This is a genomic window from Streptomyces zaomyceticus (genome assembly GCF_014656215.1).
Lineage (GTDB): Bacteria > Actinomycetota > Actinomycetes > Streptomycetales > Streptomycetaceae > Streptomyces > Streptomyces zaomyceticus.
Genome location: NZ_BNBZ01000008.1, coordinates 115,344 through 230,686 on the forward strand (window position 1 = coordinate 115,344; position 115,343 = coordinate 230,686).

The 115,343-nt window shown below is 72.5% G+C and carries 93 protein-coding genes and 1 pseudogene (2 of these 94 cut by a window edge); 47 read left to right on the forward strand and 47 right to left on the reverse strand.

The genetic code is table 11. The features are described from left to right. Positions 1-306, reverse strand: the 5' portion of a protein-coding gene (xylB, locus tag IE311_RS13540; RefSeq protein ID WP_189831887.1) for a xylulokinase. It extends 1,173 nt beyond the left edge of the window; the window shows 306 of its 1,479 coding nt (coding positions 1-306); the start codon lies at positions 304-306; its stop codon lies beyond the left edge, outside the window. A gap of 119 nt (positions 307-425) precedes the next feature. Between xylB and xylA the strand changes: the two genes are divergently transcribed. Beyond that, positions 426-1,595, forward strand: coding sequence for a xylose isomerase (gene xylA / locus IE311_RS13545; protein WP_189831888.1), 1,170 nt, complete (start codon positions 426-428; stop codon positions 1,593-1,595). Between the two features lie 254 nt (positions 1,596-1,849). Here the strand turns inward: xylA and IE311_RS13550 are convergent, their stop codons facing one another. Genes IE311_RS13550 through IE311_RS13565 form a run of 4 tightly spaced genes read right to left on the reverse strand, consistent with a single transcriptional unit; the run spans position 1,850 to position 6,115 of the window. Then, positions 1,850-2,875 carry a LacI family DNA-binding transcriptional regulator gene (locus tag IE311_RS13550; RefSeq protein WP_189831889.1) on the reverse strand — a complete coding sequence of 342 codons (1,026 nt, stop codon included), beginning with the start codon at positions 2,873-2,875 and terminating at the stop codon, positions 1,850-1,852. A 29-nt stretch (positions 2,876-2,904) separates the two neighbouring features. Next, positions 2,905-3,831, reverse strand: coding sequence for a carbohydrate ABC transporter permease (locus IE311_RS13555; protein WP_189831890.1), 927 nt, complete (start codon positions 3,829-3,831; stop codon positions 2,905-2,907). Then, positions 3,828-4,811: a carbohydrate ABC transporter permease gene (locus tag IE311_RS13560; RefSeq protein WP_189831891.1), complete on the reverse strand. Its 984-nt coding sequence runs from the start codon at positions 4,809-4,811 to the stop codon at positions 3,828-3,830. The genes IE311_RS13555 and IE311_RS13560 overlap by 4 nt, the downstream gene beginning before the upstream one ends. Next, positions 4,808-6,115, reverse strand: coding sequence for an ABC transporter substrate-binding protein (locus tag IE311_RS13565; protein WP_189831892.1), 1,308 nt, complete (start codon positions 6,113-6,115; stop codon positions 4,808-4,810). The genes IE311_RS13560 and IE311_RS13565 overlap by 4 nt, the downstream gene beginning before the upstream one ends. Positions 6,116-6,332: 217 nt before the next feature. Between IE311_RS13565 and IE311_RS13570 the strand changes: the two genes are divergently transcribed. Continuing rightward, complete coding sequence (locus tag IE311_RS13570) at positions 6,333-8,381, forward strand: beta-galactosidase (RefSeq protein WP_189831893.1); 2,049 nt, start codon at positions 6,333-6,335, stop codon at positions 8,379-8,381. A gap of 124 nt (positions 8,382-8,505) precedes the next feature. Here the strand turns inward: IE311_RS13570 and IE311_RS13575 are convergent, their stop codons facing one another. Then, positions 8,506-9,312, reverse strand: coding sequence for an IclR family transcriptional regulator (locus IE311_RS13575; protein ID WP_189831894.1), 807 nt, complete (start codon positions 9,310-9,312; stop codon positions 8,506-8,508). 226 nt (positions 9,313-9,538) lie between these two features. On the opposite strand from IE311_RS13575, the gene IE311_RS13580 reads away from it, so the two are divergent. The 3 genes from IE311_RS13580 (at position 9,539) to IE311_RS13590 (ending at position 13,052) form a co-directional block, all read left to right on the forward strand. Then, positions 9,539-10,693 carry a mandelate racemase/muconate lactonizing enzyme family protein gene (locus tag IE311_RS13580; protein ID WP_189831895.1) on the forward strand — a complete coding sequence of 385 codons (1,155 nt, stop codon included), beginning with the start codon at positions 9,539-9,541 and terminating at the stop codon, positions 10,691-10,693. Positions 10,694-10,752: 59 nt separating this feature from the next. Beyond that, positions 10,753-11,763: a zinc-dependent alcohol dehydrogenase gene (locus IE311_RS13585; protein ID WP_189832011.1), complete on the forward strand. Its 1,011-nt coding sequence runs from the start codon at positions 10,753-10,755 to the stop codon at positions 11,761-11,763. Positions 11,764-11,960: 197 nt separating this feature from the next. Beyond that, on the forward strand, positions 11,961-13,052 hold the full coding sequence (locus IE311_RS13590) for a LacI family DNA-binding transcriptional regulator (RefSeq protein WP_189831896.1): 1,092 nt from the start codon (positions 11,961-11,963) through the stop codon (positions 13,050-13,052). On the opposite strand, the pseudogene IE311_RS13595 reads toward IE311_RS13590, so the two are convergent. The 5 genes and pseudogenes from IE311_RS13595 to IE311_RS13615 all read right to left on the reverse strand — a co-directional run. Further along, a pseudogene (locus IE311_RS13595) lies at positions 12,988-15,246 on the reverse strand (glycosyl hydrolase family 95 catalytic domain-containing protein); the annotation flags it as partial. The gene IE311_RS13590 and the pseudogene IE311_RS13595 sit on opposite strands and share 65 nt — an antisense overlap. Further along, on the reverse strand, positions 15,243-17,267 hold the full coding sequence (locus tag IE311_RS13600; protein ID WP_189831897.1) for a beta-galactosidase: 2,025 nt from the start codon (positions 17,265-17,267) through the stop codon (positions 15,243-15,245). The pseudogene IE311_RS13595 and the gene IE311_RS13600, both read right to left, overlap by 4 nt. A 37-nt stretch (positions 17,268-17,304) precedes the next feature. Further along, positions 17,305-18,225 carry a carbohydrate ABC transporter permease gene (locus IE311_RS13605; protein ID WP_189831898.1) on the reverse strand — a complete coding sequence of 307 codons (921 nt, stop codon included), beginning with the start codon at positions 18,223-18,225 and terminating at the stop codon, positions 17,305-17,307. Beyond that, entirely contained in the window at positions 18,222-19,256 is a 1,035-nt protein-coding gene (locus tag IE311_RS13610) for an ABC transporter permease (protein WP_189831899.1), read from the reverse strand. The genes IE311_RS13605 and IE311_RS13610 overlap by 4 nt, the downstream gene beginning before the upstream one ends. A 2-nt stretch (positions 19,257-19,258) precedes the next feature. Next, complete coding sequence (locus tag IE311_RS13615; protein WP_189831900.1) at positions 19,259-20,959, reverse strand: type 2 periplasmic-binding domain-containing protein; 1,701 nt, start codon at positions 20,957-20,959, stop codon at positions 19,259-19,261. Positions 20,960-21,310: 351 nt separating this feature from the next. Between IE311_RS13615 and IE311_RS13620 the strand changes: the two genes are divergently transcribed. After that, positions 21,311-24,181: a glycoside hydrolase family 3 C-terminal domain-containing protein gene (locus IE311_RS13620; protein WP_189831901.1), complete on the forward strand. Its 2,871-nt coding sequence runs from the start codon at positions 21,311-21,313 to the stop codon at positions 24,179-24,181. 122 nt (positions 24,182-24,303) lie between these two features. On the opposite strand, the gene IE311_RS13625 is transcribed toward IE311_RS13620, so the two are convergent. Further along, on the reverse strand, positions 24,304-24,762 hold the full coding sequence (locus IE311_RS13625; RefSeq protein WP_189831902.1) for a pyridoxamine 5'-phosphate oxidase family protein: 459 nt from the start codon (positions 24,760-24,762) through the stop codon (positions 24,304-24,306). A gap of 99 nt (positions 24,763-24,861) precedes the next feature. After that, positions 24,862-27,114 carry an alpha-xylosidase gene (gene yicI / locus IE311_RS13630; RefSeq protein ID WP_189831903.1) on the reverse strand — a complete coding sequence of 751 codons (2,253 nt, stop codon included), beginning with the start codon at positions 27,112-27,114 and terminating at the stop codon, positions 24,862-24,864. 354 nt (positions 27,115-27,468) lie between these two features. Here yicI and IE311_RS13635 point away from each other — a divergent pair, with 354 nt between their 5' ends. The 12 genes from IE311_RS13635 (at position 27,469) to IE311_RS13690 (ending at position 41,209) form a co-directional block, all read left to right on the forward strand. Then, positions 27,469-28,119, forward strand: a complete 651-nt coding sequence (locus tag IE311_RS13635; RefSeq protein ID WP_189831904.1) for a GntR family transcriptional regulator — start codon at positions 27,469-27,471, stop codon at positions 28,117-28,119. Further along, positions 28,116-29,039: a dihydrodipicolinate synthase family protein gene (locus IE311_RS13640; RefSeq protein ID WP_189831905.1), complete on the forward strand. Its 924-nt coding sequence runs from the start codon at positions 28,116-28,118 to the stop codon at positions 29,037-29,039. The genes IE311_RS13635 and IE311_RS13640 overlap by 4 nt, the downstream gene beginning before the upstream one ends. After that, positions 29,036-30,775: an L-arabinonate dehydratase gene (gene araD, locus IE311_RS13645; protein ID WP_189831906.1), complete on the forward strand. Its 1,740-nt coding sequence runs from the start codon at positions 29,036-29,038 to the stop codon at positions 30,773-30,775. The genes IE311_RS13640 and araD overlap by 4 nt, the downstream gene beginning before the upstream one ends. A gap of 122 nt (positions 30,776-30,897) precedes the next feature. Then, positions 30,898-31,836 (forward strand): carbohydrate ABC transporter permease, encoded by a 939-nt coding sequence (locus IE311_RS13650; RefSeq protein WP_189831907.1) that lies wholly within the window; start codon positions 30,898-30,900, stop codon positions 31,834-31,836. A 35-nt stretch (positions 31,837-31,871) separates the two neighbouring features. After that, positions 31,872-32,753, forward strand: coding sequence for a carbohydrate ABC transporter permease (locus IE311_RS13655; RefSeq protein ID WP_189832012.1), 882 nt, complete (start codon positions 31,872-31,874; stop codon positions 32,751-32,753). A 44-nt stretch (positions 32,754-32,797) separates the two neighbouring features. After that, on the forward strand, positions 32,798-33,964 hold the full coding sequence (locus IE311_RS13660) for a Gfo/Idh/MocA family protein (RefSeq protein ID WP_189831908.1): 1,167 nt from the start codon (positions 32,798-32,800) through the stop codon (positions 33,962-33,964). After that, on the forward strand, positions 33,961-34,893 hold the full coding sequence (locus IE311_RS13665) for a DUF6807 domain-containing protein (protein ID WP_189831909.1): 933 nt from the start codon (positions 33,961-33,963) through the stop codon (positions 34,891-34,893). Before IE311_RS13660 ends, IE311_RS13665 begins: the two co-directional genes overlap by 4 nt. Then, on the forward strand, positions 34,890-36,488 hold the full coding sequence (locus IE311_RS13670; RefSeq protein ID WP_373313846.1) for a glycoside hydrolase family 43 protein: 1,599 nt from the start codon (positions 34,890-34,892) through the stop codon (positions 36,486-36,488). Before IE311_RS13665 ends, IE311_RS13670 begins: the two co-directional genes overlap by 4 nt. Before the next feature lie 114 nt (positions 36,489-36,602). Beyond that, a complete protein-coding gene (locus IE311_RS13675; RefSeq protein WP_189831910.1) occupies positions 36,603-37,943 on the forward strand; it encodes an ABC transporter substrate-binding protein in 1,341 nt (446 codons plus the stop codon). Further along, positions 37,940-38,746, forward strand: a complete 807-nt coding sequence (locus tag IE311_RS13680; protein WP_189831911.1) for a rhamnogalacturonan acetylesterase — start codon at positions 37,940-37,942, stop codon at positions 38,744-38,746. Before IE311_RS13675 ends, IE311_RS13680 begins: the two co-directional genes overlap by 4 nt. Continuing rightward, the gene (locus IE311_RS13685; protein ID WP_189831912.1) at positions 38,743-40,038 is read left to right on the forward strand and encodes a pectate lyase family protein; all 1,296 of its coding nucleotides are present in this window, start codon (positions 38,743-38,745) and stop codon (positions 40,036-40,038) included. Before IE311_RS13680 ends, IE311_RS13685 begins: the two co-directional genes overlap by 4 nt. Positions 40,039-40,069: 31 nt before the next feature. Beyond that, positions 40,070-41,209 (forward strand): pectinesterase family protein, encoded by a 1,140-nt coding sequence (locus tag IE311_RS13690; protein WP_189831913.1) that lies wholly within the window; start codon positions 40,070-40,072, stop codon positions 41,207-41,209. Between the two features lie 64 nt (positions 41,210-41,273). Here IE311_RS13690 and IE311_RS13695 read toward each other — a convergent pair whose 3' ends face one another. Both IE311_RS13695 and IE311_RS13700 read right to left on the reverse strand, forming a co-directional pair. Further along, entirely contained in the window at positions 41,274-41,963 is a 690-nt protein-coding gene (locus IE311_RS13695) for a permease prefix domain 1-containing protein (protein WP_189831914.1), read from the reverse strand. Next, on the reverse strand, positions 41,960-42,301 hold the full coding sequence (locus IE311_RS13700; RefSeq protein WP_189831915.1) for a PadR family transcriptional regulator: 342 nt from the start codon (positions 42,299-42,301) through the stop codon (positions 41,960-41,962). The genes IE311_RS13695 and IE311_RS13700 overlap by 4 nt, the downstream gene beginning before the upstream one ends. A gap of 85 nt (positions 42,302-42,386) precedes the next feature. On the opposite strand from IE311_RS13700, the gene IE311_RS13705 reads away from it, so the two are divergent. Beyond that, positions 42,387-42,866 (forward strand): hypothetical protein, encoded by a 480-nt coding sequence (locus IE311_RS13705; protein ID WP_189831916.1) that lies wholly within the window; start codon positions 42,387-42,389, stop codon positions 42,864-42,866. 160 nt (positions 42,867-43,026) lie between these two features. Here IE311_RS13705 and IE311_RS13710 read toward each other — a convergent pair whose 3' ends face one another. The 12 genes from IE311_RS13710 to IE311_RS13765 form a co-directional block, all read right to left on the reverse strand. Then, positions 43,027-43,698: a hypothetical protein gene (locus IE311_RS13710; protein WP_189831917.1), complete on the reverse strand. Its 672-nt coding sequence runs from the start codon at positions 43,696-43,698 to the stop codon at positions 43,027-43,029. Beyond that, positions 43,698-44,237, reverse strand: coding sequence for a SigE family RNA polymerase sigma factor (locus tag IE311_RS13715; protein ID WP_189831918.1), 540 nt, complete (start codon positions 44,235-44,237; stop codon positions 43,698-43,700). The genes IE311_RS13710 and IE311_RS13715 overlap by 1 nt, the downstream gene beginning before the upstream one ends. Beyond that, positions 44,218-45,291, reverse strand: a complete 1,074-nt coding sequence (locus IE311_RS13720; protein ID WP_189831919.1) for a LacI family DNA-binding transcriptional regulator — start codon at positions 45,289-45,291, stop codon at positions 44,218-44,220. Before IE311_RS13720 ends, IE311_RS13715 begins: the two co-directional genes overlap by 20 nt. Before the next feature lie 286 nt (positions 45,292-45,577). Then, positions 45,578-46,369: an ABC transporter permease gene (locus IE311_RS13725; protein WP_229901903.1), complete on the reverse strand. Its 792-nt coding sequence runs from the start codon at positions 46,367-46,369 to the stop codon at positions 45,578-45,580. Next, positions 46,366-47,955, reverse strand: coding sequence for an ABC transporter permease subunit (locus IE311_RS13730; protein WP_189831920.1), 1,590 nt, complete (start codon positions 47,953-47,955; stop codon positions 46,366-46,368). Before IE311_RS13730 ends, IE311_RS13725 begins: the two co-directional genes overlap by 4 nt. After that, positions 47,952-48,905: an ATP-binding cassette domain-containing protein gene (locus IE311_RS13735; RefSeq protein ID WP_189831921.1), complete on the reverse strand. Its 954-nt coding sequence runs from the start codon at positions 48,903-48,905 to the stop codon at positions 47,952-47,954. Before IE311_RS13735 ends, IE311_RS13730 begins: the two co-directional genes overlap by 4 nt. 251 nt (positions 48,906-49,156) lie before the next feature. Next, on the reverse strand, positions 49,157-49,882 hold the full coding sequence (locus tag IE311_RS13740) for a response regulator (RefSeq protein ID WP_189831922.1): 726 nt from the start codon (positions 49,880-49,882) through the stop codon (positions 49,157-49,159). Positions 49,883-50,024: 142 nt separating this feature from the next. Beyond that, entirely contained in the window at positions 50,025-51,272 is a 1,248-nt protein-coding gene (locus IE311_RS13745) for a sensor histidine kinase (RefSeq protein ID WP_229901904.1), read from the reverse strand. A gap of 133 nt (positions 51,273-51,405) precedes the next feature. Next, entirely contained in the window at positions 51,406-52,005 is a 600-nt protein-coding gene (locus IE311_RS13750; protein WP_189831923.1) for a DUF4328 domain-containing protein, read from the reverse strand. 195 nt (positions 52,006-52,200) lie between these two features. Beyond that, entirely contained in the window at positions 52,201-53,004 is an 804-nt protein-coding gene (locus IE311_RS13755; RefSeq protein WP_189831924.1) for a phosphatidate cytidylyltransferase, read from the reverse strand. Then, entirely contained in the window at positions 53,001-54,773 is a 1,773-nt protein-coding gene (locus tag IE311_RS13760) for a histidinol-phosphate aminotransferase family protein (RefSeq protein WP_189831925.1), read from the reverse strand. The genes IE311_RS13755 and IE311_RS13760 overlap by 4 nt, the downstream gene beginning before the upstream one ends. A 205-nt stretch (positions 54,774-54,978) precedes the next feature. Then, positions 54,979-57,891, reverse strand: coding sequence for a glycoside hydrolase family 48 protein (locus IE311_RS13765; protein WP_189831926.1), 2,913 nt, complete (start codon positions 57,889-57,891; stop codon positions 54,979-54,981). Between the two features lie 273 nt (positions 57,892-58,164). Here IE311_RS13765 and IE311_RS13770 point away from each other — a divergent pair, with 273 nt between their 5' ends. Together IE311_RS13770 and IE311_RS13775 are read left to right on the forward strand one after the other, a co-directional pair. Beyond that, on the forward strand, positions 58,165-59,694 hold the full coding sequence (locus tag IE311_RS13770; RefSeq protein WP_189831927.1) for a cellulase family glycosylhydrolase: 1,530 nt from the start codon (positions 58,165-58,167) through the stop codon (positions 59,692-59,694). A 17-nt stretch (positions 59,695-59,711) separates the two neighbouring features. After that, complete coding sequence (locus IE311_RS13775) at positions 59,712-61,448, forward strand: glycoside hydrolase family 6 protein (protein ID WP_189831928.1); 1,737 nt, start codon at positions 59,712-59,714, stop codon at positions 61,446-61,448. Positions 61,449-61,533: 85 nt separating this feature from the next. Here IE311_RS13775 and IE311_RS13780 read toward each other — a convergent pair whose 3' ends face one another. After that, positions 61,534-62,556, reverse strand: coding sequence for a LacI family DNA-binding transcriptional regulator (locus IE311_RS13780; RefSeq protein WP_189831929.1), 1,023 nt, complete (start codon positions 62,554-62,556; stop codon positions 61,534-61,536). A gap of 369 nt (positions 62,557-62,925) precedes the next feature. On the opposite strand from IE311_RS13780, the gene IE311_RS13785 reads away from it, so the two are divergent. The 4 genes from IE311_RS13785 (at position 62,926) to IE311_RS13800 (ending at position 67,811) form a co-directional block, all read left to right on the forward strand. Beyond that, positions 62,926-64,278, forward strand: a complete 1,353-nt coding sequence (locus IE311_RS13785; RefSeq protein WP_189831930.1) for an ABC transporter substrate-binding protein — start codon at positions 62,926-62,928, stop codon at positions 64,276-64,278. 86 nt (positions 64,279-64,364) lie between these two features. Then, positions 64,365-65,369: a carbohydrate ABC transporter permease gene (locus tag IE311_RS13790; RefSeq protein ID WP_189831931.1), complete on the forward strand. Its 1,005-nt coding sequence runs from the start codon at positions 64,365-64,367 to the stop codon at positions 65,367-65,369. 4 nt (positions 65,370-65,373) lie between these two features. Then, positions 65,374-66,297 (forward strand): carbohydrate ABC transporter permease, encoded by a 924-nt coding sequence (locus tag IE311_RS13795; RefSeq protein ID WP_189831932.1) that lies wholly within the window; start codon positions 65,374-65,376, stop codon positions 66,295-66,297. 71 nt (positions 66,298-66,368) lie between these two features. Beyond that, on the forward strand, positions 66,369-67,811 hold the full coding sequence (locus IE311_RS13800; protein ID WP_189831933.1) for a GH1 family beta-glucosidase: 1,443 nt from the start codon (positions 66,369-66,371) through the stop codon (positions 67,809-67,811). Between the two features lie 79 nt (positions 67,812-67,890). On the opposite strand, the gene IE311_RS13805 is transcribed toward IE311_RS13800, so the two are convergent. From IE311_RS13805 to IE311_RS13815, 3 genes are all read right to left on the reverse strand, one after another. After that, positions 67,891-68,361 carry a hypothetical protein gene (locus IE311_RS13805; protein WP_229901905.1) on the reverse strand — a complete coding sequence of 157 codons (471 nt, stop codon included), beginning with the start codon at positions 68,359-68,361 and terminating at the stop codon, positions 67,891-67,893. Positions 68,362-68,527: 166 nt separating this feature from the next. Further along, on the reverse strand, positions 68,528-69,268 hold the full coding sequence (locus IE311_RS13810; protein ID WP_189831935.1) for an IclR family transcriptional regulator: 741 nt from the start codon (positions 69,266-69,268) through the stop codon (positions 68,528-68,530). 208 nt (positions 69,269-69,476) lie between these two features. Further along, positions 69,477-71,072 (reverse strand): hypothetical protein, encoded by a 1,596-nt coding sequence (locus IE311_RS13815; protein ID WP_189831936.1) that lies wholly within the window; start codon positions 71,070-71,072, stop codon positions 69,477-69,479. Positions 71,073-71,433: 361 nt separating this feature from the next. On the opposite strand from IE311_RS13815, the gene IE311_RS13820 reads away from it, so the two are divergent. Further along, the gene (locus IE311_RS13820) at positions 71,434-72,408 is read left to right on the forward strand and encodes a glycerophosphodiester phosphodiesterase (RefSeq protein WP_189831937.1); all 975 of its coding nucleotides are present in this window, start codon (positions 71,434-71,436) and stop codon (positions 72,406-72,408) included. A gap of 42 nt (positions 72,409-72,450) precedes the next feature. On the opposite strand, the gene IE311_RS13825 is transcribed toward IE311_RS13820, so the two are convergent. The 4 genes from IE311_RS13825 to IE311_RS13840 form a co-directional block, all read right to left on the reverse strand. Beyond that, complete coding sequence (locus IE311_RS13825; protein ID WP_189831938.1) at positions 72,451-73,314, reverse strand: alpha/beta hydrolase; 864 nt, start codon at positions 73,312-73,314, stop codon at positions 72,451-72,453. Positions 73,315-73,543: 229 nt separating this feature from the next. Beyond that, positions 73,544-74,608, reverse strand: a complete 1,065-nt coding sequence (locus IE311_RS13830) for a CU044_5270 family protein (RefSeq protein ID WP_189831939.1) — start codon at positions 74,606-74,608, stop codon at positions 73,544-73,546. Continuing rightward, the gene (locus tag IE311_RS13835) at positions 74,605-75,270 is read right to left on the reverse strand and encodes an RNA polymerase sigma factor (protein WP_189831940.1); all 666 of its coding nucleotides are present in this window, start codon (positions 75,268-75,270) and stop codon (positions 74,605-74,607) included. Before IE311_RS13835 ends, IE311_RS13830 begins: the two co-directional genes overlap by 4 nt. A gap of 50 nt (positions 75,271-75,320) precedes the next feature. Further along, on the reverse strand, positions 75,321-75,821 hold the full coding sequence (locus IE311_RS13840) for an HD domain-containing protein (RefSeq protein WP_189831941.1): 501 nt from the start codon (positions 75,819-75,821) through the stop codon (positions 75,321-75,323). A 115-nt stretch (positions 75,822-75,936) separates the two neighbouring features. On the opposite strand from IE311_RS13840, the gene IE311_RS13845 reads away from it, so the two are divergent. Continuing rightward, positions 75,937-76,863: a TIGR03564 family F420-dependent LLM class oxidoreductase gene (locus IE311_RS13845; protein ID WP_189831942.1), complete on the forward strand. Its 927-nt coding sequence runs from the start codon at positions 75,937-75,939 to the stop codon at positions 76,861-76,863. Between the two features lie 21 nt (positions 76,864-76,884). Here the strand turns inward: IE311_RS13845 and IE311_RS13850 are convergent, their stop codons facing one another. From IE311_RS13850 to IE311_RS13860, 3 genes are all read right to left on the reverse strand, one after another. Next, positions 76,885-78,276 (reverse strand): MBL fold metallo-hydrolase, encoded by a 1,392-nt coding sequence (locus IE311_RS13850; protein ID WP_189831943.1) that lies wholly within the window; start codon positions 78,274-78,276, stop codon positions 76,885-76,887. A gap of 185 nt (positions 78,277-78,461) precedes the next feature. Continuing rightward, complete coding sequence (locus IE311_RS13855) at positions 78,462-80,738, reverse strand: MMPL family transporter (protein WP_189831944.1); 2,277 nt, start codon at positions 80,736-80,738, stop codon at positions 78,462-78,464. 126 nt (positions 80,739-80,864) lie between these two features. Then, on the reverse strand, positions 80,865-81,569 hold the full coding sequence (locus IE311_RS13860; protein WP_189831945.1) for a DUF2470 domain-containing protein: 705 nt from the start codon (positions 81,567-81,569) through the stop codon (positions 80,865-80,867). A gap of 198 nt (positions 81,570-81,767) precedes the next feature. Between IE311_RS13860 and IE311_RS13865 the strand changes: the two genes are divergently transcribed. Together IE311_RS13865 and IE311_RS13870 are read left to right on the forward strand one after the other, a co-directional pair. Next, positions 81,768-83,102, forward strand: coding sequence for a hypothetical protein (locus IE311_RS13865; RefSeq protein WP_189831946.1), 1,335 nt, complete (start codon positions 81,768-81,770; stop codon positions 83,100-83,102). Between the two features lie 119 nt (positions 83,103-83,221). Further along, a complete protein-coding gene (locus tag IE311_RS13870; RefSeq protein ID WP_189831947.1) occupies positions 83,222-83,689 on the forward strand; it encodes a hypothetical protein in 468 nt (155 codons plus the stop codon). Between the two features lie 63 nt (positions 83,690-83,752). Here IE311_RS13870 and IE311_RS13875 read toward each other — a convergent pair whose 3' ends face one another. Further along, positions 83,753-84,028, reverse strand: coding sequence for a hypothetical protein (locus IE311_RS13875; protein ID WP_189831948.1), 276 nt, complete (start codon positions 84,026-84,028; stop codon positions 83,753-83,755). Positions 84,029-84,261: 233 nt separating this feature from the next. On the opposite strand from IE311_RS13875, the gene IE311_RS13880 reads away from it, so the two are divergent. The 3 genes from IE311_RS13880 to meaB are packed head-to-tail and all read left to right on the forward strand — an operon-like array spanning position 84,262 to position 89,227. Then, the gene (locus IE311_RS13880; protein ID WP_189831949.1) at positions 84,262-86,073 is read left to right on the forward strand and encodes a methylmalonyl-CoA mutase subunit beta; all 1,812 of its coding nucleotides are present in this window, start codon (positions 84,262-84,264) and stop codon (positions 86,071-86,073) included. Then, complete coding sequence (gene scpA, locus IE311_RS13885) at positions 86,073-88,247, forward strand: methylmalonyl-CoA mutase (RefSeq protein ID WP_189831950.1); 2,175 nt, start codon at positions 86,073-86,075, stop codon at positions 88,245-88,247. The genes IE311_RS13880 and scpA overlap by 1 nt, the downstream gene beginning before the upstream one ends. Then, positions 88,244-89,227 (forward strand): methylmalonyl Co-A mutase-associated GTPase MeaB, encoded by a 984-nt coding sequence (gene meaB / locus IE311_RS13890; protein ID WP_189831951.1) that lies wholly within the window; start codon positions 88,244-88,246, stop codon positions 89,225-89,227. Before scpA ends, meaB begins: the two co-directional genes overlap by 4 nt. Before the next feature lie 148 nt (positions 89,228-89,375). On the opposite strand, the gene IE311_RS13895 is transcribed toward meaB, so the two are convergent. Further along, positions 89,376-89,726: a winged helix-turn-helix transcriptional regulator gene (locus IE311_RS13895; protein ID WP_189831952.1), complete on the reverse strand. Its 351-nt coding sequence runs from the start codon at positions 89,724-89,726 to the stop codon at positions 89,376-89,378. 72 nt (positions 89,727-89,798) lie between these two features. Between IE311_RS13895 and IE311_RS13900 the strand changes: the two genes are divergently transcribed. Next, positions 89,799-90,683, forward strand: a complete 885-nt coding sequence (locus IE311_RS13900; RefSeq protein ID WP_189831953.1) for an NAD(P)-dependent oxidoreductase — start codon at positions 89,799-89,801, stop codon at positions 90,681-90,683. 146 nt (positions 90,684-90,829) lie between these two features. Further along, positions 90,830-91,117, forward strand: coding sequence for a hypothetical protein (locus tag IE311_RS13905; RefSeq protein ID WP_189831954.1), 288 nt, complete (start codon positions 90,830-90,832; stop codon positions 91,115-91,117). A gap of 23 nt (positions 91,118-91,140) precedes the next feature. On the opposite strand, the gene IE311_RS13910 is transcribed toward IE311_RS13905, so the two are convergent. Continuing rightward, positions 91,141-92,214: a nitric oxide synthase oxygenase gene (locus tag IE311_RS13910; protein WP_189832016.1), complete on the reverse strand. Its 1,074-nt coding sequence runs from the start codon at positions 92,212-92,214 to the stop codon at positions 91,141-91,143. Between the two features lie 300 nt (positions 92,215-92,514). Further along, complete coding sequence (gene gdhA, locus IE311_RS13915; protein WP_189831955.1) at positions 92,515-93,861, reverse strand: NADP-specific glutamate dehydrogenase; 1,347 nt, start codon at positions 93,859-93,861, stop codon at positions 92,515-92,517. A gap of 579 nt (positions 93,862-94,440) precedes the next feature. Between gdhA and IE311_RS13920 the strand changes: the two genes are divergently transcribed. The 10 genes from IE311_RS13920 to IE311_RS13965 all read left to right on the forward strand — a co-directional run bounded on the left by IE311_RS13920 (position 94,441) and on the right by IE311_RS13965 (position 105,638). Beyond that, positions 94,441-94,968, forward strand: a complete 528-nt coding sequence (locus tag IE311_RS13920; protein WP_189831956.1) for a hypothetical protein — start codon at positions 94,441-94,443, stop codon at positions 94,966-94,968. A 393-nt stretch (positions 94,969-95,361) separates the two neighbouring features. Beyond that, positions 95,362-97,506, forward strand: a complete 2,145-nt coding sequence (locus tag IE311_RS13925) for a hypothetical protein (protein WP_189831957.1) — start codon at positions 95,362-95,364, stop codon at positions 97,504-97,506. An 84-nt stretch (positions 97,507-97,590) separates the two neighbouring features. Further along, positions 97,591-99,102 carry a GT4 family glycosyltransferase PelF gene (gene pelF, locus IE311_RS13930; protein ID WP_189831958.1) on the forward strand — a complete coding sequence of 504 codons (1,512 nt, stop codon included), beginning with the start codon at positions 97,591-97,593 and terminating at the stop codon, positions 99,100-99,102. Continuing rightward, positions 99,099-100,508: a hypothetical protein gene (locus IE311_RS13935; protein WP_189831959.1), complete on the forward strand. Its 1,410-nt coding sequence runs from the start codon at positions 99,099-99,101 to the stop codon at positions 100,506-100,508. The genes pelF and IE311_RS13935 overlap by 4 nt, the downstream gene beginning before the upstream one ends. A gap of 158 nt (positions 100,509-100,666) precedes the next feature. Next, entirely contained in the window at positions 100,667-101,668 is a 1,002-nt protein-coding gene (locus IE311_RS13940; protein WP_189831960.1) for a GDP-mannose 4,6-dehydratase, read from the forward strand. A 32-nt stretch (positions 101,669-101,700) separates the two neighbouring features. Further along, a complete protein-coding gene (locus IE311_RS13945; protein WP_189831961.1) occupies positions 101,701-102,414 on the forward strand; it encodes a nucleotidyltransferase family protein in 714 nt (237 codons plus the stop codon). 6 nt (positions 102,415-102,420) lie between these two features. After that, positions 102,421-103,395 carry an NAD-dependent epimerase/dehydratase family protein gene (locus IE311_RS13950; protein ID WP_189831962.1) on the forward strand — a complete coding sequence of 325 codons (975 nt, stop codon included), beginning with the start codon at positions 102,421-102,423 and terminating at the stop codon, positions 103,393-103,395. After that, a complete protein-coding gene (locus IE311_RS13955) occupies positions 103,392-104,054 on the forward strand; it encodes a spherulation-specific family 4 protein (RefSeq protein WP_189831963.1) in 663 nt (220 codons plus the stop codon). The genes IE311_RS13950 and IE311_RS13955 overlap by 4 nt, the downstream gene beginning before the upstream one ends. Continuing rightward, positions 104,051-105,043: an endo alpha-1,4 polygalactosaminidase gene (locus IE311_RS13960; protein WP_189831964.1), complete on the forward strand. Its 993-nt coding sequence runs from the start codon at positions 104,051-104,053 to the stop codon at positions 105,041-105,043. Before IE311_RS13955 ends, IE311_RS13960 begins: the two co-directional genes overlap by 4 nt. A gap of 25 nt (positions 105,044-105,068) precedes the next feature. Next, positions 105,069-105,638 carry a GNAT family N-acetyltransferase gene (locus IE311_RS13965; protein ID WP_189831965.1) on the forward strand — a complete coding sequence of 190 codons (570 nt, stop codon included), beginning with the start codon at positions 105,069-105,071 and terminating at the stop codon, positions 105,636-105,638. A gap of 112 nt (positions 105,639-105,750) precedes the next feature. Here IE311_RS13965 and IE311_RS13970 read toward each other — a convergent pair whose 3' ends face one another. From IE311_RS13970 to IE311_RS13980, 3 genes are all read right to left on the reverse strand, one after another. Next, a complete protein-coding gene (locus tag IE311_RS13970; RefSeq protein WP_189831966.1) occupies positions 105,751-106,443 on the reverse strand; it encodes a DUF4232 domain-containing protein in 693 nt (230 codons plus the stop codon). 179 nt (positions 106,444-106,622) lie between these two features. Further along, the gene (locus IE311_RS13975; RefSeq protein ID WP_189832017.1) at positions 106,623-108,128 is read right to left on the reverse strand and encodes a carboxylesterase/lipase family protein; all 1,506 of its coding nucleotides are present in this window, start codon (positions 108,126-108,128) and stop codon (positions 106,623-106,625) included. A 217-nt stretch (positions 108,129-108,345) separates the two neighbouring features. Then, positions 108,346-109,137, reverse strand: coding sequence for a bestrophin-like domain (locus IE311_RS13980; protein ID WP_189831967.1), 792 nt, complete (start codon positions 109,135-109,137; stop codon positions 108,346-108,348). Positions 109,138-109,498: 361 nt separating this feature from the next. Here IE311_RS13980 and IE311_RS13985 point away from each other — a divergent pair, with 361 nt between their 5' ends. Genes IE311_RS13985 through IE311_RS13995 form a run of 3 tightly spaced genes read left to right on the forward strand, consistent with a single transcriptional unit; the run spans position 109,499 to position 111,785 of the window. Beyond that, positions 109,499-110,134, forward strand: coding sequence for an ATP-binding cassette domain-containing protein (locus IE311_RS13985; RefSeq protein ID WP_189831968.1), 636 nt, complete (start codon positions 109,499-109,501; stop codon positions 110,132-110,134). Continuing rightward, complete coding sequence (locus tag IE311_RS13990; RefSeq protein ID WP_189831969.1) at positions 110,131-111,009, forward strand: metal ABC transporter permease; 879 nt, start codon at positions 110,131-110,133, stop codon at positions 111,007-111,009. Before IE311_RS13985 ends, IE311_RS13990 begins: the two co-directional genes overlap by 4 nt. After that, entirely contained in the window at positions 110,958-111,785 is an 828-nt protein-coding gene (locus IE311_RS13995) for a metal ABC transporter solute-binding protein, Zn/Mn family (protein WP_189831970.1), read from the forward strand. Before IE311_RS13990 ends, IE311_RS13995 begins: the two co-directional genes overlap by 52 nt. 108 nt (positions 111,786-111,893) lie before the next feature. Here the strand turns inward: IE311_RS13995 and IE311_RS14000 are convergent, their stop codons facing one another. Beyond that, complete coding sequence (locus IE311_RS14000) at positions 111,894-113,555, reverse strand: class I adenylate-forming enzyme family protein (RefSeq protein ID WP_189831971.1); 1,662 nt, start codon at positions 113,553-113,555, stop codon at positions 111,894-111,896. After that, positions 113,552-115,343 carry the 3' portion of a CoA transferase gene (locus tag IE311_RS14005; protein ID WP_189831972.1) on the reverse strand. 56 nt of this gene lie beyond the right edge of the window, so 1,792 of the gene's 1,848 nt are visible here — the last part of the coding sequence; its start codon lies off the right edge, out of view; the stop codon is at positions 113,552-113,554. Before IE311_RS14005 ends, IE311_RS14000 begins: the two co-directional genes overlap by 4 nt.

A 115,343-nucleotide genomic window follows, 5' to 3' on the forward strand; every position in this document is an offset into this window, starting at 1 on the left:
CAGGGCGGGGCGCAGGGGGTGCCCGTCGGCTCCGAGGGTGACGAGCCCGTGCTGCTGTCCGGCGACGGCGATGCCGGTGACGGAGCCGGCCGGGACGCCCGCCTCCCGTACGGCCGCGCGGACGGCCGTGGCGAGGGCGGTCCACCACTCCCCGGGGTCGCTCTCGCGTGCGCCGGCGGTCCCGGTCACGGTGTGCGGGGCGCGGCCGAGGGCGAGGAGTTCGCCGGTGTCGGCGTCGACGGCCACGGCCTTGGTGGACTGCGTGGAGCTGTCCACACCGATCACGACGGAGCGGCTCGTGGGCACGCCCTCACCTCATTCCTGTCGTTCGTCCCGGGGGTGATTCCTGGCCCGGGGGGTGGCGCGCGGTGCGTCCGTCCCGTATTAGTTATCTCAGAAAACAAATCCCAAGAGAAGGACACACCATGCCGGATCTCTACTCCCCCGCTCCCGAGGACCGGTTCACCTTCGGACTCTGGACCGTCGGCTGGCAGGGCCGCGACCCCTTCGGCGAGGCCACCCGCCCGGCCCTCGACCCCGTCGAGGCGGTCGAACGCCTCGCCGCCCTCGGCGCGTACGGCGTCACCTTCCACGACGACGACCTCATCCCCTTCGGCACCCCGGACGCCGAGCGCGACACGATCGTGAAGCGTTTCCGGTCCGCCCTGGACCGCACGGGCCTGAAGGTCCCCATGGCGACGACGAACCTCTTCTCCCACCCCGTCTTCAAGGACGGCGCCTTCACCGCCAACGACCGGGACGTCCGCCGCTTCGCGCTGCGCAAGACCCTCCGCAACATCGACCTGGCCGTCGAGCTCGGCGCCACCGTCTATGTCGCGTGGGGCGGCCGGGAGGGCGCCGAGTCCGGGGCCGCGAAGGACGTCCGGGTCGCGCTCGACCGGATGAAGGAGGCCTTCGACCTGCTCGGCCAGTACGTCACCGAGCAGGGCTACGACCTGCGGTTCGCGATCGAGCCCAAGCCGAACGAGCCGCGCGGCGACATCCTGCTTCCCACCATCGGGCACGCCCTGGCCTTCATCGAGCGCCTGGAGCGCCCCGAACTGGTCGGTGTGAATCCCGAGACGGGCCACGAGCAGATGGCCGGCCTCAACTTCCCGCACGGCATCGCTCAGGCCCTGTGGGCGGGCAAGCTCTTCCACATCGACCTCAACGGCCAGTCCGGCATCAAGTACGACCAGGACTTCCGCTTCGGGGCGGGCGACCTGCGCCAGGCCTTCTGGCTGGTGGACCTGCTGGAGACGGCCGGATACGAGGGCCCTCGCCACTTCGACTTCAAGCCGGTGCGGACGGACGGCTTCGACGGGGTGTGGGAGTCGGCGAAGAACTGCATGCGGAACTACCTGATCCTCAAGGAGCGCGCGGCGGCCTTCCGCGCCGACCCGGACGTCCGGGCTGCCCTGGCCGCCTCCCGGCTCCCCGAACTCGCCGTTCCCACCGCGGCCGACGGCCTCGCCGCGCTGCTCGCCGACCCGACGGCGTACGACACCTTCGACGCGGACGCGGCGGCGGCCCGTTCCATGGCCTTCGAGCACCTCGACCAGCTGGCCCTGGAGCACCTGCTCGGCGTGCGCTGAGCACGAGGCGCCGGGCGATCAGGGCCCGGCGAGCGTCGAGCGGCGGACGACCAGTTCCGGCTGGAGCACCACGTGCTCGTGCGGTAGGGCGGCGCCGCGACCAGGGTCAAGGATCGTGCGGTGTGAACCGATTCATCGACCGACGTACCGGCCGGTGATCGACGAAGGAGCGGCCGGGCCCCGAAGGGTCCGGCCGCTCCCGGTCGCTCGCGCACTCCCGTAGTCCCGCGCTCCCGTAGTCCCGCGCTCCCGCACTAAGCGGACTCGCGGCGGACCAGCTCCGTCGGCAGGATGACCGCCGCCGGGTCCTCGCCCGCTATCCGGGCGAGCAGCGTCCGCACCATCTCGGTGCTGATCCGGTCCCAGGGCTGGCGGATGGTGGTGAGCGGGGGCCGGGAGGAGAGGGCCGCCGGGGAGTCGTCGAAACCTCCCACCGCGATGTCCTCCGGCACCCTGCGGCCCGCGCGGGCGAGGGTGTCGAGGACGCCCTGCGCCATGAGGTCGGAGGCGACGAAGACGGCGTCGATGTCCGGGGCGCGCTCCAGGAGGACGTGGGCCGCGTCCTCGCCGCTGGTCCTGCTGTAGTCGCCGGTGGCGATCAGCGACTCGTCGGCGGGGAGCCCGTACTCGGCGAGGGTCTCGCGGTATCCGGCGAGGCGTTCCACCCCGCCGGGGGTGTCGAGCGGTCCGGTGACGGTGGCGATCCGGCGGCGCCCGGAGGCGTACAGATGGCGGACCATGTCGCGGGCCCCGTCGCGGTCGTCGGCCGCGACGTAGCCGATCTTGGCGGTCTGGCCGAGAGGCTTGCCGCAGGCGACGACGGGGACGCCGGCCTCGTGCAGCCGGGCCACGACGGGGTCGCCGGAGTGGCTGGAGACGAGAAGGACGCCGTCGACGTGACCGGCCTCGATGTAGCGGAGGTTGCGGCGGCGCTCGTCCTCGGTGCCCGCGATCATCAGGAGCAGCGGGATGTCCCGGGCCGCGAGGGCCTGGGTGCAGGCGCGGAGCAGGACGTTGAAATTGGGGTCCTCGAAGAAGCGCTCCTGCGGTTCGGTCAGGAGGAAGGCGACCGAGTCGGACTTGCCGGTGATCAGCGAGCGGGCGTGCCGGTTGACGACGTAGCCCGTTCTTCGGATCGCGGCGTCGACGGCCGCCTTCGCCGTCGGGCTGACGTAGTGACCGCCGTTGAGGACTCGGGAGACGGTGCCGCGCGAGACGCCGGCCTCGCGGGCCACGTCGTGGATGGTCGCCGGGCGGCGCCTGCTCGCTGCTGTGCTCATGCTGTGTGTTTCCCCTCGATCCCCTGTGCTCAGGACTTTACGGCGCCGGAGAGCAGGTCGAGGCTCCAGAAGCGCTGGATGAGAAGGAAGAGGGCGATGAGCGGGAGGACGGCGAGGAGCGCACCGGTGATCACCAGGGTGTAGAGGGCGGGTTGTCCCGCGCCCTGCTTGAGGAGGGTGAACAGGCCGACGGTCATGGGGAACTTCTCGTCGTCGCCGAGCATGATGAACGGCAGCAGGAAGTTGTTCCAGATGGCGACGAACTGGAAGAGGAAGATCGTCACCAGGCCCGGGGACATCATCGGGGCGGCGATCCGCAGGAAGATCCGCCACTCTCCCGCGCCGTCCATGCGGCCGGCCTCGACGAGCTCCATGGGGACGGCGGCCTCGGCGTACACACGGCCGAGGTAGACGCCGTACGGGGAGAGGATCAGCGGCAGCAGCACGGAGGCGTAGGTGTCCGTCATGTCGGCCTGGGCCATCAGCAGGTACTGCGGGATGGCCAGGACGACCGGGGGCATCAGGACGCCGGCGAGCATCACGTTGAAGAAGGCCTCGCGGCCGCGGAACCGGTAGACGGCGAGGCCGTAACCGGCGAGCGCCGAGACCGCGGTGGACAGGACGGCGCCGAGGCCCGCGTAGAACAGCGAGTTGCCCATCCAGCGCCAGTAGATGCCGTCGCGGTAGGCGCCGAGGTCGCCGAGGTTGTCGGAGAAGCCGTCGCCGGGCAGGAAGGTGAAGGTGGAGAAGAGGTCGGCGCCGGACTTGGTGGCGGCGACGAGGACCCATGCGACGGGCAGCAGGCAGTAGACCGCGCCGAGGACGAGGGCCGCGGTGGGCAGCAGTGCGGCGCGGCGCGGCCGGGGAGGGCCCTGGGGCGTGCCGGGGGTGGCGCCGGCGGCGGGCCCGGGGACGTTCGCGGCCCTGCTGAGCGGCGGGGAGGCGAGCCCGGTCATCGGGTTGCTCCTTGCGTGGTGCGGCGGGTGGAGAGCCTGAGGAGGGCGAAGGAGAGGACGAAGGTGGCGAGGGCGAGCACCACGGCGGTGGCCGAGGCCGCGTGGATGTTCCCGCCGGTGAAGGCGTCGTTGTAGACCTTCATCAGGGGGCTCCAGGTGGTGGGGATGCCGTTGGTGAGCGGCCGGAGCGTGGTGGGCTCGTTGAAGACCTGGAGGGTCGCGATGATCGAGAAGAAGAAGGTGAGCACCAGGGAGGGCGCCACCATCGGGATCTTGACGCGGAGCGCGATCTGGAACTCCGAGCAGCCGTCGAGCTTGGCCGCCTCGTACACCTCGGCGGGCAGGGAGCGCAGCGCGGTGTAGATGACGATCATGTTGAAGCCGGTGCCGCCCCAGACGGCGATGTTCGCCATGGCGAGGTAGAGCGGAGTGCCGTCCATGAGGTCGGGCTGCGGGAGTCCGAGGGCGTCGAGGACGTAGAAGAAGGGACTGACGTCGGGGAGGTAGAGGAAGCCCCACAGAAGGGCCGCGATCACTCCGGGAACGGCGTACGGGAGGAAGATCGCGAGCCGGGAGAAGGAGCGGGCCCGGACGCGCTCGGTGTCGAGGAGGAGCGCGAAGAAGAGCGCGAGGCCCAGCATGACGGGGACGACGACGGCGCCGTAGCCGAGGACGCGCAGTGCGCCGGCGCCGAGTTCGGAGTCGGTGAGGGCGGAGGTGTAGTTCTCCAGGCCGGCCCAGACCTCGCTGCGGGCTCCCTTGCCGAGGCCGAGACCCTTGATCTCGATCTTGTGGAAGCTGAGCCGGATCGCGTAACCGATGGGCAGGGCGAAGAAGAGGGCGAAGAGGACGGCGGCGGGGAGGATGAAGAAGTAGGGGGCGCTTCGCGCTCGTTTGAGGGTGGTGGTGGGCGACGGGAGGGCGTACGGGGCCGCCTTGACCCCGTACGACCGGCGCACGCCCCGAGGGGGCTGCGTCACTTGGCGACCTCGAAGCCCTGCTTCTCCAGGTCCGCGACGGTGGCGGACCGGACGGTGGTGAGAGCGGTGCCGAAGCCGGACCTGGCCTTGGCGGCCTTGCCGAACTCGTCCTTGAAGGCGGTGTAGGCGACGTTCACGTTGGGGCCCCAGGCGGCCGGCGCGGTGGTCTTCGCTATCTCGGCGGCGCGGGTGTAGAAGTCGGGCTGGTTCGGGAAGAAGGCGGGGGCCTCGGCGAGGGCGCCGCTGGTCTGGGCAGCGGTGGCCGCCGGGTAGATGCCGCTCTCCTTCACGAGCGCGGCGAGGGCGACCGGGTCGGTGTTGAGCCAGGTGGCGAACTGCGCGGCGGCCTTCCTGTGCTTCGAGTCGGTGGTGACGGCGGTGGAGGAGCCGCCCCAGCTGCCGGTGGAGGAGGCGCCCTTGGTCCACTGCGGGAGGGGGGCCATGGCCCACTTGCCCCGGGTGTCGGGGGCGGCGGTGGTGAGGACGCCGGGGGCCCAGACGGCGCTGACCCAGGCGAGTTGCTCGCCGCTGTTGAGGGCCTTGTTCCAGGCGGGGGTGTACATCGGCTGGTTGTCGATCGCGCCCTCGCCGACCAGGCCGCCCCAGAAGTCGGTGACCTTCCTGGTGGCGGCGTCGTCGATGCCGACCTTCCAGGTGTCGCCCTCGAAGGTCCACCACCGGGCGCCGGCCTGCTGGGAGAGTCCGGCGAAGAGGCCGGAGTCGTTGGCGGAGAAGGTGGTCAGGGACTTGTCCGGGGCCTTCTTCCTCAGGTCGCGGGCGGTGGTGGCGAACTCCTCCCAGGTGGTGGGGACGGAGAGGCCGTACTGCTTGAAGAGGTCCTGGCGGTAGAAGAACATCAGCGGCCCGGAGTCCTGCGGCAGGGCGTAGACGGCCTCGCCTCCGAAGGTGGTCTGCTGCCAGATGCCGGGGGCGAACCTGTCCTTGACGCCCGCGACGTCGGGGGCGATGTCGGCGAGGGCGTCGTTGGAGACCAGGGTCGGCAGGGCCTGGTACTCGGCCTGGACGAGGTCGGGGGCCTTGTGCGCCTTGGTGGCGGTGATGATCTTGGTGACGAGGTCGTCGCCGGAGGCCTGCTTCTGCACCGTCACCTTGATGTCGGGGTGTTCGGCGTTCCAGAGGGCGACGACCTTGTCCATTCCGGGCGCCCAGGCCCAGTAGGTCAGCGAGACGGGGCCGGACGCCGCCTTGTCGTCGGAGTCGGAGGATCCACAGGCGGTGAGCGCGGTGGCACCGAGAAGGACGGCGGTGGCGGCGGCGAGGCGGCGGCGCATCGTGTGGGGCATGGGGTAGTTCTCCCTGACCGAAGGGGCCTCCTCCTCGAGCGGAGAGGCCGACCATGCATCTGTGAGCGTTCACAGTAGAGAAACGTTCCGGACACTTGTCAATGGTTGTTCCTGTGCGGTTATGTTGCGTTGCCACATCGAGATCGGGTGTGTGCACGTTCCCAACCGAACAGAGCTTTCTTGGTTCGGCGTTCGCTCGATGTTTCAGGAGACACTCATGTCGCAGACCACTCCCAAGGGCCTGCACCGGCTCGCGTTCGGCGGGGACTACAACCCCGAACAGTGGCCGGAACGCGTCTGGCAGGAGGACGTTCGGCTCATGCGCGAGGCCGGCGTCACCATGGTGAGCGTCGGGATCTTCTCCTGGGCCCTCCTCGAACCGGAGCCGGGCCGGTACGACTTCGACTGGCTCGACCGGCTCCTCGACCTGCTCCACGAGCACGGCGTCCGGGTCGACCTGGGCACGCCGACCGTGGCACCGCCCGCCTGGTTCTACCGCGCCCACCCCGAGGCCCTGCCCGTCACCGCCGAGGGCGTGCGCCACTCCTACGGCTCACGCGGGGCGATCTGTCACAGTTCCGCCGCCTATCGAGCGGCGGCCACGGGCATCACCACCGCACTGGCCCGCCGCTACGGCAGCCACCCGGCGCTCGCGCTCTGGCACGTCCACAACGAGTACGGCGTCCCCGTCAGCGCCTGCTACTGCGACAGCTGCGCCGCCCACTTCCGCCGCTGGCTGCACGAGGCCCACGGCTCGGTCGAGGCGGTGAACGAGGCCTGGGGCACCGCCTTCTGGGGACAGCACTACTCCTCGTACGAGGAGATCGACCCGCCCCGGGTCACCCCGACCGTCGGCAACCCGGCCCAGCAGCTCGACTACCGTCGCTTCGCCGACGCCACGATCCGCGAGAACTTCCGGGCGGAACGGGACATCCTGCACGAGCTCGCACCCGGCATCCCCGTCACCACCAACTTCATGACCGCGCTCAGCCAGTGCGACTCCATCGACTACTGGGCCTGGGGCCGCGAGGTCGACCTCGTCACCAACGACCACTATCTGATGACCGACGGCCGCCGCACCCATGTCAACCTGGCCATGGCCGCCGACCTCACCCGCTCCGTCGCCGGCGGCGCCCCCTGGCTGCTCCTGGAGCACTCCACGTCCGGAGTGAACTGGCAGGCCCGCAACCCGGCCAAGCGCCCCGACGAGATGGCCCGCAACTCCCTCGCCCATGTCGCCCGCGGCTCCGAGGGCGCCATGTTCTTCCAGTGGCGCCAGTCCCGGCGCGGCGCCGAGAAGTTCCACTCCGCGATGGTCCCGCACGGCGGCACCGACACCCGGATCTGGCGCGAGGTCGTCGCCCTCGGCGCCGACCTGGAGGCCCTGGAGGAGGTGCGCGGCACCCGGACCGTCCCGGACGTCGCCGTGCTCTGGGACTGGCACTCCTGGTGGGCGCAGAACCTGGAGTGGCGGCCGAACGCGGCCCACGACGCCCGCGAGCGCGCCGACAGCTTCTACGAGACCCTCTACGACCGGCACCTCACCGTCGACTTCGCCCACCCCGAGTCCGACCTCACGGCCTACCCGCTGGTCGTCGTCCCCGCCCTGTACCTCATGACCGAGGCCGCCGGGCAGAACCTCCGGGAGTACGTCGAGAACGGCGGCACGCTCGTCGTCTCGTACTTCTCCGGGATCGTCGACGAGCACGACGCCGTGCATCCCGGCGCCTACCCCGGCGCCCTGCGGGACGTCCTCGGTCTCACCGTCGAGGAGTGGTCGCCGCTCCTGGACGACCAGCGGGTGCGGATCGACGGGCCCGGCGGCGCCTCGCTCACCGGCGACGTGTGGACGGAGTTCGTCCGGCCGCGCGGCGCGGAGACGGTGTGGACGTACGCGGACGGGCCGGCCGCCGGAGGGCCCGCCGTCACCCGGCACCGGCTCGGGCGTGGCACCGCCTGGTACGTCTCCACCCGACTCGACGCGGCCTCGCTCGACGCGATCGTCGCCGCCGCGGGCGAGGACGCCGGGATCGCGTCACGCACCGGGCTGGCGCGTGACGTGGAGGTCGTGCGGCGGGCCGGGGACGGCGGCCGGCGCTACCTCTTCGCGCTCAACCACTCCGCCGAGGACGCCGAGGTGCCGCTCGACGGCTCCGGTACGGAGCTCCTCGCCGGCGCCGCGGGCGGTACGGCGGGCGGTACGGCGGTCGACGGGAAGCTCACCGTCCCGGCCGGTGCCGTCAGGGTCGTACGCCTGGACGCCTGACCTGCCCGCGGATACCCACCCCTCCCCCCACGGCGTCCGCCCCTTCCTCTCTCGTCCCCGTACCGGAAGACGGGTCGGCCCCGGAGGCTCTCGCGGGGCCGACCCCTTCGGTGCGGGCCGGGGTTCAGGTCGTGACCCGGTGCCCGAGGCGTTCCGACAGTTCGTTCGCGCCCTTCACCGCGAGGGCGGTGAGCTCGTTCTCGCGGTCCTCGCTCCAGCGGTGCACCGGGACCGAGACGGAGAGCGCCGCGACGACCCGGCCGGAGCGGTCCCGTACCGGGGCGGCGACGCAGCTGACGTCGGGGTTGGACTCCTGCTGCTCGCCGGCGACACCGAGGATCCGGATCTCCGCGAGCGCGGCGCGCAGCGCGTCCGGGTCGGTGATGCTGCGGGGCGTCATGGCGACGAGCCCGCGCCCGCCGGCGCTCCCTTCGACGCGGCCGTCGAGGCGCCCGTCGAGCCGCTCCTCCAGCTCGTCCGGGGGGAGCGTGGCGAGCAGCATCTTGCCGACGGCCGTGCAGTGGGCGGGCAGTCGGCGTCCGGCCGCCGACACCATCCGTACCGCGTGACTGGAGTCGACCTTGGCGATGTAGATGACGTCCATGTCCTCCAGGACGGCCACATGGACGGTCTCGCCGCAGGTGTCGGCCACCTGGCGGGCGACCTCGTGCCCCTCGGCGGCGAGGTCGAGCTGCTCCGCGTACCGGCTGCCGAGTTGGTAGGTGCGGACGCCGAGCCGGTAGCGGCCGGGCTGTTCCGGCACCGCCACGAGGTAGTTGCGGGCGGTCAGGGTGGTGACCAGCTCATGGGTGGTCGTGCGCGGCAGCTGGAGCCTGCGGGTGATCTCGGGAGCGGAGAGGGTCCCGTCGCCTTCGAGGAAGAGTTCCAGTACGTCGAATGCCCTGGTCACCGCCGGAACAAGTCGCCCCATGGGTCCCCCACCTCACTTCTGACCGTTCGGTATGCCGTACGGCGACCGAAATCGCGAACAGAGACTAGCGGCGCACCTCGGGCGGGGCAACGGTTCGCGCGAGGGGGCGGCCCGGGTGGTCGCGCTCCCCGCGTCACCATTGACACCCCGGCAAGCCACTGCCTACGGTCACGCCTACATTTCGAACGTGTGACGAAATTTCGAACGAGATCGAGGGGCAACCGCCTTGCGGATCACGGGAATCACCACTCATGTCGTCGGTACGCCCTGGCGCAATCTCACCTATGTGCTCGTCCATACCGACGAGGGTCTGACCGGGGTCGGTGAGACGAGGATGCTCGGGCACACCGACGCGCTCGTCGGCTATCTCCGCGAGGCGGAGGCCAACCACATCGCGGGTTCGGACCCGTTCGCGATCGAGGATCTCGTCCGCCGGATGAAGTACGGCGACTTCGGGCGGGCCGGAGAGATCGTCATGTCCGGCATCGCCGTCGTCGAGACGGCCTGCTGGGACATCAAGGGCAAGGCCCTCGGCGTGCCCGTCTGGCAGCTCCTCGGCGGCAAGGTGACCGACCGGGTCAAGGCGTACGCCAACGGCTGGTACACCACCGAACGCACCCCCGAGGCCTACCACCGGGCCGCCCGCGCCGTCATCGACCGCGGCTACCGCGCCCTCAAGATCGACCCGTTCGGCACCGGCCACTACGAACTGGACGCCGGGCAGACACGGGACGCCGTCGCCCTGATCGAGGCCGTCCGCGACGCCGTCGGGCCGGACACCGAACTGATGCTGGAGATGCACGGCCGCTTCTCCCCCTCCACAGCGATCAGGCTGGCCCGGGACCTCGCCCCCTTCCGCCCGGCCTGGCTGGAGGAACCCGTCCCGCCCGAGAACCTCAAAGCACTGGAGAAGGTCGCCGCGAAGGTCGACCTCCCCCTCGCCACCGGGGAACGCATCCACGACCGGACCGAGTTCCGTGAACTCTTCGAGAGCCAGGCCGTCGACATCGTCCAGCCGGACGTCGGCCACATCGGCGGCATCTGGGAGACCCGGAAACTCGCCGCGACCGCCGAGACCCACTACATGATGATCGCCCCCCACAACGTGGGCGGCTCCGTCCTGACCGCGGCCTCCCTCCAGCTCGCCGCCTGCACACCCAACTTCAAGATTCTGGAGCACTTCAACGACTTCGCCGACGCGGAGATCAAGAAGGTCGTGAAGGGCGCCCCCGAGGTCGACCCGGAGACCGGCTGCTTCGCCGTCTCCCACGCACCCGGCCTCGGCGTCGAGCTCGACGTGGACGCGGCGGCCGAATTCCCGCAACAGCGCGCCCGGTTCGACCTGTGGGCCGAAGGCTGGGAGAAGAGGCAGCCGAAGTGAGCACCGAACCCACCGGAGGGGACACCGGCTCCGCCCGGGCGGACACCGCACCCGCGCCCCTGAGCCGTGCGGTCCTCGTGGAACGGCCGGGCGCCCACCGGCTCGTCGAGCGCGAGGTCCCCTCACCCGGCCCGGGTGAGGTCCGGGTGCGGGTCGCCGCCGCCGGCATCTGCATGAGCGACCGCGAGCTGTACGAGGGCCGTCGCGCCCCCGGCTATGTGCGCTACCCGGTGGTTCCCGGGCACGAGTGGTCGGGAACCGTGGACGCCGTCGGGACCGGGACCGACCCCGCGCTGCTCGGACGGGCGTGCGTCGCCGAGGGGTTCCGGGCCTGCGGTCGGTGCGAGCGCTGCCGGTACGGGGAGACCAGCCTGTGCACGGCGGGGTACGCGGAGACCGGCTTCACCGAACCGGGCGCGTTCGCCGACCATCTCCTCGTGCCCGCCCGGCTGGTGCACCCGCTGCCGGACGGCGTCGACCTCCGGGCCGCGGCCCTGCTCGAACCGGCCGCCGTCGTCGCCGCCGCGGTACGGGCGGGGCGGCCCCGCCCGGGTGAGCGGATCGCCGTGGTCGGCGCCGGGACGCTCGGCCTGCTCGCCGTCCAGTGGCTCAAGGCCTCCTCCCCCGCCGAACTGGCCGTCGTGGACCCGCGCGCCGACCGGGCGGCGCAGGCCCTGGCCTTCGGCGCGAACCGGGCTCTCGCCCCGGCGGGCGCGGACGGCGAGACCGGGGCCTTCGACCTCGTCGTGGAGACCGCCGGGGCGCCCACCACGGCCGCCTCCTCCTGTCTGCTCGCCCGGCGCGGCGGGCGGGTCGTGCTCACCGGCATGTTCTCGGCGGGAGCCACCGGAATCGACCCGGTCCATCTGTCCGTCAGCCAGCTGGAGATCCACAGCGTCTTCGGTGCCTCCTCGGCCGCCTGGGCCGACGCCGTGCGGGCCTTCTCCCTCGGCCTGCTCGACCCGGGGCCGCTCGTCACCCACGAGTTCCCGCTGGACCGGTTCGACGAGGCGCTCGCGCTCGTCGGCGGCGGTGATCCGAGGACGGGCAAGGTGCTGCTGCGCCCCTGACATCCCGCACCGGATCGAAGCGCTTCGATCTTCTTGAGTCACCTCTCTGGACACGTCAACACGCCCGCGTTACGGTCTCGCTGAGCTGTCGAAGCGCTGTTCGGCAGTCACCGTCGAAGCGATTCGAATCGACTCGGAGCCGTACGAGGGGACGGATCGCAGCGCATCGTCACCGACACGGGCCGCGGGGAGAACGGATGGTCACGCTTGCCGAGGTCGCCCGGCACGCCGGAGTGTCGGCGAGCACGGTGAGCTATGTCCTCAGCGGCAAGCGGCCCATCTCCGACCCCACCCGCCGCAGGGTGCGGGCCAGCATCGAGCAGCTCGGCTACCAGCCGCACGCGGGCGCCCGGGCCCTCGCCAGCAGCCGTTCGAGGATCATCGCGCTGATGGTCCCGCTGCGCACCGACATGTACGTGCCGGTGATGCTGGAGATCGCGGTCGCCGTCGCCACCGCCGCCCGTGCCCACGGCTACGACGTCCTGCTGCTGACCGGGGAGGAAGGTCCGTCGGCGCTGCGGCGGGTCACCGGCAGCGGGCTCGCCGAGGCGGTGATCCTGATGGACGTCCAGCTCGACGACGAACGGCTGCCCGTACTGCGCGCGGCCGGTCCGCCGGCCGTCCTGGTCGGGCTGCCCGCCGACCCCGCCGGGCTGAGCTGCGTCGATCTCGACTTCACCGCGGCCGGCGCGCTCTGCGTGGAGCATCTGGCCGGCCTCGGGCACCGGGAGATCGCGGTGATCGGCGAGGCCCCCGGTGTCTACGCACGGCACACGGGCTTCGCCGAACGCACCCTGCGCGGACTGCGCGACCGGGCGGCCGGGTCGGGGGTCCGGCTGCTGCACCGGCCCTGCGAGGGGGGTCATGACGCCGTGGCGGGCGTGCTCGCCCGGATCTTCGACGAGCGGCCCGGGGTCGGCGCCTTCGTCGTCCAGAACGAGACGGCGATCGAGCCGCTGCTCGCCCTGCTCCGACGGACCGGCCGGGCCGTACCGGAGGACGTCTCGGTGGTCGCCGTCTGCGCCGATCAGATCGCCGCCCAGGCGTCGGTGCCGCTCACCTCGGTGGCGATCCCCGCGCAGGAACTCGGCCGCAGGGCCGTGGACCGGCTCGTCGAGGGCCTCACCCGGCCGGACGCGGAGGACACGTCCGGGGTCGAACTCCTCACGCCCGCCCTGACCGTACGGGACAGCTCCGGCCCTCCTCCCCCGCCGGCCCGGCCCGGGAACCCACGGTCAGCCGCTCCCCCGCACGGAGCACGAGCCGGGTCGCACCCGCCGGGCTCCTGAGGTCGACCTCCGCGTCCCGGTCGGGACGGAGGACGGCGCGGTACGCCCCCGGCGCCCAGGTCAGGTCGACGCGGGCGCCGAACCGGGTCCGTACGCCGGTGAGCCGGCCGCGCGGGCACCGGGCGGGCGGTGCGGGCAGCAGGACGAGCCGCGAGGGCGTGGACTGCACGAGGGCCTCGACGAGGAGCGCGGGCAGGGCGTGGGCGGCGTCGGCGTTGTAGACGTCGCGGGCGGGATAGTGCGCGCTCATGAGGGAGTCGTGGAAGTAGTCGCCGGTGAGGACACGGTCGAGCGCCTCCCCCGTCCGGGCCGCGTCGCCCAATCGCGCGGCGACCAGGCCGTGGTGGAGGTGTCCGTGGGCCGAGTCGTTCTCGGGGCCCCGCAGCGCGAGGGCGCGCCGGGCGGCGTCGGCGAGGCCGGGGGTGTCGTACGGATTGATCTCGTCGAGCGGCCAGACGGGGTAGAGATGGCTCAGGTGCCGGTGGTCGTAGCGGTCGCCGAGCCCCGGCCAGGCCCACTCGGCGAGCGCGCCCTCGTCGTTGACGCGGTAGGCCGGGAGGCGCCCGGCGAGGGCCCGGAGGCGGGTGGCGTCCCGCGCCGGGGCGCGCTCGGCGGCCGCGTGCAGGGCGTGCCGGGCGGCGGCGATGTCCATCGTGGCGTTCACCGCACCCCAGCTCCCGCCGCGCGGGCGGTTCTCCGGGGAGTAGGAGGGGACGACGGCGAGTCTGCCGTCGGGGCCGGTGCGGGTGAGGAAGTCCTCGTAGAAGGCGGCGAGTTCGGCGAGGGCGCGCGAGGTCCTCGGGTCGTCGCGGCCGTTCGTCTCGTCGAGGTCGAGGAGCGGCTTGAGGAGCCAGTCGGCGCCCGCCGTCCACAGATGGAGGGGGTACTCGAGGCTGAAGTGGTACGTGTGCCCCGAGACGCCGTCCGTGTGGGAGGGGGCGACGATTCCCCGGGTGCCGAAGATCGCCCGGGCGTTGTCCCGCCAGTCGGCCAACTGGCCGTGGACGAAGCTCGCGTGGGCTTCCGTGACCTCCGGCAGGTCGGCGGCCACGGCGGAGGCGGTCTGGAGATTGAGGTTGGCGTTGGTGGTGAAGGCCCCGGACCACGCCGTGTCCCAGTCCCCGGTCCAGAGTCCGGTGAGCCGGGGCGGATGCGTACCGGAGGAGGAGAGCAGGTGGTAGCGGCCCGCCGCGAAGAGGCGTTCCAGGAGGGCGGGGCTGTCGGGGCGACGGAGGAGGACGGAGCCGGGCAGGGCGCGCTCGGTCTCGTCGGCGCCGAGGTCGAGGCGGACGCGACCGTAGGCGGCTGCGTGTCGAGTGGTGTGGCGGTCGAGCAGGCGGGTGTGGACGGCGGAGAGGTCACGTCCGCCGGCCGGGGCTCCCGCCGCGGACCTCGCTCCGGAGCCCACGCGGACTCCCGCGTCGGGCCCCGCTCCCCCGGTCAGCGCCCTGAGGTCCTCCGTCTCCCGGGCCGTGTCGAAGTCCCCCGCGTGGCGGCGCACCCGGGTCAGGAGCAGCAGTGCCCCCGCCCCCTCGACGCGCACGCCGGAGGCCGTGACCGTGGTGCGTCCGGTGTCGGTGAGCAGAAGGGTGAGTCCGGTGTACCCGAGCGGGCTGTCCGGGTAGCGGGCCCGCAGGGTGAGGACGGTCTCCCGGCGTGCGGTGGCGACGCCCCGGCCGGTTTCGAGCGCGGCGGGGACGCCGGGCAGCCGGTGGTCGAGGTCGACCTCGACGACGGGTCCCGGCGCGGTGACGTACTGGACGAGGACGTCGTCGGCGCGGGAGACGAAGACCTCGCTGCGGCGCTCCCCGCACTCCCCTGCCACCACCCCGGTGGTGAAGTCCACGGACCGGTGCACGGCGGTGCCGGGGGTGCCGGGTGGCCGCCGGACCCGGGTCTGGAAGCCGGGGTGGAAGGGCCGGACCCAGCGCAGGGGCCGTCCGTCGGTGAACCGTTCCGCGGCCGTCGTGTCCCCGGCGAGCAGGGCGTCCTGGAGGGCGGGGAGCAGGGGGGCGAGCCGGGGCGGGGCGGTGTCGGCGGGTGGGTTGTTCGGTCGTACGAGGGTGTGGTGGGTGACGATCACCCGGTCGTTCTCGGGGTCACCGAGGACGAGGGCGCCGTGGCTGCCGTTCCCGGCGAGGAAGGCGTCCTCCCAGCGGTCGGCGGGCGAGGGCTCCCAGGTTCCGTGCCTCACGGAAGCTCCCCCGCCGTGTCGATCGGCTCCGGTTCGCAGGGCGCGAGGACGACCACTCCGTACCGTTCCAGCGTGAGCGAGCCCTCCGCCTCGGTCCCGGTGAGCAGGTCGCGGTGGCGGCCGGGCAGCGGCACCGTGACCGGGTCGGGGCCGTGGTGGAGGAGGAAGAGCAGGTCGCCGCGCCGGACCGCCTCGACGCCCTCGGGCAGTCCTTCGACGACGGGGCGGGCCCCGGCCTCGCGGGCCACGGTGGCGAGCAGTCCGCTCAGTCCGGCCGGTTCCGGGAGAGTGGAGACGTACCAGGCCCGGCCGTTGCGGAGCACGGCGGGCAGGCCGTCGAGCTCGCCGCCCCGGTAGGCGGCGACGGTCTCGGCGCCGGGTGCGGCGGTGAGTTCCTCGGACCAGAGGGATCCGCGGAAGGTGCCGCAGTCGACGTGTTCGTCCTCGTCGAGCGGCCACCACTCCTGGACGAGGTCGATGCCGAGGAGCTCCCGGAGGCGGGCGTCCATGCCGCCGGGACGGACCCGGTCGTCCCGGTCGGCGATGCCGGTCAGGAAGCCGCAGACCAGGGTGCCGCCGCCGTGCACGTGGGCGAGGAGGTTGTCGATCGCGGTGTCGTCGAGGAGGTAGAGGTGCGGGACGACGACGAGACGGTGGGCGCCGAGGTCGTGGTGGGGGTGGGCGAAGGAGACGGGCAGGTGGGCGTTCCAGAGGGCGCGGTGCCAGGCGCGGACGATGCCGGCGTGGTCGACCCGGCGGGAGAGCGCCCCTTCCTGGTCCCCGGCCCACCAGGAGTCCCAGTCGTGCAGGACGGCGATGTCGGTGGTGACGCGGCTGCCGGCGACGTGGGGGCCGAGCCGGGCGAGCTCCTCGCCGATGCGGACGGTCTCCCGGAAGACCCGGCCGCGTTCTCCCGCGTGGCCGATCATTCCGGAGTGGAACTTCTCCGCTCCCTGCCGGGACTGGCGCCACTGGAAGTAGCAGACGGCGTCGGCGCCGTGGGCGACGGCCTGGAGCGCCCAGAGACGGTTGAGCCCGTACGGCTTGGGGTGGTTGACGCCGCGCCAGTTGACGGCTCCGGCGGCCTGCTCCATGACCATCCACGGCCGGCCGCCCGCCTGGGAACGGGTCAGGTCGCCGATCATCGCGTTGTACGGGCCGGCGCCGGGGTCGCGCGGGTCGGGGTAGACGTCGACGGAGACGAGGTCCTCCTCGGCCGCCCAGGCCCAGCCGTCCTGTCCCGACCAGAACGGCATGAAGTTGGTGGTCACGGGGAGGTGCGGGGTGTGCCTGCGGACGATGTCGCGTTCGGCCCGGTAGCACTCCAGGAGCTGGTCGGAGGAGTAGCGCCGGAAGTCCAGCACATGGGCCGGGTTCTTCAGGTAGTGGGCGCGGCGGGGCGGCAGGACCTCGGCCCAGTCGCCGTAGCGCTGGCCCCAGAAGTCGTTCCCCCAGGCGGTGTTGAGCGCGTCGAGGGTGCCGTACCGGTCGCGGAGCCAGCGGCGGAAGGTACGGGCGGCCTCGTCGCCCCAGTCGTAGGTGCAGTACTCGTTGTTGATGTGCCACATCGTGAGGGCCGGGTGGCCCGCGTAGCGTGCGGCGAGGTCCTCGGTGATCGCGGCGGCGCGGCGGCGGTAGATCTCGCTGGAGTGGGAGAAGTGCTGGCGGGAGCCCCACCACTCGGTCCGGCCGTCCTCGTCCCGGGGGAGCGTCTCGGGGTGGAGCCGTCCCAGCCAGGGCGGCGGCGAGGAGGTGGGGGTGGCGAGGACGACGCCGACGCCGTGGGCGTGGGTGAGGTCCATGAGGCGGTCCAGCCAGTCGAACTCGCGCGCCCCCGGGGTGGGTTCGAGGCGGGACCAGGAGAAGACCCCGAGGGTGACGGAGGTGACTCCGGCCCGGCGCATGAGCCGGAGGTCCTCGGCCCAGGTCTCCTCGGGCCACTGCTCGGGGTTCCAGTCTCCGCCGTAGAGGATGCGGGGCGGGTGGCCGGGCGGCCGGGTCACGTCGTCGAGGCTCGGCATCGGACTCTCCGTAGGGGGTGGGGACTTCGGGGTGGGCTCAGCCCTTGACGGCGCCGGTGAGCATGCCCTTCCTGAAGTGCTTCTGGACGAAGGGCGAGAGGACGGCGACGGGGAGCAGGGCGAGGACCATGACGGCCATCTGGACGGCGAGCCCGGAGAGGTTCCCCGCCTTGACCGCCTGGCCGAGGCCGACGGGGATCTCCTGTTTCTGGGCGAGCTGGATGAGGACGTTCTGCAGCGGCATCATGTTCTGGTCGCTGAGGTAGATGGAGGCGTTGAACCACGCGCTCCAGTACCCGACCGCGTAGAACAGGGTGATGACGGCGATGACCGCCCGCGAGAGCGGCATCACGATCTGCCAGAGGATCCGCAGCTCCCCCGCGCCGTCGATGCGCGCGCTGTCGACGAGTTCGGGTGAGACGCCCATGAAGAAGCCGCGCAGGACGAGGATGTTGAAGACGCTGACGGCGCTGGGGAGGATCAGTGCGAGATAGGTGTCGGTGAGGCCGAGGGTCTGTACGAGGAGGTATGTGGGGATCAGGCCGGCGCCGAAGAACATCGTGGCCATCAGGGTGAGCAGGATGAAGCGGTGACCGAGCGAACCGGGCCGGGAGAGGCCGTAGGCGCAGAGGACCGACACGGCCATGGAGAAGAGCGTGCCGGTCACGGTGACGAGGACGCTGACGACGGCCGCGCGGGTGACCTGTCCGCCGCTCAGGAGCTCCTGGTAGGCGAGGAAGGTGATGTCCCTCGGGACGACGACGAGGCCGCCGGTCTCCGTGATCGTCCTCTTGGACGACAGGCTGGTGACCACCACGATCCACAGCGGGAAGAGGACCGCGAGGCAGGCGAGGATGAGGATCAGGCCCTTGGCGGCGAGGCCGGCCCTGCTGGGCGGCTCCTCCCAGACGGGCCGGGCGGGCGCCGCCCATCGCGAAGAGGTGGGTCGTCGGGTCACTTCCGGTACACCCCCTGCTCGCCCATGAGGTGGGCGGTCTTGTTCGCGGAGAGGACCAGTACGAGGCCGACGACTCCCTTGACCAGTCCGGCGGCGGCCGCGTAGCTGAAGTCCTGACTGCGCAGTCCGGTCCACCACACGAAGGTGTCGAGGACCTCGGCGGCTCCCGGGCCGACGGCGTCGCGCTGGAGCAGCAGCTGTTCGAAGCCGACGGTGAGGGCGTCGCCGACGCGGAGGACGAGCAGCAGCGCGATCACCGGCCGCAGCGCGGGCAGGGTGACGTGCCACATCCGGCTCCACCGGTTGGCGCCGTCCATGGCGGCGGCCTCGTACAGGTCCTGGTTGACGGCGGCGAGCGCGGCGAGGAAGACGATGACGCCCCAGCCGGCGTCCTTCCAGACGCCCTCGGCGGTGACGAGGAACTTGAAGATCGCCGGGTCGGTCATGAGGTCGAAGCCCTCGTGGCCGTGCTGTCGGAGGGTCTGGGCGATGATGCCGGCGCCGCCGAGGATCTGCTGGAAGACCGTGATGACCAGGACCCAGGAGAAGAAGTGGGGCAGGTACAGCACGGCTTGGACGAGCGCCCTGACCCGGGGCCTGAGCACGCTGTTGACGAGCAGGGCGAGGGCGATCGGCACCGGGAAGAAGAGGACCAGCTGGAGGAGGAAGAGGACGAGGGTGTTCTCGACCGCGTGCCAGAACCCCGGGTCGGCGAGGACCCGTTCGAACTGGGCGAGACCGACCCAGGGGCTCTCCAGCATGGCGGTGACGCCGTTGGTCGAGACGTACGGGTCGTAGTCCTGGAAGGCGACCACGTTCCCGAGGATCGGGACGTAGTTGAAGACCAGGACGAGGACGAGCGCGGGGACGGTCATGAGGAGGAGGGTCCGGTCGCGGCGGAGCCGCCGGCCGAGCGGGACGTGCCCGGCCGGACGGCTGCCGTGCCGGCCCCCGCGGCGACCGCGGCGCGGGACTCGGCCGGCGGTCGCCCGTCCGGCCGGGTCCGACCTCCTGGTGTCGAGCGTGCTCACCGTCAGCCCGCCGCGGATCCGTTGGTGTCGAGCAGCTTCTTGTACCAGTCGCGCAGCTGGTCGCCGCCCTTGGTCTTCCACTCGGATACCGCCTGCTGCATGTCGGAGACCTTCTTGCGGCCGCGGACGATGTCCTTCTCCAGCTGCTCGAAGTCGTTCATCAGGCCGGTCCACCGGGACGGCTCGGTGACGGTCATGCCGTAGAAGGAGGACTTGGAGGTGACGGCGCCCATGCGCTGCTGCCACTCGACCATGGCCCGGGTGACCTCGGGTGTGTCGGGGTGGGCGATGTAGGGGGCGGGGCTGGCGACGAACATCCAGGAGCTGCTGACCTCCTGGTTGCCCTTGTCGGTCTTGACCGGGAGGCCGTTCTCGACGGTGTGGTGGACGCCCTCGACGCCGTAGTCGGTGAGCATCCGCTCCTTGGTGCCGTAGGGGGCGGCGGTGAAGTCGGCGACGGCGAGGGCGTCCTCGATCACCGCCTTGGAGCTGCCCTTCCTGACGAAGGCCCAGATGTTGGCGGGGTTGGTGGCCCACAGCTTCGGGAGGCCGCCGGCGTGGCCGGGGATGTCCATGGCGGCCATGGCGAAGCCCGGGTTCTGCGCTGCCTGTTCGGACGTCTTGGCGTACCAGTGGGAGAGGTCGTTGTTGTAGATCAGGCACTGGCCGGCGGTGAAGCGATTGCCGGTGTCGCCCTGGTTCTGGGTCTTCTCGTCGGGGTGGACGACCCCGGCGTCGAAGAGCTTGCGGGTCCATTCCAGCGCTTCGAGATACTCCGGGGTCTCGATGCGGTTGATCAGCCTGCCGTCGGCCAGGTTCCAGCCGAGCGCCTTGTCGCTGCCGGACAGCACGCCGAACATGTTGTAGGCGGTCCAGGTCATGTCGCCGCAGGCCCACACCTTGGCCTTGGCGCTGGTGATCTCCTTGGCGAGGGCGAGGAACTCGTCCGCGCTCCCGGGCAGTTGCCAGCCCTTGGCGTCGAAGAGGTCCTTGCGGTAGAAGGGCGCGATGTTGGTGACGTACGAGGCCGGCATGGGCAGTCCGCGCAGCTTTCCCCCGAAGATCGAGCGCTGCCAGGCGTCGGTGGGGATCGCCGCGAGGTTGGGGTACGCCTTGACCTTGTCGCCCGCGAGGTAGGGGCCGAGGTCCTCGAACTTGGCGTCGACGGCGCTGGGGATCTTGCCGCCGAGGTTCCAGCCCGGGATGACGACCACGTCGGGGATCTCGCTGGAGGCGAGGACGGCACCGAGCTTCTGGTCGTAGACGTTGCCGTCCTGGTTCTGCCAGGTGGCCCGGACGCCGATGGCCTCGTTCATGGCCCGGTAGTACGGGTTGTCGGGGGCCGGCGGGGGACCCCAGAACGGGGCCATGATCGTCAGCGCGCCGCCCTTGCCCCGCTTCCGGGTGACGGAGGCCTTGAGCGCGGCGCTCGGAAGGGCGCGGGTGAAGCCGGCCGCGGAGCCGTTCTTCGGTGCGATGTCGGGGGCGACGACGGTGCTCGCGACGAAGGCGGGCAGCAGCTTCGCCGCGTCCTTGCCGGTGGTGGTGCCGTCCTTCTTCCCGTTGTCCGCTCCGCCCCCGCAGGCCGCGAGGAGCGGTGCGCCGCCGGCGACCGCGGCCGCGGCGACGGCGGTGGAGGCGAGGAAGCCCCTCCGGCTCGGGGTGGATCTCCGGGAGCCCGTGGAGACGGCGTTCGGCGTCATTGCGTCAACCCTTCATGGCACGCGCCAGGACATACGGCGACCGCGAGGTGCCGGCCGGCTGCGGTGGTGGAGGTGGTGCGGGCGGGGCGGAGCCCCGGGGCGCTGTCGGCGTCCGAGTCGAAGCGCTTCGATATTGCTGCGAGGTTAAGTGAACGTCACAGGCGCGGCAAGAGTCGTTCCCGAGAATCTCGGGGATTCCACGACTGTCCCCAGCCGGGGCAAGTGGCTTGGACAGAAAGGGAAATGCTCGTCTTCACGGCTTGACACCCGCTCTGCGCACCCCGGAGCATCGAAGCGCTTCGAAACCGTCGTGCCGACGGCCTCCACGCTCCTCTGCCAAGGGACTCGCACGTGACCGCTCACCGGCCGCCCTTCCGTGACCCGGCGCTCCCCGTAGCCCGCCGGGTCGACGATCTCCTCGACCGGCTCACCGCCGGTGAACGCCTGGCGCTCCTCCACCAGTTCACGCCCGGCGTCGACCGTCTCGGCCTGGCCGCCTTCCGCACCGGTCAGGAGGCCCTGCACGGGGTCGCCTGGATGGGGCCGGCGACCGTGTTCCCGCAGGCCGTGGGTCTGGGGGCCACCTGGCACCCGGAGTTGGTCCGCCGGGTGGGCGAGGCGGTCTCCCGCGAGGCGCGGGCGATGCGCGCCAAGGACGACCGGGTCGGCCTCAACGTGTGGGCTCCGACGGTGAATCTGCTGCGCAATCCGCTGTGGGGGCGCGGCGAGGAGGGCTACTCCGAGGACCCGGCGCTGACCTCCGCGATCGCCACCGCGTACACCCGGGGGCTGCGCGGCGACCATCCGGTGTACTGGCGCACCGCGCCCGTCCTGAAGCACTGGCTCGCGCACAACAACGAGGCGGAGAGGGACACCTCCTCCGCCTCCGTACGGCCCCGGGTGCTGCACGAGTACGACCTGCGGGCGTTCCGCGGCCCCGTCGAGGCGGGCGCGGTGGCCGGGGTGATGCCCGCGTACAACCTGGTCAACGGACGGCCGAACCACCTCTCCCCGTACCTGGAGGAGCAGCTGCGCACCTGGACGGAGCAGGAGCTGCTCGTCTGCTCCGACGCGGGCGCGCCGTCCAACCTGGCGGACTCCCAGGGGTATTTCGCGACCCACGAGGAGGCGGTCGCCGCGTCCCTGAAGGCCGGTGTCGACTCCTTCACCGATCACGGCACGGACACCTCGGTGATCCTCGGGCGGCTGCGACGGGCCCTGGAGGCGGGGATGATCGGGCAGGAGGACGTGGACCGGGCGGTACGGCGCCAGCTGACCGTACGGTTTCTGCTCGGTGAGTTCGACCCGGAGCTCGATCCGTACGCGGACGAGGCCCGGTTCGACACCCCCGACCACCGGGAGCTGGCCCGCGAGGCGGCGGAGGCGGCGGTCGTCCTGCTCAGGAACGACCCCCCTGGTCCGGGCGCGGCGCTGTTGCCGCTCGCGGCCGACGGCGGGCGGATCGCCGTGGTCGGACTGCTCGGCGACGCCTGCGCACTGGACTGGTACAGCGGTGCGCTGCTGCGTCGTTCCTCCCCGCTGGACGGACTGCGGGAGCGGTTCGGCGCGGACCGGGTGACCTTCGCCGAAGGCGTGGACCGGATCCGGCTGCGGACCGCGTCCGGTACACGGCTCCGGGTCCCGGAGAGCGGGACCGCCGAGGCGGTACGGGGTGCCGAGGGAGCGCTCGACCCGGCCCTGGTCGCGGGCCGCACCGATCTCCCCCCGCTCACCGCGGACGCGGTGGGCTCGGAACTGGCGCTGGTCGACTGGGGCGAGGGCGTGCTGACGCTGCGCGCCCCCGACGGCAGGTATCTGTCGGTCGCCGGGGACGGGCTCGTCCGCGCCTCGGCGGACGAACCCGGCGGCTGGGTCGTCCAGGAGACCTTCCGGCTCGAAGCCCGTGAGGGGCATGCGCATGGGCACCTCCTTCTGCACCTCGGTACGGGTGGCTACGTCTCTGTCGCCGCCGGGGTCGTGAAGGTTGCCGCCGGCCGGGAATCCGCCGAGGTGTTCACCGTGGAGGTCGTCGAACGCGGCGAGGACGCGGTCGCCCGGGCCGCCGCCGGGGCCGACACGGTGATCGTGGTCGCGGGCAACGACCCCCACATCAACGGCCGGGAGACCGAGGACCGTACGACGCTCGCCCTCCCCGCCCAGCAGGAGCGGCTGTGGCGGGCCGCGCACACGGCGAACCCGCGGACCGTCCTGGTCCTCGTCTCCTCCTACCCGTACGCGGTCCCGGAGGCCGCCGCGACGCTCCCGGCCCTGTTGTGGACCGCGCACGGCGGGCAGGCGGGCGGCACGGCGCTCGCCCGGGTGCTCGCCGGTGACGTGTCCCCGGCGGGCCGGCTCCCCCAGACCTGGTACGCGCGGGACGAGGACCTGCCGGGGATGCGGGACTACGACGTCATCGGCGGCCGGCAGACGTACCTGTACTTCGACGGGACGCCGCTGTTCCCGTTCGGACACGGCCTGTCGTACACGAGGTTCACGTACGAGGAGCTGACGGCGGTCGTCGACGGGGAGACCGTACGCGTCGGCTGCACGGTCACCAACAGCGGCTCCGTGGCCTCCGCCGAGGTGGCCCAGGTGTACGCACGGGCCGTGGCTCCCTCCGTACCGCGCCCGCACCGCGAGCTCCTCGCACACGAGCGGGTGGGTCCGCTGGCGTCGGGCGCCTCCGTCTCCCTCTCCTTCGAGGTGCCGGTGGCGGCGCTCGGCCACTGGGACGTGGTCCACGGCCGCTGGACGGTGGAGCCGGGGGCGTACGAGATCCGGGTGGGCGGGTCGAGCACGGACGTCCGGCGCGTGGTCCGCGTCGAGGTGGCGGGCGCGGCACCGGGCCCGCGACCGGTCCTGACCGACGGGCTCGCCGCCGCCGACTACGACGAGCAGTCCGGCACGGTGATCGTCGACCGGACGAAGCTCTCGGGCGACGCGGTGGCACCGGCGGATCCGGGCACGGAGGGCAGGCTCCTCTACCGGGCCTGCGATCTCTCCGACGGCGTCACCGAGGCGGCGCTGACGGTCGCCGGCGAGGGCTCGGTGGAACTGTCCCTCGCCGACGGCACGGTCCTGGCCCGGGCCGAGGTCCCGCCGACGGGCGGCCCGTACGCGTACACCGTCCTCGGGGTCCCGCTCGTCCTCCGGGACGTCGTGGACCTCCACGTGGGGCTGCGCGGGCCCGTGCGTCTCGCGCACGTCGGTTTCGCCGGCTGAGGGACCGGCGCGACCGGCCGGAAGGCCCGGCACCGGAGAGTCCGGTGCCGGGCCTTCCGGCGTCGGGCCTTCCCGTCGTGCCCGGTGGGCGACAGCGGTCCGCCCGTCCGCCGCCCGGTTCCTCAGACCACCCAGCGGCCGTCCCGCATCAGGTGACGTCCGGCGAGCTCCGGCTCCTCGTGCCAGGCCTCCACGGCGGTGGGCCGGACCCGGAACCAGCCGTAGGCGGGGCCCGAGTTCCGCGGGTCCCAGCCGCACTTCGCGGCGAAGCCCTCGATCGCCTCCGTCGGTACGTCCCCGACGGAGAGCGTCGTCACGTCGCCGTCCAGCAGGACGACGTCGCGGGTGTGCCCGAGGGCGAGGCGGGTCCGCCCTCCGTCACGGAGGTTGCGACCGGTGGGATTGGTCAGCCTGGTGCACAGCCAGATGTCCGTGCCGTCCCACTGGAAGGCCAGGGGGACGAGGTACGGTGCCCCGTCGCCGGCCGCCGAGGCCACCCAGATGTCGACCTCCTCCGCCAGGCGTGCGAGGACGTCCTTCTTGCGCTCTTCGGGACCTCTGACCGTCCGCGTGTTCGTCATGGTCCCGACCCTACGGGCCGTCCCCCCGGTGATCCATCCGCTTCCCCCACCCGGGCAGGGACCCGCTCGCCCCGGGGAGTCGGGCGGGCCCGTCCGCCGTCACCCGTCGACGCCCCCCGGCCCCAGCACGCGTACCGCGTACGGCAGTTCCGTTCCGGTCACCGTCGCCCGGGGACCCTGCCGGGTGCGGGTCACCTCGTAGACGGCCGCCGGGGCACCCCGGTGGTCGGGGACCGTGACCGTGACGGTGTTCTCGGCCGGCCGGCCGGGCCCGCCCGGAGCCACGAGCAGGGTGAGGCCGTCGAGCCACTCGCCGTCCGGACGTGAGTCGTCGGCCCCCAGCGGGAGGACCGCGCCGGGGCGGACGTACAGCGGCAGGCTGTCGAGCGCGTGGGTCTCACGGCGCCAGCCGGGTCCCGTCACCGTCTCGCCGCTGAGGAGGTGGGTCCACTCCCCCGCCGGGAGGTACACCTCGACCTCGCCCCCACGGGTGAGGACGGGCGCCACGAGCAGATCGGGGCCGAGCATGTACTGCCGGTCCAGGGTCCGGCAGGCCGGGTCCTCGGGGAACTCCAGGAGCATCGGACGCATCACGGGGACGCCGGTCCCGTGGGCCTCGGCGGCGACCCCGTACAGGTACGGCATCAGCCGGTGCTTGAGCCGGGTGAAGCGCCGGGCGACTTCCACGGCCTCCTCGCCGAACTCCCACGGCACCCGGTACGAGTCGCTGCCGTGCAGCCGGCTGTGCGAGGAGAGCAGCCCGAACGCGAGCCAGCGGGTGAAGACCTCCGGCTCCGGCGTTCCCTCGAAGCCTCCGATGTCGTGGCTCCAGAAGCCGAAACCGCTCAGGGAGAGCGAGAGGCCGCCGCGCAGGGACTCCGCCATGGCTTCGAAGGAGGCCCAGCAGTCGCCGCCCCAGTGGACGGGGAACTGCTGCCCGCCGGCGGTCGCGGAGCGCGCGAAGAGGACGGCCTCACCGGTGCCGCGCTCCTTCTCCAGCAGGTCGAAGACGGTCCGGTTGTAGAGCTGGGCGTAGTAGTTGTGCATGCGCTCCGGGTCCGAGCCGTCGTGCCAGACGACGTCGGTGGGGACGCGCTCGCCGAAGTCGGTCTTGAAGCAGTCGACGCCCTGCGCGAGCAGGGGCCGCAGCCTGTCCTGGAACCAGGTCCTGGCCTCGGGGTTGGTGAAGTCGACGAGGGCCATGCCGGGTTGCCACAGGTCCCACTGCCACACGTCGCCGTTCGGCCGCCGGAGCAGATGTCCGCCGGCCACGCCCTCGTCGAAGAGGGGGGACTTCTGGGCGATGTACGGGTTGATCCACATGCCGACGCGGAGCCCCCGGGCCTTGAGCCGGGCCAGCATGCCCTCCGGGTCGGGGAAGGTCTCGGGGTCCCAGCGGAAGTCCGACCACTGGTACTCGCGCATCCAGAAGCAGTCGAAGTGGAAGACGGAGAGCGGGATGTCCCGCTCGGCCATGCCGTCGACGAAGGAGGTGACGGTCGCCTCGTCGTACCGGGTGGTGAAGGAGGTGGTGAGCCAGAGGCCGAAGGACCACGGCGGGGGCAGGGCGGGGCGGCCGGTGAGCGCGGTGTAGCGGGCGAGCACCTCCTTGGGGGTGGGGCCCGCGACGACGAGGTACTCCAGGGTCTGGTCCTCGACACTGAACTGGACCTGTCCGACGGCCTCCGAGCCGACCTCGAAGGAGACGCGGCCCGGGTGGTTGACGAAGACGCCGTAGCCGCGCGAGGAGAGGTAGAACGGGATGTTCTTGTAGGCCTGTTCGCTGCTGGTGCCGCCGTCGGCCTGCCAGATGTCGACGCTCTGGCCGTTCTTCACGAAGGGGGTGAAGCGCTCGCCGAGGCCGTAGATCTGCTCGCCGACTCCGAGCGCGAGCTGTACGGCAATGTGGTGGGCGCCGTCGGCGGTGGTGACGAACGCGGTGCCCTTGCGGCCGGCCTCGGTGAGGGTACGGCCGTCGGCGTCGCGGAACTCGAGGGTCCAGGGGGCCGATCGGTCCAGGCGCAGCCGGAGCGGCCCCGAGGCCAGTTCGACGACCGGTCCCGCCACGTGGACGGTGCCCGAGCCGGTCCCCGAGCCGTCGAGCTCGAAGTCGGGGCCGCGGTGGGCCTTTCCGGCGTGGTGGGTGACGCGGACGCCGATGACACCTTCGGCGGGTGCGTGGCACTCCACGGTCAGGAGGGCCGAGTTCAGGGTGTCACCGCGGGTCTCGACCCGCTTGACGGAGGCGTAGGCGGTGAAGCGGTCGGCTTCCGGGCGCAGATCGCGGACTTCGGTGGCGTACGAGGCGTGGACGCCCTCGCGCATCAGCCAGAAGCCGTCGGTGAACTTCATGCTGGTCCTTGGGGTGGGGTGGGAGGGGCTGCACCGAGCCCTCAATAGTTATCCCAGAAAACAAATCACCGGACCAGCCCCGTCACCGCCCGACCCGCACGACACCTGCGACCCGGACGGCCCGGACGGCCGACACAGCCCACCCGGCCCTCTCGGCCCGCGCGCCTCGCGCGACTCGCGCGACCCGGGGCGACCCGGGGCGACCCACCCGCCTCCGGCCGTTCCGGACTCGCACCGTCCGCAGAAAGCGCTTGCGCGAAGCATTGACGAAACACGAACGCCCCCTTAGCTTCATGCCCGTTGCACTTCGTACGTCATATATGAGACGCGATACATGAGATCTGAGAGTGCGCCATGGCCTTCGCCCCCAGTCCCATCCCCTCCCGCACCCAATACGTCCTGGAAGCGATCAAGCACGACATCCTCACCGGGGGACTCAGACCCGGGCAGGCACTCGTGGAGACCGAACTCGCCGCGCGTTTCGGGGTGTCGAAGACCCCCGTCCGCGAGGCGCTGAAGACCCTCGCGGGCAGCGGGCTCGTGGTGATGAGCCAGTACAAGGGCGTCACGGTCCGGATGGTCGACGCGGACATGGCCCGCGCCGTCTACGACGTACGACTCCTCCTCGAACCCGAGGCGGTCCGCCGCGCCGTCGCCTCCCGCGCCCCGCTCGAAGCGGCGCACGAGGCACTGCGCCGTGCCGCCGGTGCCGAGGACCCGGCCGAACGGTCCCTGGCCAACCGGGACTTCCACCGCGCGCTCTATCTGCCCTGCGGCAACCCGCTGCTCGGCCGGATGCTCGACGAGGTCCGCGACCAGGCCGCGCTCGTCTCCACGGTCGCCTGGGCCGCCAGCCCCTCCTGGGAGCGCGAGGCCGCGGAGCACGAGGAGATCCTGCGCCTGGCCGACGCGGGCGACGTCGACGGGTCCGGCCGGGCCGTGCACGACCACATCGCCTCGTTCGTCGAGCGCGCCTTCCCCCAGTCCCCCCTGACCAGCGAATGAGCGGGCAGCACGTGAGCATCGAATTCGACACCCTGCGGACCGCCCTCGCGGACGTCGTGGCCATCCCGGTCACCCCGTTCGCCGAGGACGGCTCCGTGGACACCGTCACGCACCGGGCGTTGTTGCGCCGGCTCCTCGACGGCGGGGTCCGCACCCTCACCCCGAACGGCAACACCGGCGAGTTCTACGCCCTCACCCCCGAGGAGCGCCGCTCCCTCACCGAGATCACCGTCGAGGAGGCCGGCGCCCGGGCCACGATCCTGGTCGGCGTCGGCCACGACGTGCCGACGGCGGTCGAGGCCGCCCGGCACGCCCGCGCCACCGGCGCCCACATGGTGATGGTCCACCAGCCCGTCCATCCGTACGTCTCCGAGAGCGGCTGGGTGGACTACCACCGGGCCATCGCCGAGGCCGTCCCGGAGCTCGGTGTCGTCCCCTACATCCGCAATCCGCTGATCGGCGGGGACCGGCTCGCCGAACTCGGCGCCGTCTGCCCCAACGTCGTCGGAGTGAAGTACGCGGTCCCCGACGCGGCCCGGTTCGCCGGCTTCGCCCGGGACGCCGGCCTCGAACGGTTCGTGTGGGTGGCGGGACTCGCCGAGCCGTACGCCCCCGCCTACTTTGCGAGCGGCGCCACCGGTTTCACCTCCGGCCTGGTCAATGTCTCCCCCGCGGTCTCCCTGGAGATGCTGGGCGCCCTGCGGGCGGGCGACTACCCGGCGGCGATGAAGGTCTGGGAGCGGATCCGCCGCTTCGAGGAGCTCCGCGCGGCGAACGGCAGCGCCGACAACGTGACCGTGGTCAAGGAGGCCCTCGCCTCCCTCGGTCTCTGCCGCCGCGCCGTCCGTCCGCCGAGCCGGGAACTCCCCGAGGCGGAGCGGGCCGAGGTCGCCACGATCGCCGCCGGGTGGCCGATATGAGCCCCGGGGAGTCCGGGGGCCGCCGCCCCGAGGAACTCCGCAGCCACCAGTGGTACGGCACGGACGGGCTGCGTTCGTTCAGCCACCGCGCCCGCACCCGGCAGCTCGGCTACCTTCCCGAGGAGCACCTCGGGAAGCCGGTCATCGCGATCCTCAACACCTGGTCCGACATCAACCCGTGCCACGTCCATCTGCGCGACCGCGCCCAGGCCGTGAAGCGGGGGGTGTGGCAGGCGGGCGGCTTCCCGCTCGAATTCCCGGTCTCCACGCTCTCGGAGACCTTCCAGAAGCCCACCCCCATGCTCTACCGGAACCTCCTCGCGATGGAGACGGAGGAGCTGCTGCGCTCGTACCCGGTGGACGGGGCGGTGCTGATGGGCGGCTGCGACAAGACGACCCCGGCGCTGCTCATGGGCGCGGCCTCGGTCGATCTGCCGACGGTGTTCGTTCCGGCGGGGCCGATGCTGCCGGGCCACTGGCGGGGCGAGACGCTCGGGTCCGGTACGGACATGTGGAAGTACTGGGACGAGAAGCGGGCGGGGAATCTCGGCGACTGCGAGATGGCCGAGCTGGAGAGCGGTCTCGCCCGCTCCCCCGGTCACTGCATGACGATGGGTACGGCTTCGACGCTGACCGCCGCCGCGGAGACCCTGGGCGTGACCGTGCCGGGCGCCTCCTCGGTGCCGGCGGTGGACTCGGGGCACGACCGGATGGCGGCGGCCTCGGGGCTGCGGATCGTGGAGCTCGTACGCCAGGACCTGCGGCTGTCGCGGATCCTGACGACGGAGGCGTACGAGGACGCGGTCGCCGCGGTGCTGGCGCTCGGCGGCTCGACCAACGCGGTCATCCATCTGATCGCGATGGCGGGACGCTCGGGGGTGAAGCTGACGCTCGACGACTTCGACCGGATCGCGCGGACCGTCCCGGTGCTCGCGAACCTGCGGCCGGGCGGAGCGTTCCTGATGGAGGACTTCCACTTCGCGGGCGGGATGCCGGGCTTCCTCTCACGGCTCACCGACGTCCTGCACCTGGACCGCCCGACGGTCTCCCACGCCACGCTGCGGGAGCAGCTCGACGGTGCCCTCGTCCACGACGAGGAGGTGATCCGGGACCGTTCGAGGCCGCTGGCCGCCGAGGGAGGGGTCGCGGTGCTGCGCGGCAACCTCTGCCCCGACGGCGCCGTGATCAAGCACATCGCGGCCGAGCCCCGGCTGCTCCGGCACACGGGTCCCGCGGTCGTCTTCGACGACTACCGGTCGATGCAGCGGACCATCGACGATCCGGCGCTCGGCATCACGCCCGAGCATGTGCTGGTGCTGCGCGGGGCGGGTCCCAAGGGCGGGCCGGGGATGCCGGAGTACGGCATGCTGCCCATCCCCCGGTACCTGCTGGAGCAGGGGGTCCGGGACATGGTGCGGATCTCCGACGCGCGGATGAGCGGGACGAGTTACGGGGCGTGCGTGCTGCACGTGGCGCCCGAGTCGCATGTCGGCGGGCCCCTCGCCCTCGTCCGTACGGGCGATACGATCACCCTCGACGTCGCGGCGCGCTCCCTCCATCTGCACGTCACGGACGAGGAGCTGGACCGCCGCAGGGCCGCGTGGACACCGCCGCCGGCCCGGTACGAGCGCGGTTACGGCGCGCTCTACATGGAGCAGATCTCCCAGGCCGACACCGGCTGCGACTTCGCGTTCCTGGCCCGCCCGGGCACCACCCCCGATCCGTACGCGGGCTGACATCCCGCCCGTCGAACCGGGCTTCTCAGCCCTCACGCGCATCTCCGGCTTCACCCGCCCCACCCTGTCCGAAATCTCGAACGACGTTCGCGAAGCGCTTCACCGAGAACGGAGCCGCCGTCATGGCCTCAGCTGTGACCCCACCGCCCCAAGCCGTCACGGCACGGGGCCGCCGCCGCACGGGAGCGACCCCCCGCCGACTGCCCTATCTGCTGATCGCCCCCGCCGGACTGCTGATGCTGGGCTTCATCGCCTACCCGGTGCTCAGCGTCTTCTACTACAGCCTCCAGCACTACAACCCCACGAAGCCCTGGCGGAACGGCTTCGCCGGCCTGGACAACTTCACCCGGATCTTCACCGACGACCCGCGGTTCTGGGGGACGCTGACCTTCAGCCTCAAGTGGGTCGTCGTCGAGGTGACGCTCCAGCTCCTCTTCGGTCTCGCGCTCGCCCTCATCGTGAACCAGACCTTCGTCGGCCGCGCCCTGGGCCGGGCCCTCGTCTTCTCCCCGTGGGCCGTCTCGGGGGTGCTCACCTCCGCGATCTGGGTGCTGCTCTACAACTCCCAGACCGGGATCACCCGTTATCTGGCGGACATGGGGCTCGGCACGTACGGCACGTCCTGGCTCTCCGACACGTCGACCGTGTTCCCCGCGGCGATCATCGCCGACCTCTGGCGCGGGGTGCCCTTCTTCGCCATCCTCATCCTCGCCGACCTCCAGTCCGTGCCGAAGGACCTGTACGAGGCGGCCGAGGTCGACGGGGCGGGCCGGATCAGGCAGTTCCTCCACATCACCCTGCCCCACATCCGGGACGCGATCGTCCTGTCCACGCTGCTGCGCGCGGTCTGGGAGTTCAACAACGTCGACCTCCTGTACACCCTGACCGGCGGCGGGCCCGCGGGCGAGACCACCACCCTGCCGCTGTACATCGCCCACACCAGCGTCGACGCCCACAACTTCGGATACGCCTCCGCCCTCACCACGGTGGCGTTCGTGATCCTTCTCTTCTGCTCGATGGTCTATCTGCGCCTGAGCAAGTTCGGAGGCGACGGCAAGTGACAGCCGAGTCCACCCTGAGCCCGGCCCCGGCCGACGTGACCCCGCCCCGGGCCGCGCAGCCGCCGGACCGGACCCCGCCCGCCGCCGCCCGTGCCAGGCGCAGGGCCTGGGACGAGGTGCCCCGCTGGCAGATCTATCTGCCCCTCGGGATCTACCTCCTCTTCACCCTGATCCCCTTCTACTGGATCCTCCTCTTCGCGGTGCGCCCGGCCGGCTCCACCTCGCTGGTTCCCTGGCCGATGACGACCGCGCACTTCGAGAAGGTGTGGAACGAGCGCAGCTTCGGCGTCTTCTTCCAGAACAGCCTGCTCATCGGGGTGGCGGTGCTCATCAGCACCACCGTCGTCGCCCTGGCCGGCGGTTACGCTCTGGCCCGCTTCGACTTCAGGATCAAGAAGGGCTTCATGCTGGCCCTGCTGTGCTCGCAGTTCGTGCCGGGCGCCCTGCTCCTCGTCCCGCTGTTCCAGATCTTCGCCGAACTGAAGATGATCAACTCCCTGGGGAGTGTGATCATCGCCGAGACCGTCTTCCAGCTCCCGCTGTCGATGATCCTCATCAGCGGCTTCATCAGGAACGTGCCGTACTCCCTGGAGGAGGCGGCCTGGGTGGACGGCTGCAACCGCTTCTCCGCCTTCCGGATCGTCGTCCTCCCGCTGCTCCGCCCCGGACTCGTCGCCGTCGGCTCCTTCGCCTTCGTGCACGCCTGGAACCACTTCCTCTTCGCCCTGATGTTCCTCAGCAGCCAGGACAAGCAGACGATCCCGGTCGGCCTCAACACCCTCATGGGCGCCGACAGCGTCGACCTCGGGGCGCTCGCCGCCGGTGGCGTCATCGCCGCCGTGCCCGTCGTCATCGTCTTCGCCTTCATCCAGAAGTGGCTGGTCACGGGCTTCAGCGCCGGGGCGGTGAAGGGATGAACGGGACCGCCGGCAGCAGCGCGGCACGTACGGACAGGGAAGACATGAACACCACACGCACCACCCCGCTCCCGGTCGTCCTCGCCGGCGCCCGGGGCCACGGCCGCAGCCACCTCCTCAACATCCGCCGCCTCGAGGAGCGGGGGCTCGTCCGCCTCGCCGGGGTGTGCGAGCTGCGCCCGCTCGACGCGGGCGAGCTCGACGGCATCGGGGAGCCGGAGCAGTCCGCCGACCTCGAGGCGCTGCTCGCCTCCACCCGCGCCCGGATCGTGGTGCTCAGCACCCCCATCCAGACCCATGCCGACATGGCCCTCGCCGCCGCCCGGCACGGGGCGCACATCCTCCTGGAGAAGCCTCCCGCCCCGTCGTTCGCCGAGTTCCGGAGGATGGCCGACGGGGTCGGGGCGGCCGGGGTGGCCTGCCAGATCGGCTTCCAGTCGCTGGGCTCGCACGCGGTGCCCGCGATCCGGCGGATGATCGAGGAGGGCGCGATCGGCGAACTCCTCGGCGTCGGCGCGGCCGGGGCCTGGGTCCGCGACGAGGCCTACTTCCGGCGCGCCCCCTGGGCGGGACACCGGCGGCTCGGCGGGGTCGACGTCGTCGACGGGGCGCTCACCAACCCCCTCGCCCACGCCGTCGCCACGGCGCTCGCGCTGTCCGGCTCCACCCGCGCCGAGGACGTCGAGCACATCGAGACCGAGCTGCTGCGCGCCCACGCCATCGAGTCCGACGACACCTCCGGGGTACGGGTCGTGACCTCGGCCGGCACCCATGTCACGGTCGCGGCGACGCTCTGCGCCGAGAAGGCCTCGGAGCCGTACGTGATCGTCCACGGCAGCCAGGGCCGGATCACCTTCTGGTACCGGCAGGACCGGGTGCTGGTGCAGCGCGCCGGGCACGGCCCGGTGGAGACCGAGTACGGCCGGACCGACCTGCTGGAGAACCTCGTCTCCCATGTCACGGACGGCGAGCCGCTGTGGGTGCCGCCTGCGGCGACCGGGGCGTTCATGCGGGTCGTCGAGGCGGTGCGGACGGCTCCCGACCCGCGGGAGATCCCGGCCTCGCACTGGCACACCGAGCCCGGCGAGAACGCGCCCCGGCGGGTCGTCGACGGCATCGACGCCCTGGTGGACGCCAGTGCCGACGGACTGAGGCTCTTCTCCGAACTCGGCGCCCCCTGGGCTCCGTCGACCCGGGCGGAGGCCCGATGAACCCCGAGGCCCCGACGGTCCTGCGCTGCGCGGGCCGCTCCGTCGCCCGCTACACCACCCGGCCCGACCTGGCCGCGGACCACTCGCCCCGGCCGTATCTGCACCCGGTCACCACCCTGGCCGGGCGCCCGGTCACCGAGACCGTCCCCGAGGACCACCCGCACCATCTGGGCGCCGGTGTCGCCGTGCCCGACGTCGCGGGCCACAACTTCTGGGGCGGACGCACCTTCGTACGCGATCTCGGTCCGGTCGAGCTCGACAACCACGGGGTGCAGCGGCACGACGGGTTCAAGCTGTGCGACCCGGACGGCTTCGTGGAGGAACTGTCCTGGACGGCGGGCGGGGAACGGCTCCTGCGTGAGCACCGGACGGTGGCGACCACCGCCCTGACCGGCACCGCCTGGGCGCTCGACCTCACGTTCTCCCTCACCAACGTGTCCGGCCGGGACCTGTCGATCGGCAGCCCGGCGACGAACGGCCGGCCGGGCGCCGCGTACGGCGGCTTCTTCTGGCGCGCGCCGAAGGAGGCGACGGCGCCGCTGGTCTTCGGAGCGGGGACCGGCGGCACGGGCGGGGACCTCCGGGGCGCGCACGGCCCGGGCGCGGAAGGCACGACCGGCTCGGGCGGCTCGGGCGGCTCGGGGGTGGACGGCGAGGAGGCGGTGCACGGGGCCCGCGGGGACTGGGTGGCGCTCTCCGGCGAGGGCTGGACCCTGGTGTTCGCGGGGGCGACCGCGCGGACCCGCGAGGACCCCTGGTTCGTCCGGGCCGCCGAGTACCCGGGGGTCGGCTCCTCGCTCGCCCACGAAGGGCGACTGCCGGTGGGCGCCGGGGAGACCCTCGTACGGCGCGTGGTGACCGTCGTCGCCGACGGCCGGCTCGACCGGGACTCCGCCGCGGCCCTGGTCCGGAAGGCGGTGGCGTCGTGAGCGGGCCCGCCGCGGCCGCGGCGACCGGGGCGGGTGCGGCCGCGCCGACCGGTGACCCCGGTGCGCCGACCGGTGACCTGGGTGACGGCACCTACCGCAACCCGGTCCTCGCCGCCGACTGGTCCGACCCCGACGTGGTCCGGGTCGGCGAGGACTACTACCTCACGGCGTCCAGCTTCGGCCGCGCCCCCGGCCTGCCCCTGCTGCACTCCGGGGATCTGGTCAACTGGACCCTGGTCGGCCACGCCCTGGAACGGCTCGAGCCGGCCGCCGCGTTCACCGAACCCCGGCACGACCGCGGGGTGTGGGCGCCCTCGTTCCGGCACCACGACGGACGCTTCTGGATCTTCTGGGGCGACCCCGACCACGGCGTCTTCCAGGTCAACGCCCCCTCCGTGCGCGGCCCGTGGACGACCCCGCACCTGGTGAAGGCGGGCCGGGGCCTGATCGACGCCTGTCCGCTGTGGGACGAGGAGTCGGGCGAGGCGTATCTCGTGCACGGCTGGGCCAGGTCCCGCGCCGGATTCAACAACCGGCTGACCGGACACCGGATGAGCCCGGACGGCACGAAGGTCCTCGACGAGGGCCGGACCCTGGTCGACGCCGACCGGATACCCGGCTGGTTCACCCTGGAGGGCCCGAAGCTCTACCGGCACGACGGCTGGTTCTGGATCCTCGCCCCGGCCGGCGGAGTGGCCACCGGCTGGCAGGGCGCGTTCCGGTCACGGTCGTTCCTCGGCCCGTACGAGGAGCGGATCGTCCTCGCTCAGGGCGACACCGACGTCAACGGCCCCCACCAGGGCGGCTGGGTGCGCACCCAGCGCGGCGAGGACTGGTTCCTGCACTTCCAGCAGTCGGGCGCGCACGGCCGGCTCGTCCATCTCCAGCCGATGCGCTGGGGCGCGGACGGCTGGCCCATGCTCGGTGCCGACGGTGCCCCGGTCCGGGTCCACCGCAAGCCGGACCTGCCGGAGCAGCCGCCCTCGCGGCCCGCGGTGGACGACACCTTTCCCGGCGGGCGGTTCGGCCGTCAGTGGCAGTGGACCGCCAACCCCGCCGAGGGCTGGGCGAGTCAGCACACGGACGACGGTCTGCGGCTCGGCTGTGTGCGGTCGGACCGGCTGGACGACCTCCGCTCGGTGCCGCACGTCCTCACCCAGCGGCTGCCCGCCGGCGCGCTGGCCGTCGAGGTGGGGCTGCGGCTCGACTCGACGGCGCCGGGGGCCCGCGCGGGGCTCGTCGTCCTGGGTGACGCCTACGCGTGGACCGGTCTGGAGCGGGCCCCGGACGGAACCACGCGGCTGGTCCACCGTTTCGCCCCGGGCACCGCCGACCGCGAACGGGACGCGGCGCACGCCCGGCCGGTTTCCGGGGACCGGGTCCTCCTGCGGATCGAGGTCACTGCGGACGCGCGCTGCCGCTTCTCGTACACCACCGACGACACGACTGACGGCCCGGTCCGGCTGGGACCGGAGTTCGCCGCCACGCCCTGGCGCTGGGTCGGCGCGCTGCTCGGTCTGTTCGCCGGGGCGCCGGAGGGCGCGGGACACGCCGGGACGGCCGTGTTCTCCGCGTTCCGTGTCACCGCCGCCTGAGCGGCGTCCCCCCGGGGGCGCTCCTCCGGCGCCCCTCCCCCCAGCTCCCCCACACCTCGTCCCCGTCCCCGCACCACCCCATCCCCGCAACACCCCGAGAGAAGAGAGCCGACGATGACCATCTTCCCCGGCGGGCGGCGCAGAGCCGCCCTCGCCCTCGCCCTGTCCGGTGTCCTCGCCCTGACCGCCACCGCCTGCGGTGACGACGGCAGCGGCGCGGGCGGCGACAAGGGCACCGAGGGATCGGGCAAGGGAAAGATCACCTTCTGGGACAACAACGGCGGTGTCCGCACCGACGTCTGGAAGGAGATCATCGCGGACTTCGAGAAGGCGAACCCCGACATCGACGTCGAGTACGTCGGGATCGCCTCCAAGGAGGTCCAGTCGAAGTACGACACCGCGATCCAGGGCGGTGGCCTGCCGGACGTCGGCGGAGTCGGCGCGGCGATGCTCGCCGGAATCGCCGCGCAGAAAGCGCTGGAGCCCCTCGACGCCCGCGTCGAGGGCAGCTCCCTCAAGGGCAAGCTGAACAACGCCATGATCAGGAGCGTCACGGCGGCGGGCGGCCAGGACAAGCTGTTCACCGTCCCCACCTCCGCCAGCAACGGTGTGCTGTACTACCGCACCGATCTGTTCAAGGCGGCGGGGCTGCAGGAACCCACCACCTGGTCGAAGTTCTACGCGGCGGCCGAGAAGCTGACCGACACCGACAAGAACAGGTTCGGCTACACGATCCGCGGCGGCGCGGGCTCGATCGCACAGGCCCTGGACGCCATGTACGGCCAGAGCGGCATCACCAGCTTCTGGGACGGCGAGAAGACCACCGTCAACGACCCGAAGAACGTGGCGGCCCTGGAGAAGTACGCCGGCCTGTTCAAGAGGACCACCCCGGCCGCCGACGTCAACAACGACTTCACCAAGATGGTCGCCCAGTGGGACAGCGGCGAGATCGGCATGCTGAACCACAACCTGGGCTCCTACCAGGACCATGTGAAGGCGCTCGGCACCGACAAGTTCCGGGGCGTTCCCAACCCGACCCTCGACGACGGCACCCGCGTGCAGGTCTCCAACCCGGTCGACGGTCTCGGACTCTTCTCCTCCAGCAAGAACAAGGCCGCCGCCTGGAAGTTCATCGAGTTCGCGGCCTCGCACGCCTCCAACAGCAAGTGGAACAAGTCGGCCGGGGCCATCCCCGCCAACACGGAGGCCGCCAAGGACCCGTGGCTCCAGGAGGCGGAGCCGACCAAGCTCGGCGCCGAGGTCCTCTTCAGCGGCGAGGCCACCATCGTCGAGCTGCCGTACTACCTGCCGGACTGGAACACCATCTCCAAGGCCGAGAACGAGGCCGGCTTCCAGAAGGTCCTGCTCGGCAAGTCCACCGCCAAGGAGTTCCTCGACCACCTGGCCGAGCAGCTGAACGCGGCGCAGGCCGAGTGGAAGCAGCAGAACCCGTGAGCGTAGGCCGCCGCGCGGTGGTCACGGCCGGGGCGGGCCTCGCGCTCGCCCTGGCCGGGGCTCCCCCGGCCCGTTCCCAAGGACACCCCCGTATGCGCACCCTCTTCATCGCCGGCGACTCCACGGCCGCCCAGAAGTACGCCGACGCCGCGCCCGAGACCGGCTGGGGCATGGCCCTCCCGTTCTTCCTGCACCGGGGCGTGCGGGTCGCCAACCACGCGGTCGACGGGCGCAGCACCAAGAGCTTCCTCGACGAGGGCCGGCTCGACGCCGTCCTGGCGGAGCTCGGCCCCGGCGATCTGCTCCTGATCCAGTTCGGCCACAACGACCAGAAGGTCGCCGACCCGAGCCGGTACACCGAGCCGTGGACCACCTATCAGGACAACCTGCGGGTCTTCGTCGAGGGCGCGCGGTCCCGGGGCGCCCTCCCGGTGCTCGCCACCTCCGTCGAGCGGCGGAGGTTCGACGTCGACGGCACCGCCCTGCGCACCCACGGCGCCTATCCGGCGGCGATGCGGGAGACCGCCCGCGAGTCGGACGTCCCGCTCCTCGACATCGAGGCGCTGTCGCTCGCCCTGTGGCAGCGGCTCGGTCCCGAGGCCACCAAGACGTACTTCAACTGGACCGCGACCGAGCAGGACAACACCCATTTCAACCCGCCCGGGGCGATCGAGGTGGCCCGTCTGGCCGTCTCGGAGCTGCTCGCCACCCATGTCCTCGTACCGCGTGAGACGCGCCGCCTGGACGACTCCGTACCCACCGACCTGATCACCTGGCCCACGTCCGAGGAGAGCCGACCGTGAACCGACGCACACGACTGGGAGTGGTGGCCGCCACCGCCCTCGCCCTGACCGTCACCGCCCCCGCGGCGGGTGCCCACGCCGCTCCGCGCCCCGGCACCGACCCCGCCCGCGCGACCCTGCCGGCCGGTGACGGCTGGGCGTCCGAGGGGACCGGCACCACCGGCGGAGCCGAGGCCGACGCCTCCCGGGTCTTCACCGTCACCACCTGGGAGCAGTTCCGGGAGGCGCTCGCCGTGCCCGGCACCGAGCCCCGGATCGTCAAGGTGGTGGGCACCCTGAACGCCACCGCGGCCGGCTGCGCCGCCTTCGAGGCCCCCGGCTACGACTTCGACCGCTACCTCGCCGACTACGACCCCGCCGTCTGGGGGTACGAGAACGTGGTCAGCGGCCCCCAGGAGGATCTGCGGGCGGCCTCCGCGACCGCCCAGGGCCAGGCCATCAAGGTCAAGGTGCCCGCGAACACCACGGTCGTCGGTGTGGGCAGGCACGCGGGGATCACCGGCGGCAGCCTCCAGGTGCAGGGCGTCGACAACGTCGTGGTCCGCGATCTGACGCTGGAGAGCCCGCTCGACTGCTTCCCGCAGTGGGACCCGACGGACGGCGCGACCGGGGCGTGGAACTCGGAGTACGACAGCCTCGTCGTGTACGGCTCCACCCATGTGTGGATCGACCACAACACCTTCACCGACGGGGCCCACCCGGACAGTTCGCTGCCCTCGTACTACGGGGAGGTCTACCAGCAGCACGACGGCGAGCTGGACGTCGTGCGGGGCGCGGACCTCGTCACGGTCTCGTGGAACGTCTTCACCGACCACGACAAGACCCTGATGATCGGCAACAGCGACAGCGCGGGCGCCACCGACCGGGGGAAGCTGCGGGTCACCCTTCACCACAACCTCTTCGAGAACGTGGTCGAGCGGGCGCCGCGGGTGCGGTTCGGTCAGGTCGACGCGTACAACAACCACTTCGTGGTGGGGAGTTCGGCCTACGCCTACAGCCTCGGTGTCGGACAGGAGTCCCAGCTCCACGCCGAGAAGAACGCGTTCACGCTCGCCGGGGGCGTGCCGACCGGGAAGATCCTCAAGAAGTGGAAGGACGCTCCGGTCACCACCGTGGGCAACTACGTGAACGGCCGACCGGTGGACCTGCTCGCCGTCCACAACACCCAGTTCCCCGAGGAGCTGCTGCGGGCCGACGCGGGCTGGACCCCCGTCCTGCGCACCCGGGTCGACCACCCGAGGGCCGTCCCCGCCCTCGTCGGCCACCACGCGGGCGCCGGCCGCTCCTGCTGAGCCACCAACCCCTTCAGGAGGACTCCGCACCATGCCCCCGCAACCCACCGGCGGCGTCCCGGGACGCCGCTCCCTGCTCCTGGGCGCCGCCGGTGCCGCGCTCGCCGCGCTGACCCTGCCGGCCGCACCCGCCTCGGCCGCTCCTCCCTCCCGCGCCCGCCCCTTCGGACGGTTCGGCACACCCGCGCGGCGGCTCACCGCACGCACGCTGTACGTGCACGCCGGCGGGCTCGGCGACCACACCACGGTCCAGGCAGCGGTCACGGCCGCGAACGGCGCCGGGTGGACCCTGGTGCTCGCCCCCGGCACGTACCGGGAGACGGTCGCCGTCGGTGCCGCCCGTACCGACATGACGTGGATCGGCGCGAGCGGCGACCCCCGGGACGTGGTCGTGGTGTACGCCAACGCCGCCGGTACGCCCCGCCCCGAGGGCGGCACCCACGGCACCACCGGCTCGGCGACGACCACCGTCCAGGCGGCCGGCTTCACCGCCCACGCCGTCACCTTCGCCAATGACTTCCTCCGCACCGACCTCCCCGGAAATCCCGGCACCCAGGCGGTCGCCCTGAAGGCGCAGGGTGACCGGTCCGCCTTCTTCCACTGCCGCTTCCTCGGCCACCAGGACACCCTGTACGCCGACTCCCCGTCCCTGACGGCCTTCGCCCGCCAGTACTTCGCGCACTGCCATGTGGAGGGGGACGTCGACTTCGTCTTCGGCCGGGCCACCGCCGTCTTCGAGCACTGCCACTTCCGTACGCTGCTCCGGCCCGACCTGGCGGCGGCGCCGCACGGCTTCGTCTTCGCCCCGTCCACGGCCCGGGAGAACCCGTACGGGTTCCTCGCCGCACGCTGCCGGGTCACCGGTACGGCCCCGGACGGCCACTACAAGCTGGCCCGGCCCTGGGTGCCCGGCTCGGACCCCACGGCGTGGCCGTCGCTCGTGGTCCGGGACAGTGTCCTCGGTCCGGGGGTCGACGCGGTCGCGCCGTACGCGAACATGCGGGACGCCTCTCCGTGGCAGGAGCAGCGCTTCGCCGAGTACCGCAACTCCGGCCCGGGCGCCCGGATCACCGTCCCGGAGAACCGTCCGCAACTCGGTTCCGACGCGGCCGTGTCCGCGACCCGGCAGGCATATCTCGGCGACTGGATCCCACGCCCGCCCTGCCCCTGACACCTGCCCCCGCCCCCTGACCCACGGAGGTGCGCCGACCCACGGCCGAGCGTCGCGGCGGGCGTCAGCCGAGGCCCGGTGTCCCGGGCACCGGCAGGCGCGCGCAGCGGCGGCAGGCGCGGGCGGCGCCGGCCACCGCGGCGTGGGAGACGGCCGCGAGCACGCCGGCGCAGGCGAGCAGGGGCCAGTTCGTCGCGAGGGCGGCGGCGGTGGCGAGCGCGAGGGAGGTGACCGCCATGGCAATGCCGGCGGTGGTTCCGGTCCAGGCGACCACGAGCGGCAGCCGGTGCACGGTCGGCAGCCGACGGGCGAGGGTGCCGGTGGCGGCGAGCGCCGCGGCGGCGAGCAGCGTGGCGACGATCGCGACACCGGCCGCGTGCACCGCCAGGAGTTGGGCGGTACGGGGGACAAGCCCGGCGCTGTCGTCGCCGGAGGTCCCCGCCAGATACCGGCAGGCGATCAGGAAGGGGGCGGTGAGCGCGACGGCCTTCGCGGTGTGCCGGGCCTGGGCGACGGTCAGTTCGCGCTGGCAGCCCGGCACCAGTTCCGCCACGGTGCCGAACTCCCGCACCGCCTCGCGGACCGCGTGGTCGAGGGACAGGCCCCGGTCGGGCCGGGCCTCGACGGTGTCCGCGAGTCCGCCGCGGATCTCCTCGACCAGCCGGGCCTTGGCGCGTGGCGGTCCGTGCAGGGCGGCCGTCAGCTCGGCGACGTACGCGTCGACGGGATCGGTCTCCCGGCCGTCGGCGCTCATGCGGTGAGCCCCGGTGCGGGGCCGGGGTTCAGCACCGAGCCGATCGCGGCGGTGAACTCCCGCCATGCCGTGCGTTCGCCGGCCAGGGTCCGCCGGCCCGCGTCGGTCAGCTCGTAGCACCTCCGGCGCCGTTCGCCGGAGGACTGCCAGCTGCTGCTCAGCAGGCCTGTCCGCTCCAGCCGGTTCAGCGCCGGATAGATGGTCCCCGTGCGCAGTTCGAGCACGCCTCCACTGCGCTGCTGCACCGCGGCGATGATCGCGTAGCCGTGCAGCGGGCCGGGTTCCAGCACCGCCAGCAGCAGTCCGTCCAGGTGCCCTCGCACCGCATCCGCCTTCATGGGTAGGCAGCCTACCCAAAAGATCGGTAGGCAGTGTATGTATTGGCAGCCAATATATTGAGCGTCGACCCGGAGGCCCACGCCCATGACCAAGCTGCTGTTGTCCGTCCACGTCCTCGTGGCGATCCTCACGGTCGGGTCGATCACCGTGGCCGCGTCGATGTTTCCTCGCCACGCGTTGCGGGCCTTCGGCGGCGAGCGGCCGGAGGGCCGCCCCGAGGGGATCGGGACGGCCGTGCTCCTGCACCGGATCTGCTGCGGCTACGCCCTCGCCGGGGTCGCCGTGCCGGTCTTCGGAATCGCCACCGGCGCCCAGCTGGGCGTACTGACCGATGCCTGGCTGATCGTGTCGCTCGTGCTGACCACGATCGCCGCGGCTCTGCTCGGCCTCGCGGTGCTGCCCGGCCAGCGACGTCTGCTCGCCCTGGCCGAGGACGCGGCCGGCGAGGAGGAGGCGCGGCCCGTGGCGGCCCGTCTGACGATGCTCACCGGGGTCTTCAACGTCCTCTGGGCGGTCGTCGTCGTCCTGATGATCGTCCGCCCCGGCTCCACGACGAGCGCGTGAGGGCCGACGCCGAGCCCCCGGAGGCGCCCCCCACCGACCTTGGTCCCTCCGGCCCTTACCCCTCAGGCCCTGGCCCTCAGGCCCTGGCCCTCAGGCCCGGACCCCTCCTCGCCGGCCCTCCGCGCGCGCCGGTCGCTCCGTGCCGCCGCCTCCGCGGCGGTCACTTCGCGGGGGTCTCCCCGAAGCTCCCGCCGAGCGTCGACCGGCCGCCGTCGGCGCCCGTCAGGACCACGGTGTACGAGTCCGCCGAGGCGTCCCGTACCCCTTCGGCGTGGTTGTACTGGCCCGCGAAGACGTGGGGGCCCGGCGGCACCGTACGGCCCGGCTTGAGGGTCCATCGGTAGACCAGGGCCCGGCCCTCCGGGGTCACCGTCACCGTGAAGTCCTCGGCGGGGCGGGTGCGCCAGTGGCCGGTGCTCACGACGCCGGGGGTGCGGACGATCCGCAGTTCCACGGTGAGCCCGGTGACGGGCTCGTCGGTCGTCAGGGCGAGATCGCTCTGCGCCCACCAGCGGTTGCTGCCGGGGTCGAGGGTGCCGGTCGCGCGCGCCCCCGGGCCGGGCGCGGGCAGGGTGGCGGCGGGACCGGCGGGCCGGTCGTTCAGGGTGGTCGCCGCGAGACCGCCGAGCCCGACGACACCGGCGACGGCCGCCGTCACGGCCACGACCGCCGTCCAGCGGCGGCCGGTCCGCAGAAGCGCGGGCCGGGGCGGGCGCGTCGCCGGGGCGGGCGCGGCGAGGCCGCGTTCCACCCGGGCGAGGATGCGGGCGTGGTCGGGCCGGTGCGCGAGCGCCGCGTCCCGCAGCTCACGACGGAGCCGTGTCTCGTCCATCAGCGCCTTCCCGCGGCGAGTTCGGTGGCGGCCCGGGGGCCGAGCAGCCGCTGGAGTTCGGCCATGCCCTTCGCCGTCTGGCTCTTGACCGTACCGACCGAGACCCCGAGCGCGAGGGCGGTGTCCCGTTCGGAGAGGTCGAAGGCGTGCCGGAGCACGACGCAGGCGCGCTTGCGGAAGGGCAGGGCGCGCAGCGCCGTCCGCACGTCGACGACGGCGGGGACGTCCGGGTCCTCCGTGTGGTCGGGGCGCCGGTCCCAGAAGGCGGCGATACGGCGCCGTTCGCGCACGGTGCCGCGGATCCGGGAGCGGACGAGGTTGGCGACGACACCCCGGGCGTAGGCGGCGGGGTGGTCGGCGGCGCGGACCCGGTCCCAGCGGTGCCACAGCGCGAGCATGGCGTCGGCGGCGAGGTCGTCGGCGGCGTCCGTCTCTCCGGTCAGCAGGTGGGCGAGACGGGCGAGTTCGGCGTAGTGGCGCTCGAAGAACGCCCGGAACTCCGTCGCGCTGTCGTCGGCTTCAGCGTCCGCCGTGACCACGACGGTCCTCCGTCGGCACGTCGGGGGACGCGGGGGCGGCCACCGGTCCCGTACTGGCGCGGGGGGTCAGCCGGGGCGCGATGAGCTCCGTGCCTCGGGGCTCCTCCCCGGCGAGCCGTCCGACGAGGCGTTCGACCGCCAGCCGGCCCATCTCCTGCGCGGGGACGGAGACCGCGGTGAGCGGTACGGAGGCATGGACGGCGACCTGGTCGGGGCAGATGGCGACGACGGAGACGTCCTCGGGCACGGCGCGGCCCTGGTGGCGCAGCAGGGCGAGCAGCGGTTCGACGGCGGCCTCGTTCTGGACGACGAGGGCCGTGGTGCCGGGGCGCTCCTCGAAGACGCGGGTGACGGCGGCGGCGACGGCCGCGTAGGTGCCGTCGACAGGACGGTGGAGCAGACCGACGCCGTGGCGGTCAGCGGCGGCCCGCAGCCCGGTGAGGGTGCGGGCGGCGAAGCCGGTGCCCCGCTCGTAGACCGCGGGGGGTTCGCCGAGGACGGCGACCCGGGTGTGGCCCAGTTCCGCGAGGTGCTCGACGCAGCGGGCTCCGGCGGCCTCGAAGTCGAGGTCGACGCAGTCGAGTCCGTCGGTGCCGGCGTCGACGGTCTCGGTGGGAAGTCCGATGAGGACGGCGGGCCGTTCGGCCTCCCTGAGCCACGGGAGGCGCGGGTCGTCGAGTCCGACGTCCATGACGATCATCGCGTCGGCGATGGCGCTGCCCTCGACGCGGCGGACGGCCTCGGGGCCCTCCTCGCCGGTGAGCAGCAGCACGTCGTAGCCGTGGGAGCGGGCCGTGGTGGTGACGGCCATCGCGATCTCCATCATGACCGGCACGTAGAGGCCGGTGCGGAGCGGCATCATCAGGGCGAGGATGTCGGTGCGGCTGCTGGCGAGCGCGCGGGCGCCGGCGTGCGGCCGGTAGCCGAGGGTGTCGATGCTGTGCTGGATCCGCTCGCGGGTGGGGGCGGATATGGAGCGTTTGCCGCTGAGCACGTAGCTGACCGTGCTGGCCGACACCCCGGCATGGCGGGCGACATCGGCGAGGGTGACCACGTGCGCGCTCCTCGGCAGTTCCCGGTGTTCCGGGCGAACGGCGCCCGTCGATGATTCGGACCCCGACCCTAAGCGGCCGCTCGGCGGCCTGTCCAGGCGAGCCGCGAAGAGTCCAAGGCTCCGACGGCCGGGCGGGGTTGTGCGCGGGCGTTCCGCGCGGTGGGGTGAACACCGTACGACAAGCGCTTTTCGTGTTGCTCCGAGCCCCACCGCGGCCTCGATCTCCCCTCCCCCTCTCCCTCCCCTCTCCCTCCGCGTCGACCAGTCGGGTCCTCCGCCCCGCCCTTCACACGTCGCGCGACCGCAGCAGTCCGCCACCGGCGACCAGCGCGCCGGTGGCCCAGAGCGCCAGGACACCCAGACCCTGCCAGGGACCGAGGGGCAGCTCGTCGACACCGACGGTCGCCTGGACCGTGAGGCCGGCCGTCATCGGGGCGATCTGCTGGAGGTGGCGCTGCCAGTCCGGGTCGCCGACCACCTGGGCGACGATCGGGAGGACGAAGAGCAGGGCCAGGACGATGCCGACGGCGGTCGCCGAGTTCCGGACGATCAGCGCGACGCCCAGACTCAGCAGACCGATCAGGACCAGATAGAGCACGGAGCCCACCGCGGCCCGCAGCGTCGCCCCGTCGGCGAGGGACAGGGGCTCGAAACCGTGCGCCTCCGTGAAGCCCCTGCCGGGCAGCACGCGCCCTCCCGCCAGCAGGGACCCGAGCACGGAGACGGTGCCCGCGACGATCAGCACGACGGTGAGGGCGGTCGCCTTCGAGCAGAGCACGGTCAGCCGGCGGGGCAGCGCCGTGAGCGTGCTCCGCATCATGCCCGTGCCGTATTCGCCGCCCACCATGAGGACCCCCACGATCGCGACGACGACCTGCCCGACCAGCACCCCGGTGAGGCTGAGCCGGATCGCGTCCTCTCCACAGCCCGGGGCGTCGCACCGGGAGGTCACGGCCACCGCCGCGCCGACCGCCACGGTCGACACCACGACACCGAGCATCAGACCGAGAGTGACCGCCTCCGTCCTCAGCTTCGTCCACTCGGCACGCACCGCGTTCTTCATGCTTCTCGGCTTCATACGTCCCTCCTGCGCAGAAGGACCACCGCGGCGCCGAAGGCCAGGGCCGTGTAGGCACACAGGACGGCGAAGCCCTCCCACGGCGCCAGGGGGTGGTAGCCGGTCGCGGGTGAGTAGACGCTGACGACCTGGTCGTACCGTTCGACGCTCTGCTGGAGGGCGAACCCGGCGGCCGGAGTCACCTTCAGCAGCCAGTCGGAGGCCCCCTCGGGCAGAACGGCCGCGGTGGCCAGGAGATAGGGCAGCACCATGCCGACGACGACCGCGGTGATCGCCACGGCGCTGCGTCGCAGGACGGTTCCCAGGGCGAGCGCCAGCACGCTCGCGGTGGCGAGCAGCAGCCCCGTGCCGACCACGACGCGCAGCTCGGTCGCCGTCGGCACCGTCAGCACGGGGAAGCCGTTCGCCGCCGAGCGCGCCCCTCCGAAGGGGACCATGACGGCCGCCGAGGCGAGGCCGGCGGCGAACGCGACGGAGCCCATCACCAGTGCCTTCGCCACCAGGACGCGGCTCCTGCCCGGGCCGGCCGCGAGGGTGACCGCGATCAGCCCGCGCCGGTACTCGGCGGTGATGCAGCTCGTGGCCACGACGACCAGCATGATCAGGCCGGCGAACGCGCCGACGAGGAAGTTCTCGACGGTTCGCACCCCGCTCGCGGCGGGGCCGCCCACCACCGGCGCGATGTCCCCCGCCCCGGTGAGCGTGAAACCGCCGCCCGACGCGACGGCCTGGCTGCCCGTCGAGCGCGTGTAGCTGCCCGAGGTGCCCGCGTCGCGGCCCACCTGACCGGTCAGCCAGGGGCCGCCGCTCCAACCGCCTTCCAGGGAGACCGTGTCGAAGGTGCCGGTGGCCACGGCCGGGCTGAATCCGGTCCCGGTGCCCGTCGACTCCGCGACCGACGGCGAGGTCACGAACAAGCCGACCTGCGGCGTCCGCGACAGCCCGGGAAGGCGCGCGGTGCCCACCTCGGTCCAGCGGTCACCGTCCAGGGACTGGTACCCCGTGATCACATCGCCGGAACGCTTCAGCCGCAGCAGGCGCGGGGACTCCGGCGAGACCTCGCCCGGAAGTCCGGCCGTGTCGTGGGTGAAGTCGTACTGCATGCGCACGCCGTGAGCGCCGGTGACCATCACGGAGGCGTACGGCGAGCCCTGTTCGAGGCTGTCCTTCACGATGATTCCGGCCTTGGCCCAGGGTGCGAGGGCGCTCCTCCCGTCGTTCCCGCCCTTCGGACTCGCCCCTCCCCCGTCCTCGCCCTCGCCCTCGCCCTCGCCGGTCAGCGAGGACACGGAGACCGTGAGGGTGCCGTCGCCCGCCAGGGGCTGATGGACGAAGGTGAAGCTGTCGTTGACCGCCTCGCCGCCCGGCCCCACGGGCAGCGCGCCTGGGGCGTCCCCGCCCCGCTCGTGGACGGCGGCGGTGGCCAGCAGGCCGACCAGACAGATGACCAGGGCCGAGCCGATCGTGGTCAGCACCCAGGCGCGCACCGTCCGGAACTTCGTCCACTCCGCGTGCAGCAGCCGTCCGAAGCCGCCCCGCGCCGGCCGCGTGCCCCGGTGGGGTGCCCGGTCGAGGGTGGTGGTCATCGTCCGGCCTCCTCGGTCGCGACGCCGCGGTACTGCACGGCGTCCCTGGTGAGTTCCATGTACGCCTCCTCCAGTGAGGCGCGGTGGGCCGACACCTCGGAGAACGGCACCGCGTGGGCGCCGAGCACCGCCACCACGTCCTCCGTGTCCAGGCCCGCGACGCCGATCGTGTCGCTTCCCGTGGAACTCACCGTGGCACCCGCCCGGGCCAACACGTTCATCGCCTCCGCGGTCGCGGAGGTCCGCAGGCTCACCCGCCCGCGCGACACCGACGCCAGCAGCTCGCGCACACTGGTGTCGGCGACGACCCGACCCCGTCCGACCACCACCACATGGTGGGCGGAGTCCTGCAGTTCACTCATCAGATGGCTCGACACCAGGACGGCACGGCCCTGCTCCACGAACGAGGCGAGGAAGGCGCGCATCCACTGGAACCCCTCGGGGTCGAGGCCGTTGAACGGCTCGTCGAGCATGAGGACCGGTGGGTCGCCGAGCAGGGCCGCGGCGATCCCCAGGCGCTGCCGCATCCCCAGCGAGAAGGAACCCGCCTTGCGCCGGGCCACGTCCTGCAGGCCGACGCGCCGGATCACCGCGTCGACCTCGCGGGCGCCGAGCCCCTGCGAGTGCGCCAACCACAGCAGATGGTGACGGGCGGACCGGCTCGGCTGCAGGGCCGAGGCGTCGAGCAGTGCCCCGATGTGCTTCAGCGGGGTGCGCAGGCTCCGGTACGGGACCCCGCCGACCAGCGCCTCCCCCCGGTCCGGCCGGTCAAGGCCGAGGATCACCCGCATCGTGGTGGACTTCCCCGCGCCGTTCGGACCGACGAAACCCGTCACCTGCCCGGGCCTGACGTCGAACGTCATCCCGTCCAGCGCCCGGGTGCTCCCGAAGCGCTTGCCCACGTCCCTGACCTCGATCGTCGCCCGTGATCCATCGATCGTTCTCTCCATGCGAGCAGGCTAGGGAGACGGACGGGTGCGCGTCGTCACGGTGGGGAGCGAACTTCCCCGGCCCTCCCACGGGGGACGCGCCGGGCGCCCGTCCCCCGTGGCGGGGACGGCGAACGCCGAGGCCGTTTCCGCTCGACGGTCGCCGGTCGCCGGTCGGTCAGCCATGGGTTCACGCCTTCCCGGCGGATCGCGTGCAACGGTGGCCGCGCATTCAGGGAACTCGCCCGGACCACTGTCTTCGGCGACACGCTTCAGACGGTTCCCCGGCCGCGGCCCTGGTCCAGGGTCCGGGAACCGGGGACGACGAGTCCGTTCTCGTACGCGGCGATGACGGCCTGGGTACGGTCGCGCAGCTCGAGTTTCGTCAGGATGCGGCTGACGTGCGTCTTGACCGTCTCCTCGCCGACGCGGAGGCGGTCGGCGACCTCCGGGTTGGACAGCCCTTCGGCGACGAGCAGCAGTACCTCGGTCTCCCGCGCCGTGAGCGAGGCGAGTCCGGGCGTCGGCGCGACGCGGGCCTTGGCGGGCATCGTGGCGAACGTGCCGATCAGCCGGCGGGTGATGCCGGGAGCGAGCAGCGCGTCCCCGGCGGCGACGACCCGCACGGCGTCGAAGAGCCGTTCCGCGGTGACCTCTTTGAGGAGGAAGCCGCTGGCGCCGGCGCGCAAGGCGTCATAGACGTACTCGTCGAGGTCGAACGTCGTGATGACGAGCACCCGCGGACCGGCCGATTCCGTGGGGGCGGCGGCGACGAGCCGTCTCGTGGCCTCGATGCCGTCCATCTCCGGCATCCGGACGTCCATGAGGACGACGTCCGGGGACACTTCGGCGCAGACCCGGACGGCCTCGGCTCCGGTCGCCGCGGTCCGGACGACGGTGAAGTCCGGCCGGCTGTCCAGCAGGGCGGCGAATCCGGAACGCACGACCAGGTGGTCGTCGGCGATGACCACGCGGATCGGTGACGGCGGAGTGCTCATGCGGGTGTCTCCCGGCGGTGTGGTGGTCGTGCGGTGTGGGCAGGCGGTGTGGTCGTACGGCCCGATCCGGCGCAACGCCCCGGCCGTCCGCTCCGGCGGTCCGTTCCGGCGGAAGGCTCGGGCGGTCTCGGCGACCGGGCCCTCATGAGGTGGCCTCCACCGGGGTGGGGAGGCGGGCCTCGACGACGAATCCGCCCCGGCCGGCGGGGCCGACGTGGAGCTCTCCCCCGATCGCCGCGACACGTTCCCGCATACCGAGCAGTCCGTGGCCGCCGTCGATCGGCGCGGGCAGCGGCGGACCGGGCCCGTTGTCCCGTATCCGCAGGCGCAGGGCGTCCTCGCCGTAGATCAGTTCCACGTCGACGGGGGCGCCGGCCGCGTGCTTGCGGGCGTTGGTGAGGGATTCCTGGACGATGCGGTAGGCGGCGAGTTCGACACCGGGGTCCAGGTGCCGTTGCGGGCCGCTCAGGATCAGCCGGATCAACGAACCCGATGCCTGACGGGCCTCGTCGAGCAGTTCGTGGAGCCGGCTCAGGTCGGGCTGCGGCCGCCGGTCACCACCGGCGACCGGCTCGGTGTCCTCGCGGAGCACGCCGAGCAGCCGTCGCATCTCCAGGAGGGCGCCGCGTGCGGTGTCGCCGATGCCCCGGAGCCGTTCGGCGCCCTCGGGGGGCATACCGGCCGTGGCCACCCGGGCCGTCTCGGCCTGTACGGCGATCATGGAGACGTGGTGGCCGACCACGTCGTGGAGTTCGCGGACGATCCGGGCGCGCTCTCCCCGTGCGGCGTTCTCCCATCGGGTGTCGGCGACGATCTCCTGCACGGCGGTGTGCCGGCGGTCCTGTTCGGCCAGGCGACCCGCGAGGCCGGCGAAGGCCGCCGCCGGGGCGAGCACCGCGAGCAGTACCGCACGGATCCGGTAGTCGGTGTCCCCGGCCCCCGCCACGAGGGCGACGACGAGGAGCGGGACACCGCACAGCAGGCCCGGAAGAACTGCTCCGCGGCGGCCGAGCCGGTACTGGACGATCAGTTGGGCGGCGAAGCCCGCCAGGGTCACCGTCTCGAAGACGGTGAGTGAGCCGATGCTCGCCGCGGTGACGGTGAGGCCGGCGGGCACGGGCCGCAGGAAGGCCAGGGGCACGGCGGTCGACAGACACAGCAGACCGACCACCATCGCGAACTGCACGGCTCCGGAGCTCCCGCTCCGGGATGTCGCCGTTTCGGCGAACATCCGTGGGATCGACCCGTGGAGGACGACGAGTTCGGTGAGCGACTCCACGACCGCGAACAGCCCCAGGAACAGGCCGAGTACGGGCCCGGCGTACGGAGGCGGTGCACCGCCCCGCCGCGATCCGGTCCAGCCGTCGCTCCAGGCTCTCGCTCGGTCCACGGTCGTCATCCTGTCATCCGGCTCCCGCGGAGCCGTCCCCCGCGACGGCGATCATGCCGTCCCCCGCTCGGGGGACGGCCTCGTCCCCAGTCCCCCCCGGGGCGGCGTCGTCCCCCGTGCGGCGCGCCGGGGCTCAGGTCATGTTGAAGTACGGCAGGGGGCCGGCGGGCTGGCGGGCGGTGACGCGGCGGACGACCGCGATCGCGAGAACCGCGCAGAGGATGTTGAGGCTCTCGTCGACCGGGTTGCGGTAGTCGGTCTGGTCGAGGACGAAGAGGTGGAAGGCGACCGAGAGCGGTCCGTCGAGGAGCCACACCAGCCACCAGGCGTTGATCAGCAAGGCGTCGCGGGGCGGGCCGCCCGCCCGGTGGATGTCGAGGGTGATGCGGCGCGGCAGCCACCACATGGCGAGGGGGATGGCCCAGGCGCCGATGGCGAAGCCCGCGGCGTACTTGTGGCTGCCCGGAGCGAGGACCTCCGCGTTGCAGCGGACCCGGAAGAACCAGAAGAGGAACGCGACCCAGCACGACACCTGGAGCACGGCCGGGAACGGGACCATGTCCTCGGCGAGCCAGGGCGAGTCCTTGCCGCCGGTCGCGATGATGTAGACGTCGGTGAGCGCGGTGGTCGCGATCAGCGACTGGACCACGAGGGCCGGTTCGACCGGGTTGCGGAATCTGTAGCGGGGCCCTCGCACGGCGGCCGGTCCGACGGGCGTGTTGTACGCGTCCATGAGATATTCCCCCCGGAATACGGTGCTGCCGCCGCGATGTGTCACGGCGGCGATGATCACCGGCATCGTAGGTGCGTCCCGGCGGGGCGGCCAAGAGGATGCCACCTGGTGGGTGGGCTCACGTGACCCCCGTGGAAGCCGCGATCGTCCGATGCCCGCGCCCGCCGCCACCGCCTCCCGTCCGCGGGACCCTGCTCAGCTCAGGACCAGCAGCACCGCCAGGGCCACGAGGAGGGAGTCGATCCGGTCCAGCAGACCGCCGGAGCCGGCGAGCCAACGGCCCGCGTCCTTCGCTCGGGCACCGCGCTTGACCATCGACTCCAGCAGGTCCCCGAGCGGGCCGCCGACCGCCACGGCCACCGCCGTCTGCCATGTCAGCGACGACAGCACGACGAGCGCGCACAGCCCGGCGGCCGCCCCGGCGAGCGTGCCGCTCCACCGCTTGGCCGGGGAGAGCGGGGAGAGCCGAGGGCCGCCGAGACGGCGACCCGCCGCGTACGCGACGATGTCGGCGATCGACACGGCCACGAACAGGACGAGACCGAGGGCACCCGACCGCACGAGACCGGCCAGGGCCCCCAGCCACACGAGTCCCAGCAGCCCCGCCGTCAGGCGGCGGAGACCATGCTCCGCGTCGCCCGACAGCAGAGGTACCCCGGCGATCACGAGCGCCCCGATCGCCGCCGCCCGGAGCACCTCCCCGGGCGCCAGCCAGGCCGTCAGGACGAGCCCGACGACGGCCGCGCCGAGCACCGCCCGGTCCACCGGGCCGAGCCGCAGCAGCCCGCCGAACTCGGCCACCGCGACCACCCCGACCACGGCCGCGAGCACCGCGATCCCCGGCGGACCGAGCCAGAACGCGGCGGTGACCAGCGGTACTCCGGCCATCCACACGCACCAGCGGAGCACCAGCTCGCGTTTCCGGGTCGCCGCCACCGCGACTCCTCCGGCCGCCAGCGCCCCGCCGAGATAGGGCACCAGACCGGCGACCGTCGTCATCGGGAGGCCCTCCCGGCCGGCGCACCCGACGTCACCGGCACCGCCACCCGGGCGCGCAGCGCGTCCAGGGCGCTCCGGCACGCGGCCACGATCCGCGCGTTCTCCGCCGTGTCGCGGACCGCGAACCGGACGGTCCGCCCCTCGTACGACGGGGACATCGGCGACAGGTCCCGCAGATACACGTCGTGGCGACGGCACTCGCTCACCAGCAGGGCCGCACTCGGCCCGTCCGGCGGCAGGGTCACCGTGAGGAAGTTCGCGACGCCCTCGTCGACCGAGGAGAGGCCGTCGAGCTGTGCGAGCCCGGCGGCCAGTTCCCGGCGCAGGACGGCGGTGCGCGCCCAGCGTTCCTCGTAGTACGCGGGGTGGCGCAGCGCCGTCACGGCGGCCAGCTGGGCCGGGAGGCTGACGGGCCACGGCGGCGTCCATCGGCGCAGTTCCCCGGCCGTGTCCCGGTGTGCCACCAGATAGGCGGCCCGCATGCCCGACAGCGCGTACATCTTCGACAGCGAGGTGCAGACCACGACCCGGGGGTCGACCGAGGCGAGCCCGGCCAGCGAGTCCGCCGGGTCGACGTAGCCCAGGTACGCCTCGTCGATCCACCACCGGGTCCGCTCGGGCGTTGCCGCGATCACCGCGCGCAGCGCGTCGGCGGGTGCGTGGCGGCCGGTCGGATTGTTCGGGTTGACCACCACGACGAGGTCGTACTCCCCGCTGCGGGTCGCGGCGGCGAGGCGGTCGGGATCGAGGAGCCAGCCGTCCTCGCGGCGCAGCCGGAGCCGGTCGACCCGGCAGCCGATCACCCGCTCGGTGACATGGGCGTACTCGCCGTAGCTCGGATCCAGCAGGAGGACCCGGCTTCCCGGCGTGAGCCACCGGCCGAAGGCCCGGAAGATCAGGTCGGAGGAGCCGGCCCCGACGACCAGCGACTCCGAGGGCAGCCCACGGACCCGGGCGAGCTCCGCGAGCAGTCCTTCCGCGCCGGTCGGCGGCGAGGTCCGGGCCGACCATCCCGGGTCCTCCGACAGGACCGCCCGGACCTCGGGGGCCGGCGGGAACCAGGCGTCCAGCACATCGGCCGCCACCACCTCGTGACGTCGTGTCAGGGTTCTGAAGTCCGTGCCGATGGCCGAGAAGAAGGCCCCGCCGTGCTCGCAGCCGTCCGCGCGCGGCGCGAACGGCACGTCCAGGCGCCAGTCGAGGCCCGCCCGCAGTCGCTCCAGCGTCCGGCCGTGGCGCTCCGCGACGGTCCGCGTCAGTCCGGCGACGGAGCCGCTCAGCACCTCGAAGGAGACGGCGCCCGAGCGGACGGTGCGCCCCACGGGCCGCAGACCGGCGGCGAGGTACATGTCGAGGAGCTCGGTGCGTCCCATCGCCACCACCCGGCGGCCTCCCCGTGCCGCCGCCCAGCGCAGTGCCGCGTACATGAGGAGCGGAGCGGCGGCGGTGGACCGCCAGCGTTCCTCGACGGTCAGGATGCGGATCTCGAACGGCTCCTCCTCCGTCAGGACCGGCAGTTCCTCGCGCGTCAGGTACTTGTCCAGGGAGTAGCGGCCCACCCACGGCGGGGTGAGACCGACGAAGCCGATCCGGGTCTCCCCGCGCGCGGCCACCAGATACACGGTGTCGCCGTCGAGTCCGTCGCTCAGCCGCCCCGACGGATCCACCGGGTGCTGTCCCAGCTCCTCCGCGTACACCCGATGGCGCAGTTCGTGAATCCAGTCGTGGTCGTCGGGCGTGGCAGCGCGCAGCTGCAGGTCGTGGTCCATGTGCTTCCCCCCAGAGGCGGTTCGTCGTTCGCGCCTCAGTCTGGGGGAGCCCGGGTTTCGGGACCTGAGTACGCGTACTCACCCGGTGGCGGGTGGGTCGACGCGGCCCGGGCCCTTCGCGCGACGGACCGAAGGCCGGGCGGGCCCCTCTCGGGGTCCACCCGGCCTCGTCGTACGCGGAGCCGTCTCCATGCGGGGCGGGCTGTTATTCGAGCAGCTCCGCGTACGAGCCCATGGCCAGGGCGATGTCCGCCTGGGCCCAGAACCGGTGGTAGGTGAAGACGGGCGCGGCGCCGCCCGCCAGATAGGCCTCGATCTTCGGCCAGGCCGGGTCGTCCTGGTAGAAGCTGCGGATCGAGGCGAAGGTGGAGGAGTTGTTCACCGTGTCGCCGTTGGGCATGGTGCCGGTCCAGCCGTTCGGCACGTACACGGGGTCGTCGAAGCGGTTGTAGTCGGCGCGGGTCTCCTCGACGGCGATGCCGAGCGGGTCCTGGTGGTGGTCCCACATGCCGTCGAGCAGGGCCTTGGCGACCCGCTTGGCCTCGGCGTGGCCGGACTTGGCCGCGTAGTAGGTCAGGGTCTTGGCGTAGGCGGCGGCCACACCTACGTCATTGGTGTAGTCGGCGACGGTGACGTGCAGTCCGGCGTTGGCGCCGGGGTTCGCGGCGTTCCAGGTGTCGGGTGCGCCGGACCACTGGAGGGTGGAGGGGATGCGGTAGGTGCCGTCCGGGTTGATCGTGGTCTTGGACAGCGCCCAGGAGACCCATTTGTCGAGGACGGTCTTCGCCCCGGCGTCGCCGGTCTGCTGGTAGTACTCGGCGACCCGTTCCATGGACCAGGCCTGGAAGCCGAACCACTGGTTCGACGCCGGGTCGTGGTAGACGGGCTTCTCGTCGTAGAAGAGGCCGTGGAAGGTGGGGGTGCCGGCCGGCGGGGTGGCGTAGCGGCCCTGCCAGCTGTTGGTGGCGCCGCCCGCGATGGCGCCCTCGTCGGACTGGAGCCAGCGGTAGAACTCCAGCTGCCGGTCGAGGCTGGTCGCCCAGTCGGCCGCGCCCGTCGTCGACTTGGGCTTGAGCGGGGCGTACTCGCTGAGCGCGTACGCGGCGAGCGGGTTCTGGTAGCCGCCGTGGGCGTGGCTGGAGCCGATGCGCCAGGACCAGCCGGCGGAAGTGTCGGTGGCGCCGCCCCAGGCGTAGTACCAGGACATCAGGTAGTGCGCGCTGTCCTTGCCGGTGCCGGCCGGGCAGGTGGTCGGGCCGACGCAGTTCCCGGACTTCTTGAAGTACTTGTCGAACATCGCGTACCGCAGGTAGTCGCCCATCCTGGCGGCCTTGCCGACGGTCGCGGAGACCTGTGTGCCCTTGCCCTGCTGCTTGGCCCAGAGGTCGGCCCAGTAGGCGGCCTGGACGGCGCGGGCGTCCGCGTCGGGGGCGTTGGTGAACTTCCACTGCTTGGCGTAGGAGGCGTCCCCCGTGAAGAGGTCGAGGTAGCCGTTCCTCCCGCCGTAGGAGAAGTTGTCGCAGGTGGGGTGGGTGACGGTCTCCCAGACGGACTCCTGCGGGCCGCGCTGGAAGGTGTTGATGTAGGAGGGGCCGGTCGCCGTCGGTCCGGCGGAGCACTTCCCGGGTTCGTTGCCGAAGCCGTAGACGTTGTCGACGTCCTGGATCCAGTGCATGCCGTAGATGTCGTCGGTGCCGTAGGCGCTCTTGAGTTCGGCGGCGATCGGGTCGGAGCCCGAGGTCACCCCGGAGTCGAGCCGCGCCGGGTACTGGGAGGGCAGGTCCCACTCGGGCGCGTAGGTGGCCGGCTTGGCGGCGTTGTAGGAGGAGGTGGTGGGCGTGTCGGCGTGGGTGGGGATCATGAATTTCTCCATGGTCTCCCAGGCGCCGTTGAACTTGGTCCAGTCGCCGGTGATCTTGCCGTACATGGCCTGGAGCCAGATGAGGTAGCTGTACGCCTCCGAGGTCGTCTCGTGCCCGTGGTCGGGGGCCTCGACGATCAGGGTCTCGACGGAGTGGTACGGGATGCCCTCGGGCGAGAAGTAGCCGTTGGCCGGGTTGGTGATCTTTCCGTGCAGATCGAGGAAGCGGGCGTCGTACGTGGAGTTCGCGGCCAGCTGGGCGACGGTGACCTCGGCCTTGGCGTGGCCGGGGGCGGTCGCGGTGAAGACGGCCGATCCGGTGCCGGTGGCCGCGGCGGCGACGGTCACCTTCTGGGCGGTGTTCCAGTTCGCCGGGGTGAAGGTGAGCGCGGCCGGGGTAGCGGTGAGGTTGGTGTTGCCCGAGGTACGGGCGACGCTCACCGTGACGTTCGCGGTGGGCGCGGTGGAGAGCTTCAGGTCGAAGGTGCCGCTGGCGCCCTGGCGTACCCCGAGCTGGCTCGGGGCGGCGACGAGAGCGGGGCCCGCGGCGACGGTGATGCCGACGGGGGCCGACTCGGCGGAGGCGCCGAGGCTGTCGTACACCTTGGCGTAGAGGGAGTGGCCGCCGGTGGCGAGGCCGGTGGCGCCGAGGGTGAAGGGCGCGGTGGTGTCGGTGCCGAGGAGGGCCGTGTCGCTGTAGAACTCCACCTTGCTCACGGTGGCGTTGTCGGCCGCGGCGGCGGTCGCGGCGAGCGGAACCGCGTCGCCCTGGCTGTAGACGGCCCCGGCGGCCGGGCTGGTCAGGACCGCGACCGGGGGTTGGTGGGCGCCCGTGCAGGGGGTGCCGTTGACCGCGAAGGAGCCGGGGGCGGCGTTGGCCCCGCTGTAGGTGAACTGGGCGCCGGTGGTGGTGGCGGCCCCCGCGGCGAGGGTGCCGTTCCAGGAGGCGTTGGTCACCGTGACGTTCTTGCCGGACTGGGACCAGACGCCGCTCCAGCCGTTGGTGAGCTTCTGGTCGCCGGCGTAGGCGTAGGTGAGGGTCCAGCCGTTCAGGGTCTCGGTGGCCCGGTTGGTGAGGGTGAGCTCGGCGGTGAAGCCCGAACCCCAGTCGTTGGTCCTGTAGTCGACGCTGCACTGCACGGCGGCGGCCTGGGCGGTGGTGGCGCCGACGGCCGTGAGGCCGAGGGGGAGGGAGAGCGCGGCGGCCAGGGCGGTCAGCTGCCGGCGTGGTCGCGTTCTCGGTCGGAGGCGTGGCATGCGGGTGGTTCTCCTCGCGGCTCGGGAGGTCGGGGGAGCGAAGAGCGAAACGTGCATGGAGACAAGCTCTGAACCAGTGGGAGCGCTCCCACTGTGCAGTTGGGACGCAACGGCGTCAAGGTGCGTGAAGAGTCGAAGGCAATTGGCGAGGGAATTTACCCAACCCCTCTTTTCCTTGGCGCCAGTTGCCGCTACGGTCTGGCCGACCAGTGGGAGCGAATCCGTCCGGTCGGCACACCGTCAGGGGTGTGCCCTCGCTGCGAGGACTCGCTCATGCGACATCCCCCACGTCTGTCCGCGCTGCTCTCCGGAGTGGCGCTCACGATGGCGAGCACCGCGTTCGCCCTCATGGGTACGGCCTCAGGAGCCGCGGCCGCACCCGCCTGCACGGTGGAGTACTCGGTCGTCGGCCAATGGGCCGGCGGTTACCAGGGTGCCGTTACCGTCACCAACAACAGTGCCGCGCTCAACGGTTGGAGCCTCGGCTTCGCCTTCCCGGCCGGCCAGGTCGTCAGCCAGGGCTGGGGCGGCAAGTGGTCCCAGTCCGGCACGAACGTCACGGTCGTGAACGAGAGCTGGAACGCCGCACTCGGCACCGGCGCGAAGATCTCGGGCGGTTTCATCGCCTCCTGGTCGGGCGCCAACACGGCACCCACCGCCTTCACACTCAACGGCACGCCCTGCAACACCGACGTGCCCCCGACACCCACACCCACACCCACCGACCCGACCACGCCGCCCACGACACCCCCGACCACCACTCCCCCGACGACCCCGACCCCGGTGACCGGCGCGCCCGAACTCAGCGTCTCCGGCAACACGTTCGTCGACCAGAACGGGGCCACCCGGCGCCTGCTCGGCGTCAACCGCTCCGGCGGCGAGTTCATGTGCGTCCAGGGCTACGGCATCTGGGACGGTCCCGTCGACGACGCGTCCGTCAAGGCCATCGCCGACTGGAAGGCCAACACGGTCCGCATTCCCCTCAACGAGGAGTGCTGGCTCGGCCTGGACAACATCAAGCCCGAATACCGGGGCACGAACTACATCAACGCCGTGAAGAGCCTGGTCGACAAGGTCATCGCCCACGGCATGACCCCGGTGGTCGAACTCCACTGGACGTACGGCCAGTACACGGGCAACTCGGCGGGCTGCTCCGACGTGCACGCCACCTGCCAGAAGCCGATGCCCAACGCGCAGTACACACCGGCGTTCTGGACCTCGGTGGCGAACACCTTCAAGAACGACGAGCGGGTCGTCCTCGACCTGTTCAACGAGCCCTATCCGGATCGGGCGACCTCCACCGCGACCCAGGCCTGGACCTGCTGGCGCGACGGCGGCACCTGTCCCGGCATCGGCTACGAAGTCGCCGGCATGCAGGATCTGCTGGACGCGGTCCGCGCCACGGGAGCGAAGAACCTCGTTCTCGTCCCGGGCATCGCGTACTCCAACGACCTGAGCCAGTGGCTCACGTACCGCCCCACGGACCCGGCGGGCAATCTGGCCGCCGCCTGGCACGTCTACAACTTCAACACCTGCGCCGACGAGACGTGCTGGAACAACACCCTCGCCCCGGTAGCCGCCGAGGTTCCTCTCCTCGCGGGCGAGATCGGTGAGAACACCTGCGGACACGCGTTCATCGACCGCGTCATGAAGTGGTTCGACGACCGCCGCCTCTCGTACCTGGGCTGGACCTGGAACACCTGGAACTGCAACTCCGGTCCCGCGCTGATCAGTTCGTACGACGGCACCCCCACCGCATTCGGCATCGGGCTGCGCGACCACCTGCGCGGCCTCACCCCCTGAAAGGAACCCCCACCCGCATGAGCCGCACCAGCCGCACCGCCCTCCTGGCGGCCCTCGGCCTCATCACGGCCACCGGCGCCACCGCCACCGTCTTCGGCACCGCCACCGCCGGCGCCGCCACCCCCGGCTGCAAGGTCGACTACCAGATCACCAACCAGTGGAGCACCGGCTTCGGCGCCAACGTGACGGTCACCAACACCGGTGACCCGGTGGCCGCCTGGACCGTCGAGTGGTCCTACGCCGGCAACCAGCAGGTCACCCAGGGCTGGAACGCCACCATCACCCAGTCCGGTGCCGCCGTCACCGCCAAGAACGTCTCGTACAACGGGTCCCTGGCCACCGGCGGTTCGACCTCCTTCGGCTTCAACGGCTCGTACAGCGGCACCAACGCCGTGCCGGCCACCTTCAAGCTCAACGGGGTCACCTGCAACGGCACCACCGAGCCGACGACTCCCCCGACCACCCCGCCCACCACTCCCCCGACGACCCCGCCGCCGGCCGGCACCAAGGCCGACAACCCGTACGCCGGCGCCAAGGTGTACGTGAACCCCGAGTGGTCCGCGAAGGCCGCGGCCGAGCCGGGCGGCACCAAGATCTCCAACCAGCCCACCGGTGTGTGGCTGGACCGGATCGCCGCCATCAACGGCTCCGCCACCTCCATGGGCCTGCGCGCCCACCTCGACGAGGCCCTCAAGCAGAAGGGCAGCGGCGAGCTCGTCGTCCAGCTGGTCGTCTACAACCTGCCGGGCCGCGACTGTGCCGCCCTCGCCTCCAACGGCGAGCTCGGCCCGACCGAGATCAACCGCTACAAGACCGAGTACATCGACCCGATCGCCGCGATCCTCGCCGACTCGAAGTACGCGGGTCTGCGGATCGTCACCACGGTCGAGATCGACTCGCTGCCGAACCTGGTCACCAACGTCTCCGGGCGCCCGACCGCCACGGCCAACTGCGACGTCATGAAGGCCAACGGCAACTACATCACCGGCGTCGGCTACGCGCTCAAGAAGCTGGGCGCGGTCGGCAACGTCTACAACTACGTGGACGCCGGCCACCACGGCTGGCTGGGCTGGGACGACAACTTCGGCGCCTCCGCCGAACTGTTCAAGCAGGCCGCCACCGCCGAGGGCTCCACGGTCTCCAACGTCCACGGCTTCATCGTCAACACCGCCAACTACAGCGCGCTGAAGGAGGACCACTTCACCATCAACGACAGCGTGAACGGCGTCTCCGTACGCCAGTCGAAGTGGGTCGACTGGAACCGGTACACCGACGAGCTGTCCTACGCCCAGGCGATGCGCACCAAGCTGGTCTCGCTCGGTTTCGACAGCGGCCTCGGCATGCTGATCGACACCTCCCGCAACGGCTGGGGCGGCACCGCCCGGCCCACCGCCGCGGGCGCGACGACCAATGTCGACACGTACGTCAACGGCGGCAAGTACGACCGGCGCATCCACCTCGGCAACTGGTGCAACCAGTCCGGCGCGGGTCTCGGCGAGCGGCCGCAGTCGGCGCCCGCCGCGGGCATCGACGCGTACGTCTGGATGAAGCCCCCGGGCGAGTCCGACGGCGCCAGCAAGGAGATCCCGAACAACGAGGGCAAGGGCTTCGACCGGATGTGCGACCCGACGTACACGGGCAACGCCCGTAACGGCAACAGCATGTCGGGCTCGCTGCCGGACGCCCCGATCTCGGGCCAGTGGTTCTCGGCTCAGTTCCAGGAGCTCATGAAGAACGCCCACCCGGCGCTGTAACACCCCGACCGGCCCCCGCGGCCGGCCGGACCCCCCCCGGGTCCCGGCCGGCCGCGGGTTCGTTCGCGCTCCACGAGCGAGGGCCTCAGCACGACTCCCGCACGATCAGCTCCGTCGGCAGCACATGCCGGCGGGGCTCCTGCGGCGCCTCCGCGATCTCCTGGAGCAGCATCCGCGCCATGGTGCGGCCCATCTCCTCGATGGGCTGCCGCACGCTCGTCAGCGGGGGGTCCATCAGCCGTGCCACCGGCGAGTCGTCGACCCCGACGAGGGCCACGTCGTCGGGAACCCGGCGGCCCGCCTCCCGCAGGGCCGCACGCGCGCCGGCCGCCATCACGTCCGACGCGGCGAAGACGGCGTCCAGGTCGGGGCTGCGGTCGAGGAGCAGCCGCATGGCCCGGCGGCCACCCTCCTCGGTGAAGTCGCCGGCCGAGACCAGCGCCTCGTCGGGCGAGAGACCGGCCTCCGCCAGACCCGCGCGGTAGCCGCCGAGCCGGGCGCGTGCCACGTACATGTCGAGCGGCCCGGTGACGGTGGCGATCCTGCCGCGGCCGCGGCCCACGAGATGGGCGACGGCCGCCCGTCCGGCCCCGATGTTGTCGGAGTCGACGTAGGGCACGGGTTCGGCCTCCGCGCGGCGGCCGTTCATGACGACGGGGAGGCCCAGTTCCCTGATCCGGTCGGGCAGCGGGTCGTCGCCGTGAACGGAGGCGAGCAGGACGCCGTCGACGCGCTGGGCCGCGAGGTACTGCTCGAAGCGCTGCCGCTCCTGCTCGCTGCGGACCAGGGTGAGCAGCAACTGCTTGTCGGCCTCGGCGAGTTCGGCGCTGACGCCGCGGATGAGGTCGAGGAAGTACGGCTCCGCGAAGAGTCGCGCCTCGGCCTCGGGGATGACGAGCGCGATGGCGTCCGTGCGGCTGCCCGCCAGGGCGCGGGCGGCCTGGTTGGGTACGTAGCCGAGTTCGGCGACGGCTCTGGCGACGGCCGTTCTGGTCTGCTCGCTCACCCGGGGGGAGCCGTTGATCACCCGGGAGACCGTGCCCCGGCCGACCCCGGCCCTGGCCGCGACCTGCTCCAGGGTGGGTCTGCCGCTCTGCCGTCCGCTCACAACTCCCGAACTCCCCTCGTAGGACAACGCGCAGCTCACCACGGCCCTGCCGATGACGGAAGCACCAATGGGAGCGCTCCCACCGTAGTCCAAGCCCCCGCCCCCGCGCCACGAGTGTGTTCAGGAGATGACGCGACCCACCCCCGCCCGGCCCCGCGAAACCCCCGGAAAACCTTCCGGTAACGAATCCGCGTTCATGTCTTGACACCCGCACCCGCCAGGCAGCAACCTTCCGGCAACGACGTGGGAGCGCTCCCATCCGGGACGCACACAGCCTTGCATCGGGTCCTGGCGGGCCCCGCCGAGCCGCGATCAGCCGGCCGGACCTCTTGGCGCACAACGAGCACCACCTTGGACGAGGAGAGTGGAATGCGCACTTCCAGCAGCAGACGCGGACGCCGTGCGGCGATCGCGGCGGTCGCCGTCGTCGTGACCGGCACGACCCTGCTCACCGGTTGCGGCAGCGACGACGACAACGGCGGCAAGGGCGGCGGGGGCGGCCAGAGCACCGAGAAGATCACGCTGCGGGTCGGGACCTTCGGTTCCTTCGGCTACGACGACAAGACCGGCGCCAAGCTCTACGCCGAGTACGAGCGGCTCCACCCGAACATCAAGATCGAGGAGTCGAACGTCTCCGACGGTCAGAAGTACTGGGACACCCTCAAGCTGCGCCTCTCCCAGAACAGCGGCGTCGCCGACATCCAGGCCGTCGAGGTCGGCTACATCGCCGAGGCGACCGGCCCGGCCATGGCGAACAAGTGGGTCGACCTGGGCAAGGAGGGCGGCGCGAACCTCGGCGACTTCCTCGACTGGAAGGTCAAGCAGGCGACGACCGGCGACGGCAAGGTCATCGGCCTCGGCACCGACATCGGCCCGATGGCCGTCTGCTACAACAAGGACCTCTTCGCCAAGGCCAAGCTGCCCACCGAGCGCGACGCCGTCGCCAAGCTGTGGGCGGGCGACTGGGCCAAGTTCATCGAGACCGGGGAGAAGTACAAGGCGGCCGCCCCCGCGGGCACCTCCTTCCACGACTCGGCGAGCGGACTCTTCAACGCCGTCATCTCCAGCGACCCCGTGCAGTACGCCGACACCAGCGGCAAGCTCGACTGGGAGAACAGCCCCGGTGTGAAGAAGGCCTGGGAGACGGCCGTCAAGGCGGCCCAGGGCGGACTCACCGCCAAGCTCCGCCAGTTCGACGAGAAGGGCACCTGGAACGCGGCCTTCAAGAACTCGAAGTTCGCCACCGTCGCCTGCCCCAGCTGGATGACCGGCATCATCAAGGACCAGGCCGGGCCCGCCAACCAGGGCAAGTGGGACATCGCCGCGCCGCCGGTCGCCGGCAACTGGGGCGGCGCCTTCCTCGCCGTGCCCAAGTCCGGCAAGCACACCAAGGAGGCCGCCGAACTGGCCGCCTGGCTGACCGCCCCGGAGCAGCACGCCAAGGTGTTCGCGGTCAACGGCAACATCCCCTCGTCGAAGGACACGCTGACCTCCTCGACGGTCCAGGACGCGAAGCTGCCGTACTTCGGCGACACCCCGGTCGGCAAGATCTTCTCCAGCGCGGCGGCCGGCATCACGCCCGCCTCCATCAGCCGCTACGACGGCCAGGTGAAGACCTTCCTCACCGACAACGGGATCCTCGACATCGAGCAGCGCGGCACCGACCCGGCCAAGGCCTGGGAGAACGTCAAGAAGCTGGTCGACGACAAGATCGACCAGTAGCGGGGGCGCCTGCCGGTCCGCCGCCCGCGGGCGGCGGACCGGCACCGTCCGCACCACCGCACGCATCGACCTGGAAGGACGCCCCCGTGGCCACCTCCGTTCGGGCGAAGCCGGACGGCTCCCCGCCGCCCGCCGCACCGCCCTCCTCCCCCGGCCCGCGCGGCCACCGCGCCTCCTCCGGCGGCTGGCGCAGCACGCTCTACCGCTGGGACCTCAAGGCGATCCCGTACGTCTTCGTCGCCCCCTTCTTCCTCACCTTCGCCGCCTTCGGCCTCTTCCCGCTGATCTACACGGGCTGGCTCTCGCTCCACCGGGTCGAGCTCGGCGGCGACCCGACGTGGAAGGGCCTGGAGAACTACACGGACCTCGCGACCAGCGAGTTCTTCTGGAACGCGCTCTTCAACACCTTCACCATCGGTGTCATCGCGACCGTTCCCCAGCTGCTCATGGCCCTGGGCCTGGCGCATCTGCTCAACTACAAACTCCGCGGCCGGGGCTTCTTCCGGGTCGCGATCCTCGCCCCGTACGCCACCTCGATCGCGGCGGCGACCCTGGTCTTCGCCCAGCTGTTCAACACCGACTACGGCATGATCAACGGCCTCCTGGGCTGGATCGGCATCGACCCGGTGAACTGGGAGTCGTCCAAGTGGCCGGCGCAGATCGCGATCTCGGTGATCGTCACCTGGCGCTGGACCGGCTACAACGCGCTGATCTACCTGGCCGCCATGCAGGCCGTGCCGCAGGACCTGTACGAGGCGGCCTCGCTCGACGGCGCCTCGCGCTGGCGCCAGTTCGTCAGCGTCACGATCCCGTCCATCCGGCCGACCATCCTCTTCACGATCATCGTCTCCACCATCGGCGCCACCCAGCTGTTCGGTGAGCCGATGCTCTTCGGCGGCAGTGTCGGCATCAGCGGCGGCAGCGGCAACCAGTTCCAGACGCTGAGCCTGCTGATGTACGAGAAGGGCTGGGTGACCGGCGCGCTGGGCCAGGCCTCGGCCATCGCATGGGTCATGCTGCTGCTCCTGCTGCTCGTCGGCGGCGTCCAGGCCCTCGTCACCCGCCACAACCGCAAGAAGCTGGGGGGCTGACCCGATGGCCCGCACACTCGACACGACGCCGATCGAGGAGAAGGCTCCGGCCGGCGGCCGCGCGCCGGCCCGTCCGGGGCGCCGCTTCCGGCAGACGGCCGGCCGCCAGCACCACGCGGGGCCGCTGACCTACGTCCTGCTGGCCGTGGCCGCGTTCGTCTCGCTCTTCCCGCTGTACTGGAACGTGGTCGCCGCCTCGCACACCGGCGAGCGGGTCGTGGAGGCCCCGGCGCCGCTGCTGCCCGGCAACCGCCTCCTGGACAACCTGAGCTTCGCCTGGAACCAGGTCGACATGGGCGAGGCGTTGATCAACACCACGATCGTGGCGAGCCTGGTGGCCCTGTCCACCGTGCTGTTCTCCACGCTCGCCGGCTTCGCCTTCGCCAAACTGCCGTTCCGGGGCCGGGGCATGCTGCTCTCGCTCGTGGTCGCCACCATGACGATCCCGCCGCAGCTCAGCGTCATCCCGCTGTACCAGATCATCACCGACCTCGGCTGGTTCGACCAGCTCCAGTCGGTCGTCCTGCCCTCGCTCGTCGCCGCCTTCGGCGTGTTCTTCATGCGCCAGTTCCTGGTGGAGGCCCTGCCGATGGAGCTGGTGGAGGCGGCCAGGATGGACGGCGCGCACAGCCTCCGGATCATCTGGCACGTGGTCTTCCCCATCGCCAGGCCCGCCATGGCCGTGCTCGGCATGCTGGTCTTCGTGCAGGCGTGGAACGACTTCTTCTGGCCGTTCATCGCCCTCACCCCGGACGGCAACCCCACCCTCCAGGTGGCGCTCGCCGGACTCGGCGCGGGCAACCACAGCGTGGACCACGCCGTCGTGCTGACCGGCGCCCTCATCTCCACCGTGCCGCTGCTGCTCGTCTTCGCCTTCCTCGGCAAGCACATCGTGGGCGGCATCACGGCCGGCGCCGTCAAGAGCTGACGGCCCGCCCCTCTCCGTACCGCACATACCGCACGTACCTACCCCGTACCCCGCGTTGGGAGCGCTCTCCTATGACCGCGTCCGAAACCCGGCCGCTCACCGCCACCCGCTCGTTCCCGTCCGACTTCCTCTGGGGCGCGGCCACGGCCGCGTACCAGATCGAGGGAGCGGCGGCCGAGGACGGCCGTACCCCGTCCATCTGGGACACCTTCTCGCACACCCCCGGCAAGGTCTTCGAGGGCCACACAGGTGACGTGGCCGTGGACCACTACCACCGGTTCCGCGAAGACGTCGGGATCATGTCCGAACTCGGCCTGAACGCCTACCGGTTCTCCGTCTCCTGGTCCCGTGTGCAGCCCACCGGTCGAGGGCCGGCCGTCCAGAAGGGCCTGGACTTCTACCGGTCGCTCGTCGACGAGCTGCTCGCCGCCGGCATCGAGCCGGCCCTCACCCTCTACCACTGGGACCTGCCCCAGGAGCTGGAGGACGCGGGCGGCTGGCCCGAGCGGGCGACCGCCGAGCGTTTCGCCGAGTACGCGGGCATCGTCGCCGACGCCCTCGGCGACCGCGTGACCCGGTGGACCACGCTCAACGAACCGTGGTGCAGCGCCTTCCTGGGGTACGGCTCCGGGGTCCACGCCCCGGGCCGTACGGACCCGGTGGCCTCGCTGCGTGCCGCCCACCACCTCAACCTCGGGCACGGTCTCGCGGTCCAGGCCCTGCGCTCGTCACTGCCCGCGGACCGGCAGATCGCGGTCTCGCTCAATCTGCACGAGGTGCGTCCGCTGACCGGTTCCGCCGAGGACCTGGACGCGGCCCGCCGTATCGACGCCGTCGGCAACCGGATCTGGCTGGGTCCGATGCTGGAGGGCGCCTACCCCGAGGACCTGATCCTCGACACGGCGCACGTCACCGACTGGTCCTTCGTCAAGGACGGTGACGCGGCGACCGCGCGGCAGCCGCTGGACCTGCTCGCGATCAACTACTACACCCCGACCCTCGTCTCGCAGGTCCCGGAAGGGGCGGAGAAGCCGCAGGACGACGGGCACGGCAACAGCGACCACTCGCCGTGGCCCGGCTCGGACGCGGTCGCCTTCCACCGGGCGCCGGGCGAGCGGACCGCGATGGGCTGGCCGGTCGACGCGAGCGCGCTGTACGACCTGCTGACCCGGGTGGCGGCCGCGTACCCCGAACTCCCGCTGGTCATCAGCGAGAACGGGGCGGCGTACGAGGACGTGGTCTCGCCGGACGGTTCGGTGCACGACCCGGAGCGCGCGGCCTATGTGCACGCGCATCTGGAGGCGGTGCACCGTGCCATCTCGGACGGTGTGGACGTCCGCGGCTACTTCCTCTGGTCGCTGCTGGACAACTTCGAGTGGGCGTACGGCTACGCGAAGCGCTTCGGCGCGGTGCGGGTGGACTACGACACCCTGGAGCGGACCCCGAAGTCCAGCGCCCGCTGGTACGCGCGGGTGGCGCGGTCGGGTGAGCTGCTCGCCCCCGACGGCGACTGATCCCGGGTGGACGCGGGGAAGGCCGTGCCGGTGATCCGGCACGGCCTTCCGTCGTGAGTCTCGGGACGGTGGGCGACGGTCAGATGTCGATCACGCGGTAGCCGATGACGTAGACGCCGCCGGAGCCCTCGACCGAGCGCCACTGGGTCTCGGCGCCGACCTCGCTGCCGGTGACGAGCGTGGCGCCGAGCTTGTCGTCGCCGCTGGTCGAGTCGTAGTCCCAGAGGGTCAGGGTGCGGGCCTGCTGCTTGCCGAGGATGAGGGCCGCGTTGCCGTTGCCGTCGGCCATCGACCGGACGTAACCGGTGCCCATGGTCTGGTACTTGACGCCGTTTCCGGGCCAGACCTTGACGGCGTTGCCGTTGGCGTCGGTGATCTTGAGGTACGCCTCGTCGTGGTCGCCCTCGCTGTTCTTCTGGCAGTGCAGCTCGACGAGCTCGATCCGCACGTAGTCGATCGGTTCGGCCTGGGCGGTGCCGGCGAAGGCGGCGACGCTGCCGAGCGCGAGCAGGGCGGTGGCGGCCGTTCGGGCGATTCGGTTCTTGCGCATGTGGTCCCCCCACACATCGGGTCACTCAGGTGACGGTGATGCCGGCCCGCCCCGGTTCGGCGGGGCCGGTGTGCCGTTCCCCTCGGCACGACACCTACTGTGCCCGCCGGGCCCGCCCGGTTCTACGCGCGTTCCGCTGGACGGAACAGCGCCGCCCGGAAGCCGGTCAGGGCACGAGCGCGGGCGTCGCCGGGGCCGTTCTCCGTGGTCCGCCCCGGGCGAGCGCGCGGCTGATGGCGGCTCCCGCCTCGGCTACGCCCCGGGCGAGGGTGTCGAGCGGCCGGCCGGCCGGGACCAGGGCGGCGAGCGCGGCGACCGTGCGCCCGTCCGGGGTGCGGACGGGCAGGGCGGCGCAGCACACCCCGTCCATCACGTCCTCCCGGTCGAGGACGGCGCCGCCGCGGAGCGGCCCCCGCAGGGCCTTTCCGGCGGCGGTGTGGAGGTGGAAGGCGACGCCGTCCCTCACGGGGAGGAGTGGTTCGAGGTCCCCGGGGACGGAGCCGACGGTGATCGCCATGTCCTCGCGCAGCACGGTGAGGACCACGCTCGCGCCGGTGGCGGCCCTGAGTCGCTGGAGCGGCAGCCGGGCGGCGGGCCGCAGTCCCGGGTGCGGCTCCCAGGCCTGGCCGATGCGGTACAGCTGCGGGCCGACCCGGTAGCGGTTGCCCTTCCGTTCGACGGCGCCGAGCGTGACCAGCTGGTCGAGCAGCCGGTGGACGCTGCCCTTGGGCACCCCGCAGACGAGCGCCAGTTCTGTCACGCCGGCCTCTTCACCGCTCCGGCGCAGGGCGTCGAGCAGTGCGAACGCCCCTTCGAGCACGCTCCGGCCGCGCACCGGGCCGGGCGTGCCGTCCTGCTCCCGCCGGAGCCCGGCTCTGTGCGGTTCACGTACCTCGTTGGTGTCCATGAGTCCCCCGACTCCGCGGGCCCGGCCGAGGTCCCCCGATGGCACGGCTCCGGGCATGTCCCCCACCATGCCGCAGACCGGTCGATTCCGGCGAAGGGCTCGCGTTGCCCGTCGTGTCGCGGGTCGGTGCGGCGGACGTGCGGGGGGACGTGCGAAGGCGCCCCCGCCCGGCGCGCTCGGCGCGGCCGGTGGGGACGCCGTCGCTCCGCTACGGCCGGCTGTCGAGCCAGCTCAGCTTGTGCCCGTAGAGCACGCGCTGGCAGTAGTCCGTCCCGGCCGGATCGGCGCTGTCGGGGTTGGCCGTGCAGTCGCCCGCCGACCCCGGACGGTGCTCGGACAGGGACCACAGCCGACCGGTGCCGCGCTCGACGTAGAGGTCCTCGGCGCCGCGGGCGGTCTTGACTGCCTGGCCCGACGGGACCAGCTCGCCGTTGCTCCACCGGTAGCGCCAGAGGTTGCCCGGCTCGTCCGTGCCCTTCGACTCGTTCACGTACAGCGTGCCGCCCACGGCGGCCGCGCCCTGGGCGCCGCCGTTGGTCAACGGCAGGTAGTTGGCCCAGCCTTCCGCGGCGACGTCGGCGGAACGGCCCTCCAGGGCGGCGACCGGGTAGGAGGCGACACGGCCGGTGGACGGATAGCCGCTCTGCGGACGGCAGTACTCGCCCATGAGCAGACGGTCCGGGGTGGCGCTGCGGTCCAGGGAGACGTAGGAGGCCTTCGGCGCTCCGGTGGAGACGCAGGCGTAGGAACCCTGGGGGTTGCTCTGCGTCGCCTTGAACTTCCAGGCGGCGACCTGGGGCATCACATAGCGGTATCCGAAGCTGTACCAGACGTTGTCGTGCCGGCCGACCTTCGTCTTGTCCTCGACGTTGGAGGTGGTCTTCACTCCGTCCGTGTCGGTGCCCATCGCGTCACGCGTCTTGGGGTCGCCGTCCGGGTCCAGGTCCATGATGTAGCGCATGTCGAAGACGCGCAGTCCGTTGCGGGTGTCGGCGACGTAGAGGTAGTTGCCGTACCAGACGATCCCGCCGGCGTGGACGCCCTTCTGGATCGGGTACTCGGCGGCGTGCAGCCCGTCGAAGGAGACGTGGTCGGCCGAGTTCACATAGGTCCAGCCCAGGAGGACGTGGCGGTACTTGATCTCGGGGCTGCCGGTGGCCGGGTTGGTGCGGCTCTGCACGAAGGTGATCCGGACGCCCTTCTGGTTGCAGGCGTCATCGGCCTCCACCTCGGCCGTGGTGCAGTCGCCGGTCGCCGGGTTCGGGTCGGTCTCCCGGCCCGGGTCCCAGCCGTCGTAGGAGGCGAAGAGCTGGATGTTCCCGGCGTCGCCCCACAGCTCGTTGTCCTTGGCGTCGGAGACGCCGGTCATGCCCTGGGGGACCCATTCCCGCGAGACGGAGTCGTCGTCCTGCAGGCAGTACTTGATGTCGGGGTCCGGGGCCGTGGCGAACGGGTCCCGGGAGCACCACGGCTGTACGGTGCGGTTCGCCCCGGCCAGCAGGTTCTGCACGCCCGACTTGGGCAGCACCGAGTCCAGCCGGGTGACGCGCGTGGTGGTCTCGGCGTTCAGCGCGCCGGGCGCCATCGTGAAGTCGCCGGGCGAGGCCGCTCCACCGGGCGCGGTCCAGGCGCGGGTCGTGATCGGCGAGGAGGCCGCCTCGCTCGCGCGGGGCTCCTGGATCCAGCTCTGCGGGACGTCCGGCGGAACGTCCTCCGCCTGGGCCGGCGCCGCGAGGCCGGTGAACGCCAGCGAGGCCGCGGCGGCTGCCGTGAGCCAAGCGCGACGTATGCGCCGTGTGGGCATGTGAAGTTGCCTCCGTTGCTCATGTCTCGAGTAAGTCGAACGGAGGGTTCCAGAACGTTTGCGCGGAAGGCAAACGTGTTCATGCCATCGGCAACAGCGCCCGACGGGTGAGCAATTGCCAAGAAAAGGTGTATTTCATAGCCATCCGGGCGGCCCGGTCGTCGATCCGTGAGGGGGAGGTGGAGGTCGCCGCGAGGTCCGGTGCGCGGGAAGGAGGAAATTCTCCGGAATTCCTCCATGACCGCCGCCTCGCCTCCCCCGCCCCGACCGCAGCCTCCCCTTTCCGCCCCGTGCGGCACGGCACGAGGGTCCCCACCCCGCTCCGGCCGGATCGCCGCGGCACCCCGTAGGGTGAGCCGTCATGAGAGACGCTCAACTGCCCGCCGCCCGGTCCCGTCGGCGCAGGACCGCCGGCCTGGTCGCCGTGGCCACCGCGGTGGCCGGGCTCGCGACCGCCTTCGTCGTCGCCGCGCCGCCCTCGCGGTCGGCGCCCGGCCCGGTCGCGGAGGCCGGCACCTCCGGCAAGGCCGGCACCGCCGCACACTCGGGCACCTCGGCCGGGGCCGGCCTCGCGGCGACCCCCTGGATGCGGCGCGCCGGGGCACCCCTGACGGTGATCGCCCACCGGGGAGCCTCCTCGGCCGCCCCCGAGAACACCCTCGTCTCCGACGAGGTGGCCCGGCGCGGCGGGGCCGTCTGGATCGAGAACGACGTCCAGCCCAGCAAGGACGGCGTGCCGTACATCCTGCACGACACCACCGTCGACCGGACGACCGACGGAACGGGCCCGGTCCGCTCCCTCACCTCGGCCCAGCTGAACGCCCTGGACGCCGGTTCCTGGTTCGCCCCCGCCTATGCCGGGACCCGGGTCCCGACGCTCGCCGCCCAGCTGGCCGACCTCCGGACCCGGGGCGGAAAGCTGCTCCTCGAGATCAAGGGCCGCCACAGCCACGCCGAGGTGGCCCGGATCGTCCGGGACGTCCGGGAGCAGGGCATGGCGGACCGGGTCTTCGTCCAGAGCTTCGACGTCCCGTCGCTGCGGTACACCCACGAGCTGGCGCCCGAGCTGCCGCTGGGGCTGCTGCGGAGCACCCTCGACGCCGACCCGGTCGCGCTCGCGAAGGAGCTGGACCTCGCCGCGTACAACGTCTCGGACGCGGCCCTCTCCACCCGCCCGGGGATCATCGGCGACCTGCACGCGGCGGGTGTGGCCGTGAACGTCTGGACGGTGGACACGCCCGCCCGCTGGAAGGCCCTGTCCGCGCTCGGCGTGGACGGGGTCATCACCAACCGGCCGACGGAACTCGGCGGCTGGTCGGCCGGACAGACGCGCTGAGGGGTCCCCCGCACCCCGGGCGACCGGGGTGCGGGGGAGACTTCAGACGAGGCTCGTCAGCAGCTCGGCGAAGAGCCGCGGCCGGCTGAAGTAGCCGACGTGCGAGGCCGCGAGGGTGTGCACGTCGAAGGGGTGGTGCGGGGTCAGCGCGTCCGCCGTGCGGATCATGTGGTCCTGGACCGCCGGGGTCAGGCTCCGGTCGTCGGAGAGCCGCACGTACGTGTGCGGCACCCGCCCCCAGGCGTCGGCCCGGATCAGCGCCCCCGGCTCCATCGCCGCATAGGTCTCGTCCGGGTCCAGGGAGTCGAGCAGCAGCCGGAACTGGTGGTCGGTCGAGTCGGCCATCACGGCGGCCTTCAGCGCGGCGAACACCTCCGGATCGGCGTGCGCGGCCCGCCAGTTCAGCCGGACCACGCCCGGATCGCGGACGTCGGGGACGGCGATCCGGGCCACCGCGGCGTCCAGCAGGTTGTCGTCGACCACGTTCCACGCCTCGGTGAGCATGGCCGGGTCGCCGAGGCAGAGCGCGGAGAGGTAGACCACCCGGTCGAGCAGCTCCGGTACGGCGTTGGCGACGGCGGTGATCGTCAGACCGCCGAGACTGTTGCCGACCAGGACGATCGGCCCCGACGCGGCGAGCCGCCGCAGGGTGTCCACCACGTGGAGGACGTTGTCCCGCAGCGTGACACCGCGCACCGGCGAGGGCGCGGCGGCGAGTGCCGCGATGTCCTGGGGTTGCCGGTAGTAGGCGGCGGGTATGTCGGCGAGGTCGCCGTGGCCGGGCAGGTCGACGGCGTGCGAACGGTGTCCGAGCAGGGCCAGTTCGTTCTGCAGCGGGCCCCAGGCCCGGGCGTTGCTGGAGCCGCCGTGAACGCATACGAAAACGGGGCGCGAGTCTGCGCGCATGGTGAAGATCCTCGTCATCCTGAGGTGAACGGTGGACGGTGGACCCCGGTGCCGGCGAAGGCCGGCACCACGGTCAGCGCGTCGACCGGTCGCGCAGGGCCTGCCAGTTGTGGATGACGGAACACATGCGGACGACCGTAGCAGTCGGCTCCGCACCGCGCAGGGCATTTTCACGCCGGGTCGACCCGTGGCCTCGACCGTGGTCAAGGCCACGACGTCGCCTCGGGCCCTACGGCGTGACCTTGATGTCGTCGACGAAGGCCCGGACCATGATGGCGTGGGTGTAGACGACGGTTCCGGGCTTGATGAGGCCGCCCTCGCCGCCCGTGCCCTTCACCTGGACCGTGCGCTCCCCGAGGAAGGTCAGCGTCTTGCTGTCGAAGATCCACTCGGTGCGCTGTCCGCTGCTCTCGTCGAGCCGGGCGACCGCCACGCCCTTGCGGCCGGCGGCGTCGGTGGCGCTGTCCACCATGACGACCCCGGGGATCTTCGCGGCGGCCCGGTAGAGAGCCGCCGTCAGCTCGGGGGTCGGCCAGCTCTCGACGAGCAGGTCGCCGATGGTGGTGAAGGCTTGCTGGTCCTTGCCGTTGCCCTGGCCCTCGGTCTCCTTGTGGATCTTCCGGAGCAGGGCGTCGGGGTCGGTGGGGAGCGTCGCGAGGTAGTCGTGCGAGGGGGCGCCGAGGTGCGGCTTCGGGGTGTTGCCGGTCTCGTCGGGGCCCGCCAGGGTGATGCCCTCGGGGCCGGTGTTGCCGGGTTCGATCAGCCAGCCGTCGAGGCCGTCGGGCGACCGCCAGGACTGCCGGGTGTGCAGGGGGGTGCTGACGAGGCTGCTCTCGCCGCCGACGGTCTTCACATGGGTGTTCGCGGACCGCGTCTCGATGTAGATGTACTGGCCGGCGCGGCCGTTCGGGGCTTCGGTCCCGGCGGCGGCGAGCGAGATGCGGTCGAGGAGCCGGGGCGCGCCCTTGGCGTCGACGACTCCGATGGTGGTGGTGAGGGCGGGGCCGGTGGCACGGTCGACGGGGTCGCCGTTCCCGCCCGGGGTGAGGACGAGGACGCCGACGGCGAGCGCCCCGGCGAGTGCGGTGGCGGCCGGCAGCAGGATCGCCTTCCGCAGGAAGGGGTTGCGCGCGGTGCGCGCGGCCGTGGTGCGGCGGTCGTCGTGGATCCGGTTCATCAGGCGCTCCTTGTGGAACTGGTGGCGGCCCGGGGGAAGGTCGTGTTCCTCGATCGCAGGGAGGCCTCCGGTCTCGTACCGGTTCGCCGTACGGGTCTTGTCCGGGTCGGGGTTCATCGGATTCCTTCCTGCGCGGGCCGGACCGCGTTCACGCGATCACCTGTTGTCTGTCGGGTGCGGGAGGCGGGTTCCCGTTTTTCCGGGAGAGGTTTGCCCTTCTCTCCGGCGAGTTCCCTCTCGGCGCCGATACGGAGCTTGGTGCGGGCGCGGGAGAGCCGGGACCGGACGGTGCCGACGGGGACGCGCAGGGCCTGGGCGACCTCGGTGTAGGCGAGGCCTTCCCAGAGGCAGAGGACGAGGACTTCGCGTTCGGTGCGGCGGAGGGTGCCGAGCGCCCGCAGGGTCGCGGCGATGCGGCGGCGGTCGTCGATCCGGCCGGCGACCTCGGAGGCGTGGTCGGGTACCGAGGCCTCGGCCGGGCCGGCCGCCGCGTAGGCCACGGCGGCCGCCCGGTAGCGGCGGTTTCCCCGGCAGTGGTTGCGGGCGACGTTGGTGGCGACGCCGAGCAGCCAGGGCCGTACCGAACCCCCCTCGGGGTCCACCTTCTCCCGGAGCCGCCAGGCCTCCATGAAGGTCGTCGCCATCACGTCCTCGGCGACCGACCAGTCGCCGGTCAGCCGGAAGGCGTGGTTGTAGACGCTCCGGGCGTAGGAGTCGAAGAGCTCGGCGAAGGCCGAGGGGTCCCCGTCCCGGATGCGTGCGCGCAGGTCGATGTTCACGTCTCTCGTCTGTCCGGCCCCGGGAGCGGGTTCCCGTGACCCGCGTCACATCAGGGGGCGCTCTCCTCCAGGAGTTCGGGGTTGACCACGCGCAGGATCGTCGCGATGTCGGCGGGATCGGCCGCCGCCCACAACACCTGCCGTGCGGCCCGGTACTTGGCGGCGAGCCGTTCCCGCGCCCCGGGCGGCAGGGCGGCGGCCCGGTCGGAGCGGCTGTTGTGCGCGTTGTCGGCGATCTTCACGAGGGTGGCGTCGGGATCCTCCGTGATGCGGCGGATCTTCTCCTCGTAGGCCGTTCCGGGAACGTTGGTGACGGCCTCCACGACGGCGACGACCCGGTCCGGGATTCCGGCGGCGCGGAGCTGTTCCGCCGTCCATTCGGTGTCCTCGACGATGTCGTGGAGGAGCCCGGCCATGGCCAGGTGAGGACCGAACGGTGCCAGCCCCGCGGCGACCGCGCGGACGTGCTCGACGTACGGGACACCGATCCGGTCGGTCTGTCCGGCGTGCGCGCGGTCGGCGAGCGCGTCCACCTCGGCGAGAGTCTTCATCGCCCCATCATGGCGGGCGCGGGGAACGCCCTCGGCAGCTCCCCCGGCGGCCGCGCAACACACTCTTCACACAGGGGAGGGAATGGCGGGCGTGGACCCGCCGGTTGCCGGAAGCATGACTCTGGGAGTGACGCTCGGTTCGACCGCCGTCCTGCGCACCGTCGACAGCACGGTGCGGCTCGCGAGGGAGGCCCGCGACGCCGGACTGCACTCGGCGTGGTTCGGCCAGTCCTTCGCGTACGACTCGCCCTCGCTGGCCGCGATCGTGGGGCGCGAGGTGCCCGGCCTCCAGGTGGGGACCTCCGCGATCCCGATCTTCGGTCGCCATCCGCTGCTCGTCTCCAGCCAGGCGCAGACCGCCCAGGCGGCGACGGGCGGGCGCTACCACCTCGGGCTCGCCCTCGGCACCAAGCACCTGACGGAGACGGGCTTCGGCATTCCGTACGAGCGGCCCATCGGCCTGCTCAGGGAGTTCCTCACCGCGCTGCGTCCGCTGCTCGAAACGGGCGGCGCCGATTTCCACGGGGAGCTCCTGACCGCGACGACGCCGTATTCGGCGGCGGTCCCGGGCGCGGAGCCGGCGGTGCCGGTGCTCGTCGCGGCCATGGGCCCGCAGGCACTGCGCGTCAGCGGTGAACTGGCCGACGGCATCCTGCCGTTCCTCGCGGGGCCTCGGGCTCTCGGCGAGCACATCGTCCCGGCCGTCACCGCCGCCGCGGCGGCGGCCGGCCGCCCCGCGCCCCGGATCGTGGCCCTCGTCCCGGGCGTGGTCACGGCCGATGCCGAGGCCGTGCGGGAGAGCGCGGCGGAGGCGCTCGCGCTGTACGAGCGGATTCCCTCCTATCGGCGTGCCGTCGAGCTCTCCGGCGCTTCCCGGGCGGCGGAGATCGCCGTGATCGGTGACGAGGAGACCGTCGCCGCGGAGGTGCGCCGCTACCGCGAGGCGGGGGCGACGGAGGTGGTCTTCACCGCGACGGAGCTGAGCGGCGAGGACGACCGCCGCCGCACCTGGAAGCTGCTCGGTGAGCTGTCGCGCGGCTGAGCTCCGCCTCCGGCGGACCGGTCAGCCGCCGGCGGGTCCGTTCGTCGCGAGGGCCCAGGCCGCGTAGCCGCCGAGGATGTCGGAGACGTCGGGGTGGCCCCGGTGGCGCAGGAAGCTGGCGGCGACGGAGGAGCGGTGGCCGCCCGCGCAGTGCAGGACGAGGGGCCGGTCGGCGGGGAGTTCGTCCGCACGGCCGGGGAGCTCGCTCAGCGGGATGTGCACGGCCCCGGGGATGTGGCCGGTCTCCTCGCGCTCGCCGCAGGTGCGCACGTCGACGACGAGGGGCGGGTTGGCGCCCGCGAGGGCGGTCCGCAGCCGGGCGGCCGGGAGACGGCTCGCGGGGGTGACCTCGTCGGCGAGCTTCCCGAGGGCCTCCTCGGGGTGGGGCAGATGTCCCGCGACACGGTCGTAGCCGATGCGGGCGAGGCGGATGACGACCTCCTCCTCGCGGCCCTCGGGGGCGATCACCAGGAGTTCCGTGTCGGGGGCGAGGAAGGTGCCGGCCTGTTCGGCGAACCGTCCCTCGGCGGGCACGTTGACCGCTCCGCGCAGATGGCCGTGGGCGAACTCCCGCGGGTCGCGGGCGTCGACGACGACCGCTCCGCCGGCCCTGAGTTCGGCGAACTCGGCCGGTGTCAGGGGGCGCGCCGCCGCGGAGCCGTCGTAGCGGGCGCGTTCCCTGCGGTTGAGGTCGGCGTCGTAGGCGAAGTAGCCCGGGGCGGCGGGCAGTCCGGCGGTGACCAGGGCCACGAAGGCCTCCCGGCTCATCGGCACACAGGCGTGGTTGGTGGCCCGCTGCTCGCCGACGGTGGACTGCTTCTCGGCCGAGAGGTTCTTGCCGCAGGCCGATCCGGCGCCATGGGCGGGGAAGACACGGACCGCGTCGGGGAGGGCCATCAGTTTGTTCTGGACACTGTCGTGGAGCATCGCGCCGAGTTCCTCGGCCGTGACACCGGCGGAGGCGAGGAGGTCGGGGCGGCCGACGTCGCCGATGAACAGCGCGTCGCCGGTCAGCACTCCGTACGGGACCTCGTCGTCGCCGTGCTCGTACACGAGGACACTGATCGACTCGGGGGTGTGGCCGGGGGTCTCCATGATCTCCAGGGTCACCTCGCCGAGGGCGATGCGCTCGCCCTCGGCGAGGGGGCGGATCGGGTACTCGGTCTCGGCGCGGCGGCCGTAGCCGATCCAGGCCCCGGTCCGGTCGGCCAGCTCCAGGTGTCCGGCGACGAAGTCCGCGTGGAAGTGGGTGTTGATCACCCCGACGACGGTGAGTCCCCGGGCCTCGGCGTCCGCCAGGTACTCCGAGACGTCCCGCCGCGGGTCGACGACGACCGCCCGGCCGGTCGTCCCGTCGGCGATCAGGTACGACGCCTGGGAGAGGCAGTCGAGGTAGTACTGCGTGAAGAACACGGCGAACCCTCCGTCTGATGGTCGTGCGCGCCGGGGGCACTCGGCATCCTTGGATACCCCCCTGGGTATGAACACTCTCGACCGTAAGCAGGACGAACGGAGAAGTCAAATACCCCCATGGGTATCCATGGGGGTAGCTGTACGACAGAGGTGCCCCTGGCGGGCGGGCGCGGCGGGCGGCGCGGTCAGCGCGGCTTCGCCGCGTCCGCGAGCGGCTCCTCCTGCCCTTCGCCCTCGGTGTCCAGGTGCGGCAGCATCCGGTCCAGCCAGTGGGGGGTCCACCAGGCGTGCTTGCCGAGGAGGGTCATCACCGCGGGCACGAGCAGCAGGCGCACCACGGTGGCGTCGATGAGGACGCTGGCCGCGAGGCCGAGGCCGAGCATCTTGACGACGATGTTGTCCGAGACGATGAAGGCCGCGAAGACACTCACCATGATCAGTGCGGCACAGGTGATCACTCGGGCCGTGATCTCCAGGGCATGGGCCACGCTGGCCTTCGAATCGCCGGTGCGCAGCCAGGCCTCCCGGACACGGGAGAGCAGGAAGATCTCGTAGTCCATGCTCAGACCGAAGACGATGGCGAACATCATCATCGGCACATAGCTCTCGATGGGCACCTTGCCGCTGACGCCGAGCGCGGGCCCGCCCCAGCCCCACTGGAAGACGGCCACGACCACGCCGTAGGAGGCCGCGATGGAGAGCACGTTGAGGACGGCGGCCTTCACCGCGACGAGGAGGCCGCGGAAGACCGTGAGGATCACGAGGAAGGCCAGTCCCACCACCACGGCGATGATCAGCGGGAGGCGGCTGGAGACGAGGTCGAGGAAGTCCACCTGGGAGGCCGTGGTGCCGGTGACGTACGTCTTCGCCTCGGTGCCGGTCGCCGCCTGCGGCAGTACGTCGTCGACGAGGTGGTTGGTCAGCTTGGTGGTCTTCTCGTCCTGCGGGGAGGCCACCGAGTAGGCGGTGCCGACCAGGACGTCCCCGTCGGGGGTGGCCTGGAGCGGAGTGATGTAGGCCGCGTCCGGGACCCCGGTCAGTGACTGCTTGAGCTTGTCGGCGAGGTCCGCCCGGTTCGCCGAGGGTACGGCCGACTGGTCGACGACCACGGTCAGCGGGCCGTTGGCGCCGGGCCCGAAGGCCGTGGAGATGAGGTCGTACGCCCGCCGGTCCGTGAAGGACTTGGGGTCGGCGCCGTCGCCGATGTGGCCGAGCTGGATGAAGAGCAGCGGGAAGGCCAGGACGAGCAGCACCAGGACGCCACCGGTCAGGAACCACCACGGGCGCCTCTCCACGCGCTGCGCGTAGCGGTGCCAGGTGCCGTGCGCGGGCGCTCCGGGCTCGGTGTCGGTCTCCGCCACGGGCTTGCGCACGTGGTACCGGTCGATCCGCTTGCCGACGAGACCGAGCATGGCCGGGACCAGGGTGAGCGCGGCCAGGACCGCGGTGACGACCGTGAAGGCGGCCGCCAGTCCCAGTTTGCCGATGAAGCTGACGCCGGAGACCCACAGGCCGGACAGGGCGATGATGACCGTACAGCCGGAGACCAGGACCGCGCGGCCGCTGGTGGTGGTCGCGAGGCCCGCCGAATCGGCGGGATCGTGCCCGTTCATGAGGTTCTGGCGGTGGCGGGTGATGAGGAACAGCGCGTAGTCGATGCCGACACCGAGGCCGATCATCGTGGCCAGGGTGGGCGAGACCGTGCCGAAGGTGAAGGCGGCCGCCATCAGGCCGAGGAGAGCGAGGCCGCAGATCGCCCCGAGAAGCGCCGTGATCAGCGGCAGGACGGCCGCGATGACGCTGCCGAAGCCGATGAGGAGGACCACGATCGCGACGGCGAAGCCGATCGCCTCGCTGGTGCGGTCGTCGGCCGCGGGCCGGGCGAGTTCGCCGAGGGGGCCGCCGTACTCGACGTCGACGCCGGCGTCCCGGAGCGGCTGGACCGCGGCGTCGACCCCGGGCAGGTAGTCGGTGCCGAGGGTGGACGGCGGCACGCTGAAGCGCACGGTGATGTAGGCGGTCTTGCCGTCGGTGGACAGCGGGCCGGTGTTGGGGACCCCGGCCGGCAGGGCGGGCGGGGTGGTGCCCGGCGGCGGCAGGGGGTTCTGGGCGCCGATGACGTCGGGCAGTTTCTCCAGGGCGGTGACGGTCGAGTTGATGGTGGACGCCTCGTCCGTGAGCGGCCCGGAGGTCCTGTTGAGGACGATCTGCGCGGCGTAGCCGGCGGCCGCGGGGTCGTGCGCCTGAAGGGCGTCGAGGCCCTCCGTCGACTGCACCCCGGGGAGGTCGAAGTCGTCGGAGTACTGTCCTCCGACCGCCCTGTCGGTGATCTGGAGTCCCACCATCGCCGCCAGCCACAGCACGATGACGATGATGAAGTGACGGGCGCACCAGTGCCCCAGTCGGTACAGCGCACCCTTGGGAGGTGTCGGCCGAGTGGCGGCCGGGCTTCCTGCGTTCATGGCGAGGCCGTGTCCGGTTGGGAAGTCCCCGAGCGGTCCCCCGCACCGACCGTGCGCGGGTCTACCCGTCCATTGTTGGCCCGCCGCGCCGCTCCGGCATCTCGACCGGGGAGCGCGGCCGTTCGGTCAGGTCAGCAGGCTGTTGGGGTGGGAGGACCTGCGGGCCGCGGCGAGGAGCGCGTGCATCCGGGGGGCGGCCTGGTCGATGTCGGTGACCGGGGTGGGGAAGGGCAGCCGGACGTCCTGGTGGCCGTCGGGGTGTTCGAGACGCAGGGTGATGCCGTACCGGTCCAGTGCGACGGGGAGGGCGCGGACCATGTCCCGTTCGGGGCGCGGCCTGACGAGGCGCAGCAGCAGGGGGACGATTTCGCCGTGGCCGTCGACGAGGTGGGTGAGCATGGACGCCTCGCAGGAGGCCATCGGGTCGATGTCGGTGGCGTGGAGTTCTTCCAGGGTGATGTAGTGCCGGCCGTCGGCGTCCTCCAGGAGGGCCTGGCCGAACTCCATGCAGATGCTCGTGGCCGACTCCGGCTCGTACGGGGCGGGGAGGAGTCCGGTCAGGGTGACGCGGGCCCGCAGCCGTTCGCGTACGGGGGTGGGGGCGATGTCGGTGAACTCCAGGCGCACCGGGATCCGCGCGGTCCCTCCGGCGTGGCTCTCCTCGGACGGGTCGTGCAGATGGATGTGCCCCATGGGCCCGGTGCCGTCCAGGAGGTGCACCTCCCGGTGTTGTCCGTCGGACACGACCGTCATCGAGTGGGCGGCGGCCAGGATCGATCGCACGCGCTCGGCGGGGGTGGGCCGCGTGACGCGGGTACTGAAGGGACGCATCCGAGTTCTCCCGGGACAGGTGACGGAGACACTGTTACTTAGGTAAGCCTAAGCTAACCCATCGCGGGTGGATAGGGAACGGCGCCCCGCGTTCCGGCCGCGGCCCGGCCGACGCGACCGCCTCACGAGGCGGCCGGCAGCCCGTGTGATGATCTCTTCTCACGAAACGGATCCATCAGGGATCCGGGGGGAGAGAACATGGCATACACGGACGCCAACGGCGTCGATCTGTCCGGCGTCAGCGGCCGTCTCATCCAGACGGTCGACCTGGTGAAGAACCCGGCTCCGCAGGCGATCGCGACCGACACCGTCAACGGACACGTCTTCGTCCTCCAGGTGGAGAGCTCGGCCACGTCACCGGCCGGCAACCTGTACCTCAACCGCATCGACCGCGAGACCGGCACGGTCACCGGCTCGATGCAGCTGAAGGGCTTCGGACACGGGCTCTCCATGGGCGCCGAGCCGTCGGGCACCGACACGTACCTCTGGACCGAGGTCGGCCCCCTGCACGTGAACTACGACAACGGCGTGGCCACGTCCGCCTTCGGCAAGGCGGTCACCCGGTTCAAGTTCGAGTCCGGCAAGGTCCTCGACGGAGCGCTCATACCGGCGGCGCAGAAGTTCACCCCGCCCGGCAGCACTTCGGGCACCGGTCCCTCGCTGGACCCGGTGAACCACCAGGTGTGCGTCATGTACCACAAGGACGGGAAGCGGCACTTCACCCGCTACGACGCCACCGCGGCCGCCGCCGGTTCGTGGGTCCCGGTGGGCACCACCTTCGTGATGCCGTCCGGCGAGGACGTCACTCCCGCCGTACCCTCGCCGTACCCGCTGCAGGCGAAGCTCGTCTCCCAGGGCTTCACCGTGCTGGGCGACGTCGTCTACTCGTACCAGTGGGCGCCGTACGACAAGGACAACAACCCCACCACGGTCCCCAGCGAGTTCCCCGGGATCGCCTTCCTCACCTCGTACTCCTGGACGACCGGCGCGCGCCTCGACCGGCAGGTCGTCACCAACGCCGACGGGCTCACCCGTCGCGAGCCCGAGGGCGTCGCCACCGAGGTCGACCCGGCGACCGGGGAGACCCGGCTGCTGTTCGGCTTCAGCAACACCGTCCCCGGCGAGGAGGGCGAGCGTGACGTCACCATCGGCTGGTACCCCACGAAGCCCGCGGTCGACGGCGTCAAGGTGCTCGCGGACTGGGAGGACCTCACGCTGGAACCGGGTGTCACGCCCGGCAGCCAGCCCCCGCGCGGACGGCTGATCGCCCTCGCCGGCACCACCTACCTCCAGCTGCGCGGCAACGTCGCCTGCTCCCCCGGCCTGACCGCGGACAGCAGGATCGCGAGCCTCCCGCACCGGCTGCGCGCCACCCATTTGACGCGCCAGAACGTGGCCCGCAACAACAACACCGGCCGCTGCGTGTGCCGGATCGAGACGGACGTCACCGGCGCGCTCCGGGTGTACGGCGCCACCAGCGACAACGCCATCACCTGGATCGACTTCGACGCCGTCACCGTCGCCTGGCGATGAGCGGCCCCCGACCCGCCGCTCGCACCCGCCCGACCGCACGGCTCGCGGCGGTCCGCACGCCCGGACCCGCCGCACCCGTGCCCCCGACCACCCTCCCCACCCGATCCGGAGGATCGAACATGACCCAGCACTCGACCAGCCGCCGTTCCCTGCTCACCGCCGCGCTGGCCGCCCCCGCCGTCGCCGTCGCCGGCCCGCTGCTCTCGGCCACGCCGGCCGCCGCCGCCCCCGTCGACGGCTGCCAGACGGTCGTCGACTGGACGGCGATCACCCTGGACGCGGCCGTGACGAACGAGGCCGGCGCTCCGGCGGAGGCCCGCGTGATACGTCTCGCGGGAACGGACTTCCTCCAGCTGCGCGGCACCGTCACCTGCGCGTTCACCGCCGACGGCCGGCTCGGCACGCTGCCCGCCACGATCCGCCCGCCCAAGCTGACCCGCGGCGTCTGCCCGCGCAACAACAGCCTGGGCATCAACGCGATCCGCATCGAGGCCAACACGGCCGGCGCCGTCAACGTCTACGGCCCCCAGGCGACGAACAAGGTCACCTGGATCCAGCTGGACAACTTCTCCTCCGTCCTGGGCTGATCCCGGCGGGCCGCGCCCGGGCCGGGACGGCTCCGGCCCCCGCCCCGGGCGCGGCCGACGCCGTCACGGCGCGTCGCCCGACCAGTCGAAGCGCAGGGTGTCACCGGGGCGCGGGTCGTAGAGAGAGCGCCCGTCGGCGCCGTACCGGCCGAGCTCCGTCTCCAGTGCCGTGCCGGACGCCCGCTGCCCCGGCGTCCAGTCGGTGACGTCCAGCAGCAGACCGTCGAGCGGGCCGCCGACCAGCTCGGCGTAGACCCGGCCGGGCCTCGGGCCCGGCCGGGGGTCGTCGTGGTCCTGGCCGTAGACCCGGCCCCTCAGCAGCTCCTCGTCCCTGTCCATACGACTCAGCGTCCCAGCCGCCACTGACAACGCCACCGGCGGCGCCACCGACGGCACGCGCACCGCGCGCACCACGGAACCCGACACGCGCACCGCACACCGCGCACCGCGAAAGCCGGCGCGCGCCCACCGCGCGAAACGGGCCCACCACACAGAACGCCCCAGGTCGAAGAGAAGAAGGTCACAGTCGTACGCCCTCCTGCTCCTTTGTCGATCTCCCCTAGCATCCGAGCATGACGGTCCTGCCTGACGACGGGCTCTCCCTGGCGTCCGAATTTCCCGACGCGCCACACGAACAGTGGCAACACCTTGTGGCAGGTGTCCTGCGCAAGTCCGGCAAAGAGGTCTCCGGCGACGCCGCCGAGGACGCCCTTTCCACCCTCCTCGAGGACGGCCTCGACACCCGTCCGCTGTACACGGCGCGCGACACCGCGCCCGACGGCGGACTCCCCGGCTTCGCGCCCTTCGTGCGCGGCGGCCGCGCCGAGGGCAACACCCTCGGCGGCTGGGACGTACGCCAGCGGCACCTCGCGGCCGACGGCGAGGCGGTCCTCTCCGACCTGGAGAACGGCGTCACCTCCCTCTGGCTGGGCGTCGGCGCCACCGGCATCCCGGTCTCCTCGCTCGACAAGGTCCTCGAAGGCGTCTACCTCGACCTGGCGCCCGTGGCCCTCGACGCGGGCGACGAGACGGCGGCGGCGGCCGAACGGCTGCTGCGGCTGTACGAGGAGCGCGGCGTCCCCGACGACGCGGCACGCGGCAACCTGGGCGCCGACCCGCTGGGCCACGAAGCCCGTACCGGCCGCCCGGCGTACGACCTCGCGTCCGTCGCCGGTCTCGCGCGCCGCTGCGCCGACCGGTACCCGGGGATGCGCGCCCTGACCGTGGACGCCCTGCCCTACCACGAGGCCGGCGGCTCGGCCGCGCAGGAGCTCGGCTGCTCCCTCGCGACCGGCGTGGCCTATCTGCGCGGTCTGACCGAGGCCGGGCTGAGCGTCGCCGAGGCGTGCGCGCAGCTCGAGTTCCGCTACGCGGCGACCGCCGACCAGTTCCTGACGATCGCCAAGCTCCGGGCGGCGCGCCGGCTCTGGGCCCGGGTGGCCGAGGCCTGCGGCGCTCCGGAGGCGGGCGCGCAGCGCCAGCACGCGGTGACCTCGCCGGTGATGATGACGCGCCGCGACCCCTGGGTGAACATGCTGCGCACCACGGTGGCCACCCTGGCCGCCGGGGTCGGCGGCGCCGACAGCGTCACCGTGCTGCCCTTCGACGAGGTGCTCGGGCTGCCCGACGCGTTCGCGCGCCGGATCGCCCGCAACACCTCCACCGTCCTCATCGAGGAGTCGCACCTCTCCCGGGTGATCGACCCGGCGGGCGGCTCCTGGTATGTGGAGCGGCTCACCGACGAACTCGCCCACGCCGCCTGGGCGTACTTCCAGGACATCGAGCGGGCCGGCGGCCAGCAGGCCGCGCTGCGCTCCGGGGCGATCGGCGAGCAGCTGGCCGCGACCTGGGCAGCGCGCAGCGCGAAGCTCGCCACCCGCCGCGAACCGATCACCGGCGTCAGCGAGTTCCCGAACCTCGGCGAGAAGCCCGTCGACCGGGCGCCCGCGCCCGCGCAGCCGACCGGCGGCCTTCCCCGGGTCCGGCGCGACGAGGCGTTCGAGACGCTGCGCGCCCGCTCCGACGCGCACCTGGCGGCGACCGGGGCCCGGCCCCGGGTCTACCTGGCCGCGCTCGGCCCGGCGGCCGCGCACTCGGCCCGGGTCACCTTCGCCGCGAACCTCTTCCAGGCGGGCGGCATCGAGCCGGTCACCGAGGGCACGTTCGAGGAGAGCGGTGCCCGCGAGGTCTGCCTCTGCTCCAGCGACGCGCTGTACGCGGAGCAGGCGGAGACCGCGGCGGCCGAGCTGCGTGCGGCGGGCGCCGAGCACATCCTCCTCGCCGGACGCCCCGGGGCGTACCCCGGTGCCGACACCCATCTCTTCGCGGGCTGTGACGCCGTCGCCCTGCTCTCCACCGCCCTCGACCGCATGGGAGTGTCCTGATGTCCATCCCCGACTTCTCCGGGATCGAGCTCGGGGCTCCGACCGCGGACGGCGGCCCCGACGCGTGGCGCGCGGCCGTCAAGAAGGCCACCGGCGGGGACGACCTGCTCTGGGAGACCCCGGAGGGCATCGGCGTCAAGCCGCTGTACACCGGGCAGGACCTGGAGGGCCTGGACTTCCTGGACACCCGTCCGGGCATGGCCCCGTACCTGCGCGGCCCGTACCCCACGATGTACGTCAACCAGCCCTGGACGATCCGGCAGTACGCGGGCTTCTCCACGGCCGAGGAGTCGAACGCCTTCTACCGGCGCAACCTCGCCGCCGGCCAGAAGGGCCTGTCGGTCGCCTTCGACCTGCCGACCCACCGCGGCTACGACAGCGACCACCCGCGTGTCACCGGTGACGTCGGCATGGCCGGTGTGGCCATCGACTCGATCTACGACATGCGCCAGCTGTTCGACGGCATCCCGCTGGACCGGATGACGGTGTCGATGACGATGAACGGCGCCGTGCTGCCGGTTCTCGCGCTGTACATCGTGGCCGCCGAGGAGCAGGGCGTTCCGCCCGAGAAGCTGGCCGGGACCATCCAGAACGACATCCTCAAGGAGTTCATGGTCCGCAACACCTACATCTATCCGCCCGGGCCGTCGATGCGGATCATCTCCGACATCTTCGCCTACACCTCGCAGCGGATGCCGCGCTACAACTCCATCTCCATCTCCGGGTACCACATCCAGGAGGCGGGGGCGACGGCCGACCTGGAGCTGGCGTACACGCTCGCCGACGGCGTGGAGTACATCCGCGCGGGCCGCGAGGCCGGGCTCGACGTGGACGCGTTCGCGCCGCGCCTGTCGTTCTTCTGGGCGATCGGCATGAACTTCTTCATGGAGATCGCGAAGCTGCGCGCGGCGCGGCTCCTGTGGGCCAAGCTGGTCAGGCAGTTCGATCCGCAGAACGCCAAGTCCCTCTCCCTGCGGACCCATTCGCAGACCTCGGGCTGGTCGCTGACCGCACAGGACGTGTTCAACAACGTCACGCGCACCTGCGTCGAGGCGATGGCGGCCACCCAGGGCCACACCCAGTCGCTGCACACCAACGCCCTCGACGAGGCGCTCGCCCTGCCGACGGACTTCTCCGCCCGGATCGCCCGCAACACCCAGCTGCTCATCCAGCAGGAGTCGGGCACCTGCCGGACCATCGACCCGTGGGGCGGCAGCGCGTACGTGGAGAAGCTCACGTACGACCTCGCCCGGCGCGCCTGGAAGCACATCCAGGAGGTCGAGCAGGCCGGCGGTATGGCGAAGGCCATCGACGCGGGCATCCCCAAGCTGCGCGTGGAGGAGGCCGCGGCCCGTACCCAGGCCCGGATCGACTCCGGCCGGCAGCCGGTGATCGGCGTCAACAAGTACCGGGTGGCGACCGACGAGCAGATCGACGTCCTCAAGGTCGACAACTCCTCCGTGCGCGCCCAGCAGATCGCCAAGCTGAAGCGGCTGCGCGAGGAGCGCGACGAGCAGGCCTGCCAGGACGCGCTGTCCGCGCTCACCCGCGCGGCGGGCGGCGAGGGCAACCTCCTCGAGCTCGCGGTGAACGCCGCTCGCGCGATGGCGACCGTGGGCGAGATCTCCGACGCCCTGGAGAAGGTGTACGGGCGTCACGCGGGGCAGATCCGTACGATCTCCGGTGTGTACCGCAACGAAGCCGGCGAGTCCCCCTCCGTGGAGCGCACCCGGGCCCTGGTGGACGCCTTCGGCGAGGCCGAGGGACGCCGCCCGCGCATCCTGGTCGCCAAGATGGGCCAGGACGGCCACGACCGCGGCCAGAAGGTGATCGCCACCGCCTTCGCCGACCTGGGCTTCGACGTGGACGTCGGCCCGCTGTTCCAGACCCCGGCCGAGGTGGCCCGCCAGGCCGTCGAGGCGGACGTGCACATCGTCGGGGTCTCCTCGCTCGCCGCCGGGCACCTCACGCTCGTCCCGGCGCTGCGGGAGGAGCTGGCGGCGGAGGGCCGGGAGGACATCATGATCGTGGTCGGCGGGGTGATCCCCCCGCAGGACGTGGCGACGCTCCTGGAGATGGGCGCGGCCGCGGTGTTCCCGCCGGGGACGGTGATCCCGGACGCGGCCCACGACCTGGTGACGCGTCTGTCGGCCGACCTCGGGCACGAGCGGTGATCGATCTCGACACGTATGTCCGGGGGGTGCGCGAGGGGAAGCGGGCGCTCGTCGCCCGCGCCATCACCCTCGTCGAGTCGACCCGTCCCCAGCACCGGGCACTCGCCCAGGAGCTTCTGACGGAACTCCTTCCGCACAGCGGGAACGCCGTGCGGATCGGGATCAGCGGAGTGCCCGGTGTCGGCAAGTCGACGTTCATCGACGCGTTCGGGACGATGCTGACGGGGCTCGGCCACCGGGTCGCGGTGCTCGCCGTCGACCCGTCGTCGAGCCGTACCGGCGGCTCCATCCTCGGCGACAAGACGCGGATGGAGCGGCTGGCCGTCGACCCGGCGGCCTTCGTCCGCCCCTCCCCCACGGCCGGCACGCTCGGCGGCGTCGCGAAGGCGACCCGCGATTCGATCGTCGTCATGGAGGCCGCGGGCTACGACGTGGTCCTCGTCGAGACCGTGGGCGTCGGGCAGTCGGAGACGGCCGTCGCCAACATGGTCGACTCCTTCCTGCTGCTCACCCTGGCCCGCACCGGCGACCAGCTCCAGGGCATCAAGAAGGGCGTCCTGGAACTCGCCGACGTGGTCGCCGTCAACAAGGCCGACGGCCCGCACGAGCGGGACGCCCGCGCGGCGGCCCGCGAACTGGCGGGCGCGCTGCGGCTGATGCACGGCGCGGACTCCTTCTGGACGCCGCCGGTGCTCAGTTGCAGCGCCCGGGAGTCGGCGGGCCTCGACGAGGTCTGGGGGCGCCTGGAGCAGCACCGCACCCTCCTGGACTCGACCGGCCGGCTCACGGCCAAGCGCCACGACCAGCAGGTCGACTGGACCTGGGGCATGGTCCGCGACGAACTGCTGCGCCGGCTCCACACGGACCCGGCGGTGCGGGAGCTCGCGCCCGGCCTGGAACAGCGGGTCCGCGCCGGTGAGCTGACGGCGACGCTGGCCGCCGAGCACATTCTCGACGCCTTCGGGGAGCGGCGCGCCTGACGCGTCACCTTCAGGGGGCCTTCCTTTCGGGGAGGCCCCCTTTTCGCGTTCTCTCTCCCCCCGATACCCACTTTTTTGTGCGTACTTGTCGGGGGTGCGGGCCCCGGGCGAAGCTGAGAGCGGCCCGGAGGAAGGAGACGGCAGGGCCTCAGGAAGCGGCGGGCGTGGTGGTGAGCCTGTCCAGGCGACGGTGGCCCCAGTCGGACAACGGGGCCAGCGCCTCGCAGAGTTCACGTCCGAAGCCGGTCAGCGAGTAGACGGTCTTCGGGGGCAGGACGTCGTGCACCTCGCGGTGCACGAGACCGTCCTCCTCCATCTCGCGCAAGGCCTGGGTCAGCACCTTCTCGCTGATCTCGGGGATCTTCCGGCGCAGTTCGCCCGGGCGGTGCGAGCCGGACTCGAGCAGCCACAACAGGTACGTCTTCCATTTGCCCTCGATGACCACGATCGCGGCGCTCACTCCGCACGTGTTCGAGTCCTGGGCCCTGGCGCGCGCCATCCGCGTCCTTCTCCTTCTTCCGGGAATTTCCTTCTCTCCACTGTCTCCATATGTCTACAAGGGAGTTCACCCATGCCTTCTTCCCGCCACGCCGACGTCACCGTCATCGGTCTCGGACCGATGGGCCGGGCGCTGGCCGCCGCGTTCCTGGCGGCCGGTGTACGGACCACCGTGTGGAACCGGACTCCGGGCAAGGACCGGGATCTCGTGGCCGCCGGTGCCGTCGTGGCCGCGACCGCCGACGAGGCGGTCGCCGCGAGCCCGCTGACCGTGGTCTGCCTGGTCAACTACGACGCCACCGATTCCGTGCTGCGGCAGGCGCCGGTGACGGCCGCGCTCAAGGGGCGGACCGTCGTGAACCTCAGCGCCGACATCCCCGACCGGGCCCGGGACACCGGGCGCTGGGCCGCCGAGCACGGCGTCGACTACCTCGACGGGGCCATCATGACCCCGACCACGTCCATCGGCACTCCGGCCGGGGTGTTCCTGTTCAGCGGCCCGGAGGCGCTCTACGGCGAGCACCGGGCGGTGCTCGCCGCGCTGGGCGGCACCCACACCCACCTCGGAGAGGAGATCTCGAGGGCGGCGGCCTATGACATCGCGCTGCTCGACATCTTCTGGACCTCGATGGCGGGCTACGTCCACGCCCTCGCGGTGGCACGGGCCGAGGGGATCTCCCCGACCGAGCTGGCACCCTTCGCCCAGGGCATCGGCGCGATCCTGCCGCCGCTGTTCCAGGAACTGGCCGAGGACGTGGAGAGCGGCACCTACTCCGGCGAGGGCAACCCGATCACCTCGGGTATCTCGACGATGGCGCACGTCGTGCACGCCTCCGAGGCCCATGGCATCGAGGCGAACGTGATGCGCGCCATCGAGGGCCTGGCCCGCCGGACGGTGGCCCTCGGCCACGGCACGGAAGGCTACAGCCGGGTCGCCGAGGTCCTGGGGCGCCGCTGACCGGCCGGCCGCCGCCCGGAGGCGTCGCACGCGCCGCCCTTCCTCGGATGCCGTCCCCGGCGGGTCGTGCTGTGCTGGCAGGTAGGGGGCGTCGCCGACGGGGTGGTACGGGAGGGACCGCCCCACCTCACGAGGAGTGATCCACCATGGCGATCTTCGTCCACGCCGTCCTTCCGGGTGTGACCACGGACCAGTACGACCAGCTCAACGCCAAGCTCCAGGAGACGCCCGACGTCTTCGACGGCTGTCTCTCCCATGCGTGCGTCCGCACGGACGGCGGCCTGGAGGTCTTCGACCTCTGGGAGTCCGAGGGGCACATGAACGCGTTCGTCGAGCGCATGATGCCGATCGCGGCCGGACTGGGCTGGCCCGCGGGGGCGGCACCCCGGATCATGCCGGTGCACAACCACTGGGTTCCCGGGGCGAACGGCTGACGGTCCCCGCCGTCGCACGCCGGTCACGTACGGGCCAGGAAGGCCGGCCTGAGGGAGGGGTCGACCGGGTCGTAGTACCGGTGGAAGACCGGGGTCGCTGAGCCGGAGACCGGGGGGACGATCCAGCTCCAGTCGGCGGGGGTCTCCCTCCCGTGACGGGTCTCCTGGGCGATGTGCCTGAGGAACCGCTGGGACTCGGTGTGGTGGTCCGCCATCGTCACCCCGGCCTCCTGGAAGGAGTGCAGCACCGCCACGTTGAGCTCGACGAGCGCCCGGTCCCGCCACAGCGTGCGCTCGGTCGACCGGTCGAGCCCCAGCCGGTCGGCCACCAGCGGGAGGAGGTCGTACCGCTCGGCGTCGGCGAGGTTGCGGGCGCCTATCTCGGTGCCCATGTACCAGCCGTTGAACGGCGCGGCCGGGTACCGTACGCCACCGATCTCCAGGGTCATGTCACTGATCGCGGGCACGGCGTACCACCGCAGGCCCAGTGCGGCGAACCAGGCGTGGTCGGGGTGGCGCAGGGGCACTTCGCGGACGGAGTCGTCGGGCAGCTCGTACCAGTCCGGTCGCGTGCCGGGGCGCTCCCGCACCATCAACGGCAGCACCTGGAAGGCCTCTTCGTTCCGCTTCCATCCCAGGTCGCGGGCCTGGGCGGTGAGGGGTGCGCTGCGCGGGTCGCCCTTCCAGCGCCCTTCGGGGGTGCGGTGTCCGGCGTAGCGCACCAGCTGGTCGTTGACGATCCGGGGGCCGGGGCGGCCCGGCCGGTCGGGTGCGAAGACGGAGATCACCGGGCGGATCCTGCCGTGGTTGCCGGCGATCCGCAGGTGCTCGACGCACTCGGCGGCGATGTCGTCGGCGGAGGTGAGGTGCCGCAGGTCGCGCACCACGAGGCTGCGCCAGTAGAGCCTGCCGATGCAGCGGGCGGCGTTGCGCCAGGCGACGCGGGCGCCGAAGGCGAGTTCGGCCGGGGAGTGCTCGTAGGTGCCGGTGCGGTCGATGGCGGCCCGTACGGCGCGGACCCGGCTCTCCACGTCGCCCGCGCCCGGCTGCTCGTGGTGGAACTGCCGGACGAACCGTTCCGCCTCGCGCCGGTCCACGAGGTGCGGCAGGTGGCCGCGGGCGTCGTGGACGAGGGCGTCGGGGGCGGGCTCCCCGTGCCCGTAGGGGCAACTCCCCACGCTGGGGACAGACTTCCGGCGGCGGCTCAGGCTGAAGATCAATGTGTTCCCTCCCGGCGTCCATGACTACCGTACGAACACGTGTGGGCGCGGAGAGTGCGTGAATCCGCCCCGCCGGAAGGGGTCTCACTGGTACGCTGCCGCGCCGCCGGGGCCCGAGGCGTCGGCCGTGGGAAGACCCGGCCCCGGGGTGGGAGAACCCCGGGGCGGGCGGAACCGTCAGATGACGCCCTGCGCCGTCATCGCCCCCGCCACCCTCAGGAACCCGGCCACGTTGGCGCCGAGCACATAGTCCTCGGCGCTCCCGCCGTACGTCTCCGCCGTGGCGCGGCACTCGGCGTGCACTCCGCGCATGACCGCGGCGAGCCGCGCCTCGGTCTGCTCGAAGGTCCAGCTGTCGCGGGACGCGTTCTGCTGCATCTCCAGGGCCGAGGTGGCCACACCACCGGCGTTGGCCGCCTTCCCGGGGCCGAAGAGGACCCCGGCCTCCCGGAACACCTTCACCGCCTCGGGGGTGCAGGGCATGTTCGCGCCCTCGGCCACCGCGAGCACACCGTGCTTGACCAGGGCCACGGCGTCGTCGAGGCCCAGCTCGTTCTGGGTCGCGCAGGGCAGGACGATGTCGCACGGGACGTCGTACACCGTGCCGCGGGCGGAGAAGCGCGCGCTCGGCTTCGCCTCCGCGTAGGCGGAGATCCGGGCCCGGCGCACCTCCTTGACCTCCTTGAGCAGCTCCAGGTCGATGCCGTCCTCGTCGACGAGGTACCCGGAGGAGTCGCTGCACGCCACCACCGTGCCGCCGAGGGCGTGCGCCTTCTCCGCGGCGTACACCGCCACGTTGCCGGAGCCGGAGACCACGACCCGCCGTCCGTCGAAGCCCTGGCCGCGGGTGGCGAGCATCTCCTCGGCGAAGTACACCGCGCCGTAGCCGGTGGCCTCGGTACGGACGTGCGAGCCGCCCCAGCCCACCGGCTTGCCGGTGAGGACGCCGGACTCGTACCGGTTGGTGATCCGCTTGTACTGGCCGAAGAGGAAGCCGATCTCCCGTGCTCCCACGCCGATGTCGCCGGCGGGCACGTCGGTGTGCTCACCCAGGTGCCGGTAGAGCTCGGTCATGAAGGACTGACAGAAGCGCATGATCTCGGCGTCCGAGCGGCCCTTGGGGTCGAAGTCTGCGCCGCCCTTGCCGCCGCCGATCGCCATCCCGGTCAGCGCGTTCTTGAAGATCTGCTCGAAGCCGAGGAACTTCACGATGCCGAGGTTGACGCTCGGGTGGAACCGCAGCCCTCCCTTGTAGGGCCCGAGGGCGCTGTTGAACTCCACCCGGAAGCCGCGGTTCACCCGCACGGTCCCCCGGTCGTCGACCCAGGGGACCCGGAAGAGCAACTGCCGCTCGGGCTCGCAGAGCCGCTCCAGGATTCCGGTCTCGGCGTACTCGGGGTGCCGTTCGAGCGCCGGGGCGAGGGAGTCGAGGACCTCGGCCGCCGCCTGATGGAACTCCGCCTCGCCGGGGTTGCGTCGGCGGACCTCCGTGTAGACGGCTTCCATGTGCGCGCTGACGTTCATGTGGTGTCTCGCCTTCCTGGTGTCGGCACGTTCGTAGCCCGGAGGCGACGTCACGCAATTGTGGCCGTACGGGCACACCGCCCGGTCACCGGGACGGCCCCCGATCCGGTCCGCGGCCCCGCGCCGCGCCCGACGACGGGCCCCTGAGCAGGCACGGCGCGAACCTCGGCGCCGGCCGCCCCACCGCCCCGAGGCCGTCGTGGACCCCGCCACGGGCGCTCCGGCCGGACATCGCGCGAGTCGCCCCGGACCCGGCCGGCCCCTGCGGCCCTGCGGGGTCGGAAGTCGGCCCCGTGGCCGGGAGACAGCGGTCCGGAGCGCTTCCCGTCGGCACCGCCGAGGCGGCGGTCTGTTGCGTACGCGCCAAAGGCTCATCCGCGCCCCGGAGGCGCGCCGGCCACCGGACCCGTCGCCTCCGGGAGCCTCGCACCCGCCCCGGCGTGCGCGAACTCGATCCCGCACCCACCCTCACACTTTCCCCGCACCGCCTTCACCGAAAGCACACTTTCGGCCGTCCGCCGTTCCCCGCGCCTCCGTCGAGGCAGACGCCGGGCCACCCCCGTCCCTAGCCTCCCGGCCATGCGATCACTTCTCACGAGACGCCTCGGTCTCGCCGCCGTCCTCGCCCTGCTGCTCTCCCTGTTCGGCATGGCCCCGTCCGCGAGCGCGGCCGAACCGGCGTCCGCCCAGATCACCTTCACCACGGACGCCGCGACGACCACTCCGGGCGGCACGGTGAACCTGTCGATGACGCTCACGAACAACAAGTCCTACGACGTCTGGTTCGTCTACCAGACGATCGACCCCACCTGGCTCACCACCCAGCGCCCCGACCTGAAGTACTCGTTCGCCGGCTGCACCCTCGCCGGCCCCGGCGGCAGCACCCCCTGTTCCGGAACCGGCCCGGCCAACCTCGGCGCCAACTACGGGTCCACCGTCCCGCCCGGCCAGAGCCGCACCGTGACGCTGACGCTCCAGGTCGCCGCCGACTCCGGCTGCAACGGCAACATCGGTTTCTACTCGTACTTCTACGCCGAGTTCAGCGACAGCACCAGCGTCACCGGCGGTCCGATCTACACCCCGGAGACCCGCGTCCTCTGCGCCTGACGGACCCGGCGGACCGGCACCACGGCGAAGCGCGTCCGGAAACCGGCCCCCGACGGAACGAAAGATTGGTCTCCACCATTGGCGGTTCCACCGGCGGGCCGAACGGCCCGCCGGTGGCCCTCGGCCCGCTCCCACCTGCACATCCGTCCCACGGGCCGCAAGGAGCCGACGGGCCGAGGAACCGATTCGCGCGCCGGGCGGACCGCCCCGCGCGCCTACGGTTTTCCGTCAGCTTTCGCAGCAACACCACAGAAGCTCCACAGATACCCCACGATGTGACGCGACGGATGCGTGGACGACCGGCCTTCGAGGGGGATGCCGGCGTCGCACGAGGGGGTGCGTCCGCTCCTCGGAGCTGCACTCACCCCTGCTCCCAGGAGGGGACACCACCGCATGAAGCGGATCTCAGGCACCACCCTGTTCACCACGGGCGCGCTCGTCGCCGCCCTCGTCCTGCCGGGTACGACCGCCCGCGCGGACGACCCGGCTCCCCGCGTCGACCTGCGGGTGCTCGTCGTGTCCGACGGAGGCCCGGCCACCGATGCCATCGCCGCCGAACTGGACGCCGCGGGAACGCCGTACACGGAGATCGACCTCGCCCGCGCCGACCGGCCCGTGATCGACGCCGGCTATCTCGCGGACACCGTGGACGGCCGGAACAGGGCCAAGTTCCAGGCCGTCGTCCTGCCGAACGACAACCCGTTCCCGGCGAACTCCCCGGAGATGGCCGCGCTCGTGGCCTACGAGCGGAGCTACGGCGTTCCTCAGGTCGACGCGTACACCTACGCCAGGCCCGAGGCCGGGCTCCAGTACCCGATCTACGGCGGATACTCCGGGAGCCTCGACGGGGCGCAGGCCCAGGTGACCGCCGCCGGCAGGTCGGGGCCGTTCGGCTATCTCGACGGACCGGTGCCGTTCGAGGACAACTCGCCCTCCGTGGGCGAGAGTTACGCCTATCTCTCGACCCCGGCGGCGGGCGCGGACTTCATCCCGTACGTGGACGCGGCGATACCCGGGACGACCCGACGCGGGTCGCTCGTGGGCGAGTACCGGCACGACGGACGCCGCGAACTGGTCGTCACCTTCGTCTACAACCAGTACCAGCAGCAGTTCCGGCTGCTGGCCCGGGGCATCGTCTCGTGGATGACCGGCGGGGTGCATCTGGGAGCCTCCCGGAACTACTTCGCCGTCCACGTCGACGACGTCCTCGCGGCGGACGACCGCTGGAACTCGACGCTCAACTGCACCCCGGGCGACGTGGACTGCACCGACCCGAACGCCACTCCCGACCCCATCCGCATGACGCCGGCGGACGTGGACCACGCCGTCTCCTGGCAGAACACCCGCGGCTTCACCCTCGACCTCGCCTACAACGCGGCCGGCAGCGTCGACCACCGCGAGGACAACAACGGCGCCGATCCCCTGGCCGACCGACTCGTCGCCGCGCGCGACGAGTTCCGCTGGATCAACCACACCTACACGCATGCCTTCCTCGGCTGCGAGCAGGACACCTCCGTGGTGCCGTGGCGCTGCGCCACCCTGCCGAACGGCTCCGTCAAGTGGGTCTCCCGGCAGGCCGTCTCCGACGAGATCGCCCTCAACCGCGTGTGGGGGCAGACCGCCGGACTGCCGCTGGACAACCAGGAACTGGTCACGGGCGAGCACTCCGGACTGCGCGTCCTGCCCCAGCAGAACGTCGACAACCCCAACCTCGGTCCGGCCCTCGCCGACAACGGGATCACCTGGCTCGCCTCGGACAACTCCCGGGAGCACGACCAGCGGCAGGTCGGTCCGGCCACCACGGTCCCCCGCTACCCGATGAACGTCTTCTACAACGCGGGACGGGCGGCCGAGCAGGTCGACGAGTACAACTGGATCTACACCAGCCGCGCGCAGGGCGGCAGCGGGATCTGCGAGGACAACCCCGCCACCACCACCTGCCTGCCCGCCCCGCTCGACCTCACCACCGGCTACGCGGGCCACATCGTGCCGCTGGAGCGCCAGATCGCGCTGGGTCACGTCCTGTCCAACGACCCCAAGCCGCACTTCATCCACCAGTCGAACCTGGCCGAGGACCGGATCGCCTACCCGGTTCTGGACGGCGTGCTCGACAGCTACAACACGCTGTTCGCCGCGAACACCCCGGTGGTCAACCTGCGGATGGCCGACATCGGGCAGGAACTCCGGCGGCGCGCCGCCTGGCGTTCCGCCGTGCGCGACGGCCTGGTGACCGCGTACCGCATCGGCGGCACCGTGACCGTCGAGGGCCCGAGCGGCGTGGCGGTTCCGGCGACGATGCCCGAGGGCACGCTGCGGGCCGGCTCCGCCTTCGGCGAGACGTACGCCGGCGAGCGCTCCGCATGGACGTCCGCCGCGGGCGCTCCGCTCACCCTCGCACTGCCGTCGCCCGCCGTCCCGGCGGGCGCCACCTCCACGGCCACCGGCACGGGCGGCGCCGCACCGGCCGCCGCACCCGCCCCGGCCGCCCGTGTGCCCGAGGGCGTGGCCGAGGCGGTCCCGCCCGGCGCCGGCGGCTGACCACCGCACCGGCAGCAGGGTCCCGGCCGTCACGCGGCGGCCGGGACCGGCATCACCCCCACCACGGCCGTGGAGCACACATCGATGCACGTTCATCACGGCGCGCGGCGCCCCGGCGCCCCGCGCGTCACTCTTCTGACCGAAGGCACCTACCCGCACAGCCACGGCGGTGTGAGCGTCTGGTGCGACCAGCTCGTCACCGGGATGCCGGACATCGACTTCGACGTCATCGCCGTCACCGGCACCGGGCGCGAGCCCCTCGCATGGGAGCTGCCGGCCCATGTGTCCAGCGTGCTGTCCGTACCGATGTGGGGCCCGGCGCCCGCCGGCCGGCTGCCCGGCGGCAGGTCCGGCAGGCGACTCGCCGAGGCCTACGAGAGGTTCCTCACCGCACTGCTCGACCCCGCGGCCGAGGGCGGGTTCGCTCCCGCCCTCCACACCCTGGCGCGCGCGGCGGCGGACGGTCACCTCAGCCCGTTCCTGCGGAGCGACACCGTGATCGCGGTGCTCACCTCCGTATGGCGGCGGCCCGGCATCGCCGTACGCGAGGCGGGGCCGACCCTGCACGACGCGCTCACCGCCACCGCCCTGCTCGAACACGCCCTGCGTCCGCTCTCCGCGCCGGCGCCGGTCGAGGGTGTCGCGCACGCCGTCAGCGGCGGGGTGGCCGTCCTGCCGGGGCTCGCCGCCCTCGAACGGCACGGTGTGCCGCTGCTGTTGACCGAGCACGGCGTGTACCTGCGCGAGCGCTACCTCGGCTACCGCACCGCCCCCTACCGCTGGCCGGTCAAGGCCGTGATCCTCGGCTTCTTCCGGCTGCTCGCCGAGGAGAGCTACCGCCGGGCGGCACTGATCACGCCCGGCAACCGCTACAACCGGCTGTGGGAGGAGGAGGGCGGCGCCGACCCCGCGGCGATCCGGACGGTCTACAACGGAGTCGACCCGGTGGCCTTCCCGCACGCCGGTCCCGAACCGGACGCGCTCACCCTGAGCTGGGCCGGCCGGGTGGACCCGATCAAGGACCTGGAGACGCTGATACGGTCCTTCGCCCTCGTCCGGGACCGGATCCCCGACGTCCGGCTCCGGCTCTTCGGCGGTACGCCCCGGGGCGGCGAGGGGTACCGGGAGCGGTGCGAGGCGCTGGCGGCCGAGCTGGGCCTGGCCGGCACGGTGACCTTCGAGGGCCGCGTCGACGACATCAAGGACGCCTACGCGGCCGGCAACGTCGTGATGCTCTCCAGCATCAGCGAGGGCTTCCCCTTCACCCTGATCGAGGCGATGTCGTGCGGCCGTGCGACCGTCTCCACCGATGTCGGGGGCGTACGGGAGGCGGTCGGCGACACCGGTCTGGTGGTGCCGCCGCGCGATCCGTCCGCGATGGCCACCGCCGCGCTCACCCTGCTCGGGGACCCCGTCCGGCGCCGGTCGATGGGTGAGGCGGCCCGCCTGCGGGTGATCGAGCAGTTCACGCTCCGGCAGACCATCGACTCGTTCCGCGCCATCTATCACGAACTGGCCTCCGGCAGACGGGAGTCGCCCGTCCGTGTGGTCCTGCCCGCCCCGGTGGTCAGCGGCTCGGGGAGCTTCGCCGGATGAGCGGCCCGATCTTCCTCGAACCCGGCCGGGCCGAGCAGGACACGCTCGCGATCCGGCTGGCGGCGGTGCCACGCCCCCGCCGCCGGCAGCAGGACGACGCGACGCTCGCCATCCGGCTGCCCCGGAAGGGACCCGACGAGGAGGCGGTCAGCGCGCTCGCCGCCGAACTCGCCGACCGGATAGGGCCCGCCGTCCATGCCTACGAGGTGGCCGCGCTCCTCGAGGCGGACGGACTGTCGGCCGCCGTGATCCAGGAACGGTACGGCCACCCCGATCTGTTCTCGCTGGCCTCGGCGCTGTACGAGCGGGTGCCCCGCGCGTTCCCCGAGCCGGCCACGCCCGCCGCCGACCCCTGGCGGCCCGACACCGTGCGCTGTCTGCTGCGGGGCCTGCTCTTCGCGCTGCCCGCGCTGGCCTATCTGCTCACCGCCCCGCTGTGGCGCGTCGACCGGCACGCGCCCGTCCTGATCGTGGCGGGCATCGTCTCCTGGGCATGGGGGCAGGCGCTCGGTCACCGCGCGCATCTGCGGCTGGCGACCGGCCGCCGGGAGGCGACGCTCACCCTGCTGACCGGCTCCGTGCTCGGGGCCGTCGTGGCCACGGGCCTCGCCGCCCTGCCCGCCGGAGGCGGCCCGGTCACCGCCGTGGCGGCGGCCCAGTCGCTCTACCTGGCGGGGGCGGGTGTGCTGCTGGTCCTGGGCCGGGAGCGGCTTCTCCTCGCCGCGCTCAGTCCGCTGATCGCCGGTGCGGCGGTCCTGCCCTGGTGGGAGCCGGGCACGCTGCTGCGCCTCGCCGTGCCGCTGCTCGCGCTGCTCGCCACGCTCGCCGCCGCCGCACTGGTCCTGGCCTCCGGCCTCGCCGTCCCGGCCGCCGCCGGTCCGCGGCCGCTGCTGCGCGCGTCCGTGCCGTACGGCCTGTTCGGGCTGGCCGCGGCGGTGCTGGTGATGCTGGAGGGCCGCCGGGACCCGTACGCGGTCATCGCCCTGACCCTGAGCATGGGCCCGGCGGAGTGGCTCCTCTACCGCTACCGGGGCCGTTCGGTCGCCGCGCTGCACGCCAGCGCGACACCCCGGGCCTTCCAGCTCCGCTCCTCGGGCGTCCTCGCCCTCTGTCTGTCCTGCTATCTCCTGCTCCTGCTGCCCGCGGCGCTGTTCACCGGCTCCCACGCCTTCGGCCTGCTGTCCCTCGCCGCGGTGCTGTGGACCGCCCTGCTCCTCCAGGCGTTCGGCGTGGCCTGGCCACCGGCCGCGGTCTGTCTCACCGCCGCCGGTGCCGCGGCGGCCTTCACCTGGCTGGGGCCCTCACCGGGGCACCCGGCGGTGCTGCCGGTGGTCTGCGGGGTGGCCGCGGTCGCACTCTGCGCCTGCACCGTCGTGCTCCTGGGCCGGCCGTCACCACACGCCTGACGAGCGGGCGCACGGCGCTTCCCCGCCGGCACCACCGGCAGGACGCCGGCCGCGGCCGCGACGAATCAGCGCCACCTCACCACCGATCCGCCTCCGAACCACGCACCACGAACCACTACCGAGTCACTGCCGAACCACCGACGAAAGGAACCACAGAGTTGACCTCCGCACCGCTCGCCGCCGTCACCGGGGCCGAAGGGTTCATCGGCTCGCACCTCACCGAGCTGCTGGTCGCCTCCGGCTACCGGGTCAGGGCCATGGCCCAGTACAACTCGTTCTCCTCCTACGGCTGGCTGGAGACCCTGTCCCCCGACGTCCTCGACCACGTGGAGATCGTGCTCGGCGACGTCCGCGACCCCGGCTCCGTGCGCTCCCTGCTCGAAGGAGCGGACTGCGCCTACCACCTCGCCGCGCTCATCGCGATCCCGTACTCGTACCAGGCGCCGCACAGTTACGTGGACACCAACGTCACCGGCACCCTCAACGTGCTCGAGGCGGTCCGCGCACTGGGGACGCCCCGGCTGGTGCACACCTCGACCAGTGAGACGTACGGCACCGCTCTCACCGTGCCGATCACCGAGGACCACCCCATCAACACCCAGTCGCCGTACGCCGCTTCGAAGGCGGGCGGCGACCGGCTCGCCGACAGCTACCACGCGAGCTTCGGCACCCCCGTGGTGACGCTGCGCCCCTTCAACACCTTCGGCCCCCGCCAGTCGATGCGGGCCGTCATCCCCACCGTCATCGGGCAGGTGGCGGCCGGGGAACGCACCCTCACCCTCGGCGATCTGCGCCCCACCCGCGACTTCACGTTCGTCGAGGACACCGCCCGGGCGTTCCTCGCGGTGGGCACGGCGGCGGCGGAGCACGTCGTCGGCCGCACCTTCAACGCCGGGACGGGCGGGGAGATCTCCGTCGGCGACCTGGTCGCCCTGATCGGCAAGGTCATGGACGCGCCGCTCGACGTCCGCGAGGACCCCGAGCGCCTGCGGCCCGCCAACTCCGAGGTGATGCGGCTCGTCGCCGACGCGTCCCGGCTGACCGCGGCGACGGGCTGGCGTCCGGGCCGCTCCCTGGAGGAGGGCCTCGCGCGGACCGCCGAGTGGTTCGTCGACCCCGCGCATCTGGCCCGGTACAAGACCGGCATCTACAACATCTGACCCACCCGGCACGTCCCCGCAGGAGGTTTGCCATGCACGCTGTGATCCTGGCCGGTGGAAAGGGCGTCCGGCTGCGGCCGTACACCACCGCGCTGCCCAAACCGCTCGTCCCGATAGGCGACGAGCACGCCATCCTGGAAATCGTGCTGCGCCAGCTGTCCCAGTCCGGCTTCACCCACTGCACCCTCGCCATCGGCCACCTCGGCGAGATCATCCGCGCCTACGTCGGCGACGGGTCGCAGTGGGGCATGAGCATCGACTACGCCACCGAGGAGAGCCCGCTCGGCACCATGGGCCCGCTCCTCAATCTGCGCGACCGGCTGCCGGAGCACTTCCTGGTGATGAACGGCGACGTGCTCACCGACCTCGACTACGCCGACGTCCTGCGCCGGCACGAGTTCTCGGCCGCGCCCCTGACCATCGCCACGTACGCCCGCAAGGTGCACATCGACTTCGGCGTGCTGACCACCGATGCCAGCCGGGTGGTCGCCTTCACCGAGAAGCCGAGCATCGACTACCGGGTGTCCATGGGGGTCTACGGTGTCTCCCGGAGCACGCTCGACGCCTACACGCCCGGGCTTCCGCTCGGCTTCGACGAGCTGGTCCTCGACCTGCTCGCCGCCGAGACTCCCCCGCACGCCTACGAGTTCGACGGCTACTGGCTGGACATCGGGCGCCCCGACGACTACGACCGGGCCAACGCGGAGTTCACCAGCCGCAAGTCCCTTCTGCTCAAAGGAGCCTGAGCACCGATGCGGATCCTCGTCCTGGGCGCCGGCGGATATCTGGGCGGCCATGTGACCGAGCGGCTGCGTGCCCTGCCGGACACGCACCTGCTCGTCGGCGGCCGCTCCCCGGCGGCCGACGTCACCGTCGACCTCGCCTCCGACAGCCCGTACGAGCTGGCCAGGGCGCTGGCGAAGGCCGCGCCCGACGCCGTCGTCAACTGCGCGGGCGCCGTCGGGGGTGACGCCGTCACGCTCACGGAGGTGAACGCGCGCGGGCCCGCGGTGCTGTGCGCGGCCCTGCGCGAGGCGGCGCCCTCGGCCCGGCTGGTCCACCTGGGCTCGGCGGCGGAGTACGGCCCCGGCACGATCGGCCGACGGGTGACGGAGTCGGAGACACCGGGCCCGGCCGGACTGTACGGCGCGACCAAGCTGGCGGGCACGCTCGCGGTGAGCGCGTCGGGACTGGACGCGGTGGTCCTGAGGGTGGGCAATCCCGTGGGCGCCGGGGCGCCGCCCACGGCCCTGCCCGGCCGGGTCACCGCGCTGCTCGCCGAGGCGGAGTCCGAGGAGGCGGGTGCCGGCGCGGGCGGTGACGCGTACGGGTCCGGTGACGGACCGGGTGCCGCCGAGCTGCGGCTCGGTGACCTGTCCGCGTACCGCGACTTCGTGGACGCGCGGGACGTGGCACGGGCGGTGGAACTGGCGGCCGTCACGCCGGGACCCCTGCCGCCCGTCCTCAACGTCGGCGGCGGCGAGGCCCTGCCGGTGCGCGAGCTGGTGCGCAGACTCGCCGACGTCGCGGGGTTCCGCGGGCGGATCGTCGAGGCGGACGGGGCCGGATCGGCCCGGTCCGCCCAGGTGTCGTGGCAGTGCTCCGACATCACCGCCGCCCGTCTCGCCCTCGGCTGGCGGCCGGTCCACTCCCTCGACGCGTCGCTCGACGCGCTGTGGTCGTCGCGGACCCACACCCGCGCACCCGACCGGGTGGCGGCGCCGTGAGCCTGCTGATCCCGTTGTACGTCCATCCGGCGGAGGATCCGGACGCGTGGCACCGGCTGATCGCCCGTGCCGCGCGTACGTACGCCGTCGTGCTCAACCCCGCGAGCGGCCCGGGTGACGCGCCGGATCCGGCGTTCGCCTCCGCCGCCCGCGCCCTGCGGTCGGCGGGGGCCCGGCTGCTCGGCTACGTGGACACGGACTACGGCATGCGCGACGCGGAGCGGATCACCGCGGAGGCGCTCCGGCACCAGGAGTGGTACGGGGTGGACGGCTGCTTCCTCGACCGGACGACGGCGGGGCGGGACGGTCTGGCGGACTGCAGGCGCCTGGTGCGTTCGCTCCGCAGGGCGGGCGTCTCCCCGGTGGTCCTCAACCCGGGTGTCCACCCCGACCCCGGCTATGCGCGACTCGCCGACCTGACGGTCACCTTCGAGGGCCACTGGTCCTCGTACGTGTCGGCCTTCACCCGCCCGTCCTGGGCGGCGCGCCTGGCACCCGAACGGATCTGCCACCTCGTGTACGGGGTTCCCGGCCCGCTCGTCCCGCTCGCCGTGCGCACCGCGCGGGAGCGGGGCGCGGGGGTGTGCGGCCCGGTGACGGGGGAACCCCCCAACCCCTGGGCGGGGCTGACCCCGGCGCTGGTGGAGGCGGACCGGTGAGGCGGTCACGGGCGGCGGCCCCGGTGGCCGTACTCCTGCTGTTGGCCGTCCTCGCCGCCTGCTCCGGCGCCCCCGACCGGCCGGCGGAGCACGCGGCCGGTCGGCCGCCCGGGCCGACGGCGGGCCCCCCGACCGGCCCGAGCTCCGGACCGGGCTCGGGCCCGGCGACCGTTTCCCCCTCCGGCCCCTCGAAGGGCGCCACGACCGGACCTCCCGGCGGCGCCACGACCCACCCCACCGGCCGGCCGACCGGCCGCCCTCCCACCGGCTCCGCGAGCCGCCCCGCGCCCACGCGATGGCAGCCGCGTCCCGGAGTTGCCTGGCAGTGGCAGCTCGACGGCAAGGTCGACCCGTCCGTCGACGTCCCGGTGTACGACATCGACGGATTCGAGAACAGCGCCGCCGACGTGGCGCGGCTGCACCGGGACGGCCGCAAGGTGATCTGTTACATCAACGTCGGGGCCTGGGAGGACTACCGCCCCGACCGGGACGCCTTCCCGCGCTCCGTCCTGGGCGGGCCCAACGGCTGGCACGGCGAACGCTGGCTGGACATCCGCCGCGTCCCGGTCCTCCGGCCCCTCATGGAACGGCGCTTCGACATGTGCCGCGACAAGGGATTCGACGCGGTGGAGCCGGACCTGATGGAGGGGTACGCCAACGACACCGGCTTCCCGCTGACGGCGGACGACCAGCTCCGCTACAACCGCATGATCGCGGAGATCGCCCACGAGCGCGGTCTCGCCGTCGGCCTCAAGAACGACCTCGCCCAGATCCCCCGGCTCGTCCACCACTTCGACTTCGCGGTCAACGAGGAGTGCGCGGAGTTCGACGAGTGCGCGCTGCTCGCCCCCTTCGTCGCCGCGGGCAAGGCGGTGTTCCACGTGGAGTACTCGGAGCCCACGACCGGGTTCTGCCCCGAGGCCCGAGCCCTGCGGCTGTCGTCGATGCTGAAGAATCCGGAGCTGGACGTGTGGCGCAGACCCTGCTGACCCCGCTGACCTCCGAGGAGCTTCCGTGATCACCTGGCGTCGGGTCACCGAGGACGACTTTCCGCTGCTCCGGCGGTGGCTGTCCCGGCCGCATGTCGCGCGCTGGTGGAACCACGAGACGGACGCGGCCGCCGTGGCCCGCGACTTCGGCCCGGTCGCCCGCGGCGAGGAACCCGCGGAGGACTGGATCGCGCTGCTGGACGGCGTACCTCTGGGGCTCGTCCAGCGGTGCCTCTGGGACGACTATCCGGAGTACCTGGCGGAGCTGGCGTCGGTGACGGAGGTCCCTCGGGGCGCGGCGACGATCGACTATCTGATCGGCGATCCGGAGTTCACCGGCCGGGGTGTCGGGCCACGGGTGATCGGCGCCATGATCGAGCGCACCTGGCTCGACCACCCGGGTACCCCGTCGGTCCTCGTCCCGGTGGTGGCCGCCAACCGGGCGTCGTGGCGGGCGCTGGAGAAGGCGGGCCTGGTGCGGGTCGCCGAGGGCGAGATGGAGCCGGACAACCCGATCGACGATCGCCTGCACTACGTCTACCGGATCGACCGGCCCCCGGTGGGCGGCGCGACGCCGCATCCGCCCACCGGCTGAGCACGAAGCCGGCCCCTCACGGCGGCCGGGGTACGACGCCGTCCCTTCTCACCGGCCGGGGTACGACGCCGGTCCCGCCCGCGGGCCGATGCGTGACGGCGCTTCCGTACGCCTACAGGCTGAGCGCGTCCTCGGCGTTCGTCATCCAGGCGGTCACGGAGTTCTTGCCGGACGCCACGTACAGCCCGGGGGTGGATGCCTTGAGCGGCTTCTGCTCCAGGTCGGACTCGGTGTTCATCGTCATCGCGATCGAGTGCACCGTCGAGCCCGTGCCGTCCTTGATGCCGCCCATCAGTCCCGCGTAGGCCGACTGGCCCGGCGCGAGCCTGATCGCGTCCTCGATGCCGGGGGCCGGGCCCCGCTCGACGGCCTGCCCGTCGAGGTCGCCGAAGGTGACGACCGGGTGTCCCAGCGCCCTGCACGGCTTGCTGCCCTTGTTGGTGATCTTCAACAGATAGCTGCTGGTCGTGGGCTCGGCCAGGGTGGCGGTGAAGGTCAGGTCGAACGTGCTGCACGGGAACACGTCGTAGTCCGGGTCGGTCGACGAGCCGCCGCCCCCGGGCGCTCCCGTGTCCGGCGTGGCCGACGGCTTCGCCGGCTTCGAGGGAGCCGGGGTCTTCGCCGGGGGCGTCGGCGTCGCGGTCTTCGCCGGCGTCGCGGTCTTGGTCGGCGTGGCGGTCTTGGTCGGGGCCGTCGGCGGCGCCTCGGGGCCGCCCGCCGCACCGTCCTCGGTGGGCCCACAGGCGGTCAGGGCGAGCGCGGACACGGCGACGAGAACGGCGGCGGCTCTGCGAACGGTGCTCATGACGGTGTCCCCCGATGGTGATGCGCGACCTGACGCGCTGCCGAGCTGAGTGGAGTTCCAGCGTGCCGGGGAAACTTCACGGCTTGGTGACGATGTCTTGCCGAAATCACCACGGTCATGCGCGCGCCATGGCCCGCTCGACGCCGCCCCGGCCGGGCGGGGCCGGGCGGTTCACCGCCTCACGGGCGCAGGAGCGGGAACGCGGCGGCGGCCCAGAGCTCACGGGGAACGGCGGGAAGGTCACCGGCGGGCGGGGTGTCGTCGGTGCGCCATGTCCGGGCCCGGGAGGCGGAGTCGGTGACCGGCGACCAGCCCGGGTCGCCCGTGGTGGCGAAGGCGGCCCAGGCGCGGACCATGCGGCGTGAGAGTTCATGGTCGGCGGGGGTGGGCGCGCCGCCGATGAGGAAGGCCGCGGAGTCGTCGTCCACGTTGCCGAAGGCGAAGGGGACGTCCGCGCAGTGCCAGGCCCGTACGGCCCCGTCCGGGCCGGAGCGCCGACGGTCGAAACGTGAGAGGAAGGCCCGACCCCCGCCCCGGGTGTGCTGCTCGGCGAGCCGGTGGGCGTACTCCCCGAACAGCAGGTCGCCGAAGACGGCGAGGTAGACGTCGAGGACCGGGGCCTGGGGCATCGCGGCGCGATATCCGGCCGTCAGGCCGTCCGGCAGACCGAAGTCCGCCGAGAGACGGTCGAGCTGCTCGTCCGTGGTCACCTTGGCGCTGCTGCCGACGGCGTCGAGCAGCCGGTACTCCTCCGTGGTGTGGCAGACCAGCAGATCCATCCCCCGGGTCACGCCGGCGGCCATGCCGGTGAGGGGGTCGGTGGGCAGGACGTCGCCGTCGAGGACCGGGGCGTAGAGCGAGGGGTCGTAGTGGCGGGATCCCGAGGCGGGGTCACGCCGGTAGTCGTCGACCACGCGGTCCGACGCGACGACCAGGTCCCGCGGGGTCATGGAGGTCAGGCCCTCGCGGGTGGCGGGGCAGCCGGCCGCGGCGGCGACCTCGCGCGTGGTGGCCGCGGCCATGCCGAGCGTCTGGGCGGGGCTGGCGGGGCTGTGGGCGATCGCCCGGTGGAACAGGCCGCGGGCACGGTCCATCACCATCAGGCAGGCGACCGAAGCGGCCCCGGAGGACTGGCCGGCGAGGGTGACGTTGCCGGGATCGCCACCGAAGGCGGCGATGTTCTCCCGGACCCACCGCAGGGCCGCGACCTGGTCGAGCAGGCCCCGGTTGTCCGGGTGGCCGGTCGCCCCGCCGCCCGGGACATGGCCGAAGCCCTCGAAGCCGAGTCGGTGGTTGAGGGTGACCACGACCAGACCGGCACGGGCGAGCGCGGTGCCGTCGAAGTCGGGCTGGGCCGAGGAGCCGAAGGTGTAGGCACCGCCGTGGATCCAGACCAGGACGGGCAGACGTCCGCCGTCGGGAGCCGGGGTCCATACGTTGACGGTGAGGACGTCCTCGTCGCCGGGGGACCACACGGGCGCGCCGGGCAGTTCGGCCGACTGCGGCGCGACCGGCCCGAATCGCGTGCAGTCCCGCACTCCGGTCCACGCCGGCACGGGGAGGGGAGCGCGGAACCGGTGGGCGCCGAACGGCGGGGCGGCGTAGGGGATCCCGAGGACGGCGACGACATCGGCGGCGGCCCGGAAGCCCCGGCACACACCGCTCGCCGTCCTGAAGTCGTCCACGCCTCTTTCCACGTCCACGTCCAGATCCACGTCCCCGTCCCCGTCCACCTTCATGAAGTCCGCCTCTCGCGGCCCGTTCCCGGTTCACCGGGGCGGGCGGACCTCACCTTCGCACCACTCGGCGCACGAGGACCAACACCGGGATCGGGACGATTGACACAGCCCCGATGTCAATCGTCCGACGGCACCGATCAGGTGCGGCCCGGACTCCGTCCGCTCACTCCGCCCAGTACGGCGAGAGCGCCCCCTCCTTGAACGGCGCCGGGCTCACGCTGAGTTCGCCCGCGAAAGGACGGTCGAGGACGAGGACCAGCAGCAGGCTGAACCCGATCAGCGCGGCCACCGAGGCGACGAACAGCAGCTGGATCCGCAGCCGGCGCATGCCGTACAGGAAGGTGAGCGGGATCAGGACGAACGCGCCGCCGAAGGCCAGGACCTGGAGCAGCGGCGGCAGTTGCTGCTCCGCCATGGTCAGGCGGGCCCGGCGCTGGGCGGCGACGTCGTTGAGATGGGAGACGGCCTCCTCGTAGAAGACCTCCTCGCGGGCGGTCTTCGGCTCGTACGCCTGGAGCACGTCGTAGGCGGCCTGGAGCTTGGTGGCGGTGGCCCCGTAGCTCGGCTCCCCGGCGCGCATGCGGGGCCACTGGGTCTCCACCACCCCGTGGACGTAGGCGCTCAGCGCGGCGTCCAGGTCGGCCCGGACCGGGGGCGGGAAGGCGGCGGCGTCACGGGCGATGAGCGCCACGTCGGTGGCCTCGGTCGCGACGACGGTCTGGGTGCTCTCCAGCTGCGTCCAGAGCGTGACAATCACGAAGGCGAGGATGATTCCGTAGATCGCGCCGAACATCCCCAGCGTCACCCCGACCATGTCGTTGTGCTCGCCGTCGGCCAGCGAGGGATATCTCCGGCGGGCGATCACGCTCCCGGTGACGGCCAGGGCGACGGTCCCGCCGACGGTGACCACCGTCAGGGTGAAGGTGCTGAAGTGATTGAGCAGCCAGAGCGACATGTGCCGGGAGTCTAGGTACGCGACGAGCACCGTCGACGCCCCCGACCGGCATGTCGGCCGGTGATCGTCCAGGAGTCCACACCATCGAGTGAGACAGGAAGGCGGCCCGTCCGGCGTGCACCGCGCTCCCTCCCGTCAGGGGGACGTCCGCCGGACCGCGCGAGCCGCGCTCCCGCCCGGCCCTCGGACGCCCGCCCGGCCCTCGGACGCCCGCCCGGTCTCGGTCACCGCCCGGCCTCCGGACACCCGTCGGCCCCGAGGCGGCCACCGCGCCTCGGGTACCCGCCGCATCGTGGGAACCCGGCGGGCCTCCCGTCCGACTTCTCCACCGCACCGGCACGGCAGCGGCGAAAGGCAGAGGATGGGCGGACTGGACATACGCATGCGCGGAGTCGCCTGCCGGCACGGCAGGAACGAGGCGGTCGCGGGCGTGGACCTGGACATCGCGGCCGGTGAACGCGTCGCGCTGACCGGGACGAACGGCTCGGGGAAGACCACTCTGCTGCGTGCCGTCCTCGGGCTGCACCGGCAGGCGAGCGGCAGCATCGAGGTCGGCGGGCGCACCGCGCGCTCGGCCGCCGACTGGGCCGTGCGGCGCCGGTCCTGCGCCTGGATCCCCCAGAAGCCGGCCGCCGGGCGGTTCCCGCTGCGCGGGGACGAGCTCCTCGCGAGCAGCGGGGCACCGGCCGACGCGGCCGAGGCCGCCGCCCGGCTCGGGGTCGGGGCACTCACCGGAAGACCCGTGGACACCCTGTCGGGCGGGCAGTTGCAGCGGATGTACCTGGCCCGGGCGATCGGCTGTGTCGGTGCGGGCGCCCAGGTGCTGCTGGCCGACGAACCCACCGCCGCGCTCGACTTCGAGGGCCAGGAGGAGGCCGCCGACGTCCTGGGCGCACTGCCGGTCACCCTCGTCGTCGTGACCCACGACCGGGCACTCGCCGCACGGTGCGACCGGGTCCTGGAGATGGCCGCGGGCCGGCTGCGGGAGGTCCGGTGAACGCGCTCGCGGCCGCCGACCTCGGCGCCGTGCTCCAGCTCGTCCCGGTGCAGCGCGCCGGGGTGGCCCTGCTCCTCGCGGCCGTCGCACTGCCGGTGATCGGCGTGGTCATCGTCGGCCTCGACATCATGCCGGTGCGGTTCGCGATGATGCACGTGGCGCTCCTCGGCATCGCCGTCGGGCTCCTGACCGGGCTCGACCCGATGCTGTGCGCACTGGTCGCCTGCGCCCTGTCCGGGGCCGGAGTCGCCCCGCTGGCCCGTACCCCCGACGGACTGTCCGGCGCGATGGGCCTGTTGATGAGCCTGGCGATCGCCGCCGCGCTCCTCGTCCTCGCCGTGTCCGGCGTCAACGCCTCAGGCGCGTTCGCGCTCCTGTGGGGGTCGATCCTCTCGGTCGGCACCGCCGACCTCGTGGTCCTCGCCGCCCTCGCCGTGGTCGTCCCGTCCCTGTTCTGGTGGCGGCGGCGCGAGGTGGCACTGCTGCTGTACGACCGCGAGCTCGCCCAGTGCTCGGGCGTGCCCGTCCGCCTCCTCACCACCGCGCTGCTGGTGCTCGTCGCCGTCGCCGTCGCGGGGGCGATCAAGCTGACCGGTGCGCTCCTCGTCGACGCGCTGACCCTGCTGCCCGCGCTCGCCGCGCGGCGCCTCGGCCGCTCGCTCTGGTCGATCACCCTGTGGGCGGTCGGCATCGGCGTCGCGGTCAATCTGACCGGCTTCCTTCTGGCCCTGTGGCTGGACTGGCCTCCCGGCCCGGTCCTCGTCCTGACGGCGGGGGCTGTCGTCCTCGCCGCGCATCTCGTTCCCGAACGGAGAAACAGCTCATGGCGCGCACCCGCGTCCGTACCGCCCGTATCGTCTCCCTCCTCGCACTGAGCGCGGTCCTTCCGCTCGCCACCGGTTGCGGAGGTGACTCCTCCTCCTCCGGCGCCGGCTCCCCCGGCGCGACCGCCCCCGAGACGGGCGGCGACAAGCCGGTGGTGGTCGCCACGACCACCTGGGAGGGTGCCTTCGCCAAGGCGGCGGGGGCCGAGGACGTCACGGTGATCGTGCCGCAGTCGGTGCACCACGCACCGGACTACGATCCCAAGCCCTCGGACCTTGCGGCCGTCGCGAAGGCCGACTTCGTGCTGTACGCGCCGTTCGAGCCGTACGCCGCGAAGATCAAGGAGGCGGCCGGCTCCAAGGCGAAGCTGGTCGAGGTCGCCCTCGACAACGACCCGGCGAAGGCCGGGGCCGAAGTCGCGCGGCTGGGAGACCTGTTCGGCACGAAGGACGCCGCCTCCCGGTGGAAGGCGGGTCTGGACACCGAGGTCGCGAAGCTGAACGGCGAGCTCAGGTCCGCCTGGCCGGGCGGGAGGAGCCCGGCCGTGGTCTCCCAGGTCTTCACCGCCTGGGCGGCCGGCCTCGCGGGCGCCACGACCGTGGGGACGTACGGCCCCGAGCCGGTCACCCCGGCCCAACTGGCCACCCTCTCGGCGAAGAAGCCCGCCTACGTCCTCGACAACGCGCACATGTCGACGGGCACGGTCCTGCCGGACGCGGGTGCGAAGCAGGTGAAGATCGTCAACTACCCGGGCGAGGACCTGGACCTGCTCGCGGTGTACCGCAACGCGGCGGCGGAGCTGAAGAAGGCCATGGGCGGATCCTGATCGGCCCCTCGGGGCGATCGGGCGGAGGGGAGGGGCGCACTGCGCGTCCCTCCCCTCCGTTCATGCCGTCCTACGGTCGCCGCGTGACGCGGTCACGCGGTCACGCGGTCACGCCTTGACGAGGGCGGCGCCCCGCTCCTCCTCGACCCGGCGCCGCAGGGCCGCGCGGTCGGGTTTGCCGGCCGCGGTGAGCGGGAGTTCCGGCAGGACGAGCAGGTGCTCCGGGTGCTTGTGCCGGTCGAGACCCCGCGTCGCCAGATGGCCGCCGAGGTCGTCCAGGCTCGGGCTCCGTGCCCCCTTGGCCACCAGGCAGGCGGCGAGCCGCTCCCCCATCAGCGGGTCGGGCACGCCCACGCACACCACGTCGCGGACCTGCGGGTGGGAGGTGAGTTCACGCTCGACCTCGGCGGGGCTGATGTTGGCGCCACCGCGTATCACCACGTCCTTGAGGCGCCCGACGACGTGCAGCACGCCCTCCTCGTCGAAGTGTCCGAGGTCGCCGGTGCGGACCCAGCCCTCCGTCGTGCGGTAGCGGGCGTCGAGGTCCGGTGAGGCCACGTAGCAGAGCGGGGTCATCGGGCCGCGCGAGACGATCTCGCCGATCCGCCCGTCGGGCAGCGGTTCGTGGGTGTCGGGGTCGGCGATGCGGATCTCGGCGACCCGGGGGTCGGGTCTACCGGCGACGACGCCGGAGCGGTCGGTGGGCGGGACGGTGTGGTGCAGTCCGGTGTGGCAGTTGACGCCGTCCGCCGACCCGTACAGGTTGACGACGGGACAGCCGAACGCCTCGGCCGCCGCCCGCGCGGTGGCCTCGTCGAGCGGCGCGCCGCCCAGGACGAGCGCGGTGGGCGCCGCCGGGAGGGCCCCGGCCCCCTCCTCCATGGCCTCCAGCATCATCCGGATCATGGTGGGGACGCCGAGGACATGGGTGGGGGCGTGTTCCCGTACGGCCGCCAGTGCCGCCTCGGGGGTGAAGTGGTCGAGCAGGACGAGGGTGCCGCCGTGACGGGCGAGCGTGACGGCCGTGCCGTTCGAGCCGAAGGCCGAACCGAGCGGGACGAGGAAGAGACAGCGGGGCGGAGTGTCGTCGGGCATGAGGGAGGCGAGGAAGTTGCCGCGCCCGCCCGCCAGGGCGTTGTGGGAGTACGCGATCATCTTCGGCTCCGCCTCCGACCCCGAGGAGACGAGGATCCGCGCGGCGCTGTCGGGGTCCGGCCTCGCCGGGACGAACCCGGTGGGGTCGGTGCGGAGCAGCTGCGCCAGCGGAATCGTTCCCTCGGGCGCGCTGCCGGGTCCGGCGGCGATCACGTGCCTCAGCGCGGGCAGGGCCGGCGCGAGGGCGTGGAGCTCGGCCGCGTGGGTCAGGCCCCTGTGCTCGGTGGCGGCGACGACGGCCACGGCCTCCGACCGCCGCAGCAGGCTCTCGGCCTCCGCGGCCCCGCGTCCGGCGGGGAAGGGCAGCGCGATCGCCCCCAGGGCCGCGAGGGCGAGATCGGCGACGACGGCGTTGCGGTGGTTGGGGAGCTGTACGGCGACGACGTCCCCGGCGCCGATACCGAGGCCGCGCAGGCCCTCGGCCAGACATCGGACCTTGCGGTCGAGGGCGGTGTAACAGAGTCTTCCCTTGGCGTCGATGACGGCCGTCCGGTGCAGGTCGGCGATCTGCCGGGCCCGGAACAGGCTGTACAGGTCGAGGTCCGGGCAGGTGCCGTCCACCACCCAGGAGCGGCGGAGCCGGGCGGGCAGCAGGTCGGTCAGGGTGACGGTCACGCGAAGCTCCAGGGGTCGGGAACGGCGGGGGCGCCGTGCGCGTCCCGGCCGATCGGGCCGGACAGGCGCGGGTCGTGGTGCAGGCCGGACAGACCGGACAGATCTGTGGTGACCGGGGTGGCCGTCAGCCCGTGGGAACGCAGCTGGTCCAGGGCGTCCTCCGTGCACATTCCCCGGACGTCGTACGCGGTGGCGGCCGGGGCGGAGGCGTCGCTCGGGGCGATCCAGCCGTCGGAGGTCCACAGGGGATGCCGGAAGCCGCCGGGCCGGCGCGGGTCCTGGCCGAGGGCCGCTCGCCGCAGGGCGGGAGCGAGCAGGGTGTCGGCCGCGCCGAGCAGCGAGGAGTCGACCCGTACGCCGTGGCCGGTGCGCTCGCGCAGCAGGAGTCCGGCGAGGACGGCCTCGGTGCCGTGCAGGCCGCCCAGGACGTCGAGGAGTGTCATCAGCGACGGTACCGGCGGCTCGTCCGCCGGGTGGACGGCCTCGCCCACGCCGGTGCGGGCCTGGACCATGAAGTCGGTGCCCATCGGGGCGCCGTCGATCCTGTCCGCCCAGCCGCCGGTGTAGGCGTACACGAGGGCCGGGTTGGCGGCGGCCAGGTGCTCCGCGTCGAGTTCGAGTGCGGCGGCCTTGCCCGGAGCCCAGTTGTGGAGGAACACATCGGCGTCGGAGGCGAGTGCGCGCAGTGCGCGGCGGCCGTCGGGCGACTTGATGTCGATCTCGACGGCCTCCTTGCCACGGTTGAGCGCCAGCCAGCGGGCGGAGACGCCGTCGCAGGCGGGCGGCATCCCGCGCAGCGGGTCCCCGCCCGGCGGCTCGACTCTGATCACCCGCGCCCCGAGCAGCCCCAGCAGATGGGCGGCGAGGGGTGCCTGGATACGGCGACCCGCCTCGAGGACCGTCAGGCCGGACAGTGGCCGGCCCGCCGGAGGAGGCCCTGCGGTAGCTGTGACACCCGCCCCCAGCGTGGTCAGGGTCCACGGGGCGGCGCCGTCGTCCTCTCCGGCCCGTTCGGCGAGCGTGCGCAGTCGGCACACCTCCGCGCCGGAGACCGCGGCCGCCTGCCGGACGCGCTCCCAGGTCTTGCCCCGGGTCACCTCGTGGAGGGCGACCGGGAACGGCGCGCAGGCGGTGGCGTACCGGAGCTGGAAGGGCCGCCAGCCCGCCCGTATGGCGTCGGCGGGGGCCTCGAGGGCGCGCCAGAACGCCGCCCAGTCCCCGGGGTCGAGCGTCTCCAGCTCGAAGAGGACACCGTCGGAGGAGGTGAACGGCGGTCCGCCGGGGGCGGGTTCGACGGCTTCCGGCTCGTCGGCCCCGGCGGCGGCGAGGTACTGGGAGACGGCGAGAAGCCCGGCGCGGTCGGCCGTCGTGCCGACCCGCGGCGCGGGGCCGCCTCGGGCCTGGCCCACGAGTCCGGCGAGCAGGCCCTGGACGGTGAGCACACCGGTGGCGGTCGCCAGGAGGTCGACGCCGAGGCCGCGCGGGGACCCGTGGCGGCGGCCGTGCACGGCCATCACACCGGTGGCGGCCTGGGCGGTGGCCTCGTCCTCGATGCCGGAGCCGCGCGCGCCCCAGGCGGTGCGGGCCGTGACGGGCGCGAATCCCGCTCCGCCGAGAGCGATCTCGCCGGCGTCCGCGTCGTCCGAAGTGCCGCCGGTATCGCCGGTGTCCACGTTCTGTGCGCGTGCTCCGAGCCGTCTCAGGTGGTCGGCGACGACCCGGGTCAGGGCCGGAGGCCCGGCGAGGTCGAACCGCAGCGCGTCGAGCGGACGCCCGTCCTCGGTCGGA

What these genes read in the sequence shown, in the direction of transcription:
- IE311_RS13995 (WP_189831970.1), top strand. Translation starts at nt 110,958, where the DNA reads ATGGCGCGCACCCGCGTCCGTACCGCCCGTATCGTCTCCCTCCTCGCA.
- IE311_RS13945 (WP_189831961.1), top strand. Translation starts at nt 101,701, where the DNA reads ATGCACGCTGTGATCCTGGCCGGTGGAAAGGGCGTCCGGCTGCGGCCG.
- IE311_RS13815 (WP_189831936.1), bottom strand. Translation starts at nt 71,072, where the DNA reads ATGCCCACACGGCGCATACGTCGCGCTTGGCTCACGGCAGCCGCCGCG.
- IE311_RS13760 (WP_189831925.1), bottom strand. Translation starts at nt 54,773, where the DNA reads ATGGACCACGACCTGCAGCTGCGCGCTGCCACGCCCGACGACCACGAC.
- IE311_RS13695 (WP_189831914.1), bottom strand. Translation starts at nt 41,963, where the DNA reads ATGAGCGCCGACGGCCGGGAGACCGATCCCGTCGACGCGTACGTCGCC.
- IE311_RS13860 (WP_189831945.1), bottom strand. Translation starts at nt 81,569, where the DNA reads ATGCGTCCCTTCAGTACCCGCGTCACGCGGCCCACCCCCGCCGAGCGC.
- gdhA (WP_189831955.1), bottom strand. Translation starts at nt 93,861, where the DNA reads ATGAACGTCAGCGCGCACATGGAAGCCGTCTACACGGAGGTCCGCCGA.
- IE311_RS13895 (WP_189831952.1), bottom strand. Translation starts at nt 89,726, where the DNA reads ATGGCGCGCGCCAGGGCCCAGGACTCGAACACGTGCGGAGTGAGCGCC.
- IE311_RS13920 (WP_189831956.1), top strand. Translation starts at nt 94,441, where the DNA reads ATGCGATCACTTCTCACGAGACGCCTCGGTCTCGCCGCCGTCCTCGCC.
- IE311_RS13640 (WP_189831905.1), top strand. Translation starts at nt 28,116, where the DNA reads ATGAGCGGGCAGCACGTGAGCATCGAATTCGACACCCTGCGGACCGCC.
- IE311_RS13900 (WP_189831953.1), top strand. Translation starts at nt 89,799, where the DNA reads ATGCCTTCTTCCCGCCACGCCGACGTCACCGTCATCGGTCTCGGACCG.
- IE311_RS13735 (WP_189831921.1), bottom strand. Translation starts at nt 48,905, where the DNA reads ATGGAGAGAACGATCGATGGATCACGGGCGACGATCGAGGTCAGGGAC.
- IE311_RS13970 (WP_189831966.1), bottom strand. Translation starts at nt 106,443, where the DNA reads ATGAGCACCGTTCGCAGAGCCGCCGCCGTTCTCGTCGCCGTGTCCGCG.
- IE311_RS13550 (WP_189831889.1), bottom strand. Translation starts at nt 2,875, where the DNA reads ATGAGCACAGCAGCGAGCAGGCGCCGCCCGGCGACCATCCACGACGTG.
- IE311_RS13820 (WP_189831937.1), top strand. Translation starts at nt 71,434, where the DNA reads ATGAGAGACGCTCAACTGCCCGCCGCCCGGTCCCGTCGGCGCAGGACC.
- IE311_RS13615 (WP_189831900.1), bottom strand. Translation starts at nt 20,959, where the DNA reads ATGACGCCGAACGCCGTCTCCACGGGCTCCCGGAGATCCACCCCGAGC.
- IE311_RS13665 (WP_189831909.1), top strand. Translation starts at nt 33,961, where the DNA reads ATGAACCCCGAGGCCCCGACGGTCCTGCGCTGCGCGGGCCGCTCCGTC.
- IE311_RS13675 (WP_189831910.1), top strand. Translation starts at nt 36,603, where the DNA reads ATGACCATCTTCCCCGGCGGGCGGCGCAGAGCCGCCCTCGCCCTCGCC.
- IE311_RS13785 (WP_189831930.1), top strand. Translation starts at nt 62,926, where the DNA reads ATGCGCACTTCCAGCAGCAGACGCGGACGCCGTGCGGCGATCGCGGCG.
- IE311_RS13770 (WP_189831927.1), top strand. Translation starts at nt 58,165, where the DNA reads ATGCGACATCCCCCACGTCTGTCCGCGCTGCTCTCCGGAGTGGCGCTC.
- IE311_RS13660 (WP_189831908.1), top strand. Translation starts at nt 32,798, where the DNA reads ATGAACACCACACGCACCACCCCGCTCCCGGTCGTCCTCGCCGGCGCC.
- xylA (WP_189831888.1), top strand. Translation starts at nt 426, where the DNA reads ATGCCGGATCTCTACTCCCCCGCTCCCGAGGACCGGTTCACCTTCGGA.
- IE311_RS13765 (WP_189831926.1), bottom strand. Translation starts at nt 57,891, where the DNA reads ATGCCACGCCTCCGACCGAGAACGCGACCACGCCGGCAGCTGACCGCC.
- IE311_RS13935 (WP_189831959.1), top strand. Translation starts at nt 99,099, where the DNA reads ATGAGCGGCCCGATCTTCCTCGAACCCGGCCGGGCCGAGCAGGACACG.
- IE311_RS13750 (WP_189831923.1), bottom strand. Translation starts at nt 52,005, where the DNA reads ATGGACGCGTACAACACGCCCGTCGGACCGGCCGCCGTGCGAGGGCCC.
- IE311_RS13575 (WP_189831894.1), bottom strand. Translation starts at nt 9,312, where the DNA reads ATGGGGCGACTTGTTCCGGCGGTGACCAGGGCATTCGACGTACTGGAA.
- IE311_RS13690 (WP_189831913.1), top strand. Translation starts at nt 40,070, where the DNA reads ATGCCCCCGCAACCCACCGGCGGCGTCCCGGGACGCCGCTCCCTGCTC.
- IE311_RS13950 (WP_189831962.1), top strand. Translation starts at nt 102,421, where the DNA reads ATGCGGATCCTCGTCCTGGGCGCCGGCGGATATCTGGGCGGCCATGTG.
- IE311_RS13905 (WP_189831954.1), top strand. Translation starts at nt 90,830, where the DNA reads ATGGCGATCTTCGTCCACGCCGTCCTTCCGGGTGTGACCACGGACCAG.
- IE311_RS13570 (WP_189831893.1), top strand. Translation starts at nt 6,333, where the DNA reads ATGTCGCAGACCACTCCCAAGGGCCTGCACCGGCTCGCGTTCGGCGGG.
- IE311_RS13650 (WP_189831907.1), top strand. Translation starts at nt 30,898, where the DNA reads ATGGCCTCAGCTGTGACCCCACCGCCCCAAGCCGTCACGGCACGGGGC.
- IE311_RS13985 (WP_189831968.1), top strand. Translation starts at nt 109,499, where the DNA reads ATGGGCGGACTGGACATACGCATGCGCGGAGTCGCCTGCCGGCACGGC.
- IE311_RS13840 (WP_189831941.1), bottom strand. Translation starts at nt 75,821, where the DNA reads ATGAAGACTCTCGCCGAGGTGGACGCGCTCGCCGACCGCGCGCACGCC.
- IE311_RS13800 (WP_189831933.1), top strand. Translation starts at nt 66,369, where the DNA reads ATGACCGCGTCCGAAACCCGGCCGCTCACCGCCACCCGCTCGTTCCCG.
- yicI (WP_189831903.1), bottom strand. Translation starts at nt 27,114, where the DNA reads ATGAAGTTCACCGACGGCTTCTGGCTGATGCGCGAGGGCGTCCACGCC.
- IE311_RS13600 (WP_189831897.1), bottom strand. Translation starts at nt 17,267, where the DNA reads ATGCCGAGCCTCGACGACGTGACCCGGCCGCCCGGCCACCCGCCCCGC.
- IE311_RS13795 (WP_189831932.1), top strand. Translation starts at nt 65,374, where the DNA reads ATGGCCCGCACACTCGACACGACGCCGATCGAGGAGAAGGCTCCGGCC.
- IE311_RS13740 (WP_189831922.1), bottom strand. Translation starts at nt 49,882, where the DNA reads ATGAGCACTCCGCCGTCACCGATCCGCGTGGTCATCGCCGACGACCAC.
- IE311_RS13710 (WP_189831917.1), bottom strand. Translation starts at nt 43,698, where the DNA reads ATGGACGAGACACGGCTCCGTCGTGAGCTGCGGGACGCGGCGCTCGCG.
- IE311_RS13925 (WP_189831957.1), top strand. Translation starts at nt 95,362, where the DNA reads ATGAAGCGGATCTCAGGCACCACCCTGTTCACCACGGGCGCGCTCGTC.
- IE311_RS13555 (WP_189831890.1), bottom strand. Translation starts at nt 3,831, where the DNA reads ATGACCGGGCTCGCCTCCCCGCCGCTCAGCAGGGCCGCGAACGTCCCC.
- araD (WP_189831906.1), top strand. Translation starts at nt 29,036, where the DNA reads ATGAGCCCCGGGGAGTCCGGGGGCCGCCGCCCCGAGGAACTCCGCAGC.
- IE311_RS13635 (WP_189831904.1), top strand. Translation starts at nt 27,469, where the DNA reads ATGGCCTTCGCCCCCAGTCCCATCCCCTCCCGCACCCAATACGTCCTG.
- IE311_RS13775 (WP_189831928.1), top strand. Translation starts at nt 59,712, where the DNA reads ATGAGCCGCACCAGCCGCACCGCCCTCCTGGCGGCCCTCGGCCTCATC.
- IE311_RS13625 (WP_189831902.1), bottom strand. Translation starts at nt 24,762, where the DNA reads ATGACGAACACGCGGACGGTCAGAGGTCCCGAAGAGCGCAAGAAGGAC.
- IE311_RS13830 (WP_189831939.1), bottom strand. Translation starts at nt 74,608, where the DNA reads ATGAACCCCGACCCGGACAAGACCCGTACGGCGAACCGGTACGAGACC.
- IE311_RS13805 (WP_229901905.1), bottom strand. Translation starts at nt 68,361, where the DNA reads ATGCGCAAGAACCGAATCGCCCGAACGGCCGCCACCGCCCTGCTCGCG.
- pelF (WP_189831958.1), top strand. Translation starts at nt 97,591, where the DNA reads ATGCACGTTCATCACGGCGCGCGGCGCCCCGGCGCCCCGCGCGTCACT.
- IE311_RS13845 (WP_189831942.1), top strand. Translation starts at nt 75,937, where the DNA reads ATGACTCTGGGAGTGACGCTCGGTTCGACCGCCGTCCTGCGCACCGTC.
- IE311_RS13705 (WP_189831916.1), top strand. Translation starts at nt 42,387, where the DNA reads ATGACCAAGCTGCTGTTGTCCGTCCACGTCCTCGTGGCGATCCTCACG.
- IE311_RS13880 (WP_189831949.1), top strand. Translation starts at nt 84,262, where the DNA reads ATGACGGTCCTGCCTGACGACGGGCTCTCCCTGGCGTCCGAATTTCCC.
- IE311_RS13855 (WP_189831944.1), bottom strand. Translation starts at nt 80,738, where the DNA reads ATGAACGCAGGAAGCCCGGCCGCCACTCGGCCGACACCTCCCAAGGGT.
- IE311_RS13755 (WP_189831924.1), bottom strand. Translation starts at nt 53,004, where the DNA reads ATGACGACGGTCGCCGGTCTGGTGCCCTATCTCGGCGGGGCGCTGGCG.
- IE311_RS13700 (WP_189831915.1), bottom strand. Translation starts at nt 42,301, where the DNA reads ATGAAGGCGGATGCGGTGCGAGGGCACCTGGACGGACTGCTGCTGGCG.
- IE311_RS13825 (WP_189831938.1), bottom strand. Translation starts at nt 73,314, where the DNA reads ATGCGCGCAGACTCGCGCCCCGTTTTCGTATGCGTTCACGGCGGCTCC.
- IE311_RS13980 (WP_189831967.1), bottom strand. Translation starts at nt 109,137, where the DNA reads ATGTCGCTCTGGCTGCTCAATCACTTCAGCACCTTCACCCTGACGGTG.
- IE311_RS13725 (WP_229901903.1), bottom strand. Translation starts at nt 46,369, where the DNA reads ATGAAGCCGAGAAGCATGAAGAACGCGGTGCGTGCCGAGTGGACGAAG.
- IE311_RS13810 (WP_189831935.1), bottom strand. Translation starts at nt 69,268, where the DNA reads ATGGACACCAACGAGGTACGTGAACCGCACAGAGCCGGGCTCCGGCGG.
- IE311_RS13730 (WP_189831920.1), bottom strand. Translation starts at nt 47,955, where the DNA reads ATGACCACCACCCTCGACCGGGCACCCCACCGGGGCACGCGGCCGGCG.
- IE311_RS13875 (WP_189831948.1), bottom strand. Translation starts at nt 84,028, where the DNA reads ATGGACAGGGACGAGGAGCTGCTGAGGGGCCGGGTCTACGGCCAGGAC.
- scpA (WP_189831950.1), top strand. Translation starts at nt 86,073, where the DNA reads ATGTCCATCCCCGACTTCTCCGGGATCGAGCTCGGGGCTCCGACCGCG.
- IE311_RS13565 (WP_189831892.1), bottom strand. Translation starts at nt 6,115, where the DNA reads ATGCCCCACACGATGCGCCGCCGCCTCGCCGCCGCCACCGCCGTCCTT.
- IE311_RS13590 (WP_189831896.1), top strand. Translation starts at nt 11,961, where the DNA reads ATGGTCACGCTTGCCGAGGTCGCCCGGCACGCCGGAGTGTCGGCGAGC.
- IE311_RS13870 (WP_189831947.1), top strand. Translation starts at nt 83,222, where the DNA reads ATGACCCAGCACTCGACCAGCCGCCGTTCCCTGCTCACCGCCGCGCTG.
- IE311_RS13865 (WP_189831946.1), top strand. Translation starts at nt 81,768, where the DNA reads ATGGCATACACGGACGCCAACGGCGTCGATCTGTCCGGCGTCAGCGGC.